78 protein-coding genes, 12 pseudogenes and 2 riboswitches are annotated in these 101,604 nt (G+C 60.0%); of the genes and pseudogenes, 38 read left to right on the top strand and 52 right to left on the bottom strand.

Going from position 1 to position 101,604, the window contains the following annotated elements:
- The coding region (locus RFM41_RS30470; RefSeq protein WP_320319327.1) for a hypothetical protein at positions 1 to 188 on the top strand (188 nt) is incomplete at its 5' end.
- A 313-nt stretch (positions 189 to 501) separates the two neighbouring features.
- On the opposite strand, the gene metE is transcribed toward RFM41_RS30470, so the two are convergent.
- Positions 502 to 2,847, bottom strand: a complete 2,346-nt coding sequence (gene metE, locus RFM41_RS30465) for a 5-methyltetrahydropteroyltriglutamate--homocysteine S-methyltransferase (protein WP_320252897.1) — start codon at positions 2,845 to 2,847, stop codon at positions 502 to 504.
- 96 nt (positions 2,848 to 2,943) lie between these two features.
- A riboswitch (cobalamin riboswitch) is annotated at positions 2,944 to 3,143 on the bottom strand.
- A gap of 321 nt (positions 3,144 to 3,464) precedes the next feature.
- On the opposite strand from metE, the pseudogene RFM41_RS30460 reads away from it, so the two are divergent.
- From RFM41_RS30460 to RFM41_RS30450, 3 genes and pseudogenes are all read left to right on the top strand, one after another.
- Positions 3,465 to 3,662, top strand: a pseudogene (locus tag RFM41_RS30460) (IS630 family transposase); the annotation flags it as partial.
- A gap of 306 nt (positions 3,663 to 3,968) precedes the next feature.
- Positions 3,969 to 4,362: pseudogene (locus tag RFM41_RS30455) on the top strand (Mu transposase domain-containing protein); the annotation flags it as partial.
- Positions 4,350 to 4,544, top strand: a complete 195-nt coding sequence (locus RFM41_RS30450) for a cold-shock protein (RefSeq protein WP_320319326.1) — start codon at positions 4,350 to 4,352, stop codon at positions 4,542 to 4,544. The pseudogene RFM41_RS30455 and the gene RFM41_RS30450, both read left to right, overlap by 13 nt.
- A 254-nt stretch (positions 4,545 to 4,798) precedes the next feature.
- On the opposite strand, the pseudogene RFM41_RS30445 reads toward RFM41_RS30450, so the two are convergent.
- Positions 4,799 to 5,062: pseudogene (locus RFM41_RS30445) on the bottom strand (hypothetical protein); the annotation flags it as partial.
- A gap of 185 nt (positions 5,063 to 5,247) precedes the next feature.
- Between RFM41_RS30445 and glmS the strand changes: the two are divergent.
- From glmS to RFM41_RS30405, 8 genes are all read left to right on the top strand, one after another.
- Positions 5,248 to 7,071: a glutamine--fructose-6-phosphate transaminase (isomerizing) gene (gene glmS, locus RFM41_RS30440; protein ID WP_320252899.1), complete on the top strand. Its 1,824-nt coding sequence runs from the start codon at positions 5,248 to 5,250 to the stop codon at positions 7,069 to 7,071.
- Positions 7,072 to 7,318: 247 nt separating this feature from the next.
- The gene (locus RFM41_RS30435; RefSeq protein ID WP_320252900.1) at positions 7,319 to 8,674 is read left to right on the top strand and encodes a tyrosine-type recombinase/integrase; all 1,356 of its coding nucleotides are present in this window, start codon (positions 7,319 to 7,321) and stop codon (positions 8,672 to 8,674) included.
- Positions 8,643 to 10,088, top strand: coding sequence for a site-specific integrase (locus RFM41_RS30430; RefSeq protein ID WP_320252901.1), 1,446 nt, complete (start codon positions 8,643 to 8,645; stop codon positions 10,086 to 10,088). The genes RFM41_RS30435 and RFM41_RS30430 overlap by 32 nt, the downstream gene beginning before the upstream one ends.
- Complete coding sequence (locus RFM41_RS30425; protein WP_320252902.1) at positions 10,085 to 12,013, top strand: hypothetical protein; 1,929 nt, start codon at positions 10,085 to 10,087, stop codon at positions 12,011 to 12,013. The genes RFM41_RS30430 and RFM41_RS30425 overlap by 4 nt, the downstream gene beginning before the upstream one ends.
- On the top strand, positions 12,010 to 12,174 hold the full coding sequence (locus RFM41_RS30420) for a hypothetical protein (protein ID WP_320252903.1): 165 nt from the start codon (positions 12,010 to 12,012) through the stop codon (positions 12,172 to 12,174). The genes RFM41_RS30425 and RFM41_RS30420 overlap by 4 nt, the downstream gene beginning before the upstream one ends.
- Entirely contained in the window at positions 12,174 to 12,602 is a 429-nt protein-coding gene (locus RFM41_RS30415; protein WP_320252904.1) for a hypothetical protein, read from the top strand. Before RFM41_RS30420 ends, RFM41_RS30415 begins: the two co-directional genes overlap by 1 nt.
- On the top strand, positions 12,599 to 13,012 hold the full coding sequence (locus RFM41_RS30410) for a VPA1267 family protein (protein ID WP_135905230.1): 414 nt from the start codon (positions 12,599 to 12,601) through the stop codon (positions 13,010 to 13,012). Before RFM41_RS30415 ends, RFM41_RS30410 begins: the two co-directional genes overlap by 4 nt.
- On the top strand, positions 13,009 to 15,237 hold the full coding sequence (locus RFM41_RS30405) for an AAA family ATPase (protein ID WP_320252905.1): 2,229 nt from the start codon (positions 13,009 to 13,011) through the stop codon (positions 15,235 to 15,237). The genes RFM41_RS30410 and RFM41_RS30405 overlap by 4 nt, the downstream gene beginning before the upstream one ends.
- A 792-nt stretch (positions 15,238 to 16,029) precedes the next feature.
- On the opposite strand, the gene RFM41_RS30400 is transcribed toward RFM41_RS30405, so the two are convergent.
- The 12 genes from RFM41_RS30400 to thiC all read right to left on the bottom strand — a co-directional run bounded on the left by RFM41_RS30400 (position 16,030) and on the right by thiC (position 29,206).
- On the bottom strand, positions 16,030 to 17,022 hold the full coding sequence (locus tag RFM41_RS30400; protein ID WP_320252906.1) for an adenosine kinase: 993 nt from the start codon (positions 17,020 to 17,022) through the stop codon (positions 16,030 to 16,032).
- Between the two features lie 747 nt (positions 17,023 to 17,769).
- The gene (locus RFM41_RS30395; RefSeq protein ID WP_320252907.1) at positions 17,770 to 18,627 is read right to left on the bottom strand and encodes a sterol desaturase family protein; all 858 of its coding nucleotides are present in this window, start codon (positions 18,625 to 18,627) and stop codon (positions 17,770 to 17,772) included.
- A gap of 733 nt (positions 18,628 to 19,360) precedes the next feature.
- A complete protein-coding gene (gene metK / locus RFM41_RS30390; RefSeq protein ID WP_320252908.1) occupies positions 19,361 to 20,557 on the bottom strand; it encodes a methionine adenosyltransferase in 1,197 nt (398 codons plus the stop codon).
- Positions 20,558 to 20,612: 55 nt separating this feature from the next.
- Entirely contained in the window at positions 20,613 to 21,950 is a 1,338-nt protein-coding gene (gene glyA, locus RFM41_RS30385) for a serine hydroxymethyltransferase (protein ID WP_320252955.1), read from the bottom strand.
- Between the two features lie 995 nt (positions 21,951 to 22,945).
- Positions 22,946 to 23,302: a hypothetical protein gene (locus tag RFM41_RS30380; protein ID WP_320252910.1), complete on the bottom strand. Its 357-nt coding sequence runs from the start codon at positions 23,300 to 23,302 to the stop codon at positions 22,946 to 22,948.
- Positions 23,303 to 23,452: 150 nt separating this feature from the next.
- Complete coding sequence (locus RFM41_RS30375; protein ID WP_320252911.1) at positions 23,453 to 23,644, bottom strand: hypothetical protein; 192 nt, start codon at positions 23,642 to 23,644, stop codon at positions 23,453 to 23,455.
- A gap of 466 nt (positions 23,645 to 24,110) precedes the next feature.
- Positions 24,111 to 24,821 carry a hydroxymethylpyrimidine/phosphomethylpyrimidine kinase gene (locus RFM41_RS30370; RefSeq protein WP_320252912.1) on the bottom strand — a complete coding sequence of 237 codons (711 nt, stop codon included), beginning with the start codon at positions 24,819 to 24,821 and terminating at the stop codon, positions 24,111 to 24,113.
- Positions 24,791 to 25,396, bottom strand: coding sequence for a thiamine phosphate synthase (locus tag RFM41_RS30365; protein ID WP_320252913.1), 606 nt, complete (start codon positions 25,394 to 25,396; stop codon positions 24,791 to 24,793). Before RFM41_RS30365 ends, RFM41_RS30370 begins: the two co-directional genes overlap by 31 nt.
- A complete protein-coding gene (locus RFM41_RS30360; RefSeq protein ID WP_320252914.1) occupies positions 25,393 to 26,166 on the bottom strand; it encodes a thiazole synthase in 774 nt (257 codons plus the stop codon). Before RFM41_RS30360 ends, RFM41_RS30365 begins: the two co-directional genes overlap by 4 nt.
- Before the next feature lie 3 nt (positions 26,167 to 26,169).
- Positions 26,170 to 26,367 (bottom strand): sulfur carrier protein ThiS, encoded by a 198-nt coding sequence (gene thiS / locus RFM41_RS30355; protein ID WP_041003920.1) that lies wholly within the window; start codon positions 26,365 to 26,367, stop codon positions 26,170 to 26,172.
- Positions 26,336 to 27,358, bottom strand: coding sequence for a glycine oxidase ThiO (thiO, locus tag RFM41_RS30350; RefSeq protein ID WP_320252915.1), 1,023 nt, complete (start codon positions 27,356 to 27,358; stop codon positions 26,336 to 26,338). The genes thiS and thiO overlap by 32 nt, the downstream gene beginning before the upstream one ends.
- Before the next feature lie 3 nt (positions 27,359 to 27,361).
- On the bottom strand, positions 27,362 to 29,206 hold the full coding sequence (gene thiC, locus RFM41_RS30345; protein ID WP_320252916.1) for a phosphomethylpyrimidine synthase ThiC: 1,845 nt from the start codon (positions 29,204 to 29,206) through the stop codon (positions 27,362 to 27,364).
- 104 nt (positions 29,207 to 29,310) lie between these two features.
- Positions 29,311 to 29,426, bottom strand: a riboswitch (TPP riboswitch).
- A gap of 128 nt (positions 29,427 to 29,554) precedes the next feature.
- On the opposite strand from thiC, the pseudogene RFM41_RS30340 reads away from it, so the two are divergent.
- Together RFM41_RS30340 and RFM41_RS30335 are read left to right on the top strand one after the other, a co-directional pair.
- A pseudogene (locus RFM41_RS30340) lies at positions 29,555 to 29,798 on the top strand (transposase); the annotation flags it as partial.
- Between the two features lie 431 nt (positions 29,799 to 30,229).
- Entirely contained in the window at positions 30,230 to 30,817 is a 588-nt protein-coding gene (locus RFM41_RS30335; RefSeq protein ID WP_320235926.1) for a hypothetical protein, read from the top strand.
- A 492-nt stretch (positions 30,818 to 31,309) separates the two neighbouring features.
- On the opposite strand, the gene RFM41_RS30330 is transcribed toward RFM41_RS30335, so the two are convergent.
- Positions 31,310 to 32,854, bottom strand: a complete 1,545-nt coding sequence (locus tag RFM41_RS30330; RefSeq protein WP_320252917.1) for a Fic family protein — start codon at positions 32,852 to 32,854, stop codon at positions 31,310 to 31,312.
- 72 nt (positions 32,855 to 32,926) lie between these two features.
- Here RFM41_RS30330 and RFM41_RS30325 point away from each other — a divergent pair, with 72 nt between their 5' ends.
- Complete coding sequence (locus RFM41_RS30325; RefSeq protein ID WP_320319325.1) at positions 32,927 to 33,304, top strand: hypothetical protein; 378 nt, start codon at positions 32,927 to 32,929, stop codon at positions 33,302 to 33,304.
- A gap of 270 nt (positions 33,305 to 33,574) precedes the next feature.
- Here the strand turns inward: RFM41_RS30325 and RFM41_RS30320 are convergent, their stop codons facing one another.
- Positions 33,575 to 34,729, bottom strand: a complete 1,155-nt coding sequence (locus tag RFM41_RS30320) for a porin (protein WP_320252918.1) — start codon at positions 34,727 to 34,729, stop codon at positions 33,575 to 33,577.
- A gap of 1,073 nt (positions 34,730 to 35,802) precedes the next feature.
- A complete protein-coding gene (locus tag RFM41_RS30310; RefSeq protein ID WP_320252919.1) occupies positions 35,803 to 36,759 on the bottom strand; it encodes an omptin family outer membrane protease in 957 nt (318 codons plus the stop codon).
- 1,596 nt (positions 36,760 to 38,355) lie between these two features.
- Between RFM41_RS30310 and groES the strand changes: the two genes are divergently transcribed.
- Positions 38,356 to 38,670 carry a co-chaperone GroES gene (gene groES, locus RFM41_RS30305; protein ID WP_128372672.1) on the top strand — a complete coding sequence of 105 codons (315 nt, stop codon included), beginning with the start codon at positions 38,356 to 38,358 and terminating at the stop codon, positions 38,668 to 38,670.
- A gap of 57 nt (positions 38,671 to 38,727) precedes the next feature.
- Entirely contained in the window at positions 38,728 to 40,359 is a 1,632-nt protein-coding gene (gene groL / locus RFM41_RS30300; protein WP_320252920.1) for a chaperonin GroEL, read from the top strand.
- 35 nt (positions 40,360 to 40,394) lie between these two features.
- Here the strand turns inward: groL and RFM41_RS30295 are convergent, their stop codons facing one another.
- From RFM41_RS30295 to RFM41_RS30245, 11 genes are all read right to left on the bottom strand, one after another.
- Positions 40,395 to 41,432, bottom strand: coding sequence for an MBL fold metallo-hydrolase (locus RFM41_RS30295; protein WP_320252921.1), 1,038 nt, complete (start codon positions 41,430 to 41,432; stop codon positions 40,395 to 40,397).
- A gap of 203 nt (positions 41,433 to 41,635) precedes the next feature.
- Positions 41,636 to 42,088, bottom strand: a complete 453-nt coding sequence (gene panD / locus RFM41_RS30290; RefSeq protein WP_320252922.1) for an aspartate 1-decarboxylase — start codon at positions 42,086 to 42,088, stop codon at positions 41,636 to 41,638.
- 66 nt (positions 42,089 to 42,154) lie between these two features.
- Positions 42,155 to 43,138, bottom strand: coding sequence for a 3-oxopimeloyl-[acyl-carrier-protein] synthase BioZ (gene bioZ, locus RFM41_RS30285; protein WP_320252923.1), 984 nt, complete (start codon positions 43,136 to 43,138; stop codon positions 42,155 to 42,157).
- Positions 43,135 to 44,400 (bottom strand): adenosylmethionine--8-amino-7-oxononanoate transaminase, encoded by a 1,266-nt coding sequence (locus RFM41_RS30280; protein WP_320252924.1) that lies wholly within the window; start codon positions 44,398 to 44,400, stop codon positions 43,135 to 43,137. Before RFM41_RS30280 ends, bioZ begins: the two co-directional genes overlap by 4 nt.
- Positions 44,400 to 45,035, bottom strand: coding sequence for a dethiobiotin synthase (gene bioD, locus RFM41_RS30275; RefSeq protein ID WP_320252956.1), 636 nt, complete (start codon positions 45,033 to 45,035; stop codon positions 44,400 to 44,402). The genes RFM41_RS30280 and bioD overlap by 1 nt, the downstream gene beginning before the upstream one ends.
- Positions 45,036 to 45,051: 16 nt before the next feature.
- Positions 45,052 to 46,200 (bottom strand): 8-amino-7-oxononanoate synthase, encoded by a 1,149-nt coding sequence (locus RFM41_RS30270; protein ID WP_320252925.1) that lies wholly within the window; start codon positions 46,198 to 46,200, stop codon positions 45,052 to 45,054.
- Positions 46,200 to 47,138: a biotin synthase BioB gene (gene bioB, locus RFM41_RS30265; protein ID WP_320252926.1), complete on the bottom strand. Its 939-nt coding sequence runs from the start codon at positions 47,136 to 47,138 to the stop codon at positions 46,200 to 46,202. Before bioB ends, RFM41_RS30270 begins: the two co-directional genes overlap by 1 nt.
- A gap of 135 nt (positions 47,139 to 47,273) precedes the next feature.
- Entirely contained in the window at positions 47,274 to 48,128 is an 855-nt protein-coding gene (nadC, locus tag RFM41_RS30260; protein ID WP_320252927.1) for a carboxylating nicotinate-nucleotide diphosphorylase, read from the bottom strand.
- On the bottom strand, positions 48,128 to 49,669 hold the full coding sequence (locus tag RFM41_RS30255; protein WP_320252928.1) for an L-aspartate oxidase: 1,542 nt from the start codon (positions 49,667 to 49,669) through the stop codon (positions 48,128 to 48,130). Before RFM41_RS30255 ends, nadC begins: the two co-directional genes overlap by 1 nt.
- Positions 49,666 to 50,640, bottom strand: coding sequence for a quinolinate synthase NadA (nadA, locus tag RFM41_RS30250; protein ID WP_320252929.1), 975 nt, complete (start codon positions 50,638 to 50,640; stop codon positions 49,666 to 49,668). The genes RFM41_RS30255 and nadA overlap by 4 nt, the downstream gene beginning before the upstream one ends.
- Before the next feature lie 64 nt (positions 50,641 to 50,704).
- On the bottom strand, positions 50,705 to 51,673 hold the full coding sequence (locus RFM41_RS30245; protein WP_320252957.1) for an NUDIX hydrolase: 969 nt from the start codon (positions 51,671 to 51,673) through the stop codon (positions 50,705 to 50,707).
- Positions 51,674 to 51,841: 168 nt separating this feature from the next.
- Here RFM41_RS30245 and RFM41_RS30240 point away from each other — a divergent pair.
- Positions 51,842 to 52,002 (top strand): annotated as a pseudogene (locus tag RFM41_RS30240) (3-methyl-2-oxobutanoate hydroxymethyltransferase); the annotation flags it as partial.
- 306 nt (positions 52,003 to 52,308) lie between these two features.
- Here RFM41_RS30240 and RFM41_RS30235 read toward each other — a convergent pair.
- From RFM41_RS30235 to RFM41_RS30220, 4 genes are all read right to left on the bottom strand, one after another.
- A complete protein-coding gene (locus tag RFM41_RS30235) occupies positions 52,309 to 52,857 on the bottom strand; it encodes a DUF8462 domain-containing protein (RefSeq protein WP_320252930.1) in 549 nt (182 codons plus the stop codon).
- A 68-nt stretch (positions 52,858 to 52,925) separates the two neighbouring features.
- Positions 52,926 to 53,375 carry a hypothetical protein gene (locus tag RFM41_RS30230; RefSeq protein WP_320252931.1) on the bottom strand — a complete coding sequence of 150 codons (450 nt, stop codon included), beginning with the start codon at positions 53,373 to 53,375 and terminating at the stop codon, positions 52,926 to 52,928.
- A gap of 709 nt (positions 53,376 to 54,084) precedes the next feature.
- Positions 54,085 to 55,314: a Fic family protein gene (locus RFM41_RS30225; RefSeq protein ID WP_320252932.1), complete on the bottom strand. Its 1,230-nt coding sequence runs from the start codon at positions 55,312 to 55,314 to the stop codon at positions 54,085 to 54,087.
- A 333-nt stretch (positions 55,315 to 55,647) separates the two neighbouring features.
- Positions 55,648 to 56,046, bottom strand: a complete 399-nt coding sequence (locus RFM41_RS30220; protein ID WP_320252933.1) for a hypothetical protein — start codon at positions 56,044 to 56,046, stop codon at positions 55,648 to 55,650.
- 505 nt (positions 56,047 to 56,551) lie between these two features.
- On the opposite strand from RFM41_RS30220, the gene RFM41_RS30215 reads away from it, so the two are divergent.
- The 4 genes from RFM41_RS30215 (at position 56,552) to RFM41_RS30200 (ending at position 58,952) form a co-directional block, all read left to right on the top strand.
- A complete protein-coding gene (locus tag RFM41_RS30215; RefSeq protein WP_320252934.1) occupies positions 56,552 to 56,701 on the top strand; it encodes a hypothetical protein in 150 nt (49 codons plus the stop codon).
- A 293-nt stretch (positions 56,702 to 56,994) separates the two neighbouring features.
- A complete protein-coding gene (locus tag RFM41_RS30210; protein WP_320252935.1) occupies positions 56,995 to 57,450 on the top strand; it encodes an AAA family ATPase in 456 nt (151 codons plus the stop codon).
- A 23-nt stretch (positions 57,451 to 57,473) separates the two neighbouring features.
- Complete coding sequence (locus tag RFM41_RS30205) at positions 57,474 to 57,728, top strand: hypothetical protein (protein WP_320252936.1); 255 nt, start codon at positions 57,474 to 57,476, stop codon at positions 57,726 to 57,728.
- 249 nt (positions 57,729 to 57,977) lie between these two features.
- The gene (locus RFM41_RS30200) at positions 57,978 to 58,952 is read left to right on the top strand and encodes a hypothetical protein (protein WP_320217240.1); all 975 of its coding nucleotides are present in this window, start codon (positions 57,978 to 57,980) and stop codon (positions 58,950 to 58,952) included.
- Between the two features lie 344 nt (positions 58,953 to 59,296).
- Here RFM41_RS30200 and RFM41_RS30195 read toward each other — a convergent pair whose 3' ends face one another.
- Entirely contained in the window at positions 59,297 to 59,557 is a 261-nt protein-coding gene (locus RFM41_RS30195) for a helix-turn-helix domain-containing protein (RefSeq protein ID WP_407046055.1), read from the bottom strand.
- 476 nt (positions 59,558 to 60,033) lie between these two features.
- On the opposite strand from RFM41_RS30195, the gene RFM41_RS30190 reads away from it, so the two are divergent.
- Entirely contained in the window at positions 60,034 to 60,282 is a 249-nt protein-coding gene (locus RFM41_RS30190; RefSeq protein WP_320217237.1) for a DUF6074 family protein, read from the top strand.
- Positions 60,283 to 62,285: 2,003 nt separating this feature from the next.
- Here the strand turns inward: RFM41_RS30190 and RFM41_RS34240 are convergent.
- The 3 genes from RFM41_RS34240 to RFM41_RS34235 form a co-directional block, all read right to left on the bottom strand.
- Positions 62,286 to 63,551 carry an IS1380 family transposase gene (locus RFM41_RS34240; protein ID WP_430678478.1) on the bottom strand — a complete coding sequence of 422 codons (1,266 nt, stop codon included), beginning with the start codon at positions 63,549 to 63,551 and terminating at the stop codon, positions 62,286 to 62,288.
- Complete coding sequence (locus tag RFM41_RS34410) at positions 63,481 to 63,636, bottom strand: hypothetical protein (RefSeq protein ID WP_502572755.1); 156 nt, start codon at positions 63,634 to 63,636, stop codon at positions 63,481 to 63,483. The genes RFM41_RS34240 and RFM41_RS34410 overlap by 71 nt, the downstream gene beginning before the upstream one ends.
- Before the next feature lie 177 nt (positions 63,637 to 63,813).
- The gene (locus RFM41_RS34235; RefSeq protein WP_430678480.1) at positions 63,814 to 64,203 is read right to left on the bottom strand and encodes a hypothetical protein; all 390 of its coding nucleotides are present in this window, start codon (positions 64,201 to 64,203) and stop codon (positions 63,814 to 63,816) included.
- A 497-nt stretch (positions 64,204 to 64,700) separates the two neighbouring features.
- On the opposite strand from RFM41_RS34235, the gene queC reads away from it, so the two are divergent.
- Genes queC through queE form a run of 3 tightly spaced genes read left to right on the top strand, consistent with a single transcriptional unit; the run spans position 64,701 to position 66,486 of the window.
- A complete protein-coding gene (queC, locus tag RFM41_RS30170) occupies positions 64,701 to 65,399 on the top strand; it encodes a 7-cyano-7-deazaguanine synthase QueC (RefSeq protein ID WP_320252937.1) in 699 nt (232 codons plus the stop codon).
- Positions 65,399 to 65,755 (top strand): 6-carboxytetrahydropterin synthase QueD, encoded by a 357-nt coding sequence (gene queD, locus RFM41_RS30165; protein ID WP_041003134.1) that lies wholly within the window; start codon positions 65,399 to 65,401, stop codon positions 65,753 to 65,755. Before queC ends, queD begins: the two co-directional genes overlap by 1 nt.
- Positions 65,752 to 66,486, top strand: coding sequence for a 7-carboxy-7-deazaguanine synthase QueE (gene queE / locus RFM41_RS30160; protein WP_320223080.1), 735 nt, complete (start codon positions 65,752 to 65,754; stop codon positions 66,484 to 66,486). The genes queD and queE overlap by 4 nt, the downstream gene beginning before the upstream one ends.
- A gap of 530 nt (positions 66,487 to 67,016) precedes the next feature.
- On the opposite strand, the gene hemN is transcribed toward queE, so the two are convergent.
- On the bottom strand, positions 67,017 to 68,366 hold the full coding sequence (hemN, locus tag RFM41_RS30155) for an oxygen-independent coproporphyrinogen III oxidase (protein ID WP_320252938.1): 1,350 nt from the start codon (positions 68,364 to 68,366) through the stop codon (positions 67,017 to 67,019).
- Between the two features lie 169 nt (positions 68,367 to 68,535).
- On the opposite strand from hemN, the gene RFM41_RS30150 reads away from it, so the two are divergent.
- The 3 genes and pseudogenes from RFM41_RS30150 to RFM41_RS30140 form a co-directional block, all read left to right on the top strand.
- Complete coding sequence (locus tag RFM41_RS30150; protein ID WP_320252939.1) at positions 68,536 to 69,300, top strand: Crp/Fnr family transcriptional regulator; 765 nt, start codon at positions 68,536 to 68,538, stop codon at positions 69,298 to 69,300.
- Between the two features lie 78 nt (positions 69,301 to 69,378).
- A pseudogene (locus RFM41_RS34230) lies at positions 69,379 to 70,151 on the top strand (DUF2958 domain-containing protein).
- 102 nt (positions 70,152 to 70,253) lie between these two features.
- Positions 70,254 to 70,526 (top strand): annotated as a pseudogene (locus RFM41_RS30140) (transposase); the annotation flags it as partial.
- Positions 70,527 to 70,755: 229 nt separating this feature from the next.
- Here the strand turns inward: RFM41_RS30140 and RFM41_RS30135 are convergent.
- A complete protein-coding gene (locus RFM41_RS30135) occupies positions 70,756 to 71,808 on the bottom strand; it encodes an IS110 family RNA-guided transposase (protein ID WP_320252940.1) in 1,053 nt (350 codons plus the stop codon).
- 65 nt (positions 71,809 to 71,873) lie between these two features.
- Here RFM41_RS30135 and RFM41_RS30130 point away from each other — a divergent pair.
- From RFM41_RS30130 to RFM41_RS30120, 3 genes and pseudogenes are all read left to right on the top strand, one after another.
- Positions 71,874 to 72,203 (top strand): annotated as a pseudogene (locus tag RFM41_RS30130) (IS3 family transposase); the annotation flags it as partial.
- A 330-nt stretch (positions 72,204 to 72,533) separates the two neighbouring features.
- Positions 72,534 to 73,823: a YiiX/YebB-like N1pC/P60 family cysteine hydrolase gene (locus RFM41_RS30125; protein ID WP_320319324.1), complete on the top strand. Its 1,290-nt coding sequence runs from the start codon at positions 72,534 to 72,536 to the stop codon at positions 73,821 to 73,823.
- 2 nt (positions 73,824 to 73,825) lie between these two features.
- Positions 73,826 to 76,729 (top strand): SEC-C metal-binding domain-containing protein, encoded by a 2,904-nt coding sequence (locus RFM41_RS30120; protein ID WP_320252942.1) that lies wholly within the window; start codon positions 73,826 to 73,828, stop codon positions 76,727 to 76,729.
- 43 nt (positions 76,730 to 76,772) lie between these two features.
- Here RFM41_RS30120 and RFM41_RS30115 read toward each other — a convergent pair whose 3' ends face one another.
- From RFM41_RS30115 to RFM41_RS30105, 3 genes are read right to left on the bottom strand one after another with little or no spacing between them, the layout of a single operon-like run.
- Positions 76,773 to 77,426 (bottom strand): hypothetical protein, encoded by a 654-nt coding sequence (locus RFM41_RS30115; protein WP_320252943.1) that lies wholly within the window; start codon positions 77,424 to 77,426, stop codon positions 76,773 to 76,775.
- Entirely contained in the window at positions 77,426 to 80,524 is a 3,099-nt protein-coding gene (locus RFM41_RS30110) for an HsdM family class I SAM-dependent methyltransferase (protein ID WP_320252944.1), read from the bottom strand. The genes RFM41_RS30115 and RFM41_RS30110 overlap by 1 nt, the downstream gene beginning before the upstream one ends.
- Positions 80,521 to 80,997 carry a hypothetical protein gene (locus tag RFM41_RS30105; protein ID WP_320252945.1) on the bottom strand — a complete coding sequence of 159 codons (477 nt, stop codon included), beginning with the start codon at positions 80,995 to 80,997 and terminating at the stop codon, positions 80,521 to 80,523. Before RFM41_RS30105 ends, RFM41_RS30110 begins: the two co-directional genes overlap by 4 nt.
- Before the next feature lie 289 nt (positions 80,998 to 81,286).
- Here RFM41_RS30105 and RFM41_RS30100 point away from each other — a divergent pair.
- A pseudogene (locus RFM41_RS30100) lies at positions 81,287 to 81,598 on the top strand (transposase); the annotation flags it as partial.
- 578 nt (positions 81,599 to 82,176) lie between these two features.
- Here RFM41_RS30100 and RFM41_RS30095 read toward each other — a convergent pair.
- The 4 genes from RFM41_RS30095 to RFM41_RS30080 are packed head-to-tail and all read right to left on the bottom strand — an operon-like array spanning position 82,177 to position 86,155.
- Positions 82,177 to 83,607 (bottom strand): glycosyltransferase, encoded by a 1,431-nt coding sequence (locus RFM41_RS30095; RefSeq protein ID WP_320252946.1) that lies wholly within the window; start codon positions 83,605 to 83,607, stop codon positions 82,177 to 82,179.
- A 38-nt stretch (positions 83,608 to 83,645) separates the two neighbouring features.
- Complete coding sequence (locus RFM41_RS30090) at positions 83,646 to 84,410, bottom strand: HAD-IA family hydrolase (protein WP_320252947.1); 765 nt, start codon at positions 84,408 to 84,410, stop codon at positions 83,646 to 83,648.
- The gene (locus RFM41_RS30085) at positions 84,407 to 84,658 is read right to left on the bottom strand and encodes a hypothetical protein (RefSeq protein ID WP_320252948.1); all 252 of its coding nucleotides are present in this window, start codon (positions 84,656 to 84,658) and stop codon (positions 84,407 to 84,409) included. Before RFM41_RS30085 ends, RFM41_RS30090 begins: the two co-directional genes overlap by 4 nt.
- Complete coding sequence (locus RFM41_RS30080; RefSeq protein WP_320252949.1) at positions 84,659 to 86,155, bottom strand: GMC oxidoreductase; 1,497 nt, start codon at positions 86,153 to 86,155, stop codon at positions 84,659 to 84,661.
- 736 nt (positions 86,156 to 86,891) lie between these two features.
- Here RFM41_RS30080 and RFM41_RS30075 point away from each other — a divergent pair.
- Together RFM41_RS30075 and RFM41_RS30070 are read left to right on the top strand one after the other, a co-directional pair.
- Positions 86,892 to 87,130 (top strand): annotated as a pseudogene (locus RFM41_RS30075) (transposase); the annotation flags it as partial.
- A gap of 1,256 nt (positions 87,131 to 88,386) precedes the next feature.
- Entirely contained in the window at positions 88,387 to 91,053 is a 2,667-nt protein-coding gene (locus RFM41_RS30070; protein WP_320252950.1) for a Ulp1 family isopeptidase, read from the top strand.
- A 25-nt stretch (positions 91,054 to 91,078) separates the two neighbouring features.
- Here RFM41_RS30070 and RFM41_RS30065 read toward each other — a convergent pair.
- The 4 genes and pseudogenes from RFM41_RS30065 to RFM41_RS30050 form a co-directional block, all read right to left on the bottom strand.
- Positions 91,079 to 91,357, bottom strand: a pseudogene (locus tag RFM41_RS30065) (IS630 family transposase); the annotation flags it as partial.
- A gap of 57 nt (positions 91,358 to 91,414) precedes the next feature.
- Positions 91,415 to 92,529, bottom strand: a pseudogene (locus tag RFM41_RS30060) (IS256 family transposase); the annotation flags it as partial.
- A gap of 7 nt (positions 92,530 to 92,536) precedes the next feature.
- A complete protein-coding gene (locus RFM41_RS30055) occupies positions 92,537 to 92,776 on the bottom strand; it encodes a TIGR02391 family protein (protein ID WP_320217790.1) in 240 nt (79 codons plus the stop codon).
- A 21-nt stretch (positions 92,777 to 92,797) separates the two neighbouring features.
- Positions 92,798 to 93,226: a hypothetical protein gene (locus RFM41_RS30050; RefSeq protein WP_320217791.1), complete on the bottom strand. Its 429-nt coding sequence runs from the start codon at positions 93,224 to 93,226 to the stop codon at positions 92,798 to 92,800.
- A gap of 467 nt (positions 93,227 to 93,693) precedes the next feature.
- Between RFM41_RS30050 and RFM41_RS30045 the strand changes: the two genes are divergently transcribed.
- Positions 93,694 to 94,809, top strand: a complete 1,116-nt coding sequence (locus RFM41_RS30045; protein WP_320252951.1) for a Fic family protein — start codon at positions 93,694 to 93,696, stop codon at positions 94,807 to 94,809.
- Between the two features lie 17 nt (positions 94,810 to 94,826).
- On the opposite strand, the gene RFM41_RS30040 is transcribed toward RFM41_RS30045, so the two are convergent.
- The gene (locus RFM41_RS30040; protein ID WP_320217793.1) at positions 94,827 to 95,987 is read right to left on the bottom strand and encodes an MFS transporter; all 1,161 of its coding nucleotides are present in this window, start codon (positions 95,985 to 95,987) and stop codon (positions 94,827 to 94,829) included.
- Positions 95,988 to 97,359: 1,372 nt separating this feature from the next.
- Between RFM41_RS30040 and RFM41_RS30035 the strand changes: the two genes are divergently transcribed.
- Entirely contained in the window at positions 97,360 to 97,572 is a 213-nt protein-coding gene (locus RFM41_RS30035) for a cold-shock protein (protein WP_112101617.1), read from the top strand.
- Between the two features lie 185 nt (positions 97,573 to 97,757).
- Here RFM41_RS30035 and RFM41_RS30030 read toward each other — a convergent pair whose 3' ends face one another.
- Positions 97,758 to 98,219 (bottom strand): Ros/MucR family transcriptional regulator, encoded by a 462-nt coding sequence (locus tag RFM41_RS30030; RefSeq protein WP_320252952.1) that lies wholly within the window; start codon positions 98,217 to 98,219, stop codon positions 97,758 to 97,760.
- A gap of 374 nt (positions 98,220 to 98,593) precedes the next feature.
- Between RFM41_RS30030 and RFM41_RS30025 the strand changes: the two genes are divergently transcribed.
- A complete protein-coding gene (locus RFM41_RS30025) occupies positions 98,594 to 100,246 on the top strand; it encodes an MFS transporter (RefSeq protein WP_320252958.1) in 1,653 nt (550 codons plus the stop codon).
- Between the two features lie 841 nt (positions 100,247 to 101,087).
- On the opposite strand, the gene RFM41_RS30020 is transcribed toward RFM41_RS30025, so the two are convergent.
- On the bottom strand, positions 101,088 to 101,369 hold the full coding sequence (locus RFM41_RS30020) for a hypothetical protein (protein WP_320252953.1): 282 nt from the start codon (positions 101,367 to 101,369) through the stop codon (positions 101,088 to 101,090).
- Positions 101,370 to 101,604: the final 235 nt, after the last annotated feature.

Below are 101,604 nucleotides of genomic sequence, written 5' to 3'. Positions count from 1 at the left end.
GGAACATCGATGACCGCTGCTATCGCCGCTCGCTCGCTTCGGCGCTGTTGAGGAGCGCGCTCGCGAGCGGCTTCGTCACCGCCGAGCTACACCACTCAGCGGGACACGACCTGCTGGAGACATGGGCAGACATGACATCGGCGAAGAATGACGACAAAAGAAGCCTACCGGCTGGTCACCTTCCTTAACGCGTTGACCGGAAGGGTGCCCAATGTCGTCTATTCCATTTTACCGGCCGAAACCGCGACAACGCCTCTACCTGTCTCGCGGGATTTCAGGAAAATAAATGGCCTGAGTTTCCAAAGTCGCAAAGAAAGGTAATGGCGAACCATCACTGAGGGGAGACCACTTCTAATCTAAAAAGGCGCAGACGACGCTTCCGTCGCCTGCTCGTCGCGATGGCATCATGTTGCCAGGACGTTTTGCGAACCGAGGCGTTCTCGCGGAATTCGCGGCAGCAGTAGCCGTTGACCCGCGGCATAACGAGAATTCGGCAAAGCCTCAGACCTGCACTGTCTCCCGGAGCGCGCGTGTTGCAGCGACCATGTTCACGAGGGCAGGGCGGACCTCCTCCCAATTGCGTGTTTTGAGGCCACAGTCGGGGTTTACCCAAAGTTGAGCATCAGACAGGCGCTCGCGGGCAAGCATGAGGAGGGCCGAAATCTCGGCGACTTCCGGAACGCGCGGTGAGTGGATGTCATAGACTCCAGGACCGATTTCGTTCGGATATTTAGAGCTCGTAAAGGCGTCAAGCAGTTCCATTGCCGAGCGCGATGTCTCAATCGAAATTACATCCGCATCCAGCTCAGCGATCGCGTCGATGATCTCGTTGAATTCCGAATAGCACATGTGGGTATGGATCTGAGTCGAGTCCTTTACACCTGTTGAAGCGATCCGGAAGCATTCGACCGACCAGTCAAGATAGACCTTCCAGTCGCACTTGCGCAGCGGCAAGCCTTCGCGAAACGCGGCCTCGTCGATCTGGATCATCCTTGCGCCGGCTCTTTCTAGGTCCGTCACTTCATCGCGAATAGCGAGCGCGATCTGGCGGCAGACCTCGGAGCGGGGTACGTCGTCGCGAACAAAAGACCAATTGAGAATGGTCACTGGGCCTGTTAGCATTCCCTTTACAGACTTTTGCGTAAGCGACTGGGCGAATTGCCACCAGCGCACCGTCATCGGATTGGGGCGCGATACGTCGCCGAAGATGATGGGGGGACGCACGTAGCGCGACCCATAGCTCTGCACCCAGGCATGTTCGGTGAAGGCGAAGCCGGAAAGTTGCTCGCCGAAATACTGTACCATATCGTTTCGTTCGAACTCGCCATGCACCAGCACGTCCAGCCCGATCTCCTCCTGCCAGCGAATAGCAGCCTCGATCTCCTTCTTCAGAAAGGTTTCGTAATCGACATAGCTGAGCTGGCCCTTCGCGTGAGCGGAACGCGCCTTGCGCACCTGAGGCGTCTGCGGAAAGGATCCAATGGTCGTCGTCGGGAACGGCGGCAGGCCGAGCGCGCGGGCCTGGGCCCTGGAACGCTCGGCAAATGCGCTCCTTCGTTGCTTCATGGCGCCGTTAATGTCGGCGATCCGCCCTTCAACGAGCGGGTCATGGACCTTCGTGGATGTTGCGCGAGTCGCGGCAGCCTCGGCAGAAGCTTTCAACTCGCCAGCCACCGCATCTCTACCTTGGGACAAGGCCCGGGCCAGGATGACCAGCTCGTCGATCTTCTGGGCCGCGAAGGCGAGCCACGACCTGATGTTCGCATCCAGTGCCGTCTCCATACGCAAGTCGATCGGCACATGCAGCATCGAGCACGAAGACGCGATCTCGACTCGGTCCAACGGCCAGCCCGCGACGATCGGCTTGATGCGGTCGAGAATGGCAGTAAGGTTCGCGCGCCAGACGTTACGGCCATTGATCAAGCCAAGCGAGAGCACCAGATCCTTAGGCGCGAGCCGACCAACCGTCTCCAACTGTTCGGGAGCACGCGAGAGATCAAAATGCAGGCCCGCCACAGGCAGCGATATCGCCGTCTCGAGATTTTCCCCCAGAGGCCCGAAATAGGTAGCCAGCATGATCTTCAGCTCGGGCGCGGCCTTCGACAGCTGCCCGTAGGCAAATTCAAGTGCGGCTCGTTCGTTCTGGTTTAGATCGAGCACAAGCGCTGGCTCATCGATCTGCACCCAATCGGCTCCCGAGAATTTCAACCTCCGCAGGAGTTGCTCGTAGACGGGCAGAAGCCGCGGCAGGAGCGCGAGGGGATTGAAACCTTCGGCAGGTGATTTCGCCAGCTTGAGAAAAGTGACCGGTCCAAGGATGACCGGGCGTGTATGAATGCCCAGGGCTTTAGCCTCGAGGAAGTAATCAACCGGTTTGGTCGACGAGAGTGTGAACGCCTGATCGTCGTCAAGTTCCGGCACGATGTAATGATAGTTGGTGTCGAACCATTTGGTCATTTCCATCGCGGTTAGGGCAGGGCCAGCCGCATGCTCCTGACCAGAGTCGCAATTCCCCGTCTGACCTTGGTTGCCGCGGGCCATGGCGAAATAGATGTCGAGTGGGACCTCGCCGCCATTCCATGCGTAGCGAGACGGCACGGCGCCGACCATGGCGGCGGTGTCGAGTACATGGTCGTAGAGCGAAAAGTCGTTCGAGGGGATTTTCGACACACCGCGATCGCGCTGCTCCTCCCAGCTCGCGGCACGGAGTGCCTTTGCCGTCGCGAGAAGGTCGGCAGCGCAAGATTTTCCGGACCAATAGCTTTCGAGCGCGAATTTCAATTCCCGCCTGCGACCGATACGCGGCACACCAAGCGTCGCTACAGGAATTTGCTGAGAGAGAGTCATGCGATACCCCGATGGTTGGGGCGTGGGGGACAACGAAGGCGCCAGTAGGCCGGTACGAACGCCGGGCTGCAGCGGCCACCGAGACACCCCGCCCGTGGACAATAGTTCGCCGTGGCAGGTCTCCTGGCTCGGGGGTCATAGCCTCTATCCGTCTTCCCGAGGCTGTTCGCCTCAGTGACATGAGTGGGGTCGGCTCGCCTCTAACAGTTGCGGGGGCAGCGCCGGCATCGCACCGGCTTCCCTCTTAGCTCCGCTGCGGCAGCGCCGTACGGAGAACCATGGCTTGGACACAATCACAGCAGTCCGCTCTTTTGTCAACATCGCATAAAGAAATCTTTATGTCATTATGTGAACGCACTTTGTACTATCACAGTGATTTCCAAGTCGCGTGGAGGGACGAACAAGGGGCGTTTGGATCGCGAATATATTTAATTCGGCACGCGGTAAGGCAGATTGGCTACATGAAGCCAGACCTTGGCTGCTGCAGGGCCCGGGCCAAATCGACAAATGGGCGCGCTGTGCAGAACTGTGACAGACGGCGGTTCGGCCCGGCTGCGCAAGGGTTGTTAGCCGCGCCTTTGGTCGAATGGATTGGGGCGCGAAGGCAGGGTGTCTGGCTCGACCCCGTCGAGGGCTTCTTCGCCGAGCTGTCGAGCGACGCCTCAAGCGAGGCGCCTTTCATCTTGTCGTGTAGGCGGCCATCAACCGCTTCTTCGCCGAGCATAATCCGACAACCCAAACGCTTCACCTGGACCGCCGACCCGAACAAAATCATCGCCGCCGTCAAACGTGGGCACCAAGTGTTAGATTCAATCCACTACTGGCTACCGACTACTGCTCGAAAAGCAGTGCCAAGGTGGGGCCAGCCGCGCGCTCGCAACTTGGCCTACATCCGATTGCCAGATGCAGTTCATTTAGGGCAACCCAAAGGGGTAGAAGCACACAAACTGATCATCTCTGTTCAAGCTCGGTGAGGATTTAATTTTAACGTTTCATGGCCTCGCCGGGCGGCTCGCTCCAGACGCGAGGTGCTCGGCCTGCAGTTCTGCGTCACGCGATCCTAGGCGGAGTCAGGAGTTGGCGCGGTTCAAGGGCGCAACAAAGCTGCACCACACGAAGCAGAGGGGAAAGACGAACGCGGAGTCGGCTACATCAAGGAGAACGCGAACGCCGGCCGGCGGTTCGAGAGCTGGGCGGCGTTCGAGGCGCATCTGGATCGGTGGATGCGCGAAGTTGCCGACCAGGGCGAACACGGCACCACCGGCGTTGCGCCCGTGGAACGTTTTGCCGCTGAAGCTCGAGCGCTCCGCGCGCTTTCCGGCAGGTCGCCGTTGGGCAATTGTGGGGCCTGATCCGCAAGGTCCAGGCCGACTGTGCGATCGATCTGGATACGAACAGCTACTCGGTGCCCTGGCGCCTGATCGGCGAGAGCGTCCAGGTCGTGGTTTTGGCTGGCCGTGTGATCATCCGTCATGCGGCCAGATGGTGAGCGATCATGCCCTGTGCCCGGGGCAGTGGTACAATCCCGAAAAGGCTTCGGCTTCATTGCTCCTGAAAACGGTGAGAAGGACATCTTCGTTCATGCCACCGCGCAGACCCGCTCAGGACTGAGCATGCTGATGGAGGGGCAGAAGGTGTTTGTCCAATGCGGGCAGGGCAAGAAAGGCCTGGAGGTACGGAATATTCGCCTCGCCTAGCCAAATGCGTTGGCCCAACCGAAATTGCGCCTCAGACAAAGAAAAAGCCCGCTGCCGGGAGGAGGTGGCAGCGGACTCTATTTCGAATGAGGCGCGGGAGGAGGTGCGCCCACTCAGCGTCGGCACCATCTGGGAGGAGTAGATGGTCGACAAGTCATGATCATACCGATAGCAACGGATATTGCAACGCACAAATTTTATATCGCAAGTGCGAAACCATGCCGGATCCGCTTAGTCGAGCCTGAAAAGTCCGGTCAGGCTGCGGCTTTGTTGTGGGTACGCTTGGCAGGTGCCGGCGTTCCCGGATCCTTAATGAGGTTGGAAATCTCGGCCGCTTCTGGGATCCCTGGCGAGTGAATGTCATAGACACCAGCGGCGACCTCGTCCCGGCCTTCGGCCAGGGCAAAGGCGAGCACGACCAACTCGTCGGTCTTTTGCGCCGCGAAGGCGAGCCACGACTTCACATCCGCGTCGAGTGCCGTCTCGATGCCCACGTCAATCGGCAGATGCAGCATCGATAAGGCTCTGTTGGAATGCCGTCGCGCATCTTTTGTCCATTTATCGGGTGGATGATTGCTATTCCAACAATCAATTTTACCGTCCTAATAAAATCGTATTAGAGGATCCTGAATTGCAGCGCGTTGGGTATCCTCGTCGTGATTGGTGCGTCGACCGAGGCCGCCGGAAAGAAGTCGCAGACGGCATGTGCGGGATTGTTGGTATCGTTGGGCAACAGCCCGTGTCGGAGCGGTTGGTCGACGCCTTGAAGCGTCTGGAATATCGCGGCTATGATTCCGCCGGCGTTGCGACTATCACCGAGGGCGCCTTGCAGCGGAGGCGCGCTGAGGGCAAGCTCGTCAATCTAGAGAAGAGACTGAAGGCAGAGCCGCTAAACGGCTCCATTGGCATCGCCCACACGCGCTGGGCAACCCACGGAGCGCCGACGGAAGGCAATGCGCATCCGCACTTTACCGACGGTGTGGCCGTCGTCCATAACGGCATCATCGAGAATTTTGCCGAGCTGAAGGAGGAATTGACGGCGGGGGGAGCCGAGTTCCAGACCGACACCGACACGGAAGTCGTCGCCCATCTTGTGGCAAGACACCGCCAGGAGGGCATGGGCCGGGGCGAAGCGATGCATGCCATGTTGAAACGCATCAAGGGCGCCTACGCGCTCGCCATCCTTTTTGAGGATGATCCGTCGAGCATCATCGCAGCGCGCAATGGACCACCGCTGGCAATCGGCCACGGCGACGGCGAGATGTTTCTGGCATCCGACGCGATCGCACTTGCCCCCTTCACGAATGAAGTCACCTATCTCATCGACGGTGACTGGGCCGTAATCGGCAAGGGGGGTGCCGATATCTTCGATTTCGACGGCTACCCAGTAGAGCGTCCGCGTCAGACCTCTATGGCCGCGGCTTATCTGGCCAACAAGGGCAAACATCGCCACTTCATGGAGAAGGAAATCTACGAGCAGCCCGAGGCCATCGGCCATGTGCTCGCTCATTATGTCAGCTTGATAGAGAATCGCGCCGATCCGGTTCCTAGCTTCGATTTTGCCAGCATTCCGAGCCTGGCGATCTCTGCCTGCGGCACCGCCTACCTCGCCGGACTGATAGGAAAATACTGGTTCGAACGCTATGCTCGCCTGCCAGTCGAAATCGACGTTGCGTCCGAATTTCGCTACCGCGAGATCCCGTTGTCGCCCCAGTCTGCTGCTCTTTTCATTTCGCAATCTGGCGAAACCGCCGATACGCTGGCCTCGCTGAGATACTGCAAGAAACTTGGACTGAAAATCGGCGCCGTCGTCAATGGCGCCGAATCGAGCATCGCTCGGGAGGCCGACGCGGTCTTCCCAATCCTTGCCGGCCCAGAGATCGGCGTCGCCTCCACCAAGGCGTTCACCTGCCAGCTTGCCGTTCTTGCCGCACTTGCCATCAGCGCCGCCCGGACCCGCGGAACAGTAACCGAAAATGAGGTGCAGGCGCTGGTCCGAAGCCTTGCCGAAATGCCGCGCATTATGGGCCAGATCCTGAACAGCATCCAACCTAAGATAGAGCTTCTGGCGCGCGAATTATCCAGATATCACGACGTCCTGTATCTTGGCCGTGGCACCAGCTTCCCACTGGCAATGGAAGGTGCGCTGAAGCTCAAGGAGATTTCCTACATCCACGCCGAGGGCTATGCGGCGGGTGAATTGAAGCACGGTCCGATCGCATTGATAGACAAGAACATGCCGGTGATCGTCATCGCGCCGTTTGATCGCTTTTTCAACAAGACCGTCTCCAACATGGAGGAAGTCGCCGCCCGTGGAGGGCGGGTTATCCTCATCACCGATGAAAAAGGAGCAACCGCATCCAAGCTCGACACCATGCACACGATCGTGCTGCCAGCTGTCGACGAGATTATCGCGCCGATGATCTTCTCGCTGCCCATACAGCTTCTTGCCTATCACACAGCGGTCTTCATGGGCACAGATGTCGACCAGCCGCGCAACCTCGCAAAATCAGTCACCGTCGAATAGGGAGACCTATCGCAAAAGCGGAAACTTTCTTGTCGCGGACCCATTGCTACATCGCAATTTTTTGATTTTCCGGCCGGATATTGCGTTGGATGTTTTGGGATGGTTACGGAGACCTGTAGGAAATCGGAAACTAACTTATTCGGTGCGGGAAGCGGCTAAGCCTCTGCGTCACAAAAATTAAGGTGCATAGGCCGTAAATTGAAACCTCCAAACTTCGGTTGAAGCGCTTGGAGGGCGCGGCTGAGACATGTCACCAGTCACCCGTGCCCATGCCGATGTTGATGCGGAAGAACCAGGGGTGGAGCCTTGGCGGAAAAGGCTTGGGCCCCAACCGTTCCAGATAAGGCGCTTCAATGGCCGAAACGGCCGTGCCGTCGCGATCCTTGTCGACGAAAAAGCTGGCCCCGCGTTCTATCCGAACGTGTTTGTGACGGCTGCCTTCGTGAAGGCGAATCGATCTCCCGAGACGTGCGTGAAGGCTTTGGCCAGCATCGCTATGGCCAGATGCTGGGCAAAGTCGAGAGGAGCGGATCTAGATCTTCAGCTAAGGACCGGAGATTTGCTCAGCATCGAAGAGGTCGAATCGCTGGCGGACTACCTGTTGCTCTCGGCAAGGGCTCAGGCAGAACAGATTACTCCCGTCAAAAACCATGGGGCCGGTACGCAAATCCTCAGGCCATTCGGATCTCGTCCGCAGCAGGCAATGGCTGCCGACAGCCGATTGGCGAACCCGAAGGAAGCAGCCGTTCGGATCCACTACGTCGCCGAGTACTTCGATTGGCACCTCAAGCTTCGCTTGGGATCGCTCGAAAGGCTAAAGCGGGAAAGCGCGGATCTCCGGACGCTCGGCGAGCAGCTGCTGTCCAGGTTGCGCCAGCGCGGGCGCGGCTTCAACATATCGACATCCGACGACGAAACCCGCGAAGGCATCCCGGCGGAGATGGTGGACAAGATCACGGCGGCGCTTGCGCCGGGGTCTCCTGATAACCCATTCGAGCCTGGGTTCGTCCAGGACCGGAACCACCTTCTGTGGCTGCTCTACGCAAGCAGCGGTGCGCGCCGTGCCGAAATCCAGTCGGTCCTGGTTCGAGATGTCGTTTACGCGAACCGGACCGTGTTCGTCAGACGATCAAAGACACAACCGCGGGACGTGTTCATCGGCAAAGAGGGTGCCGAGGCATTCGATTCTTTTGTCGAAACGCATTGGTCCCGGTTGCCGAAAGCGGCCCGGAAGCATGGCCAACTCTTCACGGACAAACAGGGTAGGCTGCTGTCGCTCAGGCAGGTGAACCGGATCTTCGAGCGGATCCGAGCGATGTTGCCGGATGCTCCCGGCTACCTGACGCCTCACACGATGAGGCGGACTTGGAACGACCGCTTCAGCGAATTGGTCGACCAACAGCCCCCGGACAAGAGAATGGATCCTGAGCAGGAGATCCGCATCAGGAACAAGCTTCAAGGGTGGTCACCGCAGTCGGAGATGGGAGCCCAGTATGCCCGTCGCCATATCCGAAAGCGGGACGATGACCTCGCAGAGAGGCTGGCCAATAACATTATAGAGCGAGGATCAGGTGAGCGCGGCAGAGCCGAAGAAGAGAATTAAGGACGACGCCAAAGACGTCGCGCTACTTGATGGTCGAGTTGAGGCGATCTTACAGACGGGAGTGACGTATATAAGTAGCGATCAAGCGACGCATCGCTATGATTTTGGCTGGAACGACCCGAACCTGACGTGCTGTCGTTCTGCTAGCGCGATCTTGCACGGCATGTTTTCCACGCACTCGCTCTCCTACGTCCAGGCGTGTACCCGATATGTCGGGGCCGCCATTGCTGAGGGAAGGAGAGCCGGCCGCCCAATGGAGATGCTGGGGCTTGTTGATATTGCTGAGTGGCCTGCAAGGCACGGGTTGGCGACTTGGCCCTTTTTGCCGGCCGTACTGTCGCGATGGACTGAATCCGGTTTGCCAGGTCTTGAACCGGAACTTATCGCCTTCTTGACTGGCCCGGAGGCTTTTGAGGAGCGATACGAGGGGCAGTACTTCGCCCTTGTAGCAAACGATCCCGAGCGTGGCGCCTTAACTGAACAGGAACTGCGAAGCGTCAGAGACGGTGTGAATCGAGCCTTCGAAGAAGGCGGGATTGACCTCTCCGAATGGGCGCTAGTCTGGTTCCTAATCGCTACCGGAGTGCGCCCCGTTCAGATTGCCCGCATGAGACGTGGCGACGTGATCGTGACGTCAGGGCCAGAGGGGAATGAGATCACGCTTGCAATCCCACTAGCAAAAGGCGAACAGCAGGTCGGCACGGCACGATGGAAAAGGAAGTGCCCGTCTGTCCTTGCCGACGTGTTGCTGCGCTACCTGTGGGGGCCGGGAGACCAAAGCCATCCTGACGCTTGCCTCTTCTTCGAGCGATCGGATGAGATCCAGAACCGAATCCACTCAATCTTCCGCCGCGTGAAGACTTGGTCAGATCGGCTGGGTGGACCCGTTCCAATCTTTCCCTATCGCTTCCGGTATACGCTGGGCACCAGAGCTATCGCGCTCGGAGCGACAGACCACGAGGCGGCTCGTCTCCTGACCCATCGGTCGACAAGTTGCGTTCACTACTACCGTGCGGCGCTCCCGACGCTTCAGAAGCCCATTGCTGACGCGATCGGACCCGAAATGGGGTTCATCGCCAGCGTCTTCCAAGGCCGACCGATCGACACCCTCCAAGAGGCGACCCGGAAAGGGCAGCCTGGGGCGGTGATCAGGGACTTCGCCCACCTCGTCGGGCAAAAGCTCGGCGCTTGCGGCACGATGGCGAAGTGCCATCACGACGCGCCTCGGGCTTGCCTCACTTGCCACAAGTTCGAACCCCTACGCGGAGCGCCTTGGGAGCAGTTCCTCCAGGTTCTGGAGGAGGACCTCGAGAGCGAGACGGAGGATCGGATCAGGCTGATCACCGAAGAGCAGATCGATGCCGTCCGCGCCATCATCATCGAACGTGACGCGCACGCGAGGGCCGTCCAGTGAGCGGCGTCGTTGTCCCCTTCGTCGGCCGCCCGGAAGAGACGGCCCGCGAGAACCTCGCGGGCTTCATCGAGCATGCCCGCGCTCTGCCGTTCTTCTCCGGCGAGAATGCCTTGCCGTGGGACGCTCTGACGTGGGATCTCCGGGAGCGATCGAAGTCGAGGGGCAACCGCAGTCTCGTACTCCACTTCGTCGACTTCGATTCGGCGGGCCGGGGAGCCGGAAAGTCGGGGGCCGTGGCGATCGGGAAACCGTTCCTGGAGACGGCGAAAGCCTTGGTCGCCAACGCAATCCTCTCCGGACAGGTCAGTCGGCCCTACCGATGGTTGTTGGCTCTGCGAGCCGTCGACAAGGCGTTCCGAGAGATTGGCGACGAAGCCGACCTGGTCGCGTTGACGCCGGCCGTCCTCGACAAGGCTGTGTCGTTGATCCGGGCGGAGCACGACGACAAAAACGGCTTGGCAAGTTCCCTTGAGCAAATCGCCGGGTTCGCGGCCGCGAAGCACCTGACCTCCGTGCATCTCGCCTGGAAGAGCTCGGCCCCGACCGTCCGAGATCAGCGCCGTAGCATCCAGGTGCGGGAAGACGGCTCGTCGAACGTCATCGAGAAGCTGCCGCACCTCAAGTGCGTGCTGGACCTCGCGAGCGTCTTCTTGGGCGCGGAGACCGGGGCGGACGCGGTGACGACGGCGTGGTTCGCGCTGGCGATGTTCGCGCCCAGCCGTGTCTCCGAGATCCTTGCGCTGCCGGTCGGGTGCGAAACCGAAATGGGCGGAGTGTACGGGATATCCTGGCGGCCCGCGAAGGGCGGCGAGCCGCTGACGAAGTTCGCGACCACCCTGGAGTGGGCCGACGTCGCGAGGACCGCGATCCGCCGTCTCAAAGCGATAGGCGAGCCCGCAAGACGGGCGGCCGCCTGGTACGCCCGCAATCCCGGCAAGCTCTACCTGCCGCCGGGGTACGAGCATCTGCGCGACCAGCCGCTCACGCAGCCAGAGGTCTACGCCATCCTCGGTGTGCAGGGAGAGTTCAACAACTACGCCCTCAGCCGGATCATCGAGCCGACCGAGCACTGCACGACGGATCCGGCTCGTACGGACGGGAGAGGTTGGACGAGGCTCTACGACTTCGGATCGTTGCAGACCTATGTCGTTGAGCACCTTCCCCTCGGCTTTCCTTACGCCGACAGGAAGTTCGACCTTATGGCGGAGGACGCGCTCTTCTGCGTCCCCAGACACACGATGCGCGGCAACGTGGCAGTCCAGGCGAACGTGCCCGACCTGATCGATCCGGGCCGCATCTACAAGGATCTGAACCACCCGAGCTCCACCGTCTTCGTCCGGCACGGCCTGCTCAACCCGGAAACCGGACAGCCGTGGACGCTGACCAGCCATCAGCCGCGGCACCTGCTGAATACGCTGGCACAGTCCAAGCATCTGTCGCAGGCGCTGATCGCGTTTTGGTCCGGGCGGAAACGGGTCGACCAGAACAGCTGGTACGACCACATCCCGCACGAGGTCTTCATCGAGCTCTATGCGGCGATGGGCGGCGACGCACCCCGGGCGGTGAAGGCGACGGGTCCTTTGGCCGACAAGGTCGCGGCCCGCGCCGGCAAGGAGATGATCTCCGGCGAGGACGCGCTCCGCCTCGAGGTGGGGTCGGTTATATCCACCCGGTACGGCCTCTGCCGGCACAACTACTCGCTCACGCCGTGCCCCAAAGACAAAACTGCATCGGCTGCGGCGAGAACTCCTTCATCAAGGGAGACGAGAGGCACCTCTCCGAAATCCGCGTGCAGCTGGCCGTCAGTGAGCGGGCCGTTGCCAACTGCATTGCGGCGATCGAGGAGGACGAGCCGGGCGTCGACCCGTGGCTCGAAAAGCACCGGGAGGCGGCCTCGCGCTGGGCATTGGCGCTCCGTCTTATGACGGACCCCGCCGTCGAAGACGGCGTCCTGATAACGCTGCCGCCGCCCAAGGTGTCCCAGACGAAGACCGGCCTGGCGGCCGCCATCCGGTCGGCCGAGCTCCCGTCGGCCGGCGGGGCGGACGACTTGGCGGCGTTCATGCGGATTACCGGGGAGAGGTGATGTCGAAGCGGCTGTCGGACCAAGACATCGAGAAGGCGGTGCGGCTGCTCGACGCCTGGACGGGCAAGCTGACCTGGGAAAGGTACTTGGCCGTCCTCGCGACGGAACTGGGCCAGACCTACACCAAGGCAGGGCTGCGCAAGCAGTCGAGGATCCTCAACGCGTGGGAGATGACCCGAAAGCGGCTGGACGACAGCGTCGAGGCGGCCGGCGCGCGCAGCAACGGCGACGCGGCCATCGTCCACGCTAGGGAGACGATCACGCGATTGCGGAACGAGAACGAGCGGCTCCGGCAGGAGAACCAGGACCTGTTGGAGCGCTTCCTGCGCTGGTCCTACAACGCCGTGACCGAGCGGGGGATGACGCCCGAGCAGCTCGACCGCGAGATCGTCGTACCCCGCAGGCCGGCCGAGAGGCGCGCCAAGTGACCCGGGGCGTCCAGCAGGGCGAGGAGAACGTCCGGCGGCTCAGGGCCTACCTCAAAGGGCTCGAGACGGCGCAGCGCTGTCTCCCGTCACGTGACGGCCGGCCGAACCTCTCGGCCATCGCCGACGCCTGCGGCTTCGACAGGGGCGTGTTCTACGCCAACCAGACCGCCAAGCTGTTGCTGGACGAAGCTTACCGCAATCTGGGGTTGGAAGAGGCAACGGTCGCTGCCCCGACCGCCTTTGACCAGGCAAGGCTCCGGGAGGAAACGAAGGCCAGGGCCGACGTGAGGTCGAAGGCGCTGGAGGAAGAGGTGCTCCGTCTGCGAGCGGAGAACGCCAAGCTGCGCGAGGAGAACGAGCGCTTCAGGGCGCTGAGGAGGCTCCTCGCCGACACCGGGCGGATCCCGTGACGACCGCCGTCACGCTCCAGGTCACGTCCTTCCACGACGGTCCGTGGGGCGGCGGCGTGCTCCTTGGGCTCGGCACCGACGGCGGCCGCGAAACGCTTCGCGCCAGGATCCCGGGCCGGGTGCTGCCCCGTCGTCCCGTGCCCGGCGAGCTCTGGCGGGTGACCGGCAGCCTCGGCGCATACCCGGTTCGTGACCCGAGGACCGGGTTGGTCGAAGAGGTCGAGCACATCGATGCCGCCTGGGCGGCCCCGGCGATGCCCCGGGGAGCCGCCATCCGGCGTTGGATCGCACGCAACCCGGCCATCCCCGGGGTGGGGGAGGGCTATGCCGAACGCCTCTGGGAGGCCTTCGGAGGGCGGCTGTACGACCTGATCCGCACCCGGAACGTGGAAGCGCTCGCGGAGGTGCTCGACCGCCCCAAGGCGGCCGCGATCGTCGACGCCTTCGGTCTGCTACTCGACGAAGTGACGGCCCTCCAGGAGCTCGACGAACTCGGCATCGAGGGCGCGACGGCGAACGCGGCCGTACGCCTTTTTGGGGCGGACGCGGCAAGGCGCTTCCGCGACAACCCCTACGCCATGACTTTGGCCGAGCCCTGGCGGAAGGTCGATGCCGCCGCACTCGCGAGCGGCTTGGACCCTGCCGATCGTCGCCGCATGCTGGCGGCCGTCGATGTCGCCGCGGCACAGGCCTTCCGGACGACAGAAGGCAGCTTCGGCGGGCATACGGTCGTGACGCGTGACGCACTGCTCCGTCGGGTACGCCCAATGCTTGCGCCCCTTCCTGCCCGGACGGCAGCCGACGCGCTGGAGACGGCGATCACCGCCGGCGTTCTCCGCGAAGTCTCGAAGGAGCGCTACCAGGCCCGCGGTCCGGACCTGATGGAGCGGGAACTCGAGAAGGTGGTCGCAGGGCGCCTCGCCCGATCAAAGCCCGACGTGCCAGTCACGACCCTCTTGGCCGCCATCGCGGAAGTGGAAGCAGAGACGGGCGTTCGGTTCGAAGCGGAGCAGCGCGAGGCCGTGTTCGCGGCGCTCACATTCGCCGTGTGCGTGATCGACGGCGGCGCGGGGACGGGCAAGAGCACGATCGTGAGGGCCGTGCTCCACGCCCATGCCAAGCTCGGCCGAGGCGACGTGGTCCAGGTGGCACTGAGCGGCCGCGCCGCGAAAAGGCTGTCGGAAGCGACCGGCCGGCCAGCGATGACCGTGTACCGGCTTCAGAAGGACCTGGAGCTCGGGAAGCGCTCCATGCGGTCGGGACTGGTCGTCGTCGACGAGTTCTCAATGGTCGGCACCCCGGACCTCTGGCAGCTGCTCACGGCCCTGCCCATCGACGTCGACGTTATCTTCGTGGGCGATCCGGCGCAGCTTCCGCCGATCCGGGCCGGAAACCCCGCGCAGGCGATGTGCGCCACTCCGGCCGTGCCGAGGGTGACCCTGGCGAGGATCCACCGCCAGGCGGCCGCGACCGGCATTCCCGAGATCGCGAATGCGATCAGGCGCGGCGCTCTGCCGGAGCTTCCGCCCTTCGACGCCCGCCATGCGGATCGACCCGGCGTGTTCCTTGCGTCGTGCCTGGAGGACGCAGTTCCCCAGACGGTCATGGATGTCCTTGCCGCCGTCGCCGGGCTTCACGCCCCGGGAGGAGATCCCGTCTCGAAGCTGCATTCGACCGACGTGCAGGTCCTGGCGATGGCCCGACGTGGCCCTGCCGGTGCCATCGGCCTGAGCGACGCCATCGAAAGCCGCTGGCTGTCGGCCCAGGCCGCAGTGCACGACTGGGGACTGCGGATCGGGTCGAAAATCCTTTGGGTGCGGAACTCCTACGATCGGCCGACGGGGACGAGGGATGCCGCGGGCCAGGAGCAGACGATCGACCTCATGAACGGTGCTCTCGGAGTGGTCCGGCGGGCGACGGAAGCGGGGGCCGAGGTCACCTTCGACGACGGGCTGACGGCCGAGATCTTCGCGCCGGACCTCGCCGATCTGGTGCGCGGCTGGGCGATCACCGTCCACAAGGCCCAGGGCTCGGCGTTCCGGACGGTCGTGATCCCCGTGGTGCGCAGTCGCCTCCTGGACCGCGCGATGCTCTACACGGCGGTCACCAGGGCCCGCGAGCGGGTCGTGCTCGATCCGTTGCTGTGCCGCGAGGCTGCCGAGCGCCCGCCTCATTCGGCGCTGCGGCTGCAGGCGCTCGACTTCGACGCGGCTCGACTTGACTGACAGCCCTTTGTTCGACCTGCCAGAGGCGGGTCATGTGTTGGGACGCCCTTCGTCCCGACACCTCCTCATGGGCACGGCGCACAGCGCAGGTCAGGGGAGGACCAGAGCCACGCGCAGTCGCGCGCAGGCGCCTTCGCCGAGCACGGCGAGCATGGCGAGGACCGGACCTTGACCGAAGCGAGCACCGTGGCTTCTGATGCTTCCAGTGCCCGATTGCGGCAAGAACCGGAGCGGAAACTTTTGCGGCCGATTCGGCTTGGTTCAGGCCCGATTGGACGGCAAAGTATCCGCTCGCGCTGGAGCTGTTCGAATTATGGGGTGCGAAACCCAAGGAAACTGAGCTATCCAACGCACAGTTACCGTTGGGAACGTCCTATAAGTGGAGTGATTGTGACGCGCTCATAGCTGGGCCGTCCATCGGAAATGCATTCCAACTGACAAAGCCCGTCGCACCGGCACTTGGATGGCGACGAGATGCAGATCAGGGTTCGCGGCCGATGGATATATCTTATTGCTCTATCGATTGGGGCGCGAGGGCGGGGTGGCGCGCCAGCAGAACTGCGAGGCTAGTCTCTTCCTGGAGTACGCGAATGTGGGCGTCCGCGCGCCGACTGACATCAAGATCACCTGAAACCGGTAAGTGGCGCCAACCCGTTTCCGAGTTCCCGGTAACTAGACTGGGAAGCAAAGGGAAAACCGCCCTCAACGGGATGCACATGCGACATTTCGATTTCCCCGCGCTTTCCTAAACAGCTTTCACTAGGAGGAAGGAAGCTAGTCCTTGGCACGCCCCTACAGCAGCCCGGCTTGCTCGGCCTCGCGGCGCAGGTTCTGGCGCGGCCGCGGGCCGATCTGCTGGATCACCAGGCCGGCGGCCAGCGAGCCGAGGTCGCCGCACTCCTTGAGGCTGCGCCCGGTCGTGTAGCCGTAGAGGAAGCCGGCGGCATAGAGGTCGCCGGCGCCGGTCGTGTCGACCAATTCCTTGATCGCCGTAGCGTTTATGGTGACGATCTCGTCGCCGCGCACGATCACCGAGCCCTTTTCCGAGCGCGTGACGGCGGCGATCTTGCAGTCCTTGCGGATCGCCGCCAGCGCGTCGTCGAAAGAGGAAGTCTGATAAAGCGACTTGATCTCGTGGCTGTTGGCGAAGACGATATCGACCGTGCCGGAGCGCATCAGCGCGAGGAACTCGTCGCGATAGCGGTCGACGCAGAAGGAATCCGACAGCGTCATCGACACTTCGCGCCCCGCCGCATGCGCCAGCCTCGCGGTCTGCCGGATCGCTTCCTTGGCGCGCGGCGGATCCCAGAGATATCCCTCGAAATAGGTGACCCTGGCTCCGGCGGCCTTGTCGGCCTCGACGTCTTCCGGCCCAAGCTCGACGCAGGCGCCGAGATAGGTGTTCATCGAGCGCTCGCCGTCGGGCGTGACGAAGATCATCGAGCGCGCGGTCGGCGGTTCGCCCTTGAGCGGCCTGGTGTCGAAGGCCACGCCTTGGGCGTGGATATCGTGCGTGTAGATTTCGCCCAGCGCGTCGTTCGAAACCTTGCCGAAGAACGCGGCGCGTCCGCCGAGGCTGGCGACGCCGGCGGCCGTGTTGCCGGCACTGCCGCCGGAAGCCTCGATCGCGGGTCCCATGCGGCTGTAAAGCAGTTCGGCGCGCTTGGCGTCGATGAGGTTCATCGCGCCCTTGATGATGCCGTTGGTCTCGAGGAAGGCCTCGTCGCATTGCGCGATGATGTCGACAATGGCATTGCCGATGCAAAGCACGTCATATTCCGGCATCAAAATCTCCAACGACTGACGGCTTTTTGCCACGCCGGCCGGGCGCGATCAGTTGGGATGGGCTTTCCGCATGCCAATCTACTCGGCACGAGTCTCGCGGCGCTGCGAGCCTTGCATCGCGCCGTAAGTGCCAGCCTCTCCCAGGTAGACTCAGGCTCTTCGCACCCGAAGTGCTCATAGGTCGCGGCTTGTGACCGGAAATAAATGCATCCAGCTTGACCTCGCTGACCTCAAACCGTCTTTGGGATTCCTACCACTTTTAGCGATTTGGTGTTGCAAAGCCTTGTGAATTTTCTGGAAGGATTTGTTACAAATGCTCAACCGAAACGCGACGCTTCGCCGGAGACGATCCGAGGTAGTAGCGGGCTGATGGTGCCGCGCGACGGGGCGGTGCAAAACGGCTATTTGACCGGTTAGCATTCCGCCGTCTGGCTGGTCTCAGTTGATAACCGTGTCGTGAGCAGCAGGTGCCCAACTTGCCCCTTAGACAGAGCGCGCGGAGGCCGGAGAGGGATTGCTGGCTTGACGGTGCAGCGCCGGCAAAGTCACGCGACTTGCGCGATCATTTGCGGTCAATTGCGCCAACGCGGCAGCGCGATATGAAAATTCCTACTCTGCTGCCGCTCAGGCGCAACAGTCCCTGTTAGGTGGAGGCTTGTCGGGCGTCTGTGGGAATGTTCCCGATATGCATTCATCGATGGCTTTCTGGCCTCGACAGTCAGATACGAGGCGTAAGCCTCCACTCGTCTAATCCCTGGCCTCCACAGCATTTCCGACTTTGGGTTTACGCCAGCGACGTCGATCGAATGGGAACATAATGTAATCCCGCACGGTCAGCGGCTCGGGCTGGTTTCGCATGCCAACCTCCGGCCACTCATTCTTTTTTGGCCAGTATGCCGTTAGAAAAATCGTATCCCAGATGGTTGTGAAAAACCCATAGTTTCGATGCCGGTGATGCGCTTCCATCGAGTGATGGATGCGGTGGAATTTGTTGTCACCAATGATGTATCGAAGCGGCCCAAGATTGATGCGGGTACTAGAGTGCGAAAGATGGGCCTGGAACGTAATCAGCGTCATGGCAACGATGGGCACCACGCCAGATTCAAAATGGATCAGAGCGAGTGGCAGTGCTACCAGCGCTGCGTAAACGAGTGGTTCGGAAATGTGATGATTACAATTCCATGCCGTCAATTCGCGGATCGAGTGGTGCGTAGCGTGAAGCCGCCAGAGGAATGGAACAGCATGCTGAGCGCGGTGCATCCAATAGTAAAAGAAATCGCCAGCAATCGCGACTAAAACCCCGGAAAGGACCGCCAATCCACTGCTGACGATTGCGTTGTCAGAGTGGAGCAACGTTGCGAAATTGATCGTTACCAGCGGCTTTACTCCAAGCCAGGCCAGACCAACAGCGAAGAAGTGCCAAATAAAGGCACCCAATCCGAGCCGAATTAGCCAATTCCGCACGCCGCGAGCGTATGAGGCAAGACTGTATCGATAGGCCGGAACGGTGAACTCCAGCGCGGCGCAAATGGTGGCGAAGACCACCACCAGCTCAAGCGAGTTCACGAAGATCTGCGATATATGATTAAAATCGAGAATTTGCATTTGTTTGCTCCGGCGAATCGTTCAAGCTGCGCCAGCTTCAGGTCGGAACATCGAGGCAGTCATTTTCGTCATCAGGGCGAATCCAATGGTTAGTCGATCTCCGGCGTGGCCCGATAAATTCGAGGTCGGCACCCGGATTTATATCCGCGCAGAAAGTACCAATTGCACATAGCGGTCATGCAATTTGCTTTTCGTGCGCACTCAATGGCGATTATTCTGTCGGCACGCGGGGCATCGCGGTAGCGGACTATGCGGGGTTCTCCTGGATTGGTAAAATCGATTGTTTGGATGAGACGTATCCGTTTCCTAAATGGTCGGAACAGCGCTTGGGCGAGTTGGCTTGCTCGAGGCGACAGACTTTGCGCCAGTGTTGCGGCGGCAACTTCTCATGGCAAAAGAGCTGCAAAATCAGGGTAAGCGTCGCGAGCACCGCACGGCTGGGTAGTTGGTCGACAGAGGCTGGTCAGATGCTGGCGTCATCGTGACGCTCACAAATTTGCAGCTCGGCGCGCAGGGTGTCGACGAGGGTCACCGCGACTTGCTAATGCATTGCCTTTTTTGGGGAAGTCCGCGTCGTGCGCGATGATTTCGACAATGGCATCGCCGATTTAAAGCAGGTCACATTTCACCATCGATGGCTTACTTGGTTCGACAGCGGACCCCGGCTTTCTTCCATGCCGACCGGCAAAGTCTGGTCATAGATGGGTGTTGCGCGTCCTTTTGGGGTCGGATTTCAAGGTGCGGCGAGCCCGGCCTCGCGCCGCAAATCGTCGGCTCTGTCAGTCCTCTCCCAGGTGAACTCGGGCTCTTCGCGGCCGAAATGACCATAGGTCGCAGTCTTGCGGTAAATCGGGCGTAACAGATCAAGCATCTTGATAATGCCCTTCGGTTTGAGATCGAACAACTCAGGAATGAGCTGCTCGATCCTTCTTTCCTCGACCCTTGCTGTCCCGAAAGTATTGACCATGACAGAAACCGGACTGGCCACGCCGATCGCGTAAGCAAGCTGCACCTCACAGACATCCGCAAGTCCGCTGGCCACCACATTTTTCGCGACATATCGGGCGGCATAGGCAGCCGAGCGGTCAACCTTGGATGGGTCCTTGCCTGAAAAGGCGCCGCCGCCGTGACGCCCCATTCCGCCATAGGAATCGACGATGATCTTGCGTCCGGTGAGGCCGCAGTCGCCGCGCGGCCCCCCGACCACGAACCGCCCTGTTGGGTTGACCAGAATTCTGATGTCTTTCGTTTCCAGGTCGGGCGGCAGGACTGGCTTTATTATTTCCTCAATGACCCCCTCGCGAACTGTCTCTTGCGAGACCTCCTCATTGTGTTGCGTCGACACGACGATGGTATCCAGGGCGACGGGGCGCAAGCCCTCATAGCGCACGGAGACTTGGGATTTCACGTCGGGGCGCAACCAGCTAAGATGACCTGCCTTGCGAACATCCGCCTGTCTTTTCGTCAAACGGTGGGCGAGCTGGATCGGCAAAGGCATCAAAGTATCGGTCTCGCGGCATGCATAGCCGAACATGAGGCCTTGATCTCCTGCTCCCTGTTCGAGATCTTGTCCCCGACCTTCGTCAACCCCTTGGCTAATGTCGGGTGACTGCTCGGTGAGGGCATGAATGACGGAGCAACGCCGGCCGTCAAAGCCGACCGCCTCATCGTCGTATCCAATATCAACAATCGTATCGCGGGCCACTTGGCCGTAGTCGACCGTCACATCGCTGGTAATCTCGCCAGCAAGAACGACGGTTCCTGTCTTCACCAAGGCTTCACATGTCTTCACCAGGGCTTCACAAGCGACGCGCGCCTTCGGATCGAAGCGCAAGACTGCGTCGAGGATTGCGTCCGAGATGTTGTCGGCGAGCTTATCCGGGTGTCCCGCGCCAACCGATTCGGAAGAGAAAACGAACTGCCTAGCCATGAAATGCCTCGCTTCGGTGTTGGAGTTTGCATGGGGCATTCTTGCTTAGCCCGCCTTACCTGCGGGTGATGCCCGGGACCTCGAACGCAGCGCATAAGTCGGCAACGTCTTTTCGCACGCAGGCATGAACATCCGGATTGTTCGGCTGGCGACAGACCAGGTCAATAAAGGCGGCGATTTGCACCATTTCCCCCTCGCGCATGCCCATTGACGTCACCGCTGGCGAGCCCAAGCGAATTCCGCTTGTAACCGCCGGATCGCGCGGATCGCCCGGCACCATATTAAAGTTCGTAATGATGCCCGCCTTTGATAATCGCTCGGCATAGGCCTTGCCCGACAGTGGTCGATCGCGCAGGTCAAGGATGAGCATGTGATTGTCGGTCCCCCCGGTAACCAGGTCATAACCTCGCTCAAGCAGCGCCTGGGCAAGAGCCTTGGCATTCTTGACGGTCTGTTGGCCGTAGATACGGAATGCCGGGGTCGCCGCTTCCTGTAAGGCGACTGCTAGCGCAGCGATAACATTCATATGCGGCCCGCCTTGCAGGTGAGGGAAGACCGCGCGATCAATCCGCCTGGCGAGATTGTATTTGTTTTGCGGATGATAGAGCGCCTGATAACGATCCTCATTCCTCGACAAAATGAAGCCACCGCGGGGGCCGCGGATCGACTTATGAGAGGTGCTGCTGACGACGTCGCAATGGCGCACGGGATTCGGATGCGCTCCTGCCACAATCAGGCCGCTGATGTGCGCAATGTCGGCCACGAGATAGGCGCTCGCCTCCCGAGCAATTTCTGCCATTGCCGCGTAGTCAAAGACACGCGGATAAGCAGTTCCGCCGATCCATATGAGCCGCGGCCGTTCCCGCTTAGCTGTCTCGCGCAAGAGGTCATAGTCAATTTGCTGGGTCTTTTCGTGTAGCCCATAGGGGACTCGTCGGTAGTCGGTTCCGGAAAAGTTGATAGCCCAACCATGGGTCAGATGACCCCCTTCCGGAATGGGCAAGCCCATGACTTTGTCGCCGGGCTTCAAAAGTGCGCGATAGACAGCCTGATTGGCCGGCGAGCCGGAATAGGGCTGGACGTTGGCGTGTTCGCTTCCAAAAAGCTTCTTCAAGCGCTCGATGGCGAGGTTCTCAAGCTCATCGACAATCTCGTTTCCCGCATAGTAGCGCGCACCTGGGTACCCCTCGGCGTACTTGTTTGTGAAAATCGACCCGGTCGCTTCGAGCACCGCCGAGGAGGCAAAGTTTTCAGAAGCGATGAGTTTGAGCGTCGTGCGCTCCTGTCGCTCTTGTCTCAGGAGCAGTTCGTGAACGCAGCTATCAACCGAGGCTAAGGAAGTGCGTCCGTAAGTGTCGGGCTGCGCGATGGCGCGCTCGGCAGCGTTGTCCATCATGGGCTCGCGCTCCAATCTATTTCACGATCAAGCAGGCTGTCCCCTTCGGCTGCTCGTTTCGTATCGCCTCGAGTCGTTGTAAGTCTCGTTCATGATGGCCATCGCAGTGGGGCAGGAGATCGACTAGCAATTGGACCAGACCACCGTGCTTGTCTCCTGGCTTGAGATGATAGGAGCGCCACGGGCGCTGTTCGTCGCAGCAAAGAAAGTCGGCTCTGGCGAGTAGCCGGACGTGTCGCACAACGCGATCGCGACGCAGATCCAAAATGTCTGCCAGCTCGCAAACTGTTAGATCCGCATGCGCGCAAAGCCCCAGGATTCGAAGGCGATCAAAATGCGCTGCCGCCCGTAGGCGACTGACCAGTGTCATCATTGTTCAGCATCAAGCCACATTGGAAAGAATGGACATTCGTTGCACTGAATTTGTCATTTGGCGTTCTCCGCAGATGTTGCAGCTTTCGACCCTCTTGCTTTATCACCAACCAGACGCTCTGAGCGGTCGCGCAGATACGTACTAATTTCCACGCATGTAATTGTTTCGAACCGACGGTGATTGAGTTGGAGCAACCATGACGAGAGCTCTTCTTGCTATTGCCTTTAGTCCTAGATTTCGTGCGGTTCGGCGGTCGCAGAATAGCAAGGACCGCGGTTTTGAGTCCTCTGGCTGACCTGATACGTTGAGATAAGCCTACCATTCTCAGCGATGTCGGGTTGCTAAGAGTCTATGAATTTCTTTGAAGAAACCGTTGCAATGTCTGCTCGCCGAGATGCCGGTCAAGATGGGCCGAACCGCATAGTTTCAAACCAATGGGGCAACATGGTAGGGATGGAAGAATGCCAAAAACATCCTTGCGTCGAAGCGCACCGATCGTGGTACGGGGCCTGCGGCTTTTGGACTTTGAAGACGTGCTCGACAAGTTCGAGGCCAGCAGTCGCAACAGCGCTGAGATGAACTCACAGGGCGTGAAAAGCGCTTGATGGTGGTGCCTTGGTTACGCTCCAGGCAGCGTGACCGTCGACGCCACTTCGAAGACGTCAAGCAGAATTGCCGACCCGACGCCACAGGCGGTCAGGATGAGGCCGGCCATGAAAATGCGGTTGGCGCGTTCGTAGACGTGGCGTCGCAGCGAACTCATGTCGAGCAACAGCGATAGCGCCCGCATCTGCGAGGCTATGCCGACCAGGATTGGGACCACCGCGAACAGGTCGTAAAATCGCCACGGCACTGGGTTCGCCGCCCAATGTGTGACGAAACCCAGCGAAAACGCCAGCAATATGCCGACGACGGTGATCGTGCCGTTGCGGAAGACGGTCTCGATCGGTTCTTCCTTGGGGTTGTGCTCGTCCAATTTCCTCTCTCTGCAGGTCTGCGCATTAGTCGCACAGATGTGAACTGATCCCTAAGATCCTTCGAAGACTGGAGTTTGCCGACTTCGGGCTGGTCGCGTCATCGCGGATTGATCAATGAGTCCACCTCTTGATACAGGAAATGAGCAAAACTAAGTCGGCATGGGCGCGCGATGCTGAGGAAGGGTGCCAGTTCCGAGCGGGCCGCTGTTGGCGCGCGGTGCGGAGGGCGACATGAAGTTCCGTCTGACCGTATCCTGGCCGGCGGCATTGAGGACGACGAGAAAGCGGCTGGCGGCATCATAAAGGATATGGCTCGATTGAATTTCCTGGAGCGCGGCCATCTTTGATCAGGAGGGCCTGCACACTCCGTGCCAGCAAAGCAGCTCAAATATGCGCCCGCCACCTTGCTCATATTCTGCGAGCCTCAAGAATCGCCGTCACTTTTGCATCGTTGAGGACAGCGATTGCGCTCGGCTCAAGACGCGGCGTCATAGGTCGCTGCCGTGAAGAACACTTGCCATAGGGCATCCTCATGCTGACGGCTCAGGTTTGACGATGAACCATCCCACTCAGGAACTACACATCTAGCTCGCCGCCGCTTATTGTCGACCGAACCGAAATCATTCACCAATCGACGAACCAGATCCACAAAAGTGGTCAGGATCCAGATGCTTTCGTCATGAGGCACCGGCCGGCGAACATGATCCTTCGAGGCGAAGCGAGGGCGACTATCGCGAGCCCGATCCTCACATCGGGTTCTTCGAAATCTTTTCGAAGACGAGAAGCTTGGCCTGGCGCACGGCTTTCTCAATCGAATCCCCGATCGCCAGATACGCCGCTATTGCGCATGCAGCCCGTCCCGCGCATCGATCCGGCCAGCCTGGGCATGTCGAAGCGGATAGGCTCTTCTCCGCCGCTCAACAGGATATCCGTCGATCTGGGTCCAGTTGCATGGCCGCCCTTGATGAGCAGCGCCTGCGGCCCGTCCGCAAGCAATCGCCGCCCCTGCCGCAGCGCATCATCGTCGTCCACGGCCAAATCCGAGCCGGTCAGGATCGCCAGCTCGATGAGGTTCGGCGTGACCAGACGGCAGAGCGGCATGAGATCGCGCTTCAAGACCCCGATCGCACCCGGTTCCAGCAGTTGCCTGCCCGACGAGGAAGCCAGCACCGGATCGAGGACGGCCGGTATCCACGGATTTTCGCAAAGCACGGCGGCAACCGCCGCGATGATGCAGCCCGTTGAAAGCATGCCGATCTTTATCGCCGACACTTTGTTGGCTCGCAGCGCCGCGCGCATCTGATTGGCGACGAGGCCGGGTTGCATATGGTGGACTGCCGTGACGGATTGATGCGTCTGCACCGTTACCGCGGTGACGGCAACGCAAGTGCGCAAGCCGATGGAAGAGATCGTCTCGATGTCGCGCGCAATTCCGGCACCGCCGCTGGAATCCGATCCGCCGACGACAAGCACATGCGGATCCCGGTTCAGCGCCACCGCTCCGTCTTTCCGATCCATTCCCTGGTGCGCGCCTCGGGATCGGGATTCAGCGTTATGTCCGTAACCACCGCCGCGCTGTCGGCGCCGGCTTCGAAAACGCCATCGAGCCGCTCGGGATTGAGGCCGCCGATGGCGACCAATGGAATGGGTACGACGCTGCCTTTCCATGTCCGGATCCTTTCGAGCCCCTGCGGCGCCCATTTCATTTTCTTCAGGATGGTCGGATAGACGGGACCCAGCGCGACGTAGTCGGGCCTGGCTGCCATGGCCGTCTGCAGTTCGGCATGATCATGGGTGCTCAGTCCAAGCCTGATGCCGGCCTCCCGTATCTCAGGGAGGCTGGCCGTTTGCAGATCTTCCTGGCCGAGATGGACGAAGTCGCAGCCCTCCTCGATCGCCAGCCGCCAATGATCGTTGACGATGAGCCGGCAATCGTGTCGTGCGCACAGGGCCTTTGCCTTCCGGATTTGCGCGCGCAGCCCGTCCTCATCCATGTTCTTGATGCGGAGCTGCACCAGCCTGACGCCGAGCGGCACCAGCCGCTCGACCCAGGCGGCGCTGTCGACGATCAGATAGAAGGGATCGAGCTTCATGAAAAAACCGCCCTGCCGATTGTAGGCGTCGATGGCACGGCGACGTCGCGCGGCTCGAGCAGTCCCGAGCCATAGGCTTCGCGGTCGGCATCGACCGCCTTGCTGAAAGCGCGCGCCATGCCCACCGGATCGGCTGCCTTGGCGACCGCCGTGTTGAGGAGCACGGCATCGAAGCCGAGTTCCATGACGATGGCCGCGTGCGACGGCCGTCCTAGCCCCGCATCGACGATCAGCGGCACGTCGGAAAAATGTCCGCGCAGCGAGCGCAGCGCCATGATGTTGACCGGCCCGAGCGCCGAGCCGATCGGCGCGCACCACGGCATCAGGACCTTGCAGCCTGCCTCGAGCAGCCGCTCCGCGACGACGAGGTCGTCGGTGGTATAGGGGAACACGCTGAAGCCGTCCTCGCAAAGGATACGCGCGGCCTCGACCAGGCCGAAAACGTCGGGCTGCAGCGTGTCGTGGTTGCCGATGACCTCTAGCTTGATCCAGGACGTGCCGAAGACCTCGCGCGCCATCTTCGCGGTCGTCACGGCTTCCTTGACCGAATGGCAGCCAGCGGTGTTGGGCAGCACCCTCACACCGAGCGAACGGATCAGCGACCAGAATTGTTCGCCGCCCCTGCCGCCGGCCATTTCCCGTCGCAACGAGACGGTGACCATCGAGGTGCCCGATGCCTTGACCGCTTCGGCAAGGATCGCCGGCGAAGGATATTGGGCGGTGCCCAGCAGCAGACGCGAGGCCAATTTTGTCCCGAAAAGATCGAACATCGGCTAGCCTCCCTGCATGGGCGACAGGATTTCGATCCGATCGCCCTCGCTCAACTGGAATTCCGGCCGTTTGGCCGCGGGCACGACATCGCCGTTCAGCGCGGTGGCGAGCCAGCCGCCCTCGTAGTCCAGCTCCTTCAAAAGGGCGTCGAGCGTCGCCGCCTTGGCTTCAAGCGCTTCGCCATTGACGATCAGCTTCATTTTTGGACTCCAGGCCGGCAGATGAATTGCCGGCAGATGAATTGAAGAGAAGGCCGGCAGCCTGCTCGGCCATGGCCGGTGAAAGCAGGAAACCGTGCCGATAGAGGCCATTGACCGTGATCGTGCCGTCCTTCCAACACTTCACCATCGGCAGATTGTCGGGATGGGCAGGGCGCACGCCCACTCCTGTCTCGACGATTTCGGCCTCGCCGAACGCCGGATGGAGTGCATAGGCCGCGTTGAGGAGCTCCATCAGCGAACGGGCGGTGATCGGTCCGTCATGGTCGCTTTCGATCATGGTCGACCCGACCATGAAGTGATGATCGGCCCGCGGCACGACATAGATCGGATGGCGCGGATGGAGCAGACGCACCGGCCGGGTGAGCGAGACCTCACGCGTGCGGAGGAGCAGCATTTCGCCGCGCACGCCGCGCAGATCGTCGTCGGCCCGCGCGATGCCCGTACAGTCGATCACCTGATCGAAGTCGGAAAGGGCCATCTCGCCCACCTCGAAAAGGAAGACGACGCCCATCGCGCGCAGTTTATCGACGAGGGCTTCGAGAGCCCGACGGGGATCGAGATGAGCTTCGCCGGCAAAGAACAGGCCCTGGCGGAAGCGACCGGCAAGATCGGGTTCGAGGGCGGCAATCGCCTCCTCGTCGACGGACTCGCAATTGCGCGTACGAGCCGCAAAACGCGCGAGCTCGGAGGCGTCGCGCGCATGGGCGACGACGAGCGTGCCGGCCCTCGTCACGAGCCCGGGCAGTGCCCTTTCCCACCAGTCGGCCGAAACCTTGCCGAGCGTGACAACCGCCTCGTCCGCGCTTTCGCCTTCGCACCAGGGGGCGAGCATGCCGCCGGCGAGCCAGGAGGCATTGCCGCCTATCTGGCTTTGAATTTCAACAACCGTGACCGACGCACCCCGCACGGCCAATTCATGGGCGACGGTGAGGCCTGCCACACCGGCGCCTTTGACAAGGACGCGGCGCATGGCTCAGTGTGTCTCCTGATCTTTCTGCGCCAAGGCCTGTTTTTCCGCCCCGGGCGGTTCGACCGGCATATAGAGATCGCCGCCAGCGCGATATTTCTGTGCCATGGCCGCCATCCCCTCCTTCTGCGCTTCAGCGCGAATGTCGTGCGAGATGCGCATGGAGCAGAATTTCGGCCCGCACATCGAGCAGAAATGCGCCAGCTTGTGTGCTTCCTTGGGCAAGGTCTCGTCATGGAGCGAGCGCGCTGTCTCGGGATCGAGCGACAGGTTGAACTGGTCTTCCCAGCGGAACTCGAACCGTGCCCGCGAAAGCGCGTCGTCACGGATCTTCGCCGCGGGATGCCCCTTGGCAAGATCCGCGGCGTGCGCGGCTATCTTGTAGGTGATCACGCCGGTCTTGACGTCGTTGCGGTCTGGCAGGCCGAGATGTTCCTTCGGCGTCACATAGCAGAGCATCGCCGTGCCGAACCAGCCGATCATGGCGGCGCCGATTCCCGAGGTGATGTGGTCGTAGCCCGGCGCTATGTCCGTGGTCAGCGGCCCCAGTGTGTAGAATGGCGCTTCGCCACAGACGGCGAGCTGCTTGTCCATATTCTGCTTGATCTTGTGCATGGGAACATGGCCAGGGCCCTCGATCATCACCTGGCAATCCTTTGCCCAGGCGATCTTCGTCAATTCGCCAAGCGTTTCCAACTCGGCGAACTGGGCTCGGTCATTGGCGTCGGCGATCGAGCCGGGACGAAGGCCGTCGCCGAGCGAGAAGGAGACGTCATAGGCTCTGGCGATGTCGCAGATCTCCTCGAAATGCTCATAGAGGAAGCTTTCGCGGTGATGGTGCAGGCACCATTTCGCCATGATCGAGCCGCCCCTGCTGACGATGCCAGTAACCCGGCCGACGGTGAGCGGGATGTAATGCAGCCGCACGCCGGCATGGATGGTGAAATAGTCGACGCCCTGCTCGGCCTGCTCGATCAGCGTGTCGCGATAGACTTCCCAGGTCAGGTCCTCGGCGATGCCGCCGACCTTTTCCAGCGCCTGGTAGAGCGGCACGGTGCCGATCGGCACCGGCGCGTTGCGCACGATCCATTCGCGGATGTTGTGGATGTTGCGGCCGGTCGATAAGTCCATCACCGTGTCGGCGCCCCAGCGGATCGCCCAGACCATCTTTTCGACCTCCTCGGCCATCGAGGAGGTGACGGCGGAATTGCCGATATTGGCGTTGATCTTCACCAGGAAATTGCGGCCGATGATCATCGGCTCGCTTTCGGGATGGTTGATGTTGGCGGGAATGATCGCGCGGCCGCGCGCCACCTCGTCGCGCACGAATTCCGGCGTGACGAAATCCGGGATCGTCGCGCCGAACGCTTCCCCGTCCTGTTGCAGCTTGCCACGCAGCATTTCGCGGCCAAGGTTCTCGCGGATGGCCACGAATTCCATCTCGGGCGTGATGATCCCTGCGCGCGCATAGGCAAGCTGCGTCACCGCCTTGCCGGCTTTCGCCCGCAACGGGCGGTTGCGGATGGGGAATTCCGGCGTCAGCCGTTCGCCGGTCGCAAATCCGTTGTCCTCCGGCCTCACATGGCGGCCGTCATAGGCTTCGACATCGCCGCGCGCCGCGATCCAGTCCTGACGAAGGCGGGCAAGACCCTTTTCGATATCCGTTTCGATCGCGGGGTCGGTATAGGGGCCTGACGGGTCGTAGACCGTCACCGGCGGCTCGCCGGCAGTCGGATGGACCGCGATCTCGCGCATCGGCACCCTGATCTGCGGATGGAGGACGCCGAATTTGTGGATCTTCCGCGAGGCCGGCAGCGGTCCAGTCGATACGGTCAGGGTCAAGGCATTCATTTGAGGCTCCTTTGCTCGTTGCATTGGAGACCCAGTTCGGTGCCGGAAGGATGAAAAGACGCTTTTGGTAGGCCTGCTTGAGACAGGTCTTCGGGCATGAACGCCCACAAGCGCTTGCACCGTCCCTACGCCAGTATGAACTGGATCAGGTTCAACGGGTCACTGCGCCGCAAAGCCAGCAGTATCTCAGCCCCTTGCCGGGACTCCCCTGGTGAATGCTTTCGAATTGACCGGGCCGCCGCTATCTTGTCAAGCGCCTTCAGGCCGCGGCGCTGATCGGCTGCTGATCAAACTGGCGGAAAAGTTCGCGCACATGGCGGCGACAGATCGCGCGCCCGAGACCAGCACGGGGACGCTTGCGCCAATTAGGCCGAAAGCTTCTTCTCCCGCCTGCGCCGCGCTGAGATCGGCACCCATCATCAAGTCAGCGGTCGCTATCTTCATGCCTACGCAGCAGAGATGGCATGGCGTGAGGACAACCGCCGTTGTAAGCAATGGCGAGCAGTATCTCGCCGTCGCCAACGCCTCGCTTAATCACCCAATCAGCCGAGTGTGGACTGGATATTGGCAGCGAAGCGTGGACAAAATTTAATCGCTTTTCGCATCGAAAATCGTCTAAACGGCAACCAAATGACGGTCGACGCATTTTAAATGCGTCTAAATGCACGTTGCATATTTGCCGAAAATTGACAAATATGTGCGTTGCTTGTATGGCGCCGCCACGACAGACGGCCCAAGCCAGGGACAGGACCGGGAGAACGATGATGCCAGAGAGAGGCTTGCCGAAGAGCGCTGAACGGTGCGCCCTTCCGCGCGACATTTCCAGATTTAAAAAGCTGTACGAAAATGGTCGCGCCGTTATCAAATCGGATCCTGACAAAACCCTCGGGTATGTGTCTACCGTCGAATTGGTAAACGAGACGGTGAAAACCGCCGCGTAACCCCGTTTTTTTATTTCCTTTTAGAGGGCGAAGGTTTACCAACCTTCGCCCTCTTGCTTTGGGGCTTGGAGTTCTCGCCTGTATGATTCCGTTCGATGAAAAGAAGTTGGATGAATGGCTCGCCGACTACGAATCTTTCAACTACGCTTTCCGCGAGTTCTGTTACGCCAATTTCAAAGTGCATGGACTCGAAGCCCATTTCATTCCGAACGTCACAAAGCAGATTCACGCTCAGTGGGTGGCCGACAACCAGCAATGGCTTTCAGAGGAAACCTCTGAAAAAACGACGCGGCTGTCTCACGTAAAAATTTGTGCCCTGCTCCTTTTTAATCTGAATTCAGAGCCCTTCTTGGGCAATTTCTTCGACCACGAATATAATGAGGACGTGCCGTACGACTTCAAAGGAAGCGACGAGCAGAAAGCCACCGCTAGGCAGGACCTAATCGACGGGAGGGAATCTATCCTTGCGCTCGATTTTTGCCTCCTAATTATTAATTGGTTCGAAAGAAATCGTACGGACCGAGCCATCCCATACCGCCAACCGATGACGGCCGATATGCGCCACGATTTGCTCAATTACCTATTGGGCGGTGCCGTCGACCGAAAGGGGCTCTATCTGATATTGAAGGCTATGTATTTGCGACCGAACAGGGGCGGCGCAGCCAATTAAAGGGCGTTCATTCTTCGGCGACGGTCCCAATTCTTGGAACTTCTTATGGCACTCGCCACCTTAGCGACCAAAGCGCGGTCGCCGGCATCCCATCCCTTCGCCTCGATGACGCGCAGGGCGATTTCCCGGTTGGTTCCTTGCGGTCCGACTTGCGCCATGAGGCGCGGCAGCTCCCGCCGCTTGAAGATATAGAGTGCTTGCCCTTGGGCTTGATGTCGCGCGGATCGCCGCGATATCCGAACAGGAACAGCACTGCGTCAACGTGTGCGATCTGGGCGCCGATCGCTTCGGCCTTGGCTTTACCAGATGTGAGAGCTGCCCCCGCCAGTTCGGCACGATTTGCTACCAGTGCGGATATGACGTGCGGCTCACCCATACCGCACCATACGTACGCCATTCGTTGACCCGATTCTTTTTAGGTGTGAGCTAAATAATGCCGGAAGACTGTCAAATCACCGAGCTGAAAGTTCGATTCTTGCGATGATCACGCCGTCAATCGGCACCAAAGGTTTGCGCGTAGATCGCTTCGATCCGCCTTGCCTCATCATTAGTCAGCGCGGCGAATTCCTTTTGGCGGGCGCGGTTCGATAGCTGGCCGCCATTCTGGTGGAGGAAACGGAAGAGCAGATCGATCAGCCGCTCGGGCATGTCGATAAAGGCATCCACCTGTTGCCGGAACTGATCGTAGCGCTTCAGAAACGCGGTTTCGTTGGGAAGATCCCGTTCGATGGTTCGCTGAACGCAGGCATAGAGGAATTCGGCGTGCGGGGTTGCATCAAAGAAGCGGTAGAAATCCCCGGTGTCATTCAGTACCCGGACGTTGAATTGCGGCGTCGCTTCCCAGTGGACCAATGGCAGAAGGCGCCGGGAATAGCTCTCGAGCACGCGCCGGTACTCGTCTAGCTGGTCCAGGATCGCGGCCGAGACGGGAAACACAATTCCCGGCGGATTGAATCCGTGCGTGGCAAGGATGTGATGGATTAGATAGCGGTGAATACGGCCGTTTCCGTCCTCGAATGGATGGATGTAGACAAAGCCGAAGGCAAGGATAGCGGCGGCGATGACTGCATCAAGGTTTTGCGCGGGGCCTTGATCGAAGGCCTCCATCCCATCAATCAGCCGCGGCAGGTCCTCAGGCCGAGCGCTGATGTGATCGGGCAGGGGCATGCGATTCTCCCTGTCATGCTCACCGACGAAGCCTCCCTCCTTTCGAAAGCCAAGTCTAACGAATCGGGCATCGCCGAGGACAATTCTTTGCAGTCGAAGCAGCTCATCGCGATCAATCGGTTGCCGACCAGCTTCGGCGATAGCGCGGCCCCAGCGTTGGATGCGATCTTCCGGCGGGCGCTCGCCCTCGATCGCGTAGCTTGATCGGGAGTCTTTGAGCAAAAGAAAGGCGGCGGTCCGAGCAAGGAGGTCGCGCGGCACGTCCGCTACGATTGCCTCCGCGCGTCGCGGCAGCTCAAGGTCGATGAATTTTTCGAGCGTCTTGGTGCGGAATACCAGAGGGCAGAACTCAGGCGTACCGGGGAGATTGTCCTTTACGCGGTAGCGCGAGACGGTTTTCTCGGGTCCGGACCACTGCATCTCGGGATCGAGGACCGGAACATAGCGTCCGGCATCAGCATCTGGGAGATCGAGACGGGCGCCTGTCAGCCATTCATATAAAAACCAGATCCGGCGGGCATAACTGCCGCTCGGGCTTTCACGGACCAGCGCCTCGATCGGCGCGGGACCGGTCACCTGGAAGAGCCGCTTGAGGACGGCAAGGTCGAGCCCTTCGTACTTAAGCGCGAAGGTCAGGTGGCCTTCGAGGGTTGCATGTGGAGCATGGCGGGGCGTCATGATCCGCCAGCCATTCCGTTCGCTGATGCGATGATGCTGGCCGGTGGCGGACAACGTTCGCGGCAAGGGCACGGCGAGATCGTAGGCTCCGATCAAGGCGCTGTAGCCGGCCGGCGTCGCCGTCTCGGGAAGCCGAATTTCCTGAAAAACGATAACAGGACCTGAAAATTGGTTCTGCTGCGCCGCTGCCACGAAAATTGGGGTCCCCTTCTTGTCCAAAGCGACTAGCAGTCTAGAAGTCTATAACCTATTCCCTGAAAATTGATGCTGCAAGACACACTTTGCCGAAAACGGATTCTGCTGAGTGTCTCGCTCAAAGATTTCCGCCTACTCGGGCGACGACTGGCCGTCTCAACACAGGTGGCAGCGGCCGAACGTCATTGTCGGAGCGAAACGACCGCCGCGATGAGTAACGTCAATCCCGTTTCGGCGCCGCATTTGCGGGATCGTGAAATCGTCATCGACAAACGGTCACCTCGCGACCCATTGCCTGGACCGGCGGGAGAAACCGCCATCGCCTCAAGAAACTGGACTACGAGGGCGGTGCTTGTCTGGGTAGTCGCTCACGGCAACTCGGTCTCAGTAATGCTGGACGCGTCGGGATTCCCCACGGTCGAACGCCGCCATGCGGCGGATCGGTGATGAAGCCGCTGCTCGGCCGCGTCCAACGACGTTGTATCTGAGCCGACGGCGAACCCAGGACTTCCTTGCAGGACCGAAACAGGCTCATGCGTGCCGCAGCTATGAGCGCCCGAGCATGAATGTCGCCTGCACATTCGCCCATGTCCGGATCTCGAACGTCATCCGGCCTGTGATCGAGGCTTCCAATCTCGCCTCGCTTCCATGCGATGCTCTCTTAGAGTGTTGCGGGATTGATCCCCGCTCAATTGCCTGGATGCAACTCTTCATCCGTTAGAACGAGCGTTGGAAACGCAGAATGCCGCCGACGCTGTCGTTTTTGTCGGCGTTAGTCCAGTTCACGTTGGAAGGGTTCACCATGCCGACGCCGAAGTCGCCGCAGTGGTCATAGTCGACTTCGGCTGTTACCGTGAAATCTGGAATGAGCGTATAGGCGACGTTCATGGCGACACCATAGTTCTTGAGCTGATCACCCGAGACCTGAAGGTTGAACACAGTTGTCTCGTTGAACTGGTAAGTGGCGCCAGCCCAGAAAGCCCAGTTGCCGCCCCAAGTTTTGTAGAAGCCGCGGCCGTGAGCGTCGATTGCGTTAGTGGAATCATCGTTGAGCTTGCCATTGGAGCCGTAGCCTAACATTCCGAATAGCGACAGCTCGTTGGTGACATTGACCTCGACGCGGATTTTGCCGGCCACCGATCCGTAGTTGCTATCATAAGCGGCAACACCGGTGATCGCGCCCCACTGTTGTGCGTATTTCAGGCCGCCGACCACGTGCGGAACGTAGCTATCGATGGCGCCGACCGCGCCTTCGCCTTCTTCAAGCGAGACCACGGCCGAAAAGCCATCACCGGCGTCAAAGTAGTACTGGATGACGTTGGTTTCGAAATCACCGTAGGGAACGAGCATCGGATTGAGCACGTTGCCGGGATAGCCAATAAACATGTCGAAGGCCGACCAGTCCTTGCCAATTCGAAGGTTGCCAAGCTGAATCCAGGCGAAAGTCAGGCTGAGGTCTCTATTGGAGGCATAGTTTTGAGGACTGCCCGGATCCGAATAATCGTTGAGGTTACCAAAGTTCATGCGGGTTTCGGTGTAGGTCTTCAACGTGCCCAACTCGGTTTCCCGGTTCGTCCAGGTCTTCACTGTGAAGCGGGCATTCTTCTTCCAGGTTGCATTGGTGCTGCCGCCCTCGTGGTCGGTTGCCTTTGCTCCATCCAACGAGCCGACGTCACCCAAGGCGATGTCATAGCGGACATAGCCGCCGATGCGCAGGCAGGTTTCGGTGCCTGGGATATAGAAGAAGCCTGCGCCATAGACGTCGCAGATCTTGACGTATTCGCCCGCGTCTGGCTCGGCGTCGACGGCGCGGGCATCGGAAACGGCAATCAGGGTCGCAGCTGAGCCGAGAAGAAGACTCGTGAAGTTCATTTGATCTCCGTTCAAACATATAAAAGAGGAAGGACGTCGAAGAGCGGACCCTTCGCTTATCCCCGCGATCTAAAAATGAGGCGCAATGCGCTGCGCCTTTCGCAGCGCGACGAACCCGTCATGACAACGGTTCAAGAACAAAGGCGATGAAGCTAAATGATATTATCAAAAGATAGGGGCATTTATAAATATGTGAATTGCTGCAATACAGCACTGTGAATTCCCCCTTTTTGAGCCAACCGCCAAAGTGATGTTCGCAAGTTGTGGGCAGATCCTCGCAACGACTTCCACAGTTGCATGCGCAAGTGACGTGCCACCTGGCGACGCAGCTGTGGCTGGACACTCAAGTTTGCCGGCGGACCTTGGTTCGCGCTCCCTTCTCATTTTGCCTTGAGATCAAGCCGCGCCCGAAACGCCAGGTTTTGGACATGGTTCGTGTGTTCGATACGCGACAGGTTTCGTTCAAAGGCGACATCTTTTGTTTGTTGTGAGCCGCGATATTGAGACATCATGCGGCGGCACCGCTCGGTACGTCAGGCGGGTGCCGCACGACGCTGACATAATGGTCATGAGCGAGACTGGGCATGTGATCCTTGCAGCATGGCCCAGGCCGTAAGCGTCATTTCCGTTTTCTCGATTCAACTGAACGCTTGGCGATTTTGGCCAAGGACGGGATAGTGGACTTCGAAAACGGTCTTGTTCGCATACGGCGGCAGCATCGTTTCGCGATTCGCGCGGTTGGTGTCGCATTCGATGCTTTTCTCGACCGAGCTCCCCCTAACGAGGCGTAAGTGCGAGGGCAACCAGCACGACCGCGAACGCCCGAAACCGGGCGCCGCCAACGTGTCGACCACCTTTGACTTCGCAGAGCATGGCGTGCTGCTTAGGTGATATAATCCTTCGTCCGGCTACGGTGATTGGGGTTTAAAGGGCGTGTGCGTTGCACACGAGCCTCACGGCTGCCGTACCCGCTCGCGAGACTCAGCCATGTTGTGGTAGTGGCCGAGTCCGATCATGCAGCTTGTCTCAGGCCTGCGATTGTCCAACGGCAACTTGGCGCTGGCGCTGCTTTCTCAGTTGAACTTGATGCTCGCCTGCCCGAACACGCCATAGCGTTCAATCTCCCAATGCAGGATCTGCGGGCTACCACCGCCCGGCGTCTCCTCGAAATGAGCGGCGCCAGCAGCTGCCGCGCGCCAGTAGCGGCCGCCGACGCCGATGTTGAACAAATCCGTGACTTTGTAGTTCAACATCGCCTCGATTTGGACGCCATTCCCGTTCCCATCTTCGGGTTGCGGATTGATCTCTGGGCGCAGATGGTGCTGATCCTTGCCGTCAAGCTGCGTGAACAGCACCGCGACGTCACCCGAAAGGCTGAGTCGTTCGGTGAGTTGCGTCTGTCCGGCAAGGCCGAGTCGCAGCGAATGCCAATCGTTATCCTGGCTGATGACGCCCATATTGTTCGTAATGGCTGGCACGCAAATCCCCGGATTGGCCGCCTGCTGCGCGCAATGGATGGCGTGGTAGCTTTCGTTCCAGAAATTGTATCCGACATAAGCACCCAAGCGGTAGCGCGGCGTGTCCCAGAAATTATATCCGAGGTCGGCGGTGAAATACGTGATGCGACCGCTGTGCTGATCGGACAACGTGCTCGAATAGGATTTCACGGACAAAGAGGGGTTAACGAAATCCTCGTCGGTAAGAGAACCCTTGGGGATCCCGCCCGCACTGAGGAAGCCCTTGACGAAGATGCCAGTCGGATTGTGGGTCGCGTTGAGGAAGACTTCGCCCGATAGGGCACCGAGATCGTTGTATGTGAGCCGCGAGACCATCCCCGCGACGTCGGCGTTGTAAAGTTCCTTCGATGCTTCGCCGCTACTGTACCAGTAGCGTAGCCCGCCCTCGAATGAAAAGACCGGGGTCACTGCGTCGGCTCGCACCGCCGGGTCGGCGAACACCGGGCCGTCGGCAGCGGCCGCACCCGCCGACAGACCGCAAAGCACGACACATGTCAAAACCACTCGCCGCATCACCAAATTCTCCTTTGTGTTGATTTTCGGGTTCTGTCGCGGACATCCAGAAATTGGCCAGGTTGGACCGACTGCAGAGTTGGTCTCCAGGCAAGAGGATCATCATGGCAAAGTGGCACAGCCCTTGGCCCGGCTATCGCTTGCAGTGCGGCCGCTTGCTTCTTCTGCATCGGGAGGTCCTACGGTACGGCCTGATCTCAGCAGTGAGCATGGTGCGAACATTGCAACACTCTGCGCGAGACGCGTTTAGCGACACTCGAAGCAACATGCGTGCCAAAGAAAAAACTCTTTAGACGCATGCCAATCGATTGCCGCATGTCCGACATTTGTCGCGCCTCGCACAATGCCAAAGCATCCTGTCGCAAATTGTCGATGAGAGGCTTGCGGCATGAAAGCTCTTCAATTTCTGAGGAACTCGTGACCTTCAAAGTCCCCCTGTTCGACCGACCCGCGAATGCCACGCCGCCAGGTTTCCCAAGGTCGGAGCCACGGCGCGGAAGCCCCTCTCGTGAATCCGGGCGTCCCCGCTGTGAAACGTCGCTGGGCGCGACCAGCGGCGCCGGCTCGTTGTCGGGTCTGACTGGTGGGGTGTCGGCCGGATCAGGTTTCTGGTTCCGATTATTCGAGCGCGGCGGGATCGCCCGTTGGCTTTGTCTTGATCCACATCAGTCCACGTCGGATGCCATGCTTGCGCATGGCTGTTGCCACTCGCGTCGCCAACCGTGACTTCCGGCTCGCGAACGTGCAACGAGGCATCTCGCCCAGGCGTCCCGACCGCTAATTTGTGAAAGAACTATCGACCGGTTCCCTTCAAATTCCTGCAACGAATTCGACAAAATAGCGACGTCGCTTTACCCACAAGGCGCGGAGAATTGGTAACTGATTGAAATTTAAGCCACCGCTGCATCTGGCATGACGTTTGCTCTCTGCCTGTTAACATGTGAAGACGTTATACAAAATATGAAGACATTATAAAAATATAATGCGTGCTCGATTCATTTTATTCGAAAGGCACGAAAATGAACATTCGCCTTTAGGAATGGAGCAAGACAAATGACAAGCATCATAGCGACAGCAGCTTTACTTATGGCATCGACGTTGGCGTTCGCATTGGACATAAAAGAAACCAACGATGTGCTAAGTATTGATGCTCGCAGGGATGCCAGGACGTATCCGTGCAGCCGCCAGAAGGCACTCCCATCTGTTAAATGGGAAAGCGGATGCGTCTTCGTCAATTGCTTGCCGCAAGTTCTCCAGCCTGCCTGAAGTGACGTGCATCTGACAACTATGCCAGACGCAATACGCGCCAAACACCTTTTGCGCAGTGCTTAGCATGGTGCCGGTCCGAACCCTGATCTCGCGCTTCGTGACAAAGCTCAAGCATCCCATGGGAAATCACAAGCGTCCCTTCGTGGAATCACAGGGGCCATGACGTTCGGAAATTCTCCTAAAGTCAGTCCACCTCTTGAAACGTGAAAGGAGCAAAACCAGTTCGGCATGCGCGCGATGCCGCAAAAGTCGCGCGAACCCCATTCTGGCCCTGAGGCCCGGATCGGGGGAGGCTCTCGCAATCTGTTTATCCTAAAGGAGAACGATATGAAATTCCGTCCATTGCACGACCGCGTACTCGTCCGTCGCATCGAGGCCGACGAAAAGACGGCCGGCGGCATCATCATCCCCGACACGGCCAAGGAAAAGCCGCAGGAGGGCGAAGTCATTGCCGTCGGCCCGGGCGCTCGCGACGAGAGCGGCAAGCTCACCCCCCTCGACGTGAAGGTCGACGACCGCATCCTGTTTGGCAAGTGGTCCGGCACCGAAATCAAGCTCGACGGCGAGGACCTGCTCATCATGAAGGAAAGCGACATCCTGGGTGTGATCGAGGTTTCGGCCTCGGCCAGGCAAGCCGCGTGACCGAAACCGCGTGACACAAACACTCAACAAGAACTGCCTATTCACAGGAGTGAACGAATGGCTGCCAAGGAAGTGAAATTTCATTCTGATGCTCGCGAGCGCATGCTGCGCGGCGTCGACATTCTCGCCAATGCGGTGAAGGTGACGCTCGGACCGAAGGGCCGCAACGTCGTCATCGACAAGTCGTTCGGCGCCCCGCGTATCACCAAGGACGGCGTCACCGTCGCCAAGGAGATCGAGCTCGAGGACAAATTCGAAAACATGGGCGCGCAGATGGTGCGCGAGGTCGCGTCCAAGACCAGCGACATCGCCGGCGACGGCACCACCACCGCCACGGTCCTGGCGCAGTCGATCGTGACCGAGGGCGCCAAGGCAGTCGCGGCCGGCATGAACCCGATGGATTTGAAGCGCGGCATTGACAAGGCGGTGGAAACGATCGTCGCCAATCTGAAGGCCAATGCGCGCAAGGTGACGAAGAACGACGAGATCGCCCAGGTCGGCACCATCTCGGCCAACGGCGATGCCGAGATCGGCCGCTTCCTGGCCGAGGCCATGGAAAAGGTCGGCAACGAAGGTGTCATCACGGTCGAGGAAGCCAAGACTGCCGAGACCGAGCTCGAAATCGTCGAAGGCATGCAGTTCGACCGCGGGTATCTGTCGCCCTACTTCATCACCAACCAGGACAGGATGCGCGTCGAGCTCGAAGAGCCCTATGTGCTGATCCACGAGAAGAAGCTCGGCAATCTGCAAGCCTTGCTCCCGGTGCTGGAGGCCGTGGTTCAGTCCGGCAAGCCGCTGCTGATCATCGCCGAAGACGTCGAGGGTGAGGCGCTCGCGACGCTGGTGGTCAACAAGCTGCGCGGCGGACTGAAGGTGGCCGCCGTCAAGGCCCCCGGCTTCGGCGACCGCCGCAAGGCGATGCTGGAGGATATCGCCGTCCTGACCGGCGGCACGGCGATCAGCGAGGATCTCGGCGTCAAGCTCGAGAATGTGACGCTGGAAATGCTCGGCCGCGCTCGCAAGGTGGAGATAGAGAAGGAAAACACCACCATTGTCGACGGTGCCGGCCATAAGGACGAAATCAACGGCCGCGCTGCTCAAATTAGGGCCCAGATCGAGGAGACCACTTCCGACTATGACCGCGAGAAGCTGCAGGAGCGCCTGGCCAAACTCGCCGGTGGCGTCGCGGTGATCCGCGTCGGAGGCTCGACCGAAGTCGAGGTCAAGGAGCGTAAAGACCGCGTTGACGACGCGCTGCACGCCACTCGCGCGGCTGTCGAGGAAGGTGTCTTGCCGGGTGGCGGTGTTGCACTACTCAGGGCAGCAAGGGCGCTCGACCATGTCGTTCTCGACAACCCCGACCAGAGGACCGGTGTCGAGATTGTGCGGCGCGCCATCGAGGCTCCCGCTCGCCAGATCGCCGAAAACAGCGGGGCGGAAGGCTCCATTATCGTTGGCAGGGTTCGCGAGAAACCTGAGTTCGGCTATGGCTGGAACGCCCAGACCAACGAATTTGGCGATCTCTTCGGCCAAGGCGTGATCGACCCCGCCAAGGTCGTGCGCACGGCGCTGCAGGACGCCGCTTCCGTAGCCGGCCTGCTCGTCACCACTGAGGCGATGGTGGCCGAGAAGCCGAAGAAGGAAATTCCCGCCCCGGCGATGCCGGGCGGCGGCGGCATGGATTTCTGACGAGCCACTTTCTTTCTTGTCGTGGGAGGGCGGAGCTACCTTACCAATGGTCCATTCGCCCTCTTCCAGGCGTCGATTCCGCCCTCGATGTGGCAGGCTGATGTGAGGCCCTCATCCTGGGCGGCCTGCACCGCCATGGCCGAACGCTCGCCGAAGGCGCAGTAAAGCACAAGCCGCTTGCCGGTCGATCGGACGAGCTCGTGCAACACGCCGCCGGGAGCGATGTTTTCTTGCAGCCTCGGGTAAGGCACATGCAGCGCCCCCGCAATAATGCCCTGGCGTTCGCACTCGGAGCGCTCGCGCAGGTCGATCAGTGCGACATCCGGCCTGCCGGCCAGCGCCAACGCTTCGTTGGCATTGGCCGCCCAGCCGCGCCGCGCGATCTCGTCCTGCTGCAGCCCGACCTTCATATTGGCGGGCACGGCGAAATCCATCATTTTCGGATTGGCGAGCTTCAGATTGTTCATGATCTCGACATACTCCTCGACCGATCTCACCTGCAGGCGCGGGTTGAAGGCTTTCTCCTCGCCGATGGTGGAGACAGTGTCGCCCTTGTAGTCGTGCGCCGGATAGACCAGCGTGGAGTCCGGCAGCTTGAGCAGGCGGCCGAAGATCGATTCATACTGGTGTCGCGCATCGCCATTCGGGAAGTCGGTGCGGCCGGTGCCGCGGATCAACAGTGTGTCGCCAGTGAACGCCCGGTCGGGCAGGACGAAACTGTAGGAATCGTCGGTATGGCCGGGCGTGTAGACGACGTCGAGCGCCAGCCCCTCGATGGTCAGCCTGTCGCCATTGGCAAGCCGCATCGATACCACGTCGGCCTTGGTCTGCTCGCCCATCACCGTGATGCATTGCGTCTTGTCGCGCAGCGGGCCAAGGCCGGTAATGTGGTCGGCGTGAAGATGCGTGTCCACCGCCTTGACCAGCCTCAGGTCGAGCTCACGCACGAGCCGGAGATAGCGGTCGACCTTGTCAAGCACCGGATCGATAATCAGGGCCTCGCCGCCTTGGCGACTGGCAAGCAAATAGGAATAGGTGCTCGAAACGGAATCGAACAGCTGACGGAAGATCATGATTTGCTCCATATCATCTGGTCGCGATCTTTTTTTGCAGCTTGTCATGCGGCTCTACCGCTACCCCGCGGCGCCGCACCCTCAGCGCTCGCCGATCAGGATGGCCTCGAGGTACGTCATAGCCTCCTCACGGCGGGTCAAGACACTAATCGTGGACGGGGACGGCAAACAGCGCATCCGCTCACGCGTGCGCCAGGGACAAGTTATGCCCGGGAAACAAGCGCAGGAATCGCTAAAGCCTCATTGGCCTCATCATGGATCGAGAAACTGTAACGGCCACATGCGTCGAGGTCGACCGAGTAGCTCAGGCGCTCGCGTATGTGGTTATCCTGGTCGAACGTGACGATCCGCGGCTTCAGCGCTGTGATATGCGCTTCGTTCAGGTAGATGGAGTTGCAGACGATGATCGGGTCGCCAGGCTGGCAGGTACGGGCGGCAGCACCATTGAGGATGCAGCATCGTGATCCGCGCTCGCCGAGAATGACATAGGTCGAAATGCGCGCGCCGGAATTCTTGTTCCAGATTTCCACGAATTCCATGGGCAGGATCCCGGCTGCCTCGCAGTGGTCAGGGTCGAGCGTTATCGAACCATGGTAGTTGAGGTTTGCTTCGGTGACGTGGATGCCGTGGAGCTTGCCGGCGACTATTTTTCGCATTGGTCTGTTGTCCTATTTTCGTCTCGCATGAACAGTCTTGATGTCTTGTCGACGGCCGCCGCGCGGCTAAATTCCAACCACAAGCGCCCCGCCGCTGAGACCGGCACCCGCCGCCGCCAGAAGGATTTTCTCGCCCGGCTGGAGTGGCTGCGTCCGATTGGCGAGCGACAACGAGAGCGGGATCGTTGCGGCGGAAGAGTTACCGTATTCTGCGATCCTCTTGACGATTGCCTGGTCCGCAATGCCGAGGTTTCGGCCGACGGCATCGAAAATGCGGGCGTTGGCTTGATGCGGGACGAACCGGTCGATGTCTTGCGGCCGCATTCGAGCTATGGCGAGCGCGTCCCTTGAACATGTCGTCATCATCTCCACAGCCCTGGCGAACACTTCGCGGCCGTCGACGATCGTCATCCGGGTCTGCGCGAGATCGAGGTCGTTGTGAAAAGGCGTGTTGCTTCCTCCGGCGGGGATCTGGATCAATCCGTAGCGCGAACCGTCCGAATCCACCGAAGCGCCGAGAATGCCGCGTTCGGCATCCTCGCTGGGACCGATCACGACAGCGCCGGCGGCATCAGCAAACAGCACGGCGCTGGCGCGCTCGGCCGGGTTGATGCGGCGGCTCAAAATGTTGGCGGCAATGACAAGGGCGGGTCTGCCGTGCAGGCGGGTGAACCCGTCGGCGAACATCAGTGCATAGATGAAACCGGCGCAGGCGCCGGTCAGGTCGATGGCGCCAGCGCGGCCGAGGCCGAGCCGATGCGCGACCAGTGGCGCGCTCGGTGGCAGAAGGTGATCCGGAGTGGACGTGGCGAGGATCAGAAGACCGATGTCGCTCCGATCGATACCCGCATTTGCCAGCGCCATGTCGCCGGCCTGCGCGGCAAGGCCCGAAAGCGTGTCTTCGTCAGTCGCCCAGAAGCGCGAGCGAATTCCGGTGCGCCGTTCGATCCAGCCTGGCTCGAGGCCGAGACTGTTCTCGATCTCGGCGTTCTCGACCTTGCGCCCAGGCACTTGGTGGCCAAGCCCGAGGATGCGCGACGACCTGCTCATGGTTTGGATTCGAAGCGTTCACCGGCCCCCTCGATGGCGTCATAAAGCCGATCGAGCTCGGCGCCGGTGACGCAATAGGGTGGTAGAAGATAAAGAACATTGCCGAGCGGGCGCACCAGCAATCCCTGATCGAGGAAGAATGCCCGCAGCTTTGGGCCGATCTCGGCCAGATAACCGGGGAAGCCGGTGCGCAAATCGAGCGCCGCGATCGTGCCGGTAATCCGGCAGTCCCTGAAGACCGGATTGTCGCGAAAGCGCCGAAGGCCAGCGGCCTGCAGCGCGCCCAGGGCCGCGATCCGTTCGATAACAGGCTCGCCGTGCCAGATCTCGACGTTGGCAAGTGCGGCCGCACAGGCAATCGGATTGGCCGTATAGGAGCTCGAATGAAAGAAGGTCTTCTTCCGGTCGACCGAATAATGGGCCTGGAAGATGGCGTCGGTCGCCAGCGTGGCGGCGAGCGGAATGGTGCCGCCGGTCAGGCCCTTCGAGGTGCAAAGGATGTCGGGCGAGATGTTCGCCTGCTCGCAGGCGAACATGGTTCCGGTGCGTCCCCAGCCGGTCATCACTTCGTCGGCGATCAAGAGCGTACCCGAAGCCTCGGCGATCCTCTTAAGTTCAGCCAAAACCCAGGCCGGATACATCAGCATGCCGCCGGCACCGAGCACCAGCGGCTCGACAATCAGCACAGCTGCGCGCCGGTCGCGAGAGACGACCTCGAACCGATCGAGCGTTTCCTGCTCGCGTCCTGCGGCCGGGAAGGGGATGGTGTCGACTTCGAACAGCAAGGGTTCGTAGGCGGCGTTGAACACACCGCGGGCGCCGACGCTCATCGCGCCGATCGTGTCGCCATGGTAGCTGTGCTCCATGACGACGATGCGCGAGCGCGGCGCGCCGATATTGCGGAAATAGCCGAGCGCCATCTTCAGCGCGACCTCGACCGAGGTCGAGCCGCTGTCGGAATAAAACACCCAGTCGAGTCCCGGCGGCGCGAGATTCACCAAGGCTCTGGAGAGGCGCTCGGCCGGCTCGTGCGTGAAGCCGGCGAAGATGATCTGGTCGAGGCTTGCCGCAGTCGTCTCGATCGCCTTGACGATGCGCGGATGGCGGTGGCCGTGGGTGACGACCCACCACGACGAAATGGCGTCGAGGATGCGGGTACCATCGGCCTTGTGAAGATAAGCGCCTTCAGTCCGGACAATTTGAGGGATCGCCGGCTCGAGCGCGTGCTGGGTGAAAGGGTGCCAGACGCGGGATTGCGACATCATTGACCCCGTGCAATCGGCGAGAGATCGAAGCCCGAAACCATCGCTTCCCTCAAGGTTTTAGAATTCAGCGGGTCAAGGTACGGCAGCCTGCCAAGTTGCGGCACGCCGCCGAATTCGACGATGGTCCTTTGCGTATCGGCTACCTCTTCGCCGATGAAGGCGATGCCGATGAGCGGGATGGCACGGGCCCTGAGCGCCTCGATCGACAACAATGTGTGGTTGATGGTGCCGAGCGCGGTGCGGGCGCAAAGAATGACCGGCAGTTGCCATTCCCTGAATATGTCGATGAATCTTGTCTGCCGATTGAGCGGCACCATCACTCCGCCAGCGCCTTCGATGATGAGCGGGCCTGGCAAGTCCGGCAGCGAGAGCTTTGCCGCCTCGATTGCGACGCCATCGATTTCGGCCGAACGATGCGGCGACAGTGGTCTCTTCAGACGATAGACTTCGGGCAGGACGCGCCCGGCCGGCAGGCCGGAAAGCCGGGCAACAGCCTCGCTGTCGGTCTCCTCGTCGAGGCCCGATTGCACCGGTTTCCAGTAGAAGCCGTCGAGCAGGCCGGCGAGGCCCGCCGAAAACACCGTCTTGCCGATGCCGGTATCCGTTCCGGTGATGACTATGCCTCTGCTGATGTCGCTTCGGGTCATGTCACCTTTGGTCATTCTGGACCAACGCCTCGACAAGCGCATCGGTCATGGCGGATATGGCGGCTTTATCGACGTTGAGCGTCAGCGATATGCGCAGGCGCGAAGTCCCTTCCGGCACAGTCGGCGGACGAATGCCGCGTATGTCGAAGCCGCGGGCCTGCAGTGCCGCCGCCACCGCCATGGTGCGCCGGTTGTCGCCGATGACCACTGGTTGGATCTGCGTTCCGCTGGGCTTTATGCCGCAGCGCTCTGCCAATTGGCGGCCCGCCAAGGCAATGCGCTCATGCAGTTGAATACGGCGCATTGGCTCGTCGGCGAGCATGGCGAGCGCTTTACGCGCAGCAACCGCCATCAGCGGCGACGGCGCGGTGGCGTAAATGAATGGCCGGGAGCGGTTGACGAGATAGTCGCACAGCGTTCGCGGCCCGGTGACGAGCGCTCCTGAGGCGCCGAGCGCCTTGCCGCATGTGTGGAGTGCGAGGATGTTGTCGCGGCCCTCGAAAGCGACGGCAAGGCCGCGGCCATCCGGTCCCCACACCCCGGTGGCGTGCGCCTCGTCGACAATGATGAACGCCTCGTGCCGGTCGGTCAGCGCGACAAGGCTCTCCAAAGGCGCGCAGTCCCCACCCATGCTGTAGAGACTTTCGACCGCGATCCAGACGCGTCCCATGCCGCCTTCGGCGCGCCAGCGCGCGATTTGATCCTCGACGGCGTCGACGTCGTTGTGCGCGGCCAGAACGAACTCCGCACGCCCGGCGCGCGCACCCTCGTGCATGCTGGCATGGGCGAGCTCGTCGAGGACGAGTAGGTCGCCCTTCTGCGGCAGCGCCGTCAGAATAGCGAAATTGGCGATGTAGCCGCCGCCGAAGAAAAGCGCGCGCTCGGCCCCGAAAAACGCCGCAGCGTGAGCTTCCAGTTCCTCGTGCTCCGGCGCGTTGCCGCGCAACAGCCGGGACCCCGTGGCGCCGACCGGCGTGCCGCGTGCAATCGCGGCAGCAACCGCATCGCCAAGCCTCTTGCAGGCGGCAAGGCCGAGATAGTCGTTCGACGAGAAGTCGAGGCCGGCGCGCGGCGCAAGCCGCCGCAGCCGGTCCTTGCGCGCCAGTCCCTGCAAGGTCGCCTCGTAGCGGGCAAGCAGTGCCTCGTTCACTACGACTCCAGTTCCATCCGCTCGATCCCCAGACGCCGCAAGAGCAGCGTATCCTTATCCTGGCCGGGATTGCCCGCCGTTAGCAGCGTGTCGCCGACGAAGATCGAATTGGCGCCGGCAAAAAAGCACAGCGCCTGCATCTCGTCGGTCATGGCGGTGCGGCCGGCCGAAAGGCGGACATACGATTTCGGCATCATGATGCGGGCGAGCGCAATCATGCGCACGAACTCGATCGGCTCGATAGGGCTGGCGTCGGCAAGTGGGGTGCCAGCGATCGGGATGAGCATGTTGATTGGAACGCTGTCGGGCGGCTCCGGCAGGTTGGCTAAAGTCACCAGCATGTCGATGCGGTCCACCGGCTCTTCGCCCATTCCGACAATCCCGCCGCAGCAGACCTTGATGCCGGATTGGCGAACGTTCTCGAGCGTATCGAGCCGATCGGCAAAGCTGCGCGTGCTGATGACCTCGCCGTAGTGGCGCTCCGACGTGTCGATGTTGTGGTTGTAATAATCGAGCCCCGCCTGCTTCAGCCGACCGGCCTGCTCGAGATCGAGCATGCCGAGCGTCATACAGGTCTCCATGCCGAGCGCCTTGACGCCTTCGACCATGGCGACCACCGCATCCATGTCGCGCGGCTTGGGATTGCGCCAGGCAGCACCCATGCAGTAGCGGGTTGCGCCGGCATCGCGCGCTTTGGTCGCCTCAGTGATGACTTGCTTGACCTCCATCAGTTTCGAGGCCTTCAGGCCCGTTTGGTGATGCGCCGACTGGCTGCAATAGCCGCAATCCTCCGGGCAGCCGCCTGTCTTGATGCTGAGCAACCGGCTGAGCTGGACCTTGTTGGGATCGAAATTCTGGCGGTGAACGGTCTGCGCTAGGAAGAGCAGATTGTTGAAAGGTGCGTCGTGAAGTGCCCGAGCCTTCTCTAGGGTCCACATCCCGCCATCAGCGCATTGCGTCCGTGGTATCGTGTTAGTCGGATTGGTGTCGTGCATATCCGTCATGTTTCCTAGCACTTCGCATTGTCCTCGCGCTTCGAATGACCGTCGATCCCCGACCGTTTCGTTGGCCGATCACGGCGCGTAATAGTCCAGTCCGATGTCGAGAATTGGCGCGCTGTGGGTCAACCAGCCGACGGAGATAAGATCGATGCCAGTGGCCGCGATGGCTGGCGCCGTCGTGGCAGTGATCCGGCCCGACGCCTCCGTGATCGCCCGGCTGGCGACCATGGCCACCGCCTGGCGAAGCTCATCGAGCGACATGTTGTCGAGCAAGACAGCGTCTGGGACAAGCGAGAGGGCTTCTTCCAACTGGACAAGCGTGTCGACCTCGACTTCGATCTTGACGAGGTGGCCGACGCTCTGTCGCGCGCGTTTGATGGCGGAACGGATGCCGCCGGCAGCCGCGATGTGATTGTCCTTGATCAGGACGGCGTCGTCGAGGCCGAAGCGGTGATTGGCGCCGCCGCCAGCGCGCACGGCGTATTTTTCGACAGCCCGCAATCCGGGCGTCGTCTTGCGGGTGCAGGTGATCTTGGCGCGGTGCTCGCAAACCGCTGCGACAATCGATGCGGTTGCCGTGGCAATGCCACTCAAATGGCACAGGAAATTCAGCGCCGTCCTTTCAGCGGTGAGAATAGCCCGGGTCGGGCCAGTCACTGATGCAATTATCTCCCCTTGCGCAACTTTGGTGCCGTCTGCTCGGTTCACATCTATCTTGATATTTTGGTCGATCAACCTGAACGCGAGGCTCACCAGATCGAGCCCGGCGACAACCCCGGGCTGGCGTGCGGCCAGCACGGTCGTGGCGTGATGATACTTCGCTACGGTCGCCTCGCTGGTGACGTCACCGGCTCTGCCCAGGTCTTCGAGAAGGGCGGACCGAACCAGCGGCTCGAGCATGATTGCGGGAAGTGGTAACAGGCTCATCAGGTGGCGCTTTCCAGCGTTGGCGAGTGCGCTAGTTCCCGAGCCGCGGCGAGGGCGGCTTCGAGGGTGATCTCGGAACGACGCGCAACAGCCGCATGATGGGGAAAGTCCTCGCGGTAATGAGCGCCGCGGCTCTCTCGGCGCCGCAAGGCGGAAATAGCAAGCATCAGACCGACAGCCGCCGGATCCGATGCCGCGTCCTCGCGTTCAGCGAGCGGCAACAACGCCCGTGCGGCTGCTTTCAAAGCTTCGCCATTGCGCACGATACCGAGTGCGCGCGACACGAAAGGACGTGCGGGTACCGGATCGGGCGATGGGTAATCGTCCGCAAACACTGGCTTTGTTCTGCGAGCAGGCGTTCCGCCCACGCTTTCAGCGACCCAGCGCGCGCATACGACGGCCTCGGTCAAGGAATTGCTAGCGAGCCTGTTGGCGCCGTGCAGTCCGGTCGAGGCGGCCTCGCCACAGGCCCACAACCCCTTGACCGACGTCCTGCCCGAGGCGTCCACGGCAACGCCACCCATGTGATAGTGCTGGGCAGGACGAATGGGAATGAGATCGTGCACGGGATCAATCCCCAGTCCACGACAGGCACATGCGATTGTCGGGAAGTGTCGAACAAATTCCGGGCCAGGCCGTTTCCGCGCGTCGAGGAAGACTTGATGGCCACCTGCCAGATGACTCCAGACTGCGCGCGCCACGACGTCGCGAGGCGCGAGTTCGGCGCCCGGAACGCCATCGAGGAAGCGCCGGCCTGTCTCGTCGATCAGGGTGGCGCCTTCGCCGCGGACAGCCTCGCTGACCAGCGCCATGGGGCGTTCGGGACCCTCAAGCGCGGTCGGGTGGAACTGGATGAACTCGAGGTCGGCAAGGACAGCTCCCGCGCGAGCCGCAAGTACCAGGCCCTGTCCGCAACTGCCCGAAGGATTGGTGGTGTCGAGAAATAGCCCGCCGATCCCACCGGTGGCAAGGACGACCCGCCGTGAGCCGAAGAAGACAGGTCCTAGCGCACAGCTCGCCCAGACGCCTCGGATCGCATTCCCCCTGACCGCTAGTCGGCGCGCTTCCACGCCCTCCACGACAACGATCGAGGGGGTGGAGCGCACGGCATCAATCAGTGCGCGCATGATCTCACGCCCGCTGCCGTCGCCATGAGCATGGACGATGCGACGCCGGCTGTGTGCGGCCTCCAATCCGAGGCACAGGGGTCCTTTTAGCGTACGGTCGAAGCGGACCCCAAAGCGCGCAAGCCCCTCGATCGCGCTAGGCGCGGCCTGAAGGATGCGGTTCGCCATATCCGTATCGCAAAGCCCGTCGCCGGCGGCGAGCGTATCAGCCACGTGCAGTGTCGGATGATCGTCATGGCCGAAACTCGCAGCCAGCCCCCCCTGAGCCGAGGTACTCGAAGTGTCGGCTCCCAGAAGCGTCCTGGACAAAATAAGCACCGGCTCCGGCGCCAATTGAAGCGCGGTCATCAATCCGGCGATGCCGCCCCCGATGATGATGGGCCGCCCGAAGAAGCTGCGGACATCGGGGTTCAAATTGCCAGCATCCGTTCGACTGCGAGTCGGGCGCGCCCCGCGATCCCGGGCTCAATGGTGACGACATGGCGGTTCTGCTCGAGCGCCATGCGGATGTTGCCAAGCGTGATCCGCTTCATGTGCGGGCACAAATTGCAGGGCCGGATGAACTCGACATCCGGGTGCGCTAACGCGACGTTGTCACTCATCGAGCATTCCGTCATCAGCACGACACGTGGCGGCTTTTGCCGTTCGACATAGTCGGACATGGCTGCGGTCGAGCCGGAAAAATCGGCTTCGGCCACCACGTCGGGCGGGCATTCGGGATGGGCCAGCACCGTCACGCCGGGATGGTTTTCGCGCAACTCGCGGATATCGGCCGGCGTAAAGCGCTCATGCACCTCGCAATGGCCTTTCCAGGCGATGATCTCGACGTCGGTCTGTGCGGCGATATTGTGGGCCAGATATTCGTCCGGCAACATAATCACCCGGGGGACGCCAAGGGATTCGACGACCGCCTTGGCGTTGCCCGATGTACAGCAGATATCCGATTCGGCTTTCACTTCGGCCGATGTGTTGACATAGGTGACGATCGGCACGCCGGGATAACGCTGTCGCATCAAGCGCACGTCTTGTGCCGTGATCGAATCAGCCAGCGAGCAACCGGCGCCGAGATCCGGAATGAGCACGATCTTGTCCGGATTAAGGAGCTTGGCCGTTTCGGCCATGAAATGCACCCCGGCCAGCACGATGACTTTCGCCTCGACCGTCATAGCCTTGCGGGCCAGCGCCAAGCTGTCGCCGACGATGTCGGCAATGCAGTGGAAGATCTCGGGTGTTTGATAGTTGTGAGCCAGGATGACGGCATTGCGCTCGCGTTTGAGCGTCAGAATGGCCTCGATGTCATCGCTGAAAGCCGCCCATTCCCCCGGTGGGATAACGCGCCAGACGCGCCGATACAGAGACGCGGCCGAAGGTAACGCCCCGCTCATCGGCGCCTCCAATTATAATCCGTTTGACTATAAGGGATATATATCTATGTCGACTATAAGAGTGTCAACCCCGAGCGACCGGCAATTTTGTGCCGACTATCGCCGTTTCGTCGAGGACCGCGTGCCGGAAGCGATAGAGCCTTGCCGGTCGCCCGCCCGTGTCGACAGAAGTCTCGCCAGTCTCCTCGACCAGCTCCTGCTGCTCTATGAGGCGACGAAAGTTCGGCTTGTTGATTAGCCTGCCGGCGAGCGCTTCGACGGTTCGTTGCAGCTGGAGCAGTGTGAAAGACTGCGGCATCAGCTCAAAGACGACCGGCCGGTATTTGATCTTCGAGCGCAGTCTCGCAATGCCCGTCGCCACGATGCGCCGATGATCGGCGACCATGGGCTTGCTGGGCACCAGCGAGGCCCTCGTGGTGTCGCGTCCGCTCCCGGCCTCTTGGACCAGGCCCGCTTCGTAGACTAACTCATAGCGTTGAAGCGTGAGTTCCTCGTTCCAATGGCGGTCGTCAAAGCCGAAGGCCATCGCCGCCCGTTGCCGACGTTCGCGTCGCATGGCCGCGTCGTCCACGCTGTTCGCCCATTCAATCAGGCGCGGTCGCAGGACGTCCAGCAGCACCGGCGGCGTGCCGGAGCGGTGGTCCTCCCATGGAAAATATTCATACCAGCTTCGCCAGCCGCACTTGGGCGAGCCCGATGCCTTTTCCATGCGAGTCAGTGCGAGATAGCTGATGGAGATGGCGCGCTGCCGACGCTCGGCGCCGACGCGGTCCCGGTCAGCGAAAGTGTAGAGCTGCTCAATATAGCCCAGCGGATGGCCGGTCTGCTGCTCAACCCAACCCCTCAACCCGGATTGCAGCGATCTGTGCTCAAGCGCAAATGGTCCGGAAGGCAGAGTGTCCGCCTGCCCGATGGTGAGGACACAGGGTTCACCGTCGTTTACGGCGACGACAAAGGCGATCAGGTCCACTTTGACTTCATCGCCCGTGACGGCGGCTCGGTCTTTGCTGGCTCCTGTTTCTTGATCGTCCATGTTCGCGAAAGTGGTTGGTTGGTTACGGCGCCTGAATCGATTTAATTTAAGCGCAGCTGTCTGCACGTCAACATCGCGCAGCCGCACGGCTTTTTTTAGCTCTTCGCACTTGCACAAAGACGTGCCAAACGCGACACCTGCGGGGGGTGACGCCGGGGAAGGAGGCACTTGAGCACTGCTGGTGGTTCGAAGGCGATTACACCGCCCGATATCCAGGCGCGTAAGGGTGCGTCCCCGTCGTCTGGCTGACGGCCTATACGACGCCGATTGCAAAACTGGTCGATCGACATTGCGACATCGTTCTTATCGGCGACAGCGTCGGCATGGTTCCTGCGCGGCGCTCCGCAAACGACCCTTGTGTGCATCCGCTACAGGCGGCGCCTGAGCGGACCGGTACTGTGGCAATCGGTTCTTGGCCATTCGGCATAGCTGATTGCGGATGCCAAACGCGGCACTTGAAGTTCCATGTCGCTGCCCTTCAGTTCGGCATTAGGTAGCTGCCGCCACCAACTTTACCGCAAGCCGATGTCGCTAAACGCGAAACATCGGGGTTCCTCCCAGCGGTCAATTCCCGGCCACGCTTCTGGCATAAGCGCGCAGCCATGGCTCGGATCTCCATACGGCAGCTCTGAAAATCACTCACCCGAAAGGCGATGTCGCCTGATGAAATCGGCGAAAAGCGGAACGGTGAAGTCGAGATAGCCGTGATCGGTGCTGTAAATCATCCCCTTAAAGATGATGCTCGCGCGGGCCGGACCAATGGACTTCTGCGTTCGGCCCATCGCCTTCGCGATGTCAGAGACGGGATAGGGGCCGTTGCCGAGGGCCGCCATCGACGTGACGAATTGGACCTCGGCCTTGGTCAGACGACCCAGACGGACGCGGAAGAAGCCGTCGTCCAGGGATTTGATCGTTTCCGTGTAAGATGCTTGGACATCGCTCTCGTTGATCTGCGGGCCCTGCGCGTTGTTCCAGGAGAAGGAGGCGATTTCCTGGAGAAAGAACGGATAGCCCTTTGTCATGTCGAAGACGGTCGTCAGCACCTCTTGGGAGATGATCGCCTTTTGATCATTGATCGGCTTCTCGATCGCCTTCGAGGCAGCCTCCTTATCGAGTGCGCCGACGGCAGGATAGCTGAAGAGCCGTTCTGCGTAGGATTTTGCGTCGCCGGCAAGACGCGCCACCTGGGGCAATCCTGCGCCAACGAAGACGATGGGCAACCCATCCTGGGACATGCGATGAAGAGCGACGATCAGGCCGGATAGATCTTTTGCGAAAGATATTGCACTTCGTCGATCAGAAGAACCCAGCCCTTGTTAGCAGCTTGGGCTGCACGACCGATCTGGCCGAATAGATCGGGAAGGTCGTGCTGTATATCACCGCTTTCGGCAAGGCCCGGCTCGGGCGTCGGGTCGACGCCGACATTCACGCCGGCGACCTCTATGTTGAATACGGAGGCGAAGTTGCGCAAGCAGCCGAGGGCGCGCGAGGCGAAATGCTTTGCCGCTTCGGTGCCGGAAAGCGAACGAGATACCTTGTGCATTTCAGGATAGAGAAGGTTCGCGAGATTGGTTCTTCGGGAGCCTCGACCTTCGTAACAAGAAGGCCTTCGGCCTCGGCGATCCGGCCGATCTCGCTCAGGAGAACCGTGTTGCCGGTGCCGTGAAGGCCCAAAGTATGAGCGAACGGCCTGACCGCCCATTGATCGCGCGTCCGCAGGAGATCTTGGCGGCTTCAAGGATCGCGTCGCGACCGGCAAGTTCGGGGGGACGGCTTCCTGCGCCGGGTGCAAACGGATTAGCGAACGGATCCGTCGGGGTCTCCAGAACAAAGTCTACCGATAGATAGGAGTCTAGTGGAAAACGCTAGTCTCTTTTTGAGTTTGATAGATAACGCCGGCTGCGGGAACTGGGCTCACTAGCGATCGGCCAGCTGGAAGTCGCCCGGGGTGGCAGACGACGCTCCATCCTTAATGCAGTCGTCCTCAAGGGACGCTTCGCTCAGGCCCTTGCGGACTGCGCGCGTCAGCACTTGACGGGACGCGCGACGGCGGATCCGGGGATCAGGCACAGGTTAACCGGGAGTTAGTGGTGGTTGGTGCCGAATAGCGCTTCAGTTCCTCAATGGCATTAAGGATAGCGGCCGGCTGGCACCCGTTTGCTTTCCGCCGGAACTGCGCGGAGGGTGTCTGCGTGCTCCAGGTTTTGGATGGCTCGCTTGCGGCGGCATCCCATCAAGAGAATCGCCATTGCCCTGTTCGGGCGAGGGCGTGTCCAAGAAGACTGGGCTCATCCGGATGGCCATCTTCGCGATCGGGTGCGTTGCGCCCATCCAACATAGCGGCCACCTAATGGGTATCGCGCTATTCGGTAGCAACCGCCACCAAGTCAAGGTTGCCGCGTCCGCCGCTGTCAGCGGAGCGATAGGGGTCGCGGATCGGGTATAGTCAATTCGGCATCGGTGAACAGATTCGGGAAGAGTCTCTCGCGATAGTCCAGCGGGAAAGCAATTCGGACAGGGGCTTTGGGCGTTTCGGACTTTAGGAAGCCTTGTCTAACCATTGCTGACATCGTGTTCCGTGCCGTTCTTTCCGATGTCTTGAGAACGAGATGAACATCACCGCGCTCAAGTGATCCGTGTTTGAGGACTGCAGCTAAGAGATCGGGCGCGCGTTTGTCTTCGCTGATGTCCTTGACGAGTAGGCGGTACCGATCTTCCAGCCGACCAAGGTCGAAAATCGCTGTGGAGAAGCGTATTTGGTCGAGTGCCACGGTAAGGAACCACTCGCAAAAGTCCTTGAGAGCTGCTTCCGAGAGATTGCCCCGACCATCGAGGTCTCCGCGACGGGGGCTGTCTGCGTGGTCCATCATCCGTTTGTATTCGCCTCGATCCTTAAGACCGCGGGCCAGGCCTCTGGAAATCGACCACAAGCCATGTCCCCCGATGCCTGCTTTCAGCGCCATCGCATGCGACATCAACCGGGACACACGGCCGTTGCCGTCAGGGAATGGGTGGATATAGTTGAAGCGATGGTGAGCAGAAGCGATGGCAATGATACGGGTGCTCGCCCATTTTTCCGCCACTGCAAAACGCTTTGAGAAGTGTGCCATGAAGGCCTCGACTCGATCGGAAGAGGGTGGCTGGTGTCTTCCGACAACCACGTCGTCGCTCGCAGTCGTTCTGAACTCGCCGGGAACGATCTCGACCTTCGAACCATCTGGCCGTTCCATGAACCTGAACTCTTCGGGCATCTCGTGATAGAACATACGATGCACCCAAGCGATGAACTCAACCGATGTCGGGCTCGGCAAAATTCCTTTGGAATACATCTCATCGATTTTGCGTTGGACGATGACGTGCGCCTTGGCCTCGAGCGCTAATGCTCGCCGTTCCGGCTCGACCTCCGCACCCGCGAGTGCCTTTTCGATGTCCTTGGGACGGGTGTTGTGACCCTCGATCAGATTCGAGTAGTAGCAATTCATCATCCGAACCAGGTCGGCGAGTTCTGCAGCCGATTCTGGATGGAGGCCGCGCCCCAAATTGTCTGCCTCCCTCTGCAGTTCTACCGTGAGGTCCGCTAAGACGGACGGGATGGTGTCCTGGAAAAAGCAGGGCTCGATACGAGCAGGCGTTTCAAGCATTTTTTGCCGATCTTGAAAGATACCAATTGCCTTTTATATAAGGCACTTACGTCAGCAATAGGCAATAGGTTGCCGATTATTGTTGCCGATCTTCGTTGCTGCATCGCAGTTGTATGCCGCGTGAGTGGGGCGAGGCTTAATCGAATGCCCTGCAAATCGTTCCTCAGTTGTCCAATTCCGATCGACTCCTGAAACGAGATTCGCTAAGGGCCCGCTTCATGTTCAGGCGGATACGCATACGGCGCTGAGTTTCGACGGCCTCCCGAGGCCGCCGCACTGCCATGCGTATCGACGACCGCCGGCCCTGGAGCCTGAACATGAACGCCCGCGCCTCTAATTCTCCCACGCCCCGCCTGACTCCGAGGGTTCTCGAGCGTCCGGAGCCTTGGGGTTTCGTCTACGTCGATTACGACGCTGAGGCGCGGAGGTGTGAAATACCAGGACGGCCAGCACTTTCTCATGTCCCCGGAATGCCGGGACATGCCGATCCAGCACCTCGTCCAGATTGACGAAGAGGAATCCTTCGCGATCTTCCGCCGCAAATTCCTGGGCGCATTCGGCTGTCGACAGCGGCCGCCTGGCGGTGCGCAGGATCTCCAGCGTCATCTGTCGCTTGTTCGTCCCACCGATAAGCTTGTCGAGCTCGTTGGCGCTCATGGCCGTCGGCGGTCGGCCGCGGCGCTTCTGCGGCTGGTCTTCCGGCCTCCATTCAGGCTCGTAGATCGAGATCACCTTGTCGACGGCCGCGATCTGCGCCTGTAGATCGGCAAGGCCGCCGCCAGCCGCGGGGACGCCCTGCCAGCTCGCTACGCTTGCTCTTCAACTCGTCTGAAACGCCCATCTCGCCCCCGAAATCCTCCTTTCAGAGGTATCAGATCAAGGATTAAACTTCTGGTGGCGGTTGATACCGAATAGCGGGTGGCGGCTAGAGACAGTTCCGGCATTAGGTGGCAAAACCACCAAATCTCCTGAGCGAGCTCATTTACCCTTGTCTCAAGTCGAAACGAGACAAATCGGGGTACGAGCGTCGCATATGAGTTGAAGCTGAAACGAGCCGAATTGACCAGCAGGCTTGAGGAATTGACGAAACTGCAGGCCGAGGTGCACGAGCAGGTCAGTTCCATCGACAGGGTCATTGCCATTTACGAACCCGGTTACGAGCCGACGGCAGCTAGGTCGCGTCCGTTCCGGCCGGACCGCCGGGATCTCAGATGAGGTGAAAGCGTCGATGGGAGGCGTGAACCAGCGCCAGGCCGTGCTCGGAATCCTCCGCGACGCGGCAAGCCCGGTTTCGACGGCCGAATGCGCTGCGAAGTTCTCGCAGGCAGTTGGACTGGGCAATGAAGCGGAGATCGTCGACCAGGTGTCGCGTAAGCTGCCGTCTTGACCCAGCTCACGAAAGCCGGGCGCGTGAGGCACGTCGGCAAGACCACAAACAGGCAGTTCCTCTGGGAGATCGCCTCCTAGCCCCGCGGCGTTGCGTGGCCAAGTTTGCTTGAAGGCTCTCCCTCCCTGATGACTACCAACGGAATCGCAACGCACGTCCGGCAGGCCGGATGGTCTATCGCAGACCAGTGTGTCGGTGTCGCCGGATATCTTCTATAATCCAGATTATAATAATCGTGATTATAAAAGCGAACGTACGGCCATGGACCACTTTATCGGGAGGGGAAAGGAGCTATGGCTGCTGAACGCGAACTGGACAAGCGTTCGGCATCGCTCGTCGTCGCCTATGGCCGCCGCCGGATCGGCAAGTCAAGGCTCCTGCGCCAAGCTGCCGTCGGCCGCAACGAAATCTATTTCCAGGCGACGCGGGTCTCCTCAGTCCTGAACATGGAACAGTTCAAGCTTGAGGTGGCCCGGGTTCTTGGCCCGTCACCCGTCCTGGCGTCGCTCGACAACTGGGAGAGTATTTTCCACTTCGTAGCCGAAGCAGCCAAGGCCAAACCGGGCACTGTGGTCACGATCGACGAAGTCCTGTACCTCGATCAGGACAGCGCTTTACTATCGGTGCTCCAACGGTTCTGGGACTCCGGGGCGGCACGGGCGGGAAACCTCAAGATCATCCTGCGCGGTTCTGCCGTCGCTCAGATGGAGGACCTGCTGGCGGAAACGAACCCGCTTACGGGCGCGTGACGCTACGCCTGGAGGTGCGGCAGTTGCCCCTGCGCGACCTTCCGGGGTTCTTTCCGGAGTACAGCGCCGAGCAGCTCACAGAGACCTACGCCATTTTCGGCGGCGTGCCGTACTACCTGACCCTCTCCGACCAGCATGCAAGCCTGCGCGAAAACGTCATCAATCTGCTCCTGACAGAGACCGGGACCCTGATCGACGAACCTAACACCCTTCTGCTGCGCAAGCGAGTCTTGCACAAATTAGGCATCATGAATTTGGCCCGAAAACCAGGCACTTAACGTGCAATTAGTGGTCTTTGCTGCCTAATTCCGGACAGTTCCTGATGTAATTAAGGTGACAGCTTCGCAAGGCTTATTGCAAAGCGCGCAGTGACCTAACTGCATTTGCGCGGCGCGGTAATTGTGCGTTGCACAAAATTTGACGCACGGTTAGCGTTCTTCCGCTGCGGGAATCGGGCTTGGGTAATACGGGACGAAGCAGTGAGAACCAATGCTTCGTCGAAAGTGCATTCATACCTGAGGATCCTGATGACCGTTACGAATACCGACAAAGCCGGCGCTACAAGTCTCGAGGCGATCGCGCGAAACGGCAGTATGCTACGTCGCATGGCCGTACGCATTCCGACATATCTGTCGGATCTTCGCGAGAATCCAGCATGGCTGCCGATGTTCGTGCTCGCCCGCACTATGCCGGCACGGAGAATGCACTGGCGTGGTGCAAAGCCTGTTCGAGCGTCGCAGAACGGCCGGGAAACAATGTTTGTCGGCGTCAATCGCCAGGACGTTGTCGATGCGCTGCAGTCGGATGGGCTTTTTTCCGGACTCGTTTTGCCGAAATTTATCCATGAGGAAATCGCAGCTTTCGTCCGGTGCACACCTTGCTTTGGCAATTTCGATCGCCGTCTCGAATTCATGCCGGCGGATCATGCGGAGGCTGAGGCTCGATTCGGCCGTCCGTTACTCAGCGGCCACTATTTCGAGCGCATTCTCGGCTGCAAGGCGGCACTCGCCGTTCAAAACGATCCGCTGCTCATGAATATCGCTGCACACTATCTCGGTGGCCAGGCGAAACTGATCACCACGCGTGTTTGGTGGAGCTTCCCCACCGGCCAGGCCTCAGACGCCGACAGGAACCTGGCATCGCTCGGCAAATACCACTTCGACCTCGACGACTGGCGAATGTTGAAGTTCTTCTTCTACCTGCTGCCGGTCGACGAGGGCACCGGTCCGCATGTCTATGTCCGCGGCAGCCACAGGCGCCGCGCGCTCAAGCACCAGCTGACGCTTCTCGTCGGCCACCCCGCGGAAGAGATCCTGGACGTCTATGGCGAGCAAAGCCCCGTGACCCTTATCGGAGAGGCGGGGCTTGGCTTCGTCGAGGATCCGTTCGGCTTTCACATGGGCACCGTGCCGGCGCACACGCCGCGGCTGATGATGGAAGTCGGGTTCGGCGTTTCGCCACCTTCGCGGCGACGCTTCCACGGCGAGCCGGTTATTCGCTGATTTCCAAGAAGTCCCGAAACACCTTTTCCCAGACCGAAGACCAGTGCCTCGTAGGCCGATAAGCAATGGCACCATCCCGGAACAATCGGCGTCCACGGACGGCGTTTTCCGCCACATGGTGCCATTGCAACTATTTTCATCTGTCTACGCAGTCCACCCTCGCGGACGACGCACCTAGGAGGAACGGCGTCACGGAGCTCAATCATCTGTTAGAAGTTCCGGTTTTCCTCCGCTTTCTGGGGAGCTGACAAAACCCTTATCCACAGATCTTGCTCGAGTTTGCGCTTTGCACCTGCCTCAAGCTGCAACAATTCGGTCTGGCCTCCCTCGTCGGCGATCCCGACTCAGATCGGGCTGCCAGAGACCGAGATCGGAGGCGCGCAACCAGGCGGTCTCGTAGCGCCCAATAGGTCTGCCTCCGCAAGAATTCCCACAGGTAGGGATAGCGACCTCACGATGCGGTCCCGATAGCCCTTGTTGTACCTCAGACCCGACTCGATGTTTTGGATTTCCTCGGCGGATAGTCCGCTCGTCACCGCCAGGTCCTCGATCGAATATCCAAGGTGTTCACGAAAAGCGCGAATGATGTGGGTCCCCTCTGACATAGCCATCAAAACCGGCTCGGGAATGCGCGAATCCTTCATAGACACCTCCAAGAAGACCAAGGGCGCCCTGATAAATCGGTAGACTTGTCCCCGACCTGGCGCTCCAGCAATTCAAAAAACGGACGTCGAATAGGCCCGGTCGGCCTCGTCCATGAATGGGCCGCCTGAAATTGGCGGGCTGATCGGGATATGGCGGTTCACTCGATTCTGATCAAGTCCAAGAACCTGCCTGCCCCTCAGCTGGCCTGGTCGGCTGTACCCGCATCACGCCCTATGGCCAGCGGCTCATCATGGCTGACGGCCCTCTTGAACAGGAACACTCGCCCCTGTCGCCGTGTCCAGTGCTATCACGGCACCGTCCACCGAGCCTGGCCGACGCTTTTATTCTATTGCGGATCACCGGCAAAAAAAGCGCTGTTAACCAGATTTTCTAAGCCGCCAATACAAACTCGCCGGCTCAACGGGTGAGGTGATGGATGTTTGATTCGAACATAAGCGCCTTTCCGCTGCACCGGCGGCGGAAGTTGGTCGAAGGTATCGCCCGGATCCTGGAATCCAAGAACGGGGAAGACGCGAATGCCTTCTGGCGCAACACCGCCAAGCAAATTCTCGTTCAACTGTCCGAATCAGGGATTTCACCCAGGCTGGCCGAACAGGAAGTTGGAACGCTTCTTCATGCAGTCTTAAGCAATATAGCCATTCGGAGTGCTTCGACGCTTGCATGATAGCATCGGCTCGCGACAAAGGACTACCGACGGCGCGCTCGGCAAGGCGATACTGGCTGGAGCTCACATTGGCCGGGCCAGAGCGGCCCGACCCACCAGCCACAATCGGCCGACACGGCCGACATCGCACCGCTGTTACAACAGCACAGCGGGCACCCGGACGCTGCTGGGTTGACTATGGGTGTCGGAACCGCAAAAAGGGGGCGCTCTTCGTGAGTGGCGTGCGCCGGCAGTCTCGCCCCAAGCCCCCGCCCAGGCTGCCGGCGCGCTTCTAGGAATGTCGAGGTAGGCCGCGCCCAACGCCTTGTCCGACCATGCGTCGATCAGATCCTCGAGCAGGCAGCGGGTGTAGGCATCGCATGCGCCTCCGCCTGGCGAGAGGCCTTGCACTTCCTCCAGCGAGGAAAGCCGATTGCCATCGGTGCGCCAGTTTTGGTGTTTGGCCAACTGCCATCTGCGATCTCGTGTCGACCCGCCGAGTGAGCTGTGGAAGCTCCTCCTGATTGCAAAAGGGCAGGGCGGCTAAGAGGCGATCGTGATCGATCCTCACGCCTCCGATTCGGCGCGGTAGGCTCCATTCGCGTGAGGGGAAGACGCGGTGCATTTGCGCTTTGCGAAATCGCCGGAGCCGTTTTCGAGCATGACACTCATGCCGGCGATGTCGGCACCGATGCAGGATATCAAAAACGACAAGCTGCATTCTAGGCAAATGCTAGCCCGCTTGATGCACGGCGATGAGCTTTCGGCGGCCTGAAGCGGCGATCTGGTTTCCTTTGCGCTGCGTTTTCCCAAACCTCATCAGGCGCCGGCGGTGATCCGTCGTGGATGAAGGCGAGGGTTTGCGGGTTGAGGTCAGCGGGTTTGTTCCGGGACGTCTGCGCCCCATCGTTTATGTCGCGAGTTGCGGGATGCGACTGAGGACAAAGCGCAAAATACGCTGATCCGGGCAGGATGTCGTCAGGTGCGGGCGAATTTGGGTTTTCAACTCTACCACGCGCCTCTCACTGTGACCTCGATCACGCGCGATCAGGGATCGCTAGATAGGTCGCCGGATGCAGCGAACGGCGCCAGCATTCGGCGCTCGGATCACACCTGCGGCCCTCTGCCGCCACGCTGACAGCAACACACGGCTGCGCAATTCTACCGGCCCCGGCGATCGCCTGTTGCCCAATCCGCTACCAGGCGCGCAATTCTCAACCGAGGACTCTGGCGTCAGCCCGGTGCCCAGTTGGTCACAGCATTTTGTCCGCGTCCGATAGACGACAATCTGTGTTCAGGTCCAGACACCCTAAGGGTTAGGATCAAGCCGGCCAGGGGCGACTCCTCCGATTTGTGGTCGCTGCTCACAATCTTTTTGGTGGCATGCCAATTGCATATTCATAGCCATGATACGTGTTCCGACATGGCTCGTCGCGCAGTCTTTAGCCCAGGAGTTCACATGACATTCGTCCGAACGCAATACAGGCTGCGCATCCCGTGGGACGCCCTAGCTCCGTTGGACCTCGCTGCGATCGGCAGACAGGATCGCTATCCCGCAGATCGCTTTCAGGCTGTCAGCTAGGGCTGCCATAAGGGTTCTCGTAAAACAAACATTCAGGAGAACTTATGACTCGACCACATGAATATCTGCTTCGCCGGCTCTCCCAATGGCACATAACACCAGATCCTCTTCAAATCCGTGATGATCCAAAAGGAAAACGAAAAATGCATACCTCAGAAAAAGACGCTGTGGCGCGCTCGAGGCTCCTGAAATCGCGCTCTCACTGGCCACGAACGATACTTGCTGCCACGGCATTGGCCATTGTAATGACCGCTCCAGCTCCAGCCGTCACCCAAGACGCTGACAAGCACTACTCCGAACAAAGCTTGGTTGGTGAAGACTGGATAAGTTGTATACTTGGGGCATTGTGCATTGGCGATCCAGAGGTCCTCGAAGACCTGCCGTCACCTCGCCCGCTTGATGCACGGCGGTGAGCTTTCGGCGGCCTGAGGCGGCGCTCTGGTCACCATTGCGGTACGTTTTGACAAGCCTCGTCGGGCGCCGGGTTGATCCGTCGGTGATGGCAGGCGGGGTTTTGCGGGTTGCGGTCAGCGGATTCGTTTCGGGGCGTCTGCGCCCCATCGTTTATGTCGCGAGTTGCGGGATGCGACTGAGGACGATGCGCAGGATGCGCTGGTCCGGGCAGGATGTCGGCAGGTGCAGGCGCATTTGGGTCTTCATCTCGACCACGCGCGCGGCGATCTTGATGAGGCGCAATCACAACGTGTCGAATTGGGCGACGGCAAAGCTCGTTTCGGCATCGCGGTGCGCAGGCCCCACATAAGCCAATAGGCGCCGGCATGCAGGAACAGCCGGAACTGGGGTTGGCCGTCGCTCTGGTGCAGGATGTGCGGTCGGCAGCGAGATGCGTCTTCCAGGACTTGATGTGGTTCTCGGCCGCGCCGCGCCGGGAGTAGACATCCTCGTAGAGCGCCTTGGCCTTGCCATCGGCAAGGCTGGTGACGATGAAGCGGGTATCGGCACCTTGGGCGCCGACCTCGACCCGCGCGATGATGTGCTCGACGCGGCTCCAACTGGCGGCCCCATCCAGGAACTCCATGAAGCGGCGGACCTTGCCCGTCTTCGCCGACGCTTCAAAGCGCGCCATCGTGCGAGTCTCCGGCTCCGCGACATGCTTGCGCAAGGTCGTGGCGGGCGCCACGCCGAGGATGAAGTCAACATCGTTGGCGCGGCACCAGTCGATGACCTGTGGGCTGCAATAGTGGCTGTCGGCCCGGATCAGGATCCGGGTGTTCGGCCAGTTGCTCCGGATCGCCCGCACTAGGCGGCGCAGGTGAGGGCGGATTTCTGCCCCACTCGGCCGCCTCGCCGCGACGAAGCGGCCATCGCCATCGAACACCACGATCGGCTGGAAGCCGTACTCGTCGTGATGGGCATTGAACAGACGAAGCTGCTGGCCGCCGTGCACGGCATCCAAGGTGTCGTCGACGTCAAGCACGATCCGCTTCGGAATCTGCCGGAAGGAGGCGCAGTAGATCGACCATCGCCCGGCCCATCGCGACCAGTCCCCGCACGCCGGGCAGGTTCTCCAGCCGGCACATTGTCGATTGCGACGCCAGATCCCGACCCGAAGGGGGTGCATCCTGGGCCATCTTGAAGATCGGATCGGACGCAGCCGGTTGGCATCATTGCCATCCTCATAACCGGCGGCAATCATCTTCATGCGCAAGCCGATCATATAGACGACCTGGTCCGGCTGGCGGATCATCGATGCAGCGTGCCAGACGCTCCGCCACCCGCGGCCGCTTCTCCACCTCGGCGAGAGCCAGAACGCCACTGTTGGACGACAGCATGCCGCCGTCGAAACGGGCGACGACGGACTTGCCTCCGACAGATGACAAACCGCTAAGCGGCAGCGTAGGATCGTTCATGGCGGGTGTGGTCTCCGGGAATGGCGCGGATCGGCGTAAGCAACCAAATCCTACGTCATTCAACGGCTTGCACCACATCCGCCAACCCCATTTTTCAGGCTAGCTGACCAGCATATGTCCGGCCTTCCGCAAGGCGCCTAGGAAGAGAGTGGCATGGTCGTCGACATTAATCTTGGCCTGCATCGACAGGGGCATGCTGGTCCAATTCTCCAGTGGCGCGGTCAAACCCGAGAAAATTCCACCGACAATGCAATGGCGGATAACAACGCCTTGTATGTCCAAAGCCAGTACGCCCGTCCGGTCACTTGGATATCGGATGGCCGCGATCCGCTGGACCGCCGCGTCACCGTCGATCCGCACGTCGAAAAGCAGGATACCGCGGCTCCTGGCGGCTATCGCCGCGGCTTTTTCAGTGAAGCACAAGGAGAGCGAGCGCACGCTTTCGACCGCCATCTGGAAAACCAGCGAATCCAGTTCATCCGCAGCCATGGCGGGTAATTGCGCGCAACACAGGGTGATTGCAACGACGCACACGGCTTGTTCACAGATGTCGGCCCAAGACCGATCGTTTGGTTTGGGTTGCCGGTCGGCCACTGACTGACGGCGTGCTCCGATTCGAGCCAATCCTGAAGCTGAAGGCGCGGGCTGTTAATGACGTTGGGCTTCCGCTCGATGCGCATTAACAAAGCCGGTTCCTTTAGTCCTCGAAGCTCGGCCACTTGGCGCTTGATCGAAGCGTCGAGAACCTTGTTTCTGAAGGTCCGGGCCTCTTTCAGAGCCTATTTTGTTATGCCTGGATCTTGGACATGCAGTGAAGTGGGCCGTCTATCAGGTTCGTGTTTCTTGCAGGCTCAGCCCGCTTCAGCACAGCGGCACGTCAGCGCATCAAACTCGTTCTCAGTTCACAAACGACGCTCCCTGGGGTACTGGGAGAGCAGAGAAATCTCCGGTCGCAGCCTACCCGGTCAAAACAGGAAACCCCAACGATGAAGACTCTCGTCGTCTGCTCCGGCGGATTGGACTCCATCTCCCTTGCTCACAAGGTGGCAGCGGAGCACGAACTCGCCGGCCTCCTATCCTTCGATTACGGCCAAAGGCACAGCAAGGAATTGGCCTTCGCCGGCCTTTGCGCGGAGCGTCTGAACGTCCCGCACCGCATCATCGACATCCGCGAAATCGGCCGCGGCCTTTCCGGCTCCGCGCTGACCGACAATGTGGAGGTACCCGATGGGCACTACGCCGAAGACATGATGAAGGTCACGGTGGTGCCCAACCGGAACGCCATCATGTTGGCCATCGCCTTCGGCTTCGCTGCCGCGCGCAAGTCCGAAGCGGTGGCGACGGCCGTGCATGGTGGCGATCACTTCATCTATCCGGACTGCCGGCCACCCTTCATCGACGCCTTCCAGATGATGCAAGACCGCGCGCTCGAAGGCTACGCGAATATTCGCCTCTATACGCCTTATGTGAACCTCACGAAGGCGGACATAGTTGAAGATGGAGCCCGACACGGCACGCCATTTGCGGAGACCTGGTCCTGCTACAAGGGCGGCAAGCGTCACTGTGGACGGTGCGGGACGTGCGTCGAGCGCCGCGAGGCGTTTCATCTCTGTGGCCACCCAGATCCCACCGACTACGAGGACGCCGACTTCTGGCTCGACGCGTTGCGCAGGAGGAGCGTGTAATGTTCCGCATCACCAAGGAATTCCACTTTTCAGCCTCTCATCAACTCACGTCCTTGCCGCCTGACCACCAGTGCGCGCGCCTGCACGGACATAACTACATCGTCGAAGTAGAGCTATCGGGCAAGGAACTGAACGAGCACGGCTTTGTCCGCGACTATCACGATTTGGCACCGCTCAAACGTTATATCGACGATAAATTCGACCACCGACATCTCAATGACGTGCTGGGACATGAAAAGGTTACCGCGGAATGTCTGGCCAGACACTTTTATGAATGGTGCAAGGCACGCTTGCCCGAAACCACGGCCGTGCGGGTTAGCGAGACGCCGAAAACATGGGCCGAATGCCGGCCATGACTAATACGCATCCCGCAATCCGCGTGAGTGAGATTTTCGGGCCGACGATCCAGGGCGAGGGCGTGCTCATCGGTCTGCCGACGGTCTTCGTCAGAACCGGCGGGTGTGATTATCGCTGTTCCTGGTGCGACAGTCTGCATGCGGTGGACAGGCAATTCCGGCACGAATGGGAGATGATGTCCTCCGACGCGGTGTGGCAAAATGTGGTCGCGCTTTCCGGCGGCCGCCCGTTGATGGTTTCGCTGTCAGGCGGCAATCCGGCTATCCAGCCTTTCGGTGCTCTCATCAAGCGAGGCCATGATGAGGGCTACCGATTCGCGCTGGAAACCCAAGGTTCCGTGGTCCGGGAATGGTTCGCCGAACTTGACGTGCTGGTCCTCAGCCCAAAGCCGCCGTCAAGTGAAATGAGGACCGATTGGGCCACCGTCGAGGCATGCTTGCAGGCGGCGCAGGACAAGCCGCAAGTCGTGCTGAAGCTCGTTGTTTTCGACGAAAATGACTACGCCTTTGCGAAAGAGGCCGCCGCGAGATTTCCGCGACTTCCAGTCTATCTGCAACCCGGCAATCACACGCCGCCACACCCCGGAAATGAATGCGCGCCTGTCGACGTTGATGGAATAATGAAACGCATGGAGTGGCTGGTTGATAGCGTAACCCGAGACAGGTGGTTCGAAGCCCGCGTGTTACCACAGCTGCACGTTATGCTCTGGGGTAACAAACGAGGCGTCTAGCCAGCACTCGCCGGGGCGACAGCCTTCGGCATCCCATAGCAAGAAATCGACAATCAAGATGCCGATCGCGGCCTCGTAAAGAGCTTGCGTCGACGGCTTCCTGTGGCTGCCAGGCAGCATGTAGCGCCCAGAGCGACACTCCACCCTGACCGTCGGCCTTCTGTCGAATAGGCACGCGCCAGCGGCCAGTGCAGAAATCCGCATAAGCACGATATGAAGGATTGCTGACGAATGTCATTGCCAACGCGGTGGCGTCGCTCGCCGTCGCCCGCTCGCAGGGCGAGCCGGATAAAGTTCGACTGGCAAGGTCCTCCAGCGCCTTGCGGATCAAGTCGTCCCGCGGGTGAACGGCGCTCGCCGCCGGCCAGCTCGCGTGAACGCCGCGCAGCAATTGGGGCAGGGCGAAAGCCGTCAAAGAGGCCAGCTGCTATCTGCAACCGATAGCCATTAGCCCTCGCCAATTTCCAGTGCTGCGGAAATGGCTACCAATCGATCAAACGCGATTGACGCGAGTTTTGCGATCAAAATGCTCAAACTGCAGCTGAGTGCCTGGCCGTTCCACCCTCGAAATATTTGTCGAACTTCACCGCAATGCTCCTTACGAACGGGCGATTTTCCGCCGGCACGACGAATCTGTCGCCTTGGAGTTCGAGCAGTCGAGCAGGATCCTTAAGCGCGAGGGAGCTTGCCAGACGAAGGAGCCTTTGGCCGGCTTTCCCGAAGCTCTCCACCAGGTCGATCGCCGAGAAGGCGAAATCGCACATCAGTCGCTCAATGATCCAGCCCCGGACGCGATCGTCGTCGGAAAATGCTATGCCGCGGACGGCGGCCAGCTTACCCTCTTCCACCATGCGCCGATATTCGCCGGTCGAAGGCATGTTCTGCACGTAGCCCTCGGGAAACCGGCCGATGGACGAAGGGCCAAGTCCAATCAACGTCTCGCAGCGATCGTCGGTATAGCCCTGAAAATTGCGATGCAACGCTCCCGTGCGGGCAGCTATCGCCAACGCATCGCCTGGCCTTGCGAAATGGTCGAGCCCGATTGATTCGTATCCCTTGTCCTCGATCGCTCGCGCAGCAAGTTGCGATTGCGCGAACCGCTCCGTGGGACCGGGGAGCCATGCCTCGTCGATCATCGTCTGATGTTTCTTGAACCAGGGCACGTGAGCATAGCCGAACAGGGCGATCCTGTCCGGTTCCAGGGTGAGCGCCTGCGCCACGGTGGAACGCACGCTCTCGCTCGTTTGATGCGGCAGGCCATAGAGCAGATCAAGGTTCACGGAATCTACTCCCCGGGAACGAACGCCATCGACGACTGCCTTGGTCTGCAAAAAACTTTGCTCGCGGTTGATCGCCCTTTGCACTTTCGGATCGAAGTCCTGCACGCCGAGGCTCGCCCGCGTCATGCCGATTTCGGCAAGCGCGTCGAGGCGGGCTCCGTCCATATCGTTCGGATCGATCTCGACACTGATCTTGGCATCGTCGAGAAAATCAAAATTGTCTCGCAGCGCCGTCCCCAATGTCACCAGATGCTGCGGCTTCAGCATGGTCGGCGAACCGCCCCCGAAATGAACCGCGCGAACTCGGCCCTTGCCGCTGACAAGGCTGCCAACCGTCGCGATCTCTGCATGCAATGACTGCAAATAGGCGGCGACCGGCGCATAGTGACGCGTATGCTTGGTATGGCACGCGCAAAACCAGCAGAGCCTGTCGCAATAGGGAATATGCAGGTAAAGCGATATCTCCCCGCCGCCTTCGAGCGCCTCCAGCCAGCCGCGATAAACAACTGCATCGATACCTCGATGGAAATGCGGTGTGCTGGGGTAACTGGTATAGCGCGGGACATTCTCACCAAGTCTGGCAGCCAGTTCAGATCGCATGTCGTGGTCACCTGTTTGAGTCGCCGGGACTGTGGACGCACAGATGAGCCAAAGCACTGATTTCGGTCAGCCTCCAGCATGACAAACTGCCGCAAGGATTTTTCTACCGTCGATTGTTATCGTGCCGGCGCTTGGGACCGGGAGGGCGATCAGATCGGGAGAGCGATCAATGACACTACGGCACGGTCTTCACAGTTCCGGCATCCCCGTATATTGCCTGTCTTGCCTGGCACGGCACCGTGGCCTCTGCAGCGCGCTCGATCCAGATCGTTTGGCCAAGCTCGCCAAGACTTCGTCGCGGCACAGGGTCGAACGGGGCGTCGAACTGATTGGCGATGCCGAGACCCTCAACAGCTATTCGAACGTGCTTTCGGGCGTGGTGAAGCTGACGAAGAGCCTCTCGGACGGCCGCCAGCAAATCGTCGGTCTCCGGTTCGCGCCGGATTTTCTGGGACAGCCTTTCAAGGCGAAAAGCGCGATCCATGCCGAAGCGGCAACGACTGTCTCGATCTGCTCGTTTCCGAAAGCGGAAATCGAAAAGATGATGAAGCAATCACCGGAGCTCGAGCATCGCCTGCTCAAGCAAACGCTGAACGAACTCGACGAAGCACGCGAATGGATGGTGACTCTGGGCTGCAAGACCGCGCCTGAGAAGGTAGCGAGCTTTCTTCTCATGGTCGCCCGCAACATCGATTCCAGTGTTGGCCCGGCGGCCAGATCGGCGTGCTTCGATCTGCCGCTGACGCGCGCCGGCATCTCTGATTTCCTTGGAATTACGAACGAGACGGTGAGCCGTCAGTTGACCAGACTGAGAATGGACGGCGTAATCCGGATCGAGAACAACCGCCGTGTCACGGTAGACGACATGAGCCGGCTGGAACAGCGTTGCGGTGGGCGGCGGCCGGGGCGCAACCGCCCCTTGAACGAGATCTGAGTGGCGCTCCTGCCGGCTCGTTCGTGGCCGGCGTGACCGCCTTGTCCCGTTCCCGCCCGCTCCATTCGCTATGCTCCCGTGTTGGGGACAAAATGGCCGCCAGCAGCAGCCGCTCAGAGGCACATCACGCGAAATCGACACGTTCCCGTCGTCAAGCTGTTTACGTGGGACGCCGGCGCGACTTGGCTCCTCACGGAAATCGATCCGGACGAGCCGGACATCGCATTCGGCCTCTGTGACCTGGGCTTGGTTACCCCGAGATCGGCAACGTCAGCCTCGCCGAGCTTCCCTCGCTTCGTGGCCAGCTCGGGCTGCCGATCGAGTGCGACCTGTATTTCAAAGCCAAGAAGCCGCTGTCGGCGTATGCGGAAGAGGCACGCCGGGTCGGGCGCATTAGGACATACACCTCTGGTCAGCGGAGCGCCACCCCAGAGGTGGCGCTTCTTTCGCCGCCGTCCCCACTGTCGTGCATCAGCTATGCGCCATCGTTGACCCAGAAGAGGGTATCTTCGTCCTCTTTCAGGAGGGACTTCGGTACCATAAGCGAGGAACTCGTTGGGAGCTTGGTAGACGGTTCGAGCTTTCAACTTTGGAAGGCTGTCGTAGATGGCTTGCGCTGGCTCGCGTTCACCAAAAAAACCAATCAAGCGGCGGTTGTGGTTCCACTCCAGCGCCCAAGCCCATATCTCGACAGAGGGATGCTTCCGTGTGATGAGCTTGAAAAAGCGGCAATCCCAACTCTCGATGGCCCGTGTAAACCCAACCATCAACGGATTACCCCGCTGACGATCTCATTGATGCAGAATCCGAAGTTTCGGAAATCATGGCGGACCGATTTCCCATCATCCTGATCGATGAATATCAAAACACCGACAAGGCTTGGGTCGAGGTGACCTTGCCCTGTGATCTAATCCGGTTTGAAGTTCGTTCTGGCTCATCGAGAGGACCAGGACATGAAGCGCAGCCGCTTTTCTGAAGAGCAGATCATCGGAATTCTGAAGGAGCATGAGGCCGGGTTTCGGTCGCCGATCTGTGTCGGAAGCACGACGTCAGCGATGCTTCAATCTACAACTGGAAGGCCCGCTTCGGCGGGATGGATGTTTCCGAGGCTCGGCGACTGAAGGCGCTGGAGGACGGGAAGACGCGGTTGAAGCGGCTTCTGGCCGACGCCATGCTCGACAATGCCGCGTTGAAGGATCTCATGGGAAAGAAAATGTATGGTCCTCCCCGTCCGTGCAAGGGTTCGCGACATCGCCGACGACGATTCCAGTTGCATAAATGTATCCGGCCTCTCGCGAGTGAGCTGCTGTTGCAGCCAGGCCATGATGAGATCCGCGCACGCCGTTCCCAATAAATGGTTCGGGCACGAAGCCCGCTTTTTTGCACAGGGCTTACGGCATGCTGATCCACTGTTTCGTCATCACTATTCCCGAGCCTTGCAATCGAGCCGGAGCGTCAGGCGAAAGCAGGGTCCCTGCGTTCGTAGAGCGCTCCCGGCTTGGTCAGGACAACCCAGACAATGCGCGCCATCTTGGCGGCAAGTGCGACAACGGCTTTGTTCGGGTGCATACGGCTCTGCAACCCATCAAGCCAGCTTCCCAGGCGATCCCGGGTTCGATCCAGGTGGCGAAAGCATGATCGCGCGCCATGAACGAGCAGCTTGCGAACGTAGCGGTTCCCGCGCTTGCTGATACCGAGTAGCTTCTGCTTGCCCCCGGTCGAGTATTCTCGAGGGACAAGCCCCAGCCATGCGGCCAGGTCGCGAGCCTTCTGGAACTGGCATCCGGTGCCGACGGCCGCCAGTAGCGCGGTGGCTCCCAATGCTCCGATTCCGGGGATCGTCATGAGCCGGCGGGCAACATCTTCTCGGTCTGCAATCGCTGCGATCTCCCTCGTCACGTCGTTGATGCGCTGCTCCAACTGGCGCAGATCGGCGAACAGGTCCACAAGCAGTTTGCGCATTGCCGGCGAGAGGTCATTCGACAGGTCATCGAGAACCAGTGGCAAGTCGAGCTTGAACAGTCCGGCGCCCTGTCTCAATGCGATGCCGTATTCCAGGCAGAATGCTCGCATCTGGTTGATCAGACGGGTTCGCGTGCCGATCATCTGGTCGCGCACCCGATGCAAGGCTTGGAGGTCGGCTTGCTCCTCCCTCTTGATCGCGGCAAATCGCATCGTCGGCCGCGTGGCTGCTTCGGCGATAGCTTCGGCATCGATGATGTCGCTCTTGTTCGACTTGACGTAGGGCTTCACGAACTGCGCTGGGATCAGGCGAACCTTGTGCCCCAGTGCCAGAAGTCTCCTGGCGATCCATTGCGATCCAGCGCACGATTCCATCCCGACGATTGCTGGCGCTGCCCGCTCAAAGAACTTCATCAACGTATCGCGTCGGAAGCGAACTCGCTGGACGGGCTCGCCGTCGCTGTCCAAGCCGACGACGTGGAAGATGTTCTTGCCGATATCGACACCATAGACGGCCGCGAGGCGCGGCGCATTGCGTAGGGACATTGCAACCTCCTTTGTTGTGACTGCCCAGATGATGCTGCGGGAGGACGGGGCGGACCATCCCATTAATGGTGACGCCCGCGGCCAATCGGAAAGCTGTCGCCCGCCTGAAGGAAGGCTTCGGGATGAGCGAACGGCGGGCGTGTAAAGCCATCGGCTGTTGCCGCATGACGGTTCGCTACGAGACCAGCAGGCCCGACGACCGCGAGCTTCGCGCATGGATGAAGGCGATCGCGCAGGAGCGTCGCCGGTTCGGCTACCGGCGTCTGCTCGTGATGCTGAGGCGGGAAAGCTTGGTCGTGAACCACAAGAAGCTGTTCCGGCTCATCACCGAGCGCGGCCGGCCGAGGATGATCGTCAGCGACAATGGCAGCGAGTTCACCTCGAACGCCATCCTCGGCCGGCCGCGCCCGTCGCTTCACCCGCCCAGCAGGGCACAACCCACGCCGGAAACGAACTCAAAACTGGATAGAAACTGGGGGCAACGTCAAAGGCGTTCTTGCTTATACGCCCGTTTGCAAGGCAAAAACCTGATCACCGGCAAATCATCGGCGGAACTCGTTACGATGGCACGTGCGCAAAAGGTGTCGCGGGCAATTGCACCGACTATATACGCGGTATCGCGGAAAAGTTGGCAGAGCTAAAAATTACGGACAAGGCCGTGGAGGATTTAGCAGATGGTCTAAATGAGAGATAGCTCCTTTTTTGCGAATTTAGTGTAGCGGATATTGGGCGGTCTAATTTTGGGGGGATATGAAACGTTCAAGATCGACAGTGTTCGGCCGGGAGACATTTTGTTCACGGCTCGACCTGGCACTAGCAAAGCGATCCGCATCGCGACGCATGGCATCGTGTCCCACGCCATGATTTGCGTACAGCATGGCTCTTTCATCGATTCTACGATGGATGGCGTACAGGCTCGGAATCTGCAGCGCGAGCTGTTTGAAGATGACGAAAAGGCGTTTCACTTTCGCCTTAAGGAGCCCGTCGCTCCTGAGGTTCTGTCGAATGTCATCGACTATGCCCGCGCCGAGATCGGCGCGCGTTATTCCCTCTCCGAAGCCATCCGATCAGTGCGGGGAGCGCACAAACCGGGGTCGAAATGCCAATTCTGTTCGCGTTTGGTCGCGACGGTTTATAAAAGAGCCGGGATCGATCTTGTCCCCAACACTGACTATTGCTCACCGGAAGATCTACGGCGTAGTCCCTTGCTGGTGGAGGTGCCGGTCGAGACAGAAATTGTATCTCCAGAAGAGGTGGAATGGTCGAAAGACCGCGGCAATTCGATCAACGCTATGCATATAGCCCAGAACGCCGTTCTCGCTGCAGCGCGCACTGTTGATCCGAATGTGGAGAACTTCAACGACCTCTATTCCCTGCTCGTAAATCGGCCTGACGCGGATCAAGTGATGGCAACGGCACTTCGCGACAGCGGTTATCTCGACTTGTGGCGGATGGAGGTTGCTTTGTATCCATGGCGCTATGACCTGGGCCTCATTGACCAGATGACCGAGTCTCACGAGGACCTGCGGGAATATTGCATTGGTACGATCAAAGAAGCTTACAGCGGTGGCGTTCGGTTCTCCGTGAACCTCATTCAGTTGCAGGCCCTCAGTCGCGACTACCCTCGTGAATCCCTACGCCTGAAGATAGAGCTTTATAAGATCCTCGTTCATAACGACCAGCGGCGCAGGGAAGTCGCCTATGCATGGCTGTCCGAGCACTATCCGGATGACCTAAAACACCACATGGAACAGATCGAGCCCCATAGTCCCTATTGGTATTCAATTGTTGACCGCGTCGAGCCGACCCTGGCGGCACTGTCCCGTCGTAACGTGGAACGCGAAGGCAGGCCGGACGTCTGTTCATCATGTGGAGATCGGCCAGCCCTGGACTATCGTTTGATCAATGGCGTCGAGACTATGCCGGGAGTGCCGTCTTTGCGCCTCTGTGATGATTGCATCGATATTCGACGGGGCATGGGCAACGTGCTGGCCTCGTTCCTGGTCGCGGAATGAAGATGGACGCTGCAAGCGGGGAGGGCTCGCCGCCCTTGATGCAATCGATCCGAGCCCGACCGAGCGTTCTCGACCCCGCGCAACTGGGTCGAATTGAATCTGTCCATCGTGGCTTTCTTTTCCAGCACCTTTACGCCGTTCAATGCCTGTTGTCGGCCGCAACGTTGAAGATGCAGACTGTTTCCGTCGAGGGCGACGAAGACGTCGAGGTGCAGCTCGATGGCACCCACATCTATGTCCAGGTGAAGCACCGTAAGGAAGCCCTCGCCTGGGATGATATCGAGAGCGCCTTGGCGCGATTTGCGGAGTTGCGTGCCGCCCATGCCAGAGGAGTGCGTGAAGGCACCGCGCGCTTCGTGATCGTCTGCAATGCGGGGCCGAACGGGCCTTTGTTGGAAAGGCTTGCTGGATGCGATTTGCCTCCGGACGTAACCATCGACTGGCCGGCGGCCGAACCGGCCAAGCGGATTCTTCCTGTCCCGCAACCCACTTTGATGGAAGCAGTACAAGCAACTTGTGGACTGGCAGAAACCTTGCCGTTTGCAACGCTGGCGCCCGAGACACTTGTCTGGAAGCTGGCAGGCCTCGTCACGCTGGCGGCGACTGGAGAAAAGGCGACCCTCGACCATGTGTTTGCTGCACGGGACCTTCCGGCCCTGTTTGAGCAACTGGTGCTGCAGTTACAGGATCTGCCCGTGCCTCCGGTCCCCTATCGGGTACAACTGGACGAGCCCTCTCTCTCAACGGGCGAGCGCGTCCGCCTGATCGTTGGCTATTCGGGTGCAGGCAAGACGTCATGGTTGGCACAATCCGCCCAGCATGCTCCGAACCCTTTAGTCTATCTCGACGTCGCTGATCTGCCAGGCGCTGCTTTGGCCAATGCCGTCGCGAGGGAGATCGCTGGTCGCTTGCTCAAAGGCGGGCAGGGCCTTGGGGAGATCTTTCTTCCTGGCGCCTCTGGACGCGAAATCCTGCAGCTTCTCTCTCGCCGCATGGATGAACGCGGAGAGGTCGTGACGGTCGCCTTGGACAACGTCCACAAACTGGGCGCTGACGATCTGATCGGTGTAGTTCAGGCGGCTAAGGATACCCGCTTCGTGCTTCTCGGTCGGCCGGAGGGTGAAGTCGCCGCGATCGAAGCCATTATCGGTGTTGCGCGCGAAAACCTATCTGGGTGGGCACCTGATACGGTTGCTGCTGCCGCGCATGACGCTGGATGTCATGGCGATGCCGCGGATTGTCAGCACTTGATCGACTTGACGGGTGGTCTCCCGCTTTTCGTCCTGAATGCGCTCTCTGTGGCAGGATCCGACTACGACGGTTCAGTGAAGCGCCTCTATGCGGACTTGGCGCGCTCGGCCCACACCAGGGAGATGGCGCAAGATCATATTCTTGGGCGCGTCTTTGCTCGGTTGCCGGCCGTAGTGGCCGAGGTGGCGGATCTCCTCAGTCTTTGTGATGTGCCGATCACGCGTGAGGAAGCTGGCTCATATGTCGCCGCCGCTGGAGGGCTGGAGCGGCCGATCTTTTTGCAGGCTCTTCGCCATCTCATGAGCCAAGGTCTGTTGCAGGTCTTCGCCCGCGACAGGATCAAGCTGCATGACGCGGCCCGAGTCGTCGGCACGGGGCGGCTCGCCCTTCACGGTACGGACGCACTGAGGACGCGACAGGAGGCCCTGAGAACAGTGGTTCAGGAAAGCCTTCAAACGAGTTGGAGTCCCGCGAAGCTCTCCCTGTTCTTACGGCTTACGGGTGAGGTTGGTCGGCTCGATCTGCTGGTCGAGATGGCGACGGAAGAGCTATTTCATGAGATGGGCGTCTGGCCCGAGGTCGAGCCCTATCTTGAGCAAGGCGCAGAGGATGAAACTGTTCCTCCGGACCAGCGCATCAAGGCTCTTGATGCGCTGGCCTTCGCGGACATAAAGGCCGGCTCAGATCGAGCGGCCGCTTGGCTGGACCAGATGGACGCTCTCATCACGAAGCATGACCTCGGTGCCGAAGAGCGGCTTCGTGTGGGCATGAAGCGCATGAACCTCTTGGCGAAGGATGGCGATCGCCGGGGAGCAGTGCGCCTAATAGCAGACCTAACACCAATCGTCCAAGAACTGCCCGCCGCACATCGACGGATCTTTTCATATAATATCGCCTGTGCGGAACTCGAACTTGGAGAGCCGACGGCCGCCGCAGAGCGGGTCGAGCCTTTGATTGGCGAATACTATGGGCTCATCGGGCTAACGTCCGCGTTGGTCATGGGCAACAATGCGCCGGACCTCGCCAAAATGATGAAGAAAGGGGCCGACGTTGACGACATCAAGCATCTTGCAGATTCCCTCGACGTTTTCGCCAAGGCAAGGGATGCGCAAGGCAAACCGACGCCTCTCGCGCGTGTTCATGCCCTGAAGTTCTACGATCTGGCACATGCGCCGGATTCTCTGTTCCGTGTCGGACAGGATCTCGTCGACCAGTTTATCCGCCGCCGTGATTTCGATGGCGCCCTGAACGTGATGGAGACGATGATTTTGCCGCAACTTCGGCAATGGAAGTTGGCGGATTACCTCATCACTGTTCGCTCGCACTACGCCGTGGTCTTGGCCTATTGCAGCCGATTTGATGACGCAGAGGCGGAAATGGCGCGGCTCAAGCCCTACGAGCCTGGCCTTAAGCTGTTAGTACAAAACGAACTGGCCGCTCAACGTGAGTTGATCCGGCACCTTCGTGCAGTCGGACCGCCACCCAAATGGGTCCCTGCGCCAGGTTTGCTCCAGCAGATTGCAGCAGCACTGAAGCAGAACGGGCGCCCCCTGTTGGAACGAGCCCCTGCAATGGCTCAGAAGATTGGGCGCAACGAACGATGCCCGTGCGGATCAGGCGAAAAGTACAAACGGTGCCACGGGCGGCTCCGTTGATAGATCGATGTCGAACTCAGAATGGTCGATTCGGCTCCGTTCGTCAGCCAATCGTCGCAGTCATTGATGGGTAAGAAAATAGCGCGTGTCGAAGCTCAATTTCTAATCCAGCTGGACGGGTGTGCCGCGTTTGAAATCGTTCGACGGTATCGATTGAGGCAAGTGGCGTTGGCCCATCGATGACAGCAAGAGGAGGATGGCTTCGTATGACGCTCGCGAGCCGCGCCTTGGCAAAGGGCACATCCCCGTCCAGCACATAGCCTAGCATGCAGCCGACAGGCAGTTGCTCCGCATACTGTTCAGTGAGAAAACGCATCATGCCTTGGGTGACGTATAAGGTGGCCAGGGAACTGCGGCTTCCGCCGTTGATTACGTTGAGCCGCTTGCACTCATAGGCCAGATATCGTTCCCGTTCCCAATCAAAGAGCACGGCAATGTCGATGATACCCTTGCTGTATTTCGAGCCGTCCGTCGCGAGGCCAAATGGCTCGAACTGATACTCGACCCAATGGCACAGTCGACGCACGACGACGTCCTTGGTGAGATGATCGACGAGGTTAATGGTGATGTCATCTTCCTCGGGCTGTTCAGGAAGAACGGCCAAGCAGGCTGGCCACGCCGCTGCGATCCTCTCTAGAAAGCGATCATCAAACGAAACGAAGCTGTCGACCCACTCCTGCATGTCACCGATGAGCATCAATTAGCACTCCGCCGTTGCGGTACGGCTGCGGCCTGCTGGAGATCGAGCGCTATTCCATCCGCATCGGCGAGCGCGGTGGAGCGTAGCCAAAAGCGCATCTGCATCGGCTTGATGAGGTAAAGGTAGTCACCGACGAAAACCCGGAGGTCCGGCATCAGCTGGAAATTGCCATTGAGGGGCCTGTTGATGTGAGCGGCGAGTTGCTCAAGAACGTCACTTAGCTCGCCGCCGGCATCCTCGGCATAGTCTTCATGGCCGCCGAGGTGCAGGCGAAGTATCGCTAGGTCCGTTCCGCGCGCGACCAGGCGAGCATCAATTTTTTTGCCTTTGAACCAGCCCGCCAGGCTGGCCGCCAATGTGCGCGCGTATTGTGCCCGTTGCGGTTTGTCCGGTGAGCCCCACAGTTTCGGGAAGTGGCCTTCATGGGGTTGAAGCGCTGGCAGGATCGCTTCGACGGTATCGTCGATCAGCGCGATTTCATCGGGCGACAAGCAAAAATATTGGTACGCCAGCCGATCGATGGTTCGAAGGATTTCGCTCTCTTCGACCTGCATCGAAAATAGCTTGTTCGACCGCCCGCGTGCGTCGTCAACAATGGAAATCAGCTCACGAGCTGCTTGAGCGGCTGAATGTTCATCGGGAAGATCGGCAGGCGACGGAAATGGCAAGCGCAGCAGGTCGGCCTGCTGGACCTCCGGTCGATCCGAACCGAACGACGCGGTGCCATGAAAGGCGTACCAGACCGCGACGCGACTATTGAGGATCGCGGTGAGGACCTTCGCACGGTCGCCTTGGCCATCCGGAACCACGATCGCCTGGAAGATATGCTGGAAGGTCAGCGGCTCGTCGCAGTAGGCGGCCCGCAGGCGATTTTGCGATGTCTCCACCCCGCGCGGGATAAGAATGCGAGTGCCGTCGAACCCGGCCTCGAATCCGCGACGACGAACCGTCTGCGAAGCGGCCGGATGCAAGCCTTCAGCAGCCTGAGCCAAACGTGAGTAGGCTGTAATTGGTAGGTCTGGCAACCGACCGACGTACTCGCTGGCGAGCGGAGGCGCGTCGCTTTCGCTGTCCTCATTGAAAGGCTGATAGCCTTGCCCGATCACCCAGCGATCGCCCGGCTCTTCACGGCGACGGCTCAGGCTGCCGAAGTCGTTGACGAAGGCCTCCAGCTTGGGAAGCCTGGCGAGGTAACCAAATAGCTTGGCGTCTGGGTCCCGCATCCAAAGCCGTTGCTTGAAGATGAGCGGGTTATCCAGAACCGCGCCGATCCCAAGTACGGCCTTGTCGGCGCTGCTCAGCGTAATGACACGCTTGATGCGGAGATTAAGATCGGCCTTCGGCGCCCAATAGTCGAAACGATATGGGAAGCCGTCCGCTTTCGCGCTGCCGAAGATGATTAGAGCGGCGGGGCGATGGGCTTTCTCGAAAAGCTGAAATCGAAGGTCCGCGAAGTTGATAATGCGACGGACCTGAGATTTCCGGAAGAACGCGTCCCGTGCCTCAACCGTGTTTTGGGCGTGGTTGTGCAAAAATCCCATCGCTGGCAACAGGAACGCGATCAGTCCGTCATCGGCGAGATGTGAGAGGGCTTTCCAACTGAATGCCCAGGCGTCTTCGCCTCCAGGCATAGGATGGCCGGTCTTCTTGCTCCACTGAACGGACGAGCGCGCCGGGCCCCGGCGGCTGGTCCATGGCGGATTACCGATGATGACGTCGTACCGGACGCCGTGTGGCGACACCTCGAAAAAGTCTCGGCAGACCAGGGTCTTGCCCCAAAGCTCGGGGAGAAGTTTTCCCCGGGTAATGAGTTTTCGGATGTCGCGTGGTGAGACCTCTTCAAGGAGGGCGACATAAAGCGAGAACACCGCGACGCGGACGGCGCCGCCATTTAGATCCCAGCCATTGATTTGGCTCAGCAGCGATAAAAGAGTCTTCCAGGAAATCGTTTGCGTTTTGTGCTTAGCTCGCCAATGCTCGCATAGCCACTGGAACGACCGGACAAGAAAAACGCCCGAACCGCAGGCGGGGTCGAGAAAGTTTCCACTCGTCCGTGTCGCGTCCGGTAACATCTCCCAAGCTTGGGAAACGACGGTGTCGGCAAGGAACATGGGCGTGTAATAGGCGCCGTTTGCACGGCGCTCGGCCTCGCGTTCCCCCAGAAACCGATCATAGACGGCGCTGACGAGCTCGATCGGGATATAGCGGAAGTCATAACCCCAGAAACGTTGCTGGCCTGAATCCGCCATCTCTTCCCGCCCTGATCGAAAGCGGGCCAAGATGGTAAGATGGGCGGCCGTGACTTCCGGCGTCTCGCCTTTCGGTTCGAAAGAGCAGGGCGCAACGAACAGGTCACCATTGAAATCTTTATGGAGAGTTCGAAAGAGCGATCGAAAGAGATCGACGTCGCCGGTTTCCAGCAACGCGGAGAAACTCTCAGCGCTCTTCTCGGTAACGGCCGCAAAATAGGCAGGCGTTACGATCTCACGATCTTCAAGATAGGCGATAAACATCGCCTGGATCAGCAAGGCTTGCGCCGCATCAGGGGCAAGCGCAGCAGCCTGCAGGAGTTCGTGGGACGCATTCAGATTGTCGAGAAGGACTTGGTCGATACGTTCCTTAGGCGGGAAGTAGTCGCCGTAGTCCTTCCAAAGGCGTCCGGACTCCGCGCCAAAGATGAGATTCTGAAATCTTAGCGCTTCGGTCGTCAGGCTTAGGCTGTCAATGAGGCAGCGAGTCTCGAATGCGTCACCAGGATCGCTAAACGGAGTGCGCGCAAGCGAGAACGCTCTGAGCGTGTCATCGGCGATAACTAGCAATAGGCTTGCCAAGCCCTGGTTCCAGAGCGCGCCGTGAAGATCGATAATCTTAGCACGATCATATTGATCGGTTTCGAGAATGGCGACGGTGGGAATTCCTTGGACGCAGAAGATCGCTGAAACGCCCATTTCACTCAGTGCCGCGCGGATAGCTGGGGCATGCGGCACGTCACTAACGGCCTCGGCCGACTCGTAGAGTTCGGGTGAGCGCCGATGCGTGAGTCCTAAGCGGTCCTTCCACTCTGTCGCCAGTGCTGAAGCGGTTACGGCGGTCATGCTCGTTTTCCCCGTTGCTCAGGCTGACTGGCCACGGAAGTCGGGGGAAACTGCAGGTGGCCTTGCACGTCATCGGTTTCAGTCGCCGTGAGTGCGGAGCGCAAGCGAGATATGATCGGCGCGCAAGGAACGCGCAGGGTGGCGGTGTCCAGCGATGGACGATGAGGCGCATTCACGTCCACAAGACGAAGATTGTCGGCTTCGATCAGAGCAACGCAGTTTTCAAGCGACAGCCATGACCTTCCCCGACACTCAGTGAACAGTCGATCGAAACGGTCCCCGACGGTGCCAACGCGGACACCGAAATCCCTGACGAGTTCGGCGACAATTGCCATCGCAACAACGTCCCCAGGGGTGAAGGTGGGCGCATGCCCCTTATGCATTGCCAGCGCGGGAACAGCATCCCGCCACGTGCGGAAAGCATCCACCGAAATGGATAGCAGCTCGCGAATCTGGCTTTGAGTGTAACGCATTTGATCATGTTAGTATGGAAAATGTACCGGATCAACGCGGGATGAACCCCCGGTGCGTTCCCTGTACGTTCTTGCGCCATTTTTGTTCGATTTGCAACCCAATAGGCGGGCAGCAGTGGCGTCAGGTGCATGGCCGGGCCGCCGTCGACAGAACATCGAAAAATGCCACTCAGCGAGCCAGGAGCGGCGGCGATTGCCTTACACAAATCCTTGCACATCATTCCGAAAAGTGCCAAATAGCGCTTTGTAAGCAATGAGTTGTGAAAAGGCTATTTGGTCTTCAAAGCCGCGCCGATCGAGGGATGTCGGAGCGCATCTGGGTCTGACCCCGGCACGCTATCAATCAGGCGAGACGGACATTCAGGGAAGCCGATGCGGTGACGAGCTCGCCCGCACGGCTCTCTATGAAGCGGCTCATTCGCTTGTGCTCAGCAAGAAGTGGTCGTGCCTCAGAGTGCGGGGTATGAACGTCGCCAAGCGGCGCGGTACGGCCCGAGCCCGAGTTGCTGTTGCGCGCAAGCTGGCTGTCATCCTGCATCGCATGTGGAGCGACGGGACAGAATTCCGCTTCGGCAAGGCACCCGGCCCCGTATCGGCATGAAATACGGACAACAGACCAACGAAGGAGGAGTTGATTCCGCCCGAAAGGGCGTGATCCGGATCTTCCCGTCGGGACGATGGGCAAGGCGATCTCGTTAGCAGGCACGATCCTGGGACGAACTCTCCTAAGGTCGTTCAACAGATTGAGACGCCTCGCTCTGCTGACCCATTATGCGACGGCCTAACGTCGACCGCGAAGAGACGCGAGTGACCCTCGGGGCGACATGGTCCGGAAAATTATCAGCAGGAGCATGCAAACAGTCGCCGAGACACCGTTGTTCATAAACCAGCCGGCTGATCTGTTCAGCGAAGATGACCGGACGGAACTGATGGACTTTTTGGCTGCCAACCCGCAGATCCGGCTAGAAGAAGGTAGAAGAAGGGGGAGGAGGGCAAGAGACAACCGACCGGGGCAGCGCGCACCTTTCTCTGATGATGTACAAGGAGCCGGAGGGGTTCTGCGCGCCTGCTTTGCTGTCAAACGGCTTACAGAACTGACCCGATCGGCGTCCAATTTTTCGCAGCCGGTTCACACCTTACGCGTCCTCCGGTGCGGAGACGTCCGGCGTCTGGCTCAGATCACTCTTGGATTGAATCCTGATAACGCGCCTCAAAACTGGAGAGAGCTGATTGGATCGAGTGATACCACTTTGGGATTTGCGAGATTTGCGTGCTCGAGCGCAGACAGTGTTCGCGTGCGGTTCTGGCCATCTCCTCGAAATCACTGTAACCGACCGCAAGGTGATGCATCATTTCTGCAGCTTTGTCCTCGATGTCCGGCTCGTCGAGGACAACGCCATTAAGCCCATTTACGACCTGCCTCTTCAGACCAAAGGCGGACGACACTACGACGGGTTTGCCTCGGAACAGAGCCTCTGTTGCTGTAAGGCCGAAGCCCTCTTCGCGAGATAGCGCAAATACTCCATGGGCGTTCTGTTGCAGCCGGCCGACGATTTCCGCATTTGCGTCGTGGTCCTTCATCGAGATACAGACCAGATACACGCGCCGCCGCACTTCCTTCGATAATTGAGTGCATAATAGGACGCATTTCTCGAAATACTCCCGTCCTTCAGGATCGTCGGCAACATCCAAAGGATCCGGTCCCGCGATCACCAGGCGTGTGTCGTAGGCTTCCGCGAGCGCCGATTTCACAAAGCGATCGTAAGCGGCGATAATCCGGTCAATACCTTTCAGTCCATCCCATCTGGATACATGAAGGAAATACCGTGAGCCGAGAATGTCCTGAAGGGAGGGGGTGGGCTCGAATTCTTGGCTGTTGAACGAAACCGAATGGTCTAGCGTCTGGCCCGCTGGCCCTTCATAATTACGGTTCTTACTTGAAAATGGGCTGATCGATGGCGGGATGATATCTATGGGCACATCAGTATCAAAGGCATATTCCTTGGCGCTTAGGACAATGCGTTGGAATTGATGGAGGTATTCGCCCAAGAATTCCCAGATTTCGTCGACTGTCGGGGTGCGCTTCGGATATCCGATGTGGCATCGCCAGATAGCCGGGTGCGGGTGAGATTCAAGGAACTTCGCAGCTGCAACAAGAGGCTGCGGATCATGAATTACCAGAAAGCCATCAGGCCTGATGATCCTTTCCAGCTCCGCAGCGCCTTTCTGCGATGCCTCAAGATAATGCGGGAGCAGATCATTCAAGCCTGCCACGTTGACGTCGTGAAGAGAATTATGAAGCGCTTTGGTGAATTGAAAAAACTGTTCTTCCTTCGGTTTAAAGATGAGCCAACGCACGTCGAAACCAAGCTCCCGAAGCAGGCAAATGTGGTGTGGAAGCATTTCGGCCACCCCACCGCCGAATGCGGTGGAATTTATGTGCCAAATACAACGGCTGCCGATCATGTGACGAGCTTCTCCTGACGAACGAAATAGTTCATCGAGCAGTTCGTCATAATGGTTTCGCTCCGCCACGTAATGGGCAAGTACCGAGCCTTCTACCAGCACCTCATCAAAAAGTGAGGTGCGGGGTTTCGTTGATACTTTCATTCGTGGCCCCTCCCTTAAGTCTGTGGAGCAGGTTCAACTCAGCCGGTTTGAAAGGAAGCCTGGCCAAAGTTCTCGATCCAGTCCCTTGTGTCAGGATGACCTCTGGCGTTGGGGCCGACGCCGACGCAGTCGCAGCCTGCCGCGATCGCCGCTTCAATTCCGGTGGGGGAATCCTCAAAAACCAAGCATCTTTTGCCGGCGATGCGCAGCATTCGCAACAGCGTTTGATAGGGTTGCGGATACGGCTTTCCCTGACTGACGTCCTCGGCTGCAATCATGATCCGCGGCCAGGAGAGTCCAGCCGCCTCAAGGCGGGCAAGGGCCGAAACCCGTGCCGAAGAGGTGACAATAGATCGCCTTTCTGCTGGGATAGAGCTATAGAACTCTACGGCGCCCTCGATCGGTCGCAACAGTCTCATCGCTTGAACCTCGTAATCGGCAATGCGATTTGCCTCGCGTCCTGGCGAGAGACTGGGCGCGATCGCCGCCACCAAATCGATGTCGCGGCGGGCGGCTGACATCCGCACCGCGTTATCCGGACAGATCCGTTCCTCCCGTGCCCATCGACGGAGTGCGCTTTCGACCACAGCCTCCGAATCTACAAGGGTTCCGTCCAGATCGAAGGCTACGTGATCATAGTCGTCGAGGTGAACATTAACGGTTGCGGTTTTCGTGCGATTTTTCAAGGGTTTCCACCCAATATCAGGCCCAATGATGCTTTTGGAAAGGCAGGCTCTCTCTGTGGTGTGAAATGCCTCCGCGCAGTATTCGATCATGGCTGTGTCAGTGAACTGTGCAGTCATGCCTTCGTCCCAACGGTGTGCCGGCTGCAAAGCGGCAAAAAATCTTCCAAGATTTTCCCGGCGAATATCTGGCGTTGCTCATTCACCGGCGATGGCAGAGGCGAAGCCCCGCGGCAGTAGGTCATATCCAGATAGATCTTGCCGTTGATCTCCTGATCTATAGCGCCATTGCCGGGGCGGAACATGATGGATGACCCGGTGTCCCGCTCCCGTTCAGCCAAATGGCCGATAGCGCCAGGACCGAGCATCTAAATTGCGCCTTTACTGAGTGACATCGCCATTCGCCTGGCGTTGGCCATGATAGTGTGGGTCGGATTGCTGTTCCCGGCAAAGTTCATAACGGAACCATCCATCACATGGATGTTGGTCAACCCATGGACCCTGCCGCAACTGTCCACGACCGAGTTCCTCGGATCGCTACCGGCGCGCATCGTGCCGTGCAGGTGGGAGCTGCCTTTTCCCGGGAAATATGGCTCTCGCTCGATGCGGAATGCGCGAAGGTGGCGCAGAATGTCATCCGCGCGGTCGGCGAGAAAATTCCTTCGTGCACGGTCGTTTTCCGAGCTTCGGTATTCGAAACGGATATAAGGGGTACCGTACTGGTCAGCGGCCTCGTCAAGCGCGACGCGGTTATGCGACCATGGCTCTTCTCCGGCTATGTAGTGCAGGCGCACAACACCTACGTTCTCATTCGGCGAAGGGAAATTCGCTTCATAAATGAGCCCGCCAAATTTGCATGGCGCGCCGTTATGTTCGTAGAACTCATCGGTATAAACGGTCGAATGCGGTCCCCAGTGCGGAGCAAATGCATCGGAGCCCCGATCGGCTCGCTCCATGTAGCCGACGGAGTAGCCGCCAATCTTGAACGAGAGGCCGCGTCCAACGAGACCGGATTCGTTTCCTATTCCCTTCGGTGCATGGTCACCCTTCGACCGGAGCATCAATGCCGCTGTTTGTATCGCGTTTGCGCAGACGATGACCCTTTCAATTGGGATCCGGATCAGTTCCGATGAGAGCGGCACATAGCACTCAAGGGCTCCAGCCCGACCATCGTTCTGCATTTGGATCCGGTTGACGAAACAGCCGTATAGAACCGAGATTGTCCCTGGCAGGGCGGAGTCATCCAAAATGTTTCTTGCAAGCACTGATGCTCTCGCATCCGTAGGGCACGCCAGTTCATCGCAAGCCGAACAATTGATGCATCCCTTGTTGGTCCCTGGCGGCCTGATTGCCAGTGGGATGTTTTTTGATCTTATGCCGAGTTCCTGCATTGCATTGGATAACACCAGCCCACGTGGACTGGCTGGATACGACGGAAACCCATTCGCGCCACTGATCTCCAAGAGATGCTCGATCTCCAAATAGTAGGGTTCGAGCTCCTCAAGGGTAATCGGCCAGTCAATCGCCATGTCAGTCGTAAGATATTGGGAAGCTGACAGATCTGCTTGTCGGTATCTGAACGTTATCGCGTTGTAGAACCCCATCCCCCCGCCGACGCAGCACGCTGTCCAGGGGTTGCCATCGGCGTAGCCATTTGAAGTGAGTGCCTTGCTGTAGGCCGCTTGATGAGGCCCGAGCATGGCGCCAGGACAAGCCGGGCCTCCATATTCCAGGACGGCCACATGGCACCCCTTTTCCGCAAGTGTTCGGGCGACGATCGATCCAGATGGCCCGGAGCCGATAACAACCGCATCGAAGTTTGTGTAATTACACGCGTGCGCTGCAATGTGTCTGATGTCCGTCACGGGCATTAGTCTCCTGTGAGGTTTGTGGTAGCGGGCCAGCGGGCGGTGTTCGCGATTGACATCAGGAGGTGCTTTATACGGGCCGCGTAGTGGGGGGCGGCGATGCCTGCCGGGCCATTGGCTGGGTGGCGGCAGGTGACGAAGAGGCCGTCGTACTTGGATGCATCCGGAAGAGTAGCGGCGGCGGCATTGGTGGGGTGACCATGAAACGTCTTCTCCTTTTCAATGATGACGTGGTGCGGATGACACCGCATTTACTGTGCCAACGAGAAACCGTTTTAACTCAATTCGATGCTTGTACTCTGGTAGTCGCATTTCCAACATTGTCGGACATTGGACAGTGTCAAACGCCAAGCGCTTGCGGGCTCGATCCGCCGTCAAGAATCATGGACGCGGCAGTCTCAGCCTTCGTTTCGAACGTCTTCGTGCTCGAGGCCACCCGGGCGCTGGCCCGCACGCCTGGCCGAGGGCGAAAAGTCCCGGACCCAGCCGCTGCACCTTGACACCCTCGTCGCCGACCGGCAGGCCCTGCAGCGTCGCCTCGGCGCTATCTCGTCTCGGGTCAACGAAGCTTGCCGCGACAGCTCGCCGACAGCCCGGTTTGGCTCATCAGCGGGGCCGGGCAAAGAGCGGCGTCACGATCCTCACACTCACAGCGATGTTTAGGCAACCGGTCGCAGATCGCGCACCGGGCGGCATAGACGAGTCAAGTGGGCGGTCCCGGAATTAGGTGGTTAACCAGTTCCGGCTGTTCCTGCATGCCGGCGCCTACTGGCTTATGTGGGGCCCGCGCGCCGCGATGCCGAAACGAGCTTTGCCGTCGCCCAATTCGACACGTTGCGATTGCGCCTCATCAAGATCGCCGCGCGCGTGGTCGAGATGAAGACGCAAATCCGCCTGCACCTGCCGACATCCTGCCCGGACCAGCGCATCCTGCGCATCGTCCTCAGTCGCATCCCGCAACTCGCGACATAAACGATGGCGCGCAGACGCCCCGAAACGAACCCGCTGACCGCAACCCGCAAACCCCCGCCTGCCATCACCGAAGGATCAACCCCGGCGCCCGACGAGGCTTGTCAAAACGTACCGCAACGGCGACCAGAGCGCCGCCTCAGGCCGTCGAAAGCTCACCGCCGTGCATCAAGCGAGCTAACTGCTGACCAGAGCACGAGGTCTGCGCATTGTCCGATATAGCTGCAAGACTTTGGGCTACCACGTGCGCAGTTCTGCCAAATCGGCAGCTGTCTGCAGTGACTCAGCATCCCAAAGCGTGTGGCCGAGACTAGTCGGGCCGGCTTCCACGTGAGGCGCGCCCGCTGGCCAGAAGGGGCGATCTCGCGCACCAATAACGAACGTTATCAAAGTCTGCGACGGCTGCTTCAGTCGCGAAGCGGCTGGGAAACAAATGCGGCCCTCCGCTCTGGCTCGCCCTGAATTTTTTGCGGCAGGACCCGTAAGTCTCTCGACAGCTAACCCTGTTAACAAACCGATTTGTTGAACGGGCAAGATTTGTTGAACGGGCAAGTCGTCGAAGCGGCGCTTGAGTCGATCGAACGCCTGCAATGAATACCTGGCTGGTATCGATGAACAGAAGAAACGCTACTTCAACGCTATTCTCAGACGGCCTCGCGACAGACTTAACAAGCCGGTCAGAAATTCTGGAAATGTTCGAATAATCTGCGAACTCGGAAACAGGAGCATACATGGAATCCCACAATAGCGGATGGTTCAATACCGAGGGTTGGATGCGCGAATACGCTGCCCTGCAAGAGCGGCAGCGGACGGAACAGCCACACGGCACGTCTGAGGATCACAGTGGTTTCGAGCAGCACCTAAGCCAATTGCAACTCGGTTCCTCTGATACGAGCTCCGCTGAGGCCAGTTCGCCAGACAGCCCAGCCGCAGAGGTCCATAGAAGGAGTCTCCACACTGACAATCGCGCTATGACACGGAACCTGCGGGATGATCGGTTCGGCAACGCGCGCCACAGCCTAGACCAGCCTCGCGCTCACTTTGACAGCTCCCCTGCAGAGGTGTCGCAGTCTGGGTTACATGACAGGTTGTTCAGTAGCACGCGCTACACTGCCTCGTTTGAACCGCTGGCTGCGCCCACTAGGGATGACAAAAGCCGCGGTTTGTGGTCGCGTTTCAAATCAGAGATCGGAAAAACCTTCGGAAGCAAAAAGTCGTCGGGCGGTTCGGGGTCGAAATTTGTCCCTACAGAGCTTCGCATGGATTTCGCCAAACGCAGTCGCTCTTCCGCCAGCGGGGACATGTATCCCCAAGACGAGCGCCTCATCGAACTGTTTAAGGAAACAGTGCAAGCGTACGAAGTTGTTCCCGACGGCACCATCGGCCGAGGGGCCGGAAAGGTTCCCGCTCCGACCATCAAGGACAATAAGGCGGCTCTTGCGAGTTTTGCTCGTTGGCTGCGAGAAGAGAACAAGAAGCCGATGGCTCCTCGGCTTCTTAACGAGCCAAGGTCGCTGGCCAATGACGTCGATGAGTACATCGCACTCGGAATGGACCATCGTGACCGCCTCAGGTCGGCAATGTCTCATCTCCGGAGGCTTTCGCCTGACGGCCAAGTAATCCAATCAGCTGGCACTGGGCCCCGCCTGATGGGGCGCCAGTCAGCGAATCCTCATCCCGACGACGCTCTCATCATCGATGGCCTACTCAAACAAGAGCTAAGCAAGCTGGGGCCCCGTCCAACTCGCAAAGAGAGCAACCCCGCCTCAGCCATGGCTTCCAAGCAACGGAGGTTTAGCGATTGGCTCCAAAGGGAGGCCAGGGAGAGCATCGTGAGCCGAATCAACGGCACCGATCAGCAGCAAAAGTCGTTGAAAGCAGATTTAAAGGACTTCAGCAAAGCCACAGGACAGCAAGGCGCTCGACTGGATCAGATTCGGCAGTACCTAGGGGCTGAGAGTCAATCGACCAAGCTTCATCCGTATCCAGATGACGCCAGCGTCATCGATGGCCTGGCCAAGGAGCAAGTGAGCAAGCTCGGAAACGACTCGACTCGCCAGCAGAGACAAGCAGTCGCGAAAATTGCTTGGGAGCTACGCAGGTTTAGTGATTGGCTCCAAAAGGAGGGTAGGGGGAGCATAGCGAGCCGGATCAACGGCAGCGATCAGCAGCAACGTTCATTGAAAGCAGATCACAAGGAGTTCGACAAGACCAAGGCACAAACCGCCGTAAGTCTCGAACGGTTTCGGCAGTACGCAAGCGATGGGACCACGACCGGGATCCAATCGATCAGCAGGTATCATCCGTATCCCGACGACGCCCGCATCATCGAAGGGTTTGCCAACGAGGAGCTGATGAGGCTCGGGTCGGACGCCACCGCCCGACAAAAAAACGTGATCGGAAATATTGCTAGCGCGCAACGCGGGTTTAGTGATTGGCTCCAAAAGGAGGGTAGGGGGAGCATAGTGAACCGTATCAACGGCAGCGATCAGCAGAAGCGATCGTTGAAAGCCGATTTCAAGACTTACACCAACGCTAAAGGACAAAGCACCGTGAGTCTCACAAGGCTCGGGCAATACTTACAAGTCGTCGAGGCGAACGCTGCGCTGGGGTTGTCCCTTGAGCAGGCAAGCGGGCGGGAACCTGCCGGTTCGCAAACCGACAGTTACGATCAGTCGCAGCTTTGGCGTGATGCGGACGAGGCAGGAGGCCAGGGGCCTGCCGGGTGGGACCGTCCCTGGTCGGGGCTGTCGTCGCATTCGGACGAACGCGCCGCATCGCAAGTGGAAAGTTACGATCAGTCGCGGCTTTGGCTCGACGTGGACCAAGCCGCGGGCCAGGGACCAGCAGGATGGACCTCTTCCTGGTCATCGCAGGAGGTGGACCACGCTGGGCGGGGGAGAAGCGCCGCCTCCCAGGAAAGCTATGATCAGTCGCAGCTTTGGCAGGAGGTGGACCAAGCCGGATGGCAGAGACCTGCCGGTTGGACCTCTTCCTGGTCATCGCAGGAGGTGGACCACGCTGGGCGGGGGGAAAGCGCCGCCTCCCAGGAAAGCTATGATCAGTCGCAGCTTTGGCAGGAGGTGGGCCAAGCCGGATGGCAGAGACCTGCCGGTTGGGACCGCCCCTGGTCAGGGCCGTCGTCGCAGTCGGATCAGGATATGGGGCCAACTCAGCCGTCCGCGTCAGCTCGGTCATCAGATATCTACCGCGGTCTTGAGTCCCTGGTCGATTTGCCGTCCACACCGGCCGAGTTGCGTGATGATGCTCACTACGAGCCGTTTCTGGGTACAGCCTCCGATGCTCAGGTTGGGGCGCTCAATCCGCAAGCCTCGTCTCACCGCAGCGGACGGGCGCTCGGCGCCAGGGAATGGCTCGGCGATGTGCATATCCAGGGAGATTACGAACTGCTGGCGCAGGAGCTGCAGAGGGACAATCCAGATCTCGCCGTCCGAACGCGGCTCGTCGATCCCCTGGTAGCTCATTACCATCTGCGCCTGGGCTCCGACAGCGTCGTGCTCAGGGCTTTCCAGCGCATCGTCTATGATCACAATGGCAACGATACAGCCGACTTCCTGTTCCTGCCTGTCAACGATGCCAGCGCTACGGATCCTGACCGCCGCGGCACCCACTGGTCACTACTGCTGGTTGACCGACGCGAGCGGGCAAGGCCGGTTGCGTATCATTACGACTCCGCCCGGGGGCACAACGACCAGCCCGCAGCACTGCTCGCACAACGGCTGGGAGCCCGCGTGGAGACAGTCCGCATGACCCAGCAGCGCAATGGCTATGATTGCGGGGTCTTCGTGCTCGACGGCACGCGGGCGCTGGTCAGGCGATTGGCGCAAAGGCGGCGGCCAGCCATGCTGCACCTCGACAATCTTGTCGTCGATCGGCAGGCACTGCAAAACCGACTACGGGGCTGATGTAGGATCTGCTGGCAGATTGAGGCTAGTGGATTGAATCTAACACTTGGTGCCCACGTTTGACGGCGGCGATGATTTTGTCGGGGTCGGCGGTCCAGGTGCAGGGTTTGGGTTGTCGATTGTGCTCTGCGAGGAAGCGGTTGATGGGCGCCTGCAGGTCGATGACAGAATGAAAGACGCCTCGCTTGAGGCGTCGCTTCGACAGCTTGGCGAAGAAGCCCTCGACAGCGTTGAGCCAGGAGCAAGACGTGGGGGTGAAGTGGAAGGTGAAGCGCTGATGGCGGTTGAGCCAGGCACGCACCTTAAGGGGGACTGTCAGGAATTCTGTGCGCGAGGCCGGTTTCGTCACTGGCTGACGAACCTCGCCGAACACGACGGCGAACTGGGTCTTGGCCTCGAACCACTCGCGCGGCGGTCGTTTCCATCCCTCGGCCGCGTGGTTGAGCACCAGATATAGCAGCTTCATGGCTGCGTCGTCATTGGGAAAGTGGCCGCGCGTTCGAACGGCGCGGCGCAGCTTGGAGTTCAATGCCTCGATAGCATTGGTCGTGTAGATGATGCGGCGTTCGCTCTCGGGATAGGCGAAGAATGGCACGACGTGCTCCCAGTTGCGTCGCCAGCTCTGTGTGATCGCCGGATACCGCTGCCCCCAGTCGCCGGCCTCGAAGCCCTCCAGGGCCTTCATGCCGGCTTCCGCGTCCGCGGCCCTGTAGATTGCCCTGAGCGCCGGCACGACGGCCTTGCGGTCCTTCCACGACACGAACTCGAGCGAATGGCGGATCAGATGCACGATACAGGTCTGGACTCGTCTGCGGAAAGACGGCGCCGATCGCCTCGGGGAAGCCCTTGAGGCCGTCGACGACGGCGATCAGGATGTCTGCGACGCCACGGTTCTTCAGCTCGTTCATGACGCGCAGCCAGAACTTGGCGGCCTTCGGTCTGCTCGATCCAGATGCCGAGGATCTCCTTGGCGCCGTCGGGCAGGATGCCGAGGGCGATGTAGATCGCCTTGTTGCGAACGAACCCTTCGTCCCTGATCTTGACCCGGATCGCGTCGAAGAAGACCAGCGGATAGCAGATCTCCGGTGGCCGGTTCTGCCACTCGGCCACTTCCTCTAGGACCGCATCGGTGACAGCCGAGATCAGGTCCGGCGAGACGTCGATGCCGTAGAGCTCTTCCAGATGGCCGCGGATCTCGCGCACGCTCATGCCGCGCGCATACATCGAAACGATCTTGGCGTCGAAGTCGGGGAAGCGGCGCTGATATCTGGCGATCAGCTTCGGATCGAAGCTTCCCGCACGGTCGCGCGGGATCGACAGCGTCATCTTCGACGTGCCCGTCAAGACTGTCTTCTTCGAATGGCCGTTGCGGCGATTGGCGCCGCCCTCGGAGCGTTCATCTTCGAGGCGCTCGTCGAGTTCGGCGTTCAGTATCCGCTCCGACAGCGCCTTCTTCAGGTCGTCGAGCAACCCGTCCCCCCGATCAGGTCCGCGCCGGCATGAGCGCAGCGTCGATACGGCGGTGCATCAGCGAGACCATTGAAAACAAATCCTCGGCATCCTCCTTCGACATCTGCCAGTGAATTTTTGCGCTGTGCGCAGTGGTATTGCGGAACATGCTGAAAGTCCCCTTCACCAGGTGCTCGCTCCTCTCGCTATCGGTCACGAGCGTGTTGATCGCCAACATCGGCATGTCGGACAGCATGGAAGTAGTTGTCTGCAAGCAGTTCCTCCCGGCAGAACATCAACACATCAGGATGCACCGCGGATAGTCAACTCGGCCCTCAGCTCGCGCACGCCGCGTCGCTTCTGATAAGGTTTGGGTTGCCTCGACGGAGCCCAGTTTTCCGGATGCCGCGACGGCCAATCCTGCAAATGCCAAAGCTCGGTTCAGGTTAAGGCGCATCGGCTCGAATCGTTCGGCCTCTCGCGCGAAACGCTCCGGTTTCATGGCCTTGCGGATGAACGCTATGATATAGGTGCGGGCACCACGCTTGTTCTGGTCGTTGGCAAAGGCATTGTACGATCTGTGTCGCTTGGTCATTGGGGAAACGGTATCGGCGATCTTGACCGTGGCCAGCAGATGTCCGATTTCCGAGCCGGTCAGGCCGTCGGCGGTCTCGCCTAATGCGTCAGCGATTGCTTGCAGCTGTGATTGCGTGAATGTCTTCATAGGCGTTCCCCCTCGGCCACCTCGAATTATTGACGTTGCCGCCGGTTGCGCCTATTTATCGCCTCGGAGGCTTTGTAAGCGGAAACGCGAGCATTGCCTTTTTTATGCCGGTTTCAGCCCGGTAGGACGCAAGTCCTGAATGTGCTTGAACCCCCATATTTTTTCACCCCCTCCGTCTAACGGCTGAATCGGAGTCGTTTCACGCGGCTCACCAGTGGCGATAGTTCACCACGAGCGTCCGCTGTCATGCCTTTGAGCCGGAGTCCCCAACTGATGTTGCAGGCAAGCTGGATGAATGGTTCCGAACCAATGAGAACCTCGAAGGATTATGGTTTCTTCACGGTCGATGTGCCGAAATTCTGGGGGCCGCCGGAGACCATCTAATGGGCGCCGGCTGAGGCATAGATAAGATTGCTATAGCTCACTTTTCCCGCTATCATGAGTTATAGAAAGGCGCTCTATAGCTCATGGTATGGAATTGGCAGCAGGCCGACTGGCCGCATTTTACCTACGACAAGATGGCATTGGACCCGCTGGAAAGCGAGTTCCTATTGCGATCGGGCGAGTTCCTGGGCGTGTTTCGCCATGTTGGCCCCGATGACCGCGACCAGATCCGCATCGATCTAATCAGTGAAGAGGCCTTGAAGACATCCGAGATCGAGGGTGAGTATCTCAACCGGGAAAGCCTGCAATCATCCTTGCGGCAGCAGCTGGGGCTCGGAGGCGAGAATAGGCGCGTCCCGCCCGCCGAGCGGGGCATCGCCGAAATGATGGCCGACGTGTATCTGCATTTTGCCAACCCGCTCTCGCATCGCACGCTCTATGCCTGGCACAAGATGGTGATGTCAGGCGAGCGGCGCATCGAGACGATCGGCAACTATCGCCAGCATGCCGATGCCATGCAGATCGTCTCTAACCGGCTGGACAAACCCAAAGTGCATTTCGAGGCGCCGCCCTCATCGCGCGTGAAAGCCGAGATGGACGCCTTCACCATCTGGTTCAACGATACCGCGCTCAAGGGCAAGACTCCGCTTCCCGCGCTGACGCGCGCCGGTATCGCGCACCTTTATTTCGAGAGCATCCATCCGTTCGAAGACGGCAACGGCCGCATAGGACGTGCCCTTTGCGAAAAAGCGCTGGCGCAAAATCTGGGCGAGCCGAGCCTCATCGCGCTGGCCTACACGCTCGAGCGTCGCCGCAAGGCCTATTACGATCATTTGGAGGCCAGCAACAAAAACAACGCGATCACCGATTGGCTGATCTACTTCGCCAGCACAATCCTAGAAGCGCAGCGCGTAACGCTCGCCCGCGTCGAATTCTCCGTTGCCAAGGCCAAGTTCTACGAGCACCACCGGGGGCAGTTCAACGAACGCCAGGAAAAAGCCGTCGCCCGGATGTTCCGGGAAGGTATCGCCAGTTTCAAGGGCGGCCTCAGCGCGGAGAATTATATCGCCATCACCCAGGCGTCGCGCGCCACGGCGACAAGGGACCTGCACGATCTGGTTGCCAAGGGTGCGCTGACAAGAACCGGTGAACTCCGACACACACGTTACGTGCTGAATATTCGTGACGATCGTGCGTAGATCCCATCAGCGGATGACTAAGTCTGTACCACCGCGCGGCGGTCGAGCGACTGCGACAGCACGGCCACCGTGACGGCCAGAAGCGCGAGCGCGGCGCCCACCAGCGGCAGGTTCGCGTAGGATATGCCGAAGGAAATGGCGAGGCCGCCGATCCAGGCGCCGCCGGCATTGCCGACATTGAAGGCGCCCTGGTTGAGCGTGGCGGCAAGGTTTGGCCCTTCGGCGGCCTCCTCGACGACGCGGATCTGCAGCGGCGGCACGACGATGAAGATCAGCATGCCCCACAGGAAGACGATCGCCACGGCCACGCTCGCGATGGCGCCGAACTCGGTGAAGACGGCGAACAGCAGGGCCATGGCGAGCAGCGTGGTGATCACAGTCGGCATCAGCTTCCAGTCCGCCAGCCTGCCGCCGATGATGTTGCCGATGGTCATGCCGGCGCCGAACAAGAGCAACACCCAGGTCACGGTCGCCGTCGACAGGCCGGACACGTCGGTGAGATAGGGCTTGATGTAAGTGAAGACCGCGAACAAGCTGGCGGAGGCGAGCGAGGCGATCAGCATCGCCAGCCAGACCTGCAGCTTGCCGAGCACGCGCAATTCGCCGAGCAGACCGCCACCGCTAGGCTCGGCGACATCCGACGGCACCAGCCAGGCGATGGCCGCGACCGAGACGAGGCCGATGCCGACGACGGCGAGGAAGGTGTCGCGCCAGCCGAAGGCTTCGCCCAGCGCCGTGCCGGCGGGAACGCCCAGGATGTTGGACAGCGTCAGGCCGGCGAACATCAGCGCAATCGCGCTCGCCCGTTTGTTGCGCGGCACGAGGCTCGCTGCAACGACGGAGCCGATGCCGAAGAAGGCGCCGTGGCCGAAGGCGGTGAAGACCCGCGCCGCCATCAACAGCCAATAGTTCGGAGCGATGGCGCAGAAGAAGTTGCCGATAACGAAGAGGGTGGCGAGGCCGATGAGCACTGGTTTGCGCGGCAGGCGGGCGGTCGCCATGGCCACGATCGGCGCGCCGAAGACGACGCCCAGCGCATAGCCGGTGACCAGAAGGCCAGCCGAAGGGATCGAGACGCCAAGGTCGGCCGCGACCTCCGGCAGCAGGCCCATAATGACGAATTCGGTGGTGCCGATGCAGAAGGATGCTATGGCAAGCGCTAGGATTGGCAGCGGCATGGGACGTCCCTGCTAAAACGGTCCAAGACCGAGATTGTCTGGACGGCCGCGATGCACGAGCTCCACCATAGCAACACTGGAATCAGAAGAAGGAGGGCGGCCCTTTTTCGAACACAGGCCGGGCTGTTGAGGCGGGCGGCGTCTGAGCGACGGTCGTCAACAGGACTATTCTGGCTCGGGCGACCTGACGTTTCTCTCTCATGGGCAACTGTGGAGGAAACGAAAACATGATCAGCTGCCGATGCCGATTGCCTCCGCGCAAGTTGAGGAAATCTTGGCGAGAACTCCGGCGGCTTTTTTTCGCCACTAGCCGTTGGCCACGGCCTCACATGCCTGCGCCCGCGAGCACGGTTCGGTGTGGAAATCATATCTGTTCTTGCTGTTCGCCGGGGACCCCCCGGTGAACACAGGATGACGAGGTTGGCTGACCTGGCGACTCTAAACATTACAGCGCTGCGCTCCAGTCTGGAGCTCAATGCCCCTGATGCTGCAAGCAAGCGCTATGCCACCTTGGGATCTTGTCCCTGTCTCAGGCTCCCCGAGCTATAGGCGTTGAACGAGAAAGCATCGTGCCCTGCTCGCAGAGTCGCCTCGACAAGGCTATGGTTCTTGTTATCGAGCGCAGCGGTTTCCACCGACTTGCCGTGCTCTCTTGCCAATGGCCGGCACGCGGCTGAGCGATCTCATACGCATCGCATGTCTGCGCCATATGCTGGTCTCTGATGCCATACTGCCTTGGGATTTCGGTCATCGGTTTCGACCAGACCAGATCGTGAGCTCGGCCCGCGTCATTCTCAGCACGTATCTTCCTTCTCGTATCAATCGCCAGCAACGTGAGCCAGCCTCTCGGCAATTTAGACGCGCTTGGCCTTACCTCCGCCTAAATGAAGATTTCGTGGATGCGCTCGGGCCGCGCCATTCATCAAAACGGAACGAATATCCGCCCTAATTTTTCTTACCCCAGGTAGCCGGGAAAGGACTTCCCGATGGATCTCTTCGTAGCCCCGGATGTCCTTTACGCAGACAGTCAGCCGCGGTTTCAGTGGGATCGAGCCGCGGTGAGAAAACCGCTGTGCAGGGTTGACCCACGCTTTCTATTCGAACCAAACTGCCGATGACAGTATGTTCGCGCTTTCCAGCCGACCACCTCCCTTTGAAGTTGCGCGAACCATCCGGCCATGGCGAGTGATGGCCGCAGCAGCCAAGGGACAAAGCAGGGGTTGAGCGTTCACCAGCCGGTATCCGGCATTTGATTTTCCTCCTGGCAATCCAGGGGGCTTGCGATTTCTCGTTTTTGCTGCGCCTATCCCCAAGTCAGAATGTTAACTGGCTTGGGCAAACCAACGCTGCAACCGATACAAAGGAAAAATGGATGGCAACTGGCACGGTAAAGTGGTTCAACAGCACGAAGGGCTTCGGCTTCATCCAACCCGATGCGGGCGGCCCGGACGTTTTTGTCCACATTTCCGCTGTGGAGCGATCGGGTCTTTCGACTCTCGCTGACGGCCAAAAGGTTAATTACGAGATCGAGCAGGACCGCCGCACCGGGAAATCCTCGGCCGGCAATCTCAGCAAAGTAAAGTGAGCTGACGGCTTCTTGCGCATGGCGCAACAGCTGCCCGACGGCGAGCCTCTACCGACCGCCGCAGATGAAATCGCGCGTGAACATGAAATCGACGGAAGCCTCGCGCAAATTGTTGCAGGCCGGGGAACGCAGTGCAAAAGGCGGGAGTCTCCCCGCCTTTCCAAGTCAGCGCGCCGGAACAACACTCAGGCCGCGCCGTTTTTGCGGGCCCTCTTTGCCGGCGCGGCCTGTTCGGCCCGATCAGGCTTTCGACCCAGGCCCAGGGTCTTGGCTAAAGCAGAGCGAGCTGCGGCATAATTCGGGGCAACCATCGGGTAGTCTGCCGGCAGGCCCCACTTTGCGCGGTATTCGTCGGGCGTAAGGCCATAGTGGGTTGAGAGATGGCGCTTCAGCGACTTGAACTTTTTTCCGTCCTCCAAGCTAATGATATAGTCGGGCGTGACCGATTTCTTGATGGGAACGGCAGGCTTGAGGTCCTCAGGCTTAGGGACCGGGTCGCCGATCGTGCCTTTTAAGGCGGCATGAACCTGGTCGATCAGGCCAGGAAGGTCGCTCACCGGGACCGGATTGTTCGAGACGTAGGCCGATACGACGTCGGCGGTAAGCTCGATGAGGGCATCACTATTGCTCTCGATTTCTTCTGTCACGGAACGCTCCTGATTTTGATGGCTTCTGCAAAAATCAGCTTGATTAATGAAGGCAGCCACACAACGCAATGAAAGGTTGCGTTCCAGCCCTCTCCATACGGTCTTCTCAAAGCGGCGCGCGCAACACGCGCGTGAATAGACGCATCTCCACCGCCCAAAACTTCCAGTAGAATGATCGATTCGTCGCAAAGGCGCTTTGGTGATGGATGGACAGGTATTTCCAGCAGAACGGTTCAGTTTTGGCTTTGAAGCAGCAGTCGAAATTACTCGGTTCGGCATTGTAATGCCCTGATCCTGCCACTCTCCATAGGCAAGTGCGCCGAAGGGAGAAATCTCCAACTAAACGTGTTCACGAACAGAAAAGGGCTCGCCCAATGAGCAGGGTGGCGCGCGCGGACGCAGCTTCAGTTTCGTCGGCGACGTTCGCGCCGCTGGAGAGCCCCACCTTTCGCGCGATCTGGCTTGCCGCACAGCTGTCCGGTCTGGGCTGGCTGTTTCAGACGGTTGCGGTCAGCTGGCTGATGGCGACCATCTCGACCTCGGATGTGATGGTCGCCCTGGTGCAGACCTCCACGACGCTTCCAGTGTTCATTCTATCGATCTTCGCCGGAGCCATTGCCGACAATTTCAGTCGCCGCCATGTCATGGCCATCGGCTGGTGCGTGATAGCATTGTCGTCGATCATGCTGACCGCTGTTGTGGCGCTGGGATTTTACAATCCTTGGATGATCCTCGCCTTCAGCTGCCTGGCTGGATGCGGCGCTGCCTTCACTGATCCGGCCTGGCATGCTTCCGTCGGAGACATCCTGCGAAAGCGCGAAGTTCCGGCCGCGGTCACGCTGATCTCGGTCGGATACAACGCCATGCGAAGCATCGGTCCGGCGCTCGGCGGCGTCGTTGTCGCCTCCTTCGGACCCCTAGCCGCCTTCGCCGCAGCGACACTGACCTATCTGGCGATGCTGTGGGCCATAGGACTCTACAAATGGAGCGGTCGCGCTTCGCCTCTTCCCCGTGAGCCATTGAGCACGGCCATTCATGACGGGGCCCGCTTCACGGCGCTGTCGGGAGAGATCAAGGCGGCGATCGCGCGTGGATTCCTTTTCGGTCTGACGAGCATCTCGATCCTGGCGCTGCTGCCACTGGTTGCCCGGGACCAGCTCGGGGGAGGGCCGATCGCTTATGGTGTCCTGATGGCTGGATTTGGCGCCGGCGCCTTGTGCGCGGGCATTTCCAACAACGCGCTGAGACGGTCGCTGTCGCAAGAGCGTCTGACGACGCTCGCCTGTATTGCCTGCGCCGCCTGCTGCCTGGCGCTTGCCTTCACGCCTTCGCTGGTGGTGGCGGCGATTGCCTTGACGCTGGGCGGCGCGGGTTGGGTCGTCACCTGGACGGGACTTGACGTCAGCGTGCAATTGTCGAGCCCGCGCTGGGTCGTTGGCCGCACGCTCTCGATCTACTCGGCCCTCTCGTCGGGAGGTGTCGCGGTCGGCAGCTGGATTTGGGGCGTGGTGGCCGAAAACCATTCCCTGACGCTGGCGCTCGAGGCCTCTGCGGGCGCTCTCTTGTTGGTTGCCGCCACCGGACTGCTGCTCCCGATCCGCCAGTGGAAAGAGGCCGACCAGGATTCGCTTGGCTTCGAAACGCCGGCGCTCGCCCTCGACTTGAAGTCGAGAAGCGGCCCGATCGTGGTTAAGATCGAGTACTCCATACCGGAAGCCAACGTCGAAACCTTCCTCGACCAGATGCAGGAACGCCGCCGGGTGCAGAGCCGCGCCGGCGCCCGGCACTGGAATCTCCAGCGCGACCTCCAGGAACCCTTGCATTGGACGGAGACGTTCCGCACGCCGACTTGGATGGACTACCTTCGCCTCAACCACCGGCTGACCGCGGAGGACAGGGAACTGGATCGGTCTCTCCTCGAACTGCATGCGGGAGAGCTTCCGCCTCGCACGCGGCTTGCGATCGAGCGGCCGACCGGAGCGCCGCGCAGGCGGGAGCAGTCGGGGAGCTTCTTTTTCCGACGGTGATCTCGTCTCGATTTGGTAATCGCCAACTGCTCCAAGCGCAGGCATCATGATGGTGGCAAAGGCCGCCGGCGAAGTTCGATGGAGATAGAGCGCGGCTGGGGGATCGCTATCCACAGCTCTACATGCCGAACAGGGGTGCCAACGACGCGCACGCTGCGGTCCCGCCGAAGCGCCGCCGGGCGCTCCGCCTTGCTGTCGTCATGTCGCTCAAGTTTTAGACAGATCAGCGAATCACAACGGGCAGACCAGTCAATCGGCTGTCCAATCAATTCAATTCTGCGGGAATGTTCAGCTGGCGTGGCTGCTGGCGTTCCAAGCAGCTGGATTCCGTGTGCCTTACGGTCGCAGCCGGTCTAACGTACTCGCGTCGGCCATACCGTTCGCACGTCAGTTCAGCCGGCCATTGTCCCTTGGTCAAAAGCAACGGTTTGCTCCGGCGGCTCTCAGATTCTGCTCAGCTCTCATAGCGCGTCAGTTTGTTGTCAGGTCAGCCAAGCTACGTTCCGCCTCAAGCGAGCAATGGTTGTTAGGTGAGTGATGTTGATTGCGACCTCCCGACTGCGAGCGAAAGGTATTCGAGCGTCGGCCCGGCCAAGGGCCTGCTCGATTTACCGATCGGACAAGGTGCTTCCTTCAGAGCTCCCGGGTTCGGTGCCTAGGCGCGCTTTGGGGTTCCTGAGCGGCGATCATGTTGGCTCGCCTGTCGTTGCTCCACACACTTTAGGCGATGCGTTGTTGCCTGGATCGGAGACGAAACATGACCAACATCGGCCGGACGGGAAGATCGCGCATCGGAGACACTCCAGCCGGTGGCGCCCCGGACGGCAGGTCCCGCGCCGCATCAGGTCACGCCGCGGCAGAAGGTGGAAACGCGTTCAACTCGATTGTCGAGCGGACGCACCGCGAGCCGCAGGCTAGCGAAGCTTCCTCCAGCCGCGTCGCAGGTGATGATACCCCGCAGGACCGGTCCGCGCGCGTCCCCGTTGGTCAACCACGACTTTTCGCTTCCGCATTGCGCGGAACGGGCATGACGCGGCGCCGTTTTCCTTTGGCGCCAGAAGGTGAAGCAAGCGAGGAAGAAAGCGCTTTGCGTTCTGACGGTGAGCCGGGACGCGGTGATCATGCAAGCGAAAGTTCTTACGCTCCGGTCCTGTCGCATCGACAAACCACGTCCGACGATGGCGCAGAAACCAACATCCGTCTTGGAAGCGAGCAGCGGTCTCATGGGGAAGGACGGCAACCGGGCCCTTCGCGTTCCGATGCCGGATCGCGGCGCAGAGATGGCGTCACCGAAAGCTCACACACCTCCGCCCCGTCGCATGGTCGAAACCCATCCGGCGTGGAGGCCAGGCCGCCAC

It is taken from the genome of Mesorhizobium vachelliae (assembly GCF_033977325.1).
Lineage (GTDB): Bacteria > Pseudomonadota > Alphaproteobacteria > Rhizobiales > Rhizobiaceae > Mesorhizobium > Mesorhizobium vachelliae.
The sequence above is the reverse complement of the archived record's forward strand: the minus strand, read 5'-3'. Positions and strand labels throughout refer to the sequence as shown.

Bases quoted from the DNA above. Each gene is read 5' to 3' on its own strand.
- metE (WP_320252897.1), bottom strand. From the start codon at position 2,847: ATGACTCTCTCTCAGCAAATTCCTGTAGCGACGCTTGGTGTGCCGCGT.
- glmS (WP_320252899.1), top strand. From the start codon at position 5,248: ATGTGCGGGATTGTTGGTATCGTTGGGCAACAGCCCGTGTCGGAGCGG.
- RFM41_RS30435 (WP_320252900.1), top strand. From the start codon at position 7,319: ATGTCACCAGTCACCCGTGCCCATGCCGATGTTGATGCGGAAGAACCA.
- RFM41_RS30420 (WP_320252903.1), top strand. From the start codon at position 12,010: ATGACGGACCCCGCCGTCGAAGACGGCGTCCTGATAACGCTGCCGCCG.
- RFM41_RS30415 (WP_320252904.1), top strand. From the start codon at position 12,174: ATGTCGAAGCGGCTGTCGGACCAAGACATCGAGAAGGCGGTGCGGCTG.
- RFM41_RS30400 (WP_320252906.1), bottom strand. From the start codon at position 17,022: ATGCCGGAATATGACGTGCTTTGCATCGGCAATGCCATTGTCGACATC.
- RFM41_RS30395 (WP_320252907.1), bottom strand. From the start codon at position 18,627: ATGCAAATTCTCGATTTTAATCATATATCGCAGATCTTCGTGAACTCG.
- metK (WP_320252908.1), bottom strand. From the start codon at position 20,557: ATGGCTAGGCAGTTCGTTTTCTCTTCCGAATCGGTTGGCGCGGGACAC.
- glyA (WP_320252955.1), bottom strand. From the start codon at position 21,950: ATGGACAACGCTGCCGAGCGCGCCATCGCGCAGCCCGACACTTACGGA.
- RFM41_RS30375 (WP_320252911.1), bottom strand. From the start codon at position 23,644: ATGGCCGCGCTCCAGGAAATTCAATCGAGCCATATCCTTTATGATGCC.
- RFM41_RS30370 (WP_320252912.1), bottom strand. From the start codon at position 24,821: ATGGATCGGAAAGACGGAGCGGTGGCGCTGAACCGGGATCCGCATGTG.
- RFM41_RS30365 (WP_320252913.1), bottom strand. From the start codon at position 25,396: ATGAAGCTCGATCCCTTCTATCTGATCGTCGACAGCGCCGCCTGGGTC.
- RFM41_RS30360 (WP_320252914.1), bottom strand. From the start codon at position 26,166: ATGTTCGATCTTTTCGGGACAAAATTGGCCTCGCGTCTGCTGCTGGGC.
- thiS (WP_041003920.1), bottom strand. From the start codon at position 26,367: ATGAAGCTGATCGTCAATGGCGAAGCGCTTGAAGCCAAGGCGGCGACG.
- thiO (WP_320252915.1), bottom strand. From the start codon at position 27,358: ATGCGCCGCGTCCTTGTCAAAGGCGCCGGTGTGGCAGGCCTCACCGTC.
- thiC (WP_320252916.1), bottom strand. From the start codon at position 29,206: ATGAATGCCTTGACCCTGACCGTATCGACTGGACCGCTGCCGGCCTCG.
- RFM41_RS30335 (WP_320235926.1), top strand. From the start codon at position 30,230: ATGATTCCGTTCGATGAAAAGAAGTTGGATGAATGGCTCGCCGACTAC.
- RFM41_RS30325 (WP_320319325.1), top strand. From the start codon at position 32,927: ATGCTGCAAGACACACTTTGCCGAAAACGGATTCTGCTGAGTGTCTCG.
- RFM41_RS30320 (WP_320252918.1), bottom strand. From the start codon at position 34,729: ATGAACTTCACGAGTCTTCTTCTCGGCTCAGCTGCGACCCTGATTGCC.
- RFM41_RS30310 (WP_320252919.1), bottom strand. From the start codon at position 36,759: ATGCGGCGAGTGGTTTTGACATGTGTCGTGCTTTGCGGTCTGTCGGCG.
- groES (WP_128372672.1), top strand. From the start codon at position 38,356: ATGAAATTCCGTCCATTGCACGACCGCGTACTCGTCCGTCGCATCGAG.
- groL (WP_320252920.1), top strand. From the start codon at position 38,728: ATGGCTGCCAAGGAAGTGAAATTTCATTCTGATGCTCGCGAGCGCATG.
- RFM41_RS30295 (WP_320252921.1), bottom strand. From the start codon at position 41,432: ATGATCTTCCGTCAGCTGTTCGATTCCGTTTCGAGCACCTATTCCTAT.
- panD (WP_320252922.1), bottom strand. From the start codon at position 42,088: ATGCGAAAAATAGTCGCCGGCAAGCTCCACGGCATCCACGTCACCGAA.
- bioZ (WP_320252923.1), bottom strand. From the start codon at position 43,138: ATGAGCAGGTCGTCGCGCATCCTCGGGCTTGGCCACCAAGTGCCTGGG.
- RFM41_RS30280 (WP_320252924.1), bottom strand. From the start codon at position 44,400: ATGTCGCAATCCCGCGTCTGGCACCCTTTCACCCAGCACGCGCTCGAG.
- bioB (WP_320252926.1), bottom strand. From the start codon at position 47,138: ATGTGGACCCTAGAGAAGGCTCGGGCACTTCACGACGCACCTTTCAAC.
- nadC (WP_320252927.1), bottom strand. From the start codon at position 48,128: ATGAGCCTGTTACCACTTCCCGCAATCATGCTCGAGCCGCTGGTTCGG.
- nadA (WP_320252929.1), bottom strand. From the start codon at position 50,640: ATGAGCGGGGCGTTACCTTCGGCCGCGTCTCTGTATCGGCGCGTCTGG.
- RFM41_RS30245 (WP_320252957.1), bottom strand. From the start codon at position 51,673: ATGGACGATCAAGAAACAGGAGCCAGCAAAGACCGAGCCGCCGTCACG.
- RFM41_RS30230 (WP_320252931.1), bottom strand. From the start codon at position 53,375: ATGGGCGGTCAGGCCGTTCGCTCATACTTTGGGCCTTCACGGCACCGG.
- RFM41_RS30225 (WP_320252932.1), bottom strand. From the start codon at position 55,314: ATGCTTGAAACGCCTGCTCGTATCGAGCCCTGCTTTTTCCAGGACACC.
- RFM41_RS30210 (WP_320252935.1), top strand. From the start codon at position 56,995: ATGGCTGCTGAACGCGAACTGGACAAGCGTTCGGCATCGCTCGTCGTC.
- RFM41_RS30200 (WP_320217240.1), top strand. From the start codon at position 57,978: ATGACCGTTACGAATACCGACAAAGCCGGCGCTACAAGTCTCGAGGCG.
- RFM41_RS30195 (WP_407046055.1), bottom strand. From the start codon at position 59,557: ATGTCAGAGGGGACCCACATCATTCGCGCTTTTCGTGAACACCTTGGA.
- RFM41_RS30190 (WP_320217237.1), top strand. From the start codon at position 60,034: ATGTTTGATTCGAACATAAGCGCCTTTCCGCTGCACCGGCGGCGGAAG.
- RFM41_RS34240 (WP_430678478.1), bottom strand. From the start codon at position 63,551: ATGATCCGCCAGCCGGACCAGGTCGTCTATATGATCGGCTTGCGCATG.
- RFM41_RS34410 (WP_502572755.1), bottom strand. From the start codon at position 63,636: ATGCTGTCGTCCAACAGTGGCGTTCTGGCTCTCGCCGAGGTGGAGAAG.
- RFM41_RS34235 (WP_430678480.1), bottom strand. From the start codon at position 64,203: ATGGCTGCGGATGAACTGGATTCGCTGGTTTTCCAGATGGCGGTCGAA.
- queC (WP_320252937.1), top strand. From the start codon at position 64,701: ATGAAGACTCTCGTCGTCTGCTCCGGCGGATTGGACTCCATCTCCCTT.
- queD (WP_041003134.1), top strand. From the start codon at position 65,399: ATGTTCCGCATCACCAAGGAATTCCACTTTTCAGCCTCTCATCAACTC.
- queE (WP_320223080.1), top strand. From the start codon at position 65,752: ATGACTAATACGCATCCCGCAATCCGCGTGAGTGAGATTTTCGGGCCG.
- hemN (WP_320252938.1), bottom strand. From the start codon at position 68,366: ATGCGATCTGAACTGGCTGCCAGACTTGGTGAGAATGTCCCGCGCTAT.
- RFM41_RS30150 (WP_320252939.1), top strand. From the start codon at position 68,536: ATGACACTACGGCACGGTCTTCACAGTTCCGGCATCCCCGTATATTGC.
- RFM41_RS30135 (WP_320252940.1), bottom strand. From the start codon at position 71,808: ATGTCCCTACGCAATGCGCCGCGCCTCGCGGCCGTCTATGGTGTCGAT.
- RFM41_RS30120 (WP_320252942.1), top strand. From the start codon at position 73,826: ATGGACGCTGCAAGCGGGGAGGGCTCGCCGCCCTTGATGCAATCGATC.
- RFM41_RS30115 (WP_320252943.1), bottom strand. From the start codon at position 77,426: ATGCTCATCGGTGACATGCAGGAGTGGGTCGACAGCTTCGTTTCGTTT.
- RFM41_RS30110 (WP_320252944.1), bottom strand. From the start codon at position 80,524: ATGACCGCCGTAACCGCTTCAGCACTGGCGACAGAGTGGAAGGACCGC.
- RFM41_RS30105 (WP_320252945.1), bottom strand. From the start codon at position 80,997: ATGCGTTACACTCAAAGCCAGATTCGCGAGCTGCTATCCATTTCGGTG.
- RFM41_RS30095 (WP_320252946.1), bottom strand. From the start codon at position 83,607: ATGAAAGTATCAACGAAACCCCGCACCTCACTTTTTGATGAGGTGCTG.
- RFM41_RS30090 (WP_320252947.1), bottom strand. From the start codon at position 84,410: ATGACTGCACAGTTCACTGACACAGCCATGATCGAATACTGCGCGGAG.
- RFM41_RS30085 (WP_320252948.1), bottom strand. From the start codon at position 84,658: ATGCTCGGTCCTGGCGCTATCGGCCATTTGGCTGAACGGGAGCGGGAC.
- RFM41_RS30070 (WP_320252950.1), top strand. From the start codon at position 88,387: ATGGATTTCGCCAAACGCAGTCGCTCTTCCGCCAGCGGGGACATGTAT.
- RFM41_RS30050 (WP_320217791.1), bottom strand. From the start codon at position 93,226: ATGAAGACATTCACGCAATCACAGCTGCAAGCAATCGCTGACGCATTA.
- RFM41_RS30045 (WP_320252951.1), top strand. From the start codon at position 93,694: ATGGTATGGAATTGGCAGCAGGCCGACTGGCCGCATTTTACCTACGAC.
- RFM41_RS30040 (WP_320217793.1), bottom strand. From the start codon at position 95,987: ATGCCGCTGCCAATCCTAGCGCTTGCCATAGCATCCTTCTGCATCGGC.
- RFM41_RS30035 (WP_112101617.1), top strand. From the start codon at position 97,360: ATGGCAACTGGCACGGTAAAGTGGTTCAACAGCACGAAGGGCTTCGGC.
- RFM41_RS30025 (WP_320252958.1), top strand. From the start codon at position 98,594: ATGAGCAGGGTGGCGCGCGCGGACGCAGCTTCAGTTTCGTCGGCGACG.
- RFM41_RS30020 (WP_320252953.1), bottom strand. From the start codon at position 101,369: ATGATCACCGCGTCCCGGCTCACCGTCAGAACGCAAAGCGCTTTCTTC.